This window comes from Bradyrhizobium sp. USDA3010, from assembly GCF_056429065.1.
Window position 1 is genome coordinate 57,672 of sequence record NZ_JBWJZD010000001.1, and the last position, 115,343, is coordinate 173,014.

The 115,343-nt window shown below is 63.2% G+C and carries 87 protein-coding genes, 1 tRNA gene and 2 pseudogenes (2 of these 90 cut by a window edge); 39 read left to right on the forward strand and 51 right to left on the reverse strand.

Annotated elements, in window-relative coordinates; translation table 11 throughout:
* From AC066Y_RS00270 to AC066Y_RS00305, 8 genes are all read right to left on the reverse strand, one after another.
* Positions 1-657, reverse strand: the 5' portion of a protein-coding gene (locus tag AC066Y_RS00270; protein ID WP_478272160.1) for a calcium:cation antiporter. 441 nt of this gene lie to the left of the window's left edge; only the first 657 of its 1,098 coding nucleotides appear in the window; its start codon is at positions 655-657; its stop codon lies beyond the left edge, outside the window.
* 54 nt (positions 658-711) lie between these two features.
* Positions 712-1,518 (reverse strand): alpha/beta hydrolase, encoded by an 807-nt coding sequence (locus AC066Y_RS00275; protein ID WP_478272559.1) that lies wholly within the window; start codon positions 1,516-1,518, stop codon positions 712-714.
* 77 nt (positions 1,519-1,595) lie between these two features.
* A complete protein-coding gene (locus AC066Y_RS00280; protein WP_478272161.1) occupies positions 1,596-1,793 on the reverse strand; it encodes a hypothetical protein in 198 nt (65 codons plus the stop codon).
* A gap of 48 nt (positions 1,794-1,841) precedes the next feature.
* Positions 1,842-3,239: an NAD(P)(+) transhydrogenase (Re/Si-specific) subunit beta gene (locus tag AC066Y_RS00285; RefSeq protein WP_478272162.1), complete on the reverse strand. Its 1,398-nt coding sequence runs from the start codon at positions 3,237-3,239 to the stop codon at positions 1,842-1,844.
* Between the two features lie 43 nt (positions 3,240-3,282).
* Entirely contained in the window at positions 3,283-3,600 is a 318-nt protein-coding gene (locus tag AC066Y_RS00290) for a proton-translocating transhydrogenase family protein (RefSeq protein ID WP_016841609.1), read from the reverse strand.
* 11 nt (positions 3,601-3,611) lie between these two features.
* Positions 3,612-4,736, reverse strand: coding sequence for a Re/Si-specific NAD(P)(+) transhydrogenase subunit alpha (locus AC066Y_RS00295; RefSeq protein ID WP_342713340.1), 1,125 nt, complete (start codon positions 4,734-4,736; stop codon positions 3,612-3,614).
* Positions 4,737-4,878: 142 nt separating this feature from the next.
* On the reverse strand, positions 4,879-5,031 hold the full coding sequence (locus AC066Y_RS00300; RefSeq protein ID WP_456758977.1) for an aa3-type cytochrome c oxidase subunit IV: 153 nt from the start codon (positions 5,029-5,031) through the stop codon (positions 4,879-4,881).
* 250 nt (positions 5,032-5,281) lie between these two features.
* Positions 5,282-7,228: a M3 family oligoendopeptidase gene (locus AC066Y_RS00305; protein ID WP_478272163.1), complete on the reverse strand. Its 1,947-nt coding sequence runs from the start codon at positions 7,226-7,228 to the stop codon at positions 5,282-5,284.
* Between the two features lie 142 nt (positions 7,229-7,370).
* Between AC066Y_RS00305 and AC066Y_RS00310 the strand changes: the two genes are divergently transcribed.
* The 3 genes from AC066Y_RS00310 to AC066Y_RS00320 all read left to right on the forward strand — a co-directional run bounded on the left by AC066Y_RS00310 (position 7,371) and on the right by AC066Y_RS00320 (position 13,321).
* Entirely contained in the window at positions 7,371-8,861 is a 1,491-nt protein-coding gene (locus AC066Y_RS00310; RefSeq protein ID WP_478272164.1) for a sigma-54-dependent transcriptional regulator, read from the forward strand.
* A gap of 305 nt (positions 8,862-9,166) precedes the next feature.
* Positions 9,167-11,446: a L,D-transpeptidase family protein gene (locus AC066Y_RS00315; protein WP_478272165.1), complete on the forward strand. Its 2,280-nt coding sequence runs from the start codon at positions 9,167-9,169 to the stop codon at positions 11,444-11,446.
* Positions 11,447-11,710: 264 nt separating this feature from the next.
* Positions 11,711-13,321: a peptidoglycan L,D-endopeptidase MepK gene (locus AC066Y_RS00320; RefSeq protein WP_478272166.1), complete on the forward strand. Its 1,611-nt coding sequence runs from the start codon at positions 11,711-11,713 to the stop codon at positions 13,319-13,321.
* 32 nt (positions 13,322-13,353) lie between these two features.
* On the opposite strand, the gene AC066Y_RS00325 is transcribed toward AC066Y_RS00320, so the two are convergent.
* The 3 genes from AC066Y_RS00325 to AC066Y_RS00335 all read right to left on the reverse strand — a co-directional run bounded on the left by AC066Y_RS00325 (position 13,354) and on the right by AC066Y_RS00335 (position 15,999).
* The gene (locus tag AC066Y_RS00325; protein ID WP_478272167.1) at positions 13,354-15,117 is read right to left on the reverse strand and encodes an adenylate/guanylate cyclase domain-containing protein; all 1,764 of its coding nucleotides are present in this window, start codon (positions 15,115-15,117) and stop codon (positions 13,354-13,356) included.
* Positions 15,118-15,249: 132 nt separating this feature from the next.
* A complete protein-coding gene (locus AC066Y_RS00330) occupies positions 15,250-15,522 on the reverse strand; it encodes a DUF2312 domain-containing protein (protein WP_029085502.1) in 273 nt (90 codons plus the stop codon).
* Positions 15,523-15,696: 174 nt separating this feature from the next.
* Complete coding sequence (locus tag AC066Y_RS00335) at positions 15,697-15,999, reverse strand: DUF1244 domain-containing protein (protein WP_478272168.1); 303 nt, start codon at positions 15,997-15,999, stop codon at positions 15,697-15,699.
* A gap of 196 nt (positions 16,000-16,195) precedes the next feature.
* On the opposite strand from AC066Y_RS00335, the gene AC066Y_RS00340 reads away from it, so the two are divergent.
* Positions 16,196-16,804 carry a DUF1036 domain-containing protein gene (locus AC066Y_RS00340; RefSeq protein ID WP_092123478.1) on the forward strand — a complete coding sequence of 203 codons (609 nt, stop codon included), beginning with the start codon at positions 16,196-16,198 and terminating at the stop codon, positions 16,802-16,804.
* Positions 16,801-18,237 carry a pyruvate kinase gene (gene pyk, locus AC066Y_RS00345; RefSeq protein WP_478272169.1) on the forward strand — a complete coding sequence of 479 codons (1,437 nt, stop codon included), beginning with the start codon at positions 16,801-16,803 and terminating at the stop codon, positions 18,235-18,237. Before AC066Y_RS00340 ends, pyk begins: the two co-directional genes overlap by 4 nt.
* 53 nt (positions 18,238-18,290) lie before the next feature.
* On the opposite strand, the gene AC066Y_RS00350 is transcribed toward pyk, so the two are convergent.
* Together AC066Y_RS00350 and AC066Y_RS00355 are read right to left on the reverse strand one after the other, a co-directional pair.
* On the reverse strand, positions 18,291-18,719 hold the full coding sequence (locus tag AC066Y_RS00350) for an OsmC family protein (protein ID WP_016841620.1): 429 nt from the start codon (positions 18,717-18,719) through the stop codon (positions 18,291-18,293).
* 83 nt (positions 18,720-18,802) lie between these two features.
* Positions 18,803-19,477: a TetR/AcrR family transcriptional regulator gene (locus AC066Y_RS00355; protein ID WP_478272170.1), complete on the reverse strand. Its 675-nt coding sequence runs from the start codon at positions 19,475-19,477 to the stop codon at positions 18,803-18,805.
* A 415-nt stretch (positions 19,478-19,892) separates the two neighbouring features.
* Between AC066Y_RS00355 and AC066Y_RS00360 the strand changes: the two genes are divergently transcribed.
* Complete coding sequence (locus tag AC066Y_RS00360) at positions 19,893-21,392, forward strand: hypothetical protein (protein WP_478272171.1); 1,500 nt, start codon at positions 19,893-19,895, stop codon at positions 21,390-21,392.
* Positions 21,393-21,868: 476 nt separating this feature from the next.
* Here the strand turns inward: AC066Y_RS00360 and AC066Y_RS00365 are convergent, their stop codons facing one another.
* From AC066Y_RS00365 to AC066Y_RS00425, 13 genes are all read right to left on the reverse strand, one after another.
* Positions 21,869-22,282, reverse strand: coding sequence for a DUF3052 domain-containing protein (locus tag AC066Y_RS00365; protein WP_478272172.1), 414 nt, complete (start codon positions 22,280-22,282; stop codon positions 21,869-21,871).
* Between the two features lie 3 nt (positions 22,283-22,285).
* The gene (gene ftsH, locus AC066Y_RS00370) at positions 22,286-24,208 is read right to left on the reverse strand and encodes an ATP-dependent zinc metalloprotease FtsH (RefSeq protein WP_092123466.1); all 1,923 of its coding nucleotides are present in this window, start codon (positions 24,206-24,208) and stop codon (positions 22,286-22,288) included.
* A gap of 259 nt (positions 24,209-24,467) precedes the next feature.
* Positions 24,468-25,505, reverse strand: a complete 1,038-nt coding sequence (tilS, locus tag AC066Y_RS00375) for a tRNA lysidine(34) synthetase TilS (RefSeq protein ID WP_478272173.1) — start codon at positions 25,503-25,505, stop codon at positions 24,468-24,470.
* Positions 25,506-25,553: 48 nt separating this feature from the next.
* A complete protein-coding gene (gene ybgF / locus AC066Y_RS00380) occupies positions 25,554-26,591 on the reverse strand; it encodes a tol-pal system protein YbgF (RefSeq protein WP_478272174.1) in 1,038 nt (345 codons plus the stop codon).
* Positions 26,592-26,839: 248 nt separating this feature from the next.
* Positions 26,840-27,334 carry a peptidoglycan-associated lipoprotein Pal gene (pal, locus tag AC066Y_RS00385; RefSeq protein WP_092123460.1) on the reverse strand — a complete coding sequence of 165 codons (495 nt, stop codon included), beginning with the start codon at positions 27,332-27,334 and terminating at the stop codon, positions 26,840-26,842.
* A gap of 270 nt (positions 27,335-27,604) precedes the next feature.
* Positions 27,605-28,339: an N-acyl amino acid synthase FeeM domain-containing protein gene (locus AC066Y_RS00390; RefSeq protein WP_478272175.1), complete on the reverse strand. Its 735-nt coding sequence runs from the start codon at positions 28,337-28,339 to the stop codon at positions 27,605-27,607.
* 174 nt (positions 28,340-28,513) lie between these two features.
* Entirely contained in the window at positions 28,514-30,838 is a 2,325-nt protein-coding gene (locus AC066Y_RS00395) for a putative bifunctional diguanylate cyclase/phosphodiesterase (protein WP_478272176.1), read from the reverse strand.
* 182 nt (positions 30,839-31,020) lie between these two features.
* Positions 31,021-32,313, reverse strand: a complete 1,293-nt coding sequence (tolB, locus tag AC066Y_RS00400) for a Tol-Pal system beta propeller repeat protein TolB (RefSeq protein WP_420831871.1) — start codon at positions 32,311-32,313, stop codon at positions 31,021-31,023.
* 103 nt (positions 32,314-32,416) lie between these two features.
* Positions 32,417-33,361: a cell envelope integrity TolA family protein gene (locus tag AC066Y_RS00405; protein ID WP_478272177.1), complete on the reverse strand. Its 945-nt coding sequence runs from the start codon at positions 33,359-33,361 to the stop codon at positions 32,417-32,419.
* Between the two features lie 88 nt (positions 33,362-33,449).
* Positions 33,450-33,917, reverse strand: coding sequence for a biopolymer transporter ExbD (locus tag AC066Y_RS00410; protein ID WP_212320444.1), 468 nt, complete (start codon positions 33,915-33,917; stop codon positions 33,450-33,452).
* A gap of 95 nt (positions 33,918-34,012) precedes the next feature.
* Positions 34,013-34,726 carry a protein TolQ gene (gene tolQ, locus AC066Y_RS00415; RefSeq protein WP_016846954.1) on the reverse strand — a complete coding sequence of 238 codons (714 nt, stop codon included), beginning with the start codon at positions 34,724-34,726 and terminating at the stop codon, positions 34,013-34,015.
* A gap of 684 nt (positions 34,727-35,410) precedes the next feature.
* On the reverse strand, positions 35,411-35,797 hold the full coding sequence (gene crcB, locus AC066Y_RS00420) for a fluoride efflux transporter CrcB (protein WP_176533700.1): 387 nt from the start codon (positions 35,795-35,797) through the stop codon (positions 35,411-35,413).
* 243 nt (positions 35,798-36,040) lie between these two features.
* The gene (locus tag AC066Y_RS00425; protein ID WP_050404466.1) at positions 36,041-36,640 is read right to left on the reverse strand and encodes a superoxide dismutase; all 600 of its coding nucleotides are present in this window, start codon (positions 36,638-36,640) and stop codon (positions 36,041-36,043) included.
* 141 nt (positions 36,641-36,781) lie between these two features.
* Between AC066Y_RS00425 and AC066Y_RS00430 the strand changes: the two genes are divergently transcribed.
* From AC066Y_RS00430 to AC066Y_RS00440, 3 genes are all read left to right on the forward strand, one after another.
* The gene (locus AC066Y_RS00430; protein ID WP_478272178.1) at positions 36,782-37,312 is read left to right on the forward strand and encodes a GNAT family N-acetyltransferase; all 531 of its coding nucleotides are present in this window, start codon (positions 36,782-36,784) and stop codon (positions 37,310-37,312) included.
* A 135-nt stretch (positions 37,313-37,447) separates the two neighbouring features.
* Positions 37,448-38,833, forward strand: a complete 1,386-nt coding sequence (locus tag AC066Y_RS00435; RefSeq protein ID WP_478272179.1) for an MATE family efflux transporter — start codon at positions 37,448-37,450, stop codon at positions 38,831-38,833.
* Positions 38,834-39,028: 195 nt separating this feature from the next.
* Positions 39,029-39,472, forward strand: coding sequence for a DUF2147 domain-containing protein (locus AC066Y_RS00440; RefSeq protein ID WP_478272180.1), 444 nt, complete (start codon positions 39,029-39,031; stop codon positions 39,470-39,472).
* A gap of 178 nt (positions 39,473-39,650) precedes the next feature.
* Here the strand turns inward: AC066Y_RS00440 and AC066Y_RS00445 are convergent, their stop codons facing one another.
* From AC066Y_RS00445 to AC066Y_RS00465, 5 genes are all read right to left on the reverse strand, one after another.
* Positions 39,651-40,802, reverse strand: a complete 1,152-nt coding sequence (locus AC066Y_RS00445; protein ID WP_478272181.1) for a DUF3095 domain-containing protein — start codon at positions 40,800-40,802, stop codon at positions 39,651-39,653.
* 232 nt (positions 40,803-41,034) lie between these two features.
* Entirely contained in the window at positions 41,035-42,240 is a 1,206-nt protein-coding gene (zigA, locus tag AC066Y_RS00450) for a zinc metallochaperone GTPase ZigA (RefSeq protein WP_478272182.1), read from the reverse strand.
* Between the two features lie 381 nt (positions 42,241-42,621).
* Positions 42,622-44,484, reverse strand: a complete 1,863-nt coding sequence (gene htpG / locus AC066Y_RS00455) for a molecular chaperone HtpG (protein WP_478272183.1) — start codon at positions 44,482-44,484, stop codon at positions 42,622-42,624.
* A gap of 86 nt (positions 44,485-44,570) precedes the next feature.
* The gene (locus tag AC066Y_RS00460; protein ID WP_478272184.1) at positions 44,571-45,377 is read right to left on the reverse strand and encodes an MBL fold metallo-hydrolase; all 807 of its coding nucleotides are present in this window, start codon (positions 45,375-45,377) and stop codon (positions 44,571-44,573) included.
* A gap of 61 nt (positions 45,378-45,438) precedes the next feature.
* Complete coding sequence (locus AC066Y_RS00465; RefSeq protein WP_478272185.1) at positions 45,439-46,419, reverse strand: AraC family transcriptional regulator; 981 nt, start codon at positions 46,417-46,419, stop codon at positions 45,439-45,441.
* 69 nt (positions 46,420-46,488) lie between these two features.
* On the opposite strand from AC066Y_RS00465, the gene AC066Y_RS00470 reads away from it, so the two are divergent.
* Positions 46,489-47,166, forward strand: a complete 678-nt coding sequence (locus tag AC066Y_RS00470) for a sigma factor-like helix-turn-helix DNA-binding protein (RefSeq protein WP_478272186.1) — start codon at positions 46,489-46,491, stop codon at positions 47,164-47,166.
* Here the strand turns inward: AC066Y_RS00470 and AC066Y_RS00475 are convergent.
* Positions 47,145-48,245 carry an asparaginase gene (locus tag AC066Y_RS00475; protein WP_478272187.1) on the reverse strand — a complete coding sequence of 367 codons (1,101 nt, stop codon included), beginning with the start codon at positions 48,243-48,245 and terminating at the stop codon, positions 47,145-47,147. The genes AC066Y_RS00470 and AC066Y_RS00475 overlap by 22 nt on opposite strands.
* A gap of 227 nt (positions 48,246-48,472) precedes the next feature.
* On the opposite strand from AC066Y_RS00475, the gene AC066Y_RS00480 reads away from it, so the two are divergent.
* The 4 genes from AC066Y_RS00480 (at position 48,473) to AC066Y_RS00495 (ending at position 52,481) form a co-directional block, all read left to right on the forward strand.
* On the forward strand, positions 48,473-49,645 hold the full coding sequence (locus AC066Y_RS00480; protein ID WP_478272188.1) for an acyl-CoA dehydrogenase family protein: 1,173 nt from the start codon (positions 48,473-48,475) through the stop codon (positions 49,643-49,645).
* A gap of 85 nt (positions 49,646-49,730) precedes the next feature.
* Positions 49,731-50,345, forward strand: a complete 615-nt coding sequence (locus AC066Y_RS00485; RefSeq protein ID WP_478272189.1) for a TetR/AcrR family transcriptional regulator — start codon at positions 49,731-49,733, stop codon at positions 50,343-50,345.
* Between the two features lie 181 nt (positions 50,346-50,526).
* Positions 50,527-51,696, forward strand: coding sequence for an OpgC domain-containing protein (locus tag AC066Y_RS00490; protein WP_478272190.1), 1,170 nt, complete (start codon positions 50,527-50,529; stop codon positions 51,694-51,696).
* A gap of 74 nt (positions 51,697-51,770) precedes the next feature.
* Positions 51,771-52,481: an alanyl-tRNA editing protein gene (locus AC066Y_RS00495; protein ID WP_478272191.1), complete on the forward strand. Its 711-nt coding sequence runs from the start codon at positions 51,771-51,773 to the stop codon at positions 52,479-52,481.
* Between the two features lie 39 nt (positions 52,482-52,520).
* On the opposite strand, the gene AC066Y_RS00500 is transcribed toward AC066Y_RS00495, so the two are convergent.
* Together AC066Y_RS00500 and AC066Y_RS00505 are read right to left on the reverse strand one after the other, a co-directional pair.
* Positions 52,521-53,081 (reverse strand): hypothetical protein, encoded by a 561-nt coding sequence (locus tag AC066Y_RS00500; protein ID WP_478272192.1) that lies wholly within the window; start codon positions 53,079-53,081, stop codon positions 52,521-52,523.
* Positions 53,082-53,083: 2 nt separating this feature from the next.
* Entirely contained in the window at positions 53,084-54,430 is a 1,347-nt protein-coding gene (locus tag AC066Y_RS00505; RefSeq protein ID WP_478272193.1) for a hypothetical protein, read from the reverse strand.
* A 508-nt stretch (positions 54,431-54,938) separates the two neighbouring features.
* On the opposite strand from AC066Y_RS00505, the gene AC066Y_RS00510 reads away from it, so the two are divergent.
* The gene (locus AC066Y_RS00510) at positions 54,939-56,456 is read left to right on the forward strand and encodes a helicase HerA domain-containing protein (protein WP_478272194.1); all 1,518 of its coding nucleotides are present in this window, start codon (positions 54,939-54,941) and stop codon (positions 56,454-56,456) included.
* A gap of 162 nt (positions 56,457-56,618) precedes the next feature.
* On the opposite strand, the gene AC066Y_RS00515 is transcribed toward AC066Y_RS00510, so the two are convergent.
* Together AC066Y_RS00515 and AC066Y_RS00520 are read right to left on the reverse strand one after the other, a co-directional pair.
* The gene (locus tag AC066Y_RS00515; protein ID WP_478272195.1) at positions 56,619-63,626 is read right to left on the reverse strand and encodes a hypothetical protein; all 7,008 of its coding nucleotides are present in this window, start codon (positions 63,624-63,626) and stop codon (positions 56,619-56,621) included.
* Between the two features lie 44 nt (positions 63,627-63,670).
* Entirely contained in the window at positions 63,671-64,981 is a 1,311-nt protein-coding gene (locus tag AC066Y_RS00520; RefSeq protein ID WP_478272196.1) for an autotransporter strand-loop-strand O-heptosyltransferase, read from the reverse strand.
* 148 nt (positions 64,982-65,129) lie between these two features.
* Between AC066Y_RS00520 and AC066Y_RS00525 the strand changes: the two genes are divergently transcribed.
* A complete protein-coding gene (locus tag AC066Y_RS00525; RefSeq protein ID WP_342713253.1) occupies positions 65,130-65,933 on the forward strand; it encodes an FkbM family methyltransferase in 804 nt (267 codons plus the stop codon).
* Between the two features lie 21 nt (positions 65,934-65,954).
* Here AC066Y_RS00525 and AC066Y_RS00530 read toward each other — a convergent pair whose 3' ends face one another.
* Positions 65,955-67,367 carry an HlyD family type I secretion periplasmic adaptor subunit gene (locus tag AC066Y_RS00530; protein ID WP_478272197.1) on the reverse strand — a complete coding sequence of 471 codons (1,413 nt, stop codon included), beginning with the start codon at positions 67,365-67,367 and terminating at the stop codon, positions 65,955-65,957.
* The gene (locus tag AC066Y_RS00535; RefSeq protein WP_478272198.1) at positions 67,351-69,492 is read right to left on the reverse strand and encodes a type I secretion system permease/ATPase; all 2,142 of its coding nucleotides are present in this window, start codon (positions 69,490-69,492) and stop codon (positions 67,351-67,353) included. Before AC066Y_RS00535 ends, AC066Y_RS00530 begins: the two co-directional genes overlap by 17 nt.
* Positions 69,493-70,011: 519 nt before the next feature.
* Between AC066Y_RS00535 and AC066Y_RS00540 the strand changes: the two genes are divergently transcribed.
* From AC066Y_RS00540 to AC066Y_RS00550, 3 genes and pseudogenes are all read left to right on the forward strand, one after another.
* Positions 70,012-73,014: a hypothetical protein gene (locus AC066Y_RS00540; protein WP_478272199.1), complete on the forward strand. Its 3,003-nt coding sequence runs from the start codon at positions 70,012-70,014 to the stop codon at positions 73,012-73,014.
* 123 nt (positions 73,015-73,137) lie between these two features.
* Positions 73,138-74,262 (forward strand): hypothetical protein, encoded by a 1,125-nt coding sequence (locus AC066Y_RS00545; protein WP_478272200.1) that lies wholly within the window; start codon positions 73,138-73,140, stop codon positions 74,260-74,262.
* 33 nt (positions 74,263-74,295) lie between these two features.
* Positions 74,296-74,463 (forward strand): annotated as a pseudogene (locus tag AC066Y_RS00550) (transglutaminase-like cysteine peptidase); the annotation flags it as partial.
* 24 nt (positions 74,464-74,487) lie between these two features.
* Here the strand turns inward: AC066Y_RS00550 and AC066Y_RS00555 are convergent.
* Positions 74,488-75,225, reverse strand: coding sequence for a metallophosphoesterase family protein (locus AC066Y_RS00555; protein WP_478272201.1), 738 nt, complete (start codon positions 75,223-75,225; stop codon positions 74,488-74,490).
* A 617-nt stretch (positions 75,226-75,842) separates the two neighbouring features.
* On the opposite strand from AC066Y_RS00555, the gene AC066Y_RS00560 reads away from it, so the two are divergent.
* Entirely contained in the window at positions 75,843-77,327 is a 1,485-nt protein-coding gene (locus tag AC066Y_RS00560) for an exopolysaccharide biosynthesis polyprenyl glycosylphosphotransferase (protein ID WP_478272202.1), read from the forward strand.
* A gap of 88 nt (positions 77,328-77,415) precedes the next feature.
* Here the strand turns inward: AC066Y_RS00560 and AC066Y_RS00565 are convergent, their stop codons facing one another.
* On the reverse strand, positions 77,416-77,682 hold the full coding sequence (locus AC066Y_RS00565; protein WP_478272203.1) for a hypothetical protein: 267 nt from the start codon (positions 77,680-77,682) through the stop codon (positions 77,416-77,418).
* Positions 77,683-78,234: 552 nt separating this feature from the next.
* Between AC066Y_RS00565 and AC066Y_RS00570 the strand changes: the two genes are divergently transcribed.
* From AC066Y_RS00570 to AC066Y_RS00600, 7 genes are all read left to right on the forward strand, one after another.
* A complete protein-coding gene (locus tag AC066Y_RS00570; RefSeq protein WP_478272204.1) occupies positions 78,235-80,304 on the forward strand; it encodes a right-handed parallel beta-helix repeat-containing protein in 2,070 nt (689 codons plus the stop codon).
* Complete coding sequence (locus tag AC066Y_RS00575; protein ID WP_478272205.1) at positions 80,301-81,437, forward strand: glycosyltransferase family 4 protein; 1,137 nt, start codon at positions 80,301-80,303, stop codon at positions 81,435-81,437. The genes AC066Y_RS00570 and AC066Y_RS00575 overlap by 4 nt, the downstream gene beginning before the upstream one ends.
* 39 nt (positions 81,438-81,476) lie before the next feature.
* Positions 81,477-82,214 carry an FkbM family methyltransferase gene (locus AC066Y_RS00580; protein ID WP_478272206.1) on the forward strand — a complete coding sequence of 246 codons (738 nt, stop codon included), beginning with the start codon at positions 81,477-81,479 and terminating at the stop codon, positions 82,212-82,214.
* Entirely contained in the window at positions 82,211-83,551 is a 1,341-nt protein-coding gene (locus AC066Y_RS00585) for an O-antigen ligase family protein (protein ID WP_478272207.1), read from the forward strand. The genes AC066Y_RS00580 and AC066Y_RS00585 overlap by 4 nt, the downstream gene beginning before the upstream one ends.
* A 33-nt stretch (positions 83,552-83,584) precedes the next feature.
* Positions 83,585-84,334, forward strand: coding sequence for a methyltransferase domain-containing protein (locus tag AC066Y_RS00590; RefSeq protein WP_478272208.1), 750 nt, complete (start codon positions 83,585-83,587; stop codon positions 84,332-84,334).
* 76 nt (positions 84,335-84,410) lie between these two features.
* Positions 84,411-85,082, forward strand: a complete 672-nt coding sequence (locus AC066Y_RS00595; protein ID WP_478272209.1) for an acyltransferase — start codon at positions 84,411-84,413, stop codon at positions 85,080-85,082.
* On the forward strand, positions 85,021-86,412 hold the full coding sequence (locus AC066Y_RS00600; protein WP_478272210.1) for a lipopolysaccharide biosynthesis protein: 1,392 nt from the start codon (positions 85,021-85,023) through the stop codon (positions 86,410-86,412). Before AC066Y_RS00595 ends, AC066Y_RS00600 begins: the two co-directional genes overlap by 62 nt.
* 116 nt (positions 86,413-86,528) lie before the next feature.
* Here AC066Y_RS00600 and AC066Y_RS00605 read toward each other — a convergent pair whose 3' ends face one another.
* The 7 genes from AC066Y_RS00605 to AC066Y_RS00635 form a co-directional block, all read right to left on the reverse strand.
* Positions 86,529-87,209 (reverse strand): hypothetical protein, encoded by a 681-nt coding sequence (locus AC066Y_RS00605; protein ID WP_478272211.1) that lies wholly within the window; start codon positions 87,207-87,209, stop codon positions 86,529-86,531.
* 82 nt (positions 87,210-87,291) lie between these two features.
* Positions 87,292-89,529 carry a polysaccharide biosynthesis tyrosine autokinase gene (locus AC066Y_RS00610; RefSeq protein ID WP_478272212.1) on the reverse strand — a complete coding sequence of 746 codons (2,238 nt, stop codon included), beginning with the start codon at positions 89,527-89,529 and terminating at the stop codon, positions 87,292-87,294.
* Between the two features lie 112 nt (positions 89,530-89,641).
* Entirely contained in the window at positions 89,642-90,271 is a 630-nt protein-coding gene (locus tag AC066Y_RS00615) for a hypothetical protein (protein ID WP_092123381.1), read from the reverse strand.
* Positions 90,272-90,331: 60 nt separating this feature from the next.
* Positions 90,332-91,768 carry an O-antigen ligase family protein gene (locus AC066Y_RS00620; protein ID WP_478272213.1) on the reverse strand — a complete coding sequence of 479 codons (1,437 nt, stop codon included), beginning with the start codon at positions 91,766-91,768 and terminating at the stop codon, positions 90,332-90,334.
* 35 nt (positions 91,769-91,803) lie between these two features.
* Positions 91,804-93,000 (reverse strand): polysaccharide biosynthesis/export family protein, encoded by a 1,197-nt coding sequence (locus AC066Y_RS00625; RefSeq protein WP_229165484.1) that lies wholly within the window; start codon positions 92,998-93,000, stop codon positions 91,804-91,806.
* Positions 93,001-93,537: 537 nt separating this feature from the next.
* Entirely contained in the window at positions 93,538-95,295 is a 1,758-nt protein-coding gene (locus tag AC066Y_RS00630) for a hypothetical protein (protein WP_478272214.1), read from the reverse strand.
* 186 nt (positions 95,296-95,481) lie between these two features.
* Positions 95,482-98,421, reverse strand: a complete 2,940-nt coding sequence (locus tag AC066Y_RS00635) for an Ig-like domain-containing protein (RefSeq protein ID WP_478272215.1) — start codon at positions 98,419-98,421, stop codon at positions 95,482-95,484.
* A 987-nt stretch (positions 98,422-99,408) separates the two neighbouring features.
* On the opposite strand from AC066Y_RS00635, the gene AC066Y_RS00640 reads away from it, so the two are divergent.
* Together AC066Y_RS00640 and AC066Y_RS00645 are read left to right on the forward strand one after the other, a co-directional pair.
* The gene (locus tag AC066Y_RS00640) at positions 99,409-100,383 is read left to right on the forward strand and encodes a GDP-L-fucose synthase family protein (protein WP_478272216.1); all 975 of its coding nucleotides are present in this window, start codon (positions 99,409-99,411) and stop codon (positions 100,381-100,383) included.
* 66 nt (positions 100,384-100,449) lie between these two features.
* Positions 100,450-101,760: a WcaI family glycosyltransferase gene (locus tag AC066Y_RS00645; RefSeq protein WP_478272217.1), complete on the forward strand. Its 1,311-nt coding sequence runs from the start codon at positions 100,450-100,452 to the stop codon at positions 101,758-101,760.
* A gap of 87 nt (positions 101,761-101,847) precedes the next feature.
* On the opposite strand, the pseudogene gmd reads toward AC066Y_RS00645, so the two are convergent.
* Positions 101,848-102,762 (reverse strand): annotated as a pseudogene (gene gmd, locus AC066Y_RS00650) (GDP-mannose 4,6-dehydratase); the annotation flags it as partial.
* Positions 102,763-102,854: 92 nt separating this feature from the next.
* Between gmd and AC066Y_RS00655 the strand changes: the two are divergent.
* Entirely contained in the window at positions 102,855-103,121 is a 267-nt protein-coding gene (locus tag AC066Y_RS00655) for a hypothetical protein (RefSeq protein WP_244549775.1), read from the forward strand.
* Positions 103,122-103,562: 441 nt separating this feature from the next.
* Here AC066Y_RS00655 and AC066Y_RS00660 read toward each other — a convergent pair.
* A tRNA-Met gene (locus AC066Y_RS00660) sits at positions 103,563-103,639 on the reverse strand.
* A gap of 316 nt (positions 103,640-103,955) precedes the next feature.
* Between AC066Y_RS00660 and AC066Y_RS00665 the strand changes: the two genes are divergently transcribed.
* A complete protein-coding gene (locus tag AC066Y_RS00665; RefSeq protein ID WP_478272218.1) occupies positions 103,956-105,389 on the forward strand; it encodes a coniferyl aldehyde dehydrogenase in 1,434 nt (477 codons plus the stop codon).
* 44 nt (positions 105,390-105,433) lie between these two features.
* Positions 105,434-107,041, forward strand: a complete 1,608-nt coding sequence (locus AC066Y_RS00670; protein ID WP_478272219.1) for a GMC family oxidoreductase — start codon at positions 105,434-105,436, stop codon at positions 107,039-107,041.
* Between the two features lie 445 nt (positions 107,042-107,486).
* Here AC066Y_RS00670 and AC066Y_RS00675 read toward each other — a convergent pair whose 3' ends face one another.
* The gene (locus tag AC066Y_RS00675; RefSeq protein WP_478272220.1) at positions 107,487-108,248 is read right to left on the reverse strand and encodes an SDR family NAD(P)-dependent oxidoreductase; all 762 of its coding nucleotides are present in this window, start codon (positions 108,246-108,248) and stop codon (positions 107,487-107,489) included.
* 109 nt (positions 108,249-108,357) lie between these two features.
* Between AC066Y_RS00675 and AC066Y_RS00680 the strand changes: the two genes are divergently transcribed.
* From AC066Y_RS00680 to AC066Y_RS00690, 3 genes are all read left to right on the forward strand, one after another.
* Positions 108,358-108,873, forward strand: coding sequence for a CvpA family protein (locus tag AC066Y_RS00680; RefSeq protein WP_478272221.1), 516 nt, complete (start codon positions 108,358-108,360; stop codon positions 108,871-108,873).
* A gap of 351 nt (positions 108,874-109,224) precedes the next feature.
* Complete coding sequence (locus AC066Y_RS00685; RefSeq protein WP_478272222.1) at positions 109,225-110,007, forward strand: SDR family oxidoreductase; 783 nt, start codon at positions 109,225-109,227, stop codon at positions 110,005-110,007.
* Between the two features lie 166 nt (positions 110,008-110,173).
* Positions 110,174-111,163 (forward strand): NADPH:quinone reductase, encoded by a 990-nt coding sequence (locus AC066Y_RS00690; RefSeq protein WP_478272223.1) that lies wholly within the window; start codon positions 110,174-110,176, stop codon positions 111,161-111,163.
* Between the two features lie 184 nt (positions 111,164-111,347).
* Here the strand turns inward: AC066Y_RS00690 and AC066Y_RS00695 are convergent, their stop codons facing one another.
* On the reverse strand, positions 111,348-111,761 hold the full coding sequence (locus tag AC066Y_RS00695) for a DUF3775 domain-containing protein (RefSeq protein ID WP_478272224.1): 414 nt from the start codon (positions 111,759-111,761) through the stop codon (positions 111,348-111,350).
* A gap of 115 nt (positions 111,762-111,876) precedes the next feature.
* On the opposite strand from AC066Y_RS00695, the gene AC066Y_RS00700 reads away from it, so the two are divergent.
* The 4 genes from AC066Y_RS00700 to AC066Y_RS00715 all read left to right on the forward strand — a co-directional run.
* The gene (locus AC066Y_RS00700) at positions 111,877-112,725 is read left to right on the forward strand and encodes an MBL fold metallo-hydrolase (RefSeq protein ID WP_478272225.1); all 849 of its coding nucleotides are present in this window, start codon (positions 111,877-111,879) and stop codon (positions 112,723-112,725) included.
* A 140-nt stretch (positions 112,726-112,865) separates the two neighbouring features.
* Positions 112,866-113,708, forward strand: coding sequence for a fumarylacetoacetate hydrolase family protein (locus AC066Y_RS00705; RefSeq protein WP_223974108.1), 843 nt, complete (start codon positions 112,866-112,868; stop codon positions 113,706-113,708).
* 177 nt (positions 113,709-113,885) lie between these two features.
* A complete protein-coding gene (locus tag AC066Y_RS00710; protein WP_478272226.1) occupies positions 113,886-114,500 on the forward strand; it encodes a glutathione S-transferase family protein in 615 nt (204 codons plus the stop codon).
* Between the two features lie 226 nt (positions 114,501-114,726).
* Positions 114,727-115,343, forward strand: partial view of an MBL fold metallo-hydrolase gene (locus tag AC066Y_RS00715; RefSeq protein ID WP_478272227.1) — the 5' portion only. It continues 253 nt past the right edge of the window; only the first 617 of its 870 coding nucleotides appear in the window; it begins with the start codon at positions 114,727-114,729; its stop codon lies beyond the right edge, outside the window.

The following is a 115,343-nucleotide window of genomic DNA, read 5'->3' on the forward strand; positions in this document are numbered from 1 at the left end:
CGCCGTCATCCGGTCCGACATCACCTCGCCATGCGCTGCCGCCTCATTGGCGCCGCTGACGAAGTAATCGCGGTGGCGGATGGTCTGGGTGTAGAGGAACACCGCATAAAGCAGCAGGGTCACGACGCTGATCACGGCGAGCTGGGCCGTGGAGTAGACCGGGCCGGGCGCCGTGAACGTGAAATTGGGCATCGCAAGCGTGATGGTCGCGAGCACGAACAGCACGCTGAGGTAGAGGTTCGCTCCGGTGATCTGGAAATCCTGCTCGCGGTAGCGGATGCCGCCGATGAAGATGCAGAGCCCGACCAGGCCGTTGCAGACGATCATCACCACTGCAAACACGGTATCGCGCGCCAGGGTCGGCGCCGGCGTGTCGCCCAGCATGATGGTCGAGATCAGCGCGACCTCGATGACGGTCACCGCCAGCGTCAGGAGCAGCGTGCCGAACGGCTCGCCGATCCGCTCGGCAATCATCTCGGCGTGATGGACGGCCGCGAACACGGTACCGAACAGAATCACCAGCAGCACAATTGCGAAGACCCAGCCGGGGGCCGACGGCGCGAAGCTGTAACCGGTGGCCGTGACCGCCGCAAACAACAGCACCGCCAGAGCGGGATATAGCCAGGCCGACCGTGGCATCGGTCCGTGTGCGCTCATCGTGGGGTCCCCTCGCTTCCGGTGATGCGATTATGCGATAGACAATCGCCCCCGTCAGCCTCTTGCGGCGTCGATAAACGGCCGCGCCGTCCCCATCGCACCGAAATCGTCGAGATTATCGTGCCCGCCACCGGGCAGTCGCACAAACTGCTTGGGCTCATGGGCGAGGCTGAACAGGCGCTCGCCGAAACGGATCGGGATCACCGGATCGTCGGTGCCATGCATGATCAGGAGCGGCGCCGTGACGCCGGTGATTCGTCGGTCGGAGTGGAATTGATCGCGCATCAGCAGGCTGGCCGGCACATACCAGAAAAGCACGCCGGCGACGTCAACCGCCGAGGTATAGGGTGCCTCCAGGATCAGTCTGCCGATGGGGTGTTCTGCGGCGAGCGCGACCGCAACGCCGGTGCCAAGGGAGAATCCCCACGCCACGATCTGCTCGGCGCGGTAGCGCGCGGTGGTGAACGCGTAGGCGGCCGCGGCGTCCTGCAGCAGCCCCTGCTCGCTTGGCGATCCGCTCGAGCCGGCGTAGCCCCGGTAGGACAACGCCACCAGCCCGGTGCCGTCGGCCGTGATGGCCTTGAAGCGCGCCACGCGGCCGGCAAGGAAATCGCCATTGCCCGGAAAGAACAGCACGACCGGCCGGCCCGGCTTCGCCGGCACGTGCCAGACGATGACCTTCTCGCCGTCCGCAGTGGTCAGCACCTGTTCTTCCGCTTCGGGAAGTCCTGCGGCCGCCGGCGCGGTCCGTCCCACCGGCGGAATCGGAAACAGCATCTCGCGCTGCTTGACGTACAGCACCGCGAGGCCACCGAGATAGACGACCGCGGCGACGATCAGCAGCCATTTCAGGATCGTCATAACCACGCGCAAATCCCGCCTGCCGCTCTAGATTTCCGCTCTAGATTTAGTGTGTCGGATGATGCGAGGCCCCGTTGCTACTTTGCATGGGGTTGTTTTCGCAGTTTTTGGTCCCGGCCTTGGTCTTTGGTGGCCGCCGAGAGTGGCCCGCGCCTGGAATTGAGCAGCATTTCGACCTCGAGCCTGATGCTGTCGGGAACGGGCCGGCAAGCGCAGACATTCGCATGCGTCACATGCCACTCGATGCGCTGCTCGCGCGTGGCGAGGAGCGGCATGCGATGGTCTCGATCCCACTCCCGGTTCAGCACCATACGCCGCGTGCCTTACATCGCCTTGACGATGTTCTCGGTGACCTTCTTGGCGTCGCCGAGCAGCATCATGGTGTTGTCGCGGTAGAACAGCGGGTTGTCGATGCCGGCATAGCCGGAGGCCAGCGAGCGCTTGATGAACATCACGGTGCCGGCCTTCCAGACCTGCAGCACCGGCATGCCGTAGATCGGCGAGGTCTTGTCCTCTTCCGCCGCCGGGTTGGTGACGTCGTTGGCGCCGATCACAAAGGCGATGTCGGCCTGGGCGAACTCCGAGTTGATGTCCTCGAGCTCGAACACCTCGTCATAGGGCACGTTGGCTTCGGCCAGCAGCACGTTCATGTGGCCGGGCATGCGGCCGGCCACCGGGTGAATGGCGTACTTCACCTCGACGCCTTCCTTCTTCAGGATATCCCCCATCTCGCGCAGCGCGTGCTGGGCCTGCGCCACCGCCATGCCGTAGCCGGGCACGATGATGACCTTGGAGGCGTTCTTCATGATGAAGGCCGCATCATCCGCCGAGCCGAGTTTGGCCGGCTTCTGCTCGCCCGAGCCGCCGCCGGCCGCCGCGGTCTCGCCGCCGAAGCCGCCGAGGATCACCGAGATGAACGAGCGGTTCATCGCGTGGCACATGATGTAGGACAGGATCGCGCCCGACGAGCCGACCAGCGCGCCGGTGATGATCAGCGCCGAGTTGCCGAGCGTGAAGCCGATGCCGGCCGCGGCCCAGCCGGAGTACGAGTTCAGCATCGAGATCACGACCGGCATGTCGGCGCCGCCGATCGGGATGATCATCAAGACGCCGAGCGCCAGCGCGATGATGGTGATCAGCCAGAAGTCGAGCGCGCTGCCACTCATCACGAGGCCGACGATGAAGAACACCAGCGCCAGGGCGAGCACGATGTTGATGACGTGGCGGAACGGCAGGATGATCGGCGCGCCGCTCATCCGCGCCGACAGCTTCAGGAACGCGATCACCGAGCCGGTGAAGGTCAGGGCGCCGATCGCAACGCCGAGCGACATCTCGACCAGGCTCTGCGGATGGATGTTGCCGGGCGCGCCGATATCGAACGCCTCGGGGGCGTAGAACGCGCCGGCGGCGACCAGCACCGCGGCCATGCCAACCAGCGAGTGGAACGCGGCGACGAGCTCCGGCATCGAGGTCATCGGCACCCGGCGCGCGATCACGGCGCCGATGCTGCCGCCGATCGCGATCGCGACGATCACCAGGAGCCAGGCGATGCCGTCGGCCGGCGGATGGCTCGCCAGCGTGGTGGCGACCGCGATCGCCATGCCGATCATGCCGAAGAAATTGCCCTGGCGCGACGATGCCGGGCTCGACAGGCCGCGCAGCGACAGGATGAACAGCACCCCCGCCACGAGATACAGAACAGCAGCCAGATTGGCGTTCATCTCAGGTCCCCCTTTGTCTTCGTCACCCCGAGGTGCACGCCGCTCACTTGGCTTTCTTCTTGTACATCGCCAGCATGCGCTGGGTGACCAGGAAGCCGCCGAAGATGTTCACGCAGGCGAAGATCAGCGCCACGAAGCCGAAGCCGCGGGCCCAGCCCGATCCGCTCGACACCATGCCGACGCCGACCGCGAGCAGCGCGCCGACCACGATCACCGAGGAGATCGCGTTGGTCACGCTCATCAGCGGGGTATGCAGCGCGGGGGTCACCGACCACACCACGAAGTAGCCGACGAACACGGCAAGAACGAAGATCGACAGCCGGAACACGAACGGATCGACGGCCTGCGCGAGATGCTCCATGGCTTCTCTCCTTACTTCGGCTGGAAGTTGGGATGGATGACGGCGCCGTCTTTGGTCAGCGCGGTGGCCTTCACCAGCTCGTCGTCCCAATTGACCGCGAGCGCCTTGCTGGCCTTGTCGACCATCGTCTCGATGAACGAGAACAGATTGCGCGCGTAGAGGCTCGAGGCCGAGGCGGCGACCCGGCCGGCGACATTGGTGTAGCCGACGATCTTGATGCCGTCGGTCTCGACCACCTCGCCGGGCCTCGCGCCCTCGACATTGCCGCCGCGCTCGACCGCGAGATCGACCAGCACCGAACCCGGCTTCATCGACTTCACCATTTCGCCCGAGACGAGCTTCGGCGCCGGACGGCCGGGGATCAGGGCGGTGGTGATCACGATGTCCTGCTTCTTGATGTGCTCGGCGGTCAGCGCGGCCTGCTTGGCCTGATACTCTTTCGACATCTCCTTGGCGTAGCCGCCGGCGGTCTGCGCGTTCTTGAACTCCTCGTCCTCGACGGCGAGGAACTTGGCGCCCAAGCTCTCCACCTGCTCCTTGGTGGCGGGCCGTACGTCGGTCGCGGTGACGACGGCCCCGAGCCGCCGCGCGGTCGCGATCGCCTGCAGGCCGGCGACGCCGACGCCCATCACGAACACTTTCGCGGCCGGAATGGTGCCGGCGGCGGTCATCATCATCGGGAAGGCCCGGCCGAACGCTTCGGCGCCCTCGATCACCGCCCGGTAGCCGGCGAGATTGGCCTGCGAGGACAGCACGTCCATCACCTGGGCGCGGGTGATGCGCGGCATCAATTCCATCGCAAACGCCGACACGCCGGCATCGGCCATCGCCTTCAGCGCGGCCTCGTTGCCGTAGGGATCCATGATCGCGATGACCAGCGCGCCGCGCTTGTACTTCGCCAGCTCGGAGGCCTCCGGCCGCTTCACCTTGATGATGATGTCGGCATCCTTGAGCGCGTCGGCGCTAACGGTGGCGCCGGCCGCGACAAGCTCCGAATCGGGCAGCCCCGACTTGACGCCCGCGCCCGGCTCGACCGCGACCTCGGCGCCGAGCGCCTTGAACTTCTTGATGGTATCGGGCGAAACCGCAACCCGCGGCTCCGACGCATCGATTTCCTTGGCAACGGCGATCTTCATGGGCCCTCCGGCGGCGCGAGCGGCGCACGCGTCTTCAAACTAGCGTTATTTTCGCCAGATTGGGTACCCGGTTTTTCCATCCGGGTTTCGACAGGAATTCCGGCACCGCCGCGGGACGGCGATGCCGCTAGCCGATCAGGGATCAGACCAGGAAATAGGCCATCAGGGCGAGGAGGATGGCGACGCTGATGGTGCCGTATTTGACCAGCAGAATAAACCCTTCATAGGTCTGCTCATGCGCCACGTAATCGTTGCCGTCGGCGGTCGTATAGGCCACTTCGCTATGATCTGCCATCGCTGTCCCCAGTCAGAAATTCGCGTTCTGCGAGCCATTACCGCAAACAGGTTGGCAGGGCAACGGCGCGGTCCCGATCGGGCGATTTGAACCGCAAATCGTCCCCGATTCACCCCTCGAGCGACGGCCCTGCGGCCGCCCCTCGGGCAGGATTGATCTCCCAAACGCGGGCGTCACGGGACGATCATGCCGCGAGGCGCAAAAAACGCTGCGCAAATCTGACCCGAGCCAGCCGGCAGGCCGATGGTCGTCAGCCCATCGTCTCCAGTTCGTCGATCATGCCGGCGATGACGGACAGGCCGCCGTCCCAGAATTTCGGGTCCTTGGCGTCGAGCCCGAACGGCCGCAGCAGCTCGGAGTAATGCTTGGTGCCACCTGCGGCGAGCATGTCGAGATAGCGCTCGGCGAAACCTTCGGATGCGTGCTCGTAGACCGCATAGAGCGAGTTCACCAGGCAATCGCCGAACGCATAGGCGTAGACGTAGAACGGTGAGTGGATGAAGTGCGGGATGTACATCCAGAACGTCTCGTAGCCCGGCTTGATCTCGATCGCGGGCCCCAGGCTCTCGCCCTGCACGCTGAGCCACAGCTCGCCGATCCGCGCGGCGGTGAGCTCGCCATTCTTGCGCTCGGTATGAACCGCACGCTCGAATGAATAGAACGCGATCTGCCGCACCACGGTGTTGATCATGTCCTCGACCTTGCCCGCGAGCAGCGCCTGGCGCTGCTTTGCGTTCTTGGTCTGGGACAACAGCCGCTTGAAGGTCAGCATCTCGCCGAACACGCTCGCGGTCTCCGCCAGCGTCAAAGGCGTCGGCGCCATCAGCGCGCCGTTCTTCGCCGCCAGCACCTGATGGACGCCATGGCCGAGCTCATGCGCCAGCGTCATCACGTCGCGCGGCTTGCCCTGATAATTCATCAGCACATAGGGATGCGCCGACGGCGTGGTCGGATGCGAGAACGCACCGGGCGCCTTGCCGGGACGAACCGGCGCATCGATCCAGCGATCGCTGAAGAAGCGCTCCGCGATTTCCGCCATCTTGGGCGAGAAGCCGTTATAGGCCGACAGCACCATGTTGCGCGCCTCGGGCCAGGCGATGGTGCCGGTCGCCGCGAACGGCAGCGGCGCGTTGCGATCCCAGTGCGGCAGCTTCTTCTTTTTGAACCAGCCGGCCTTCAACGCGTAGTAGCGGTGCGACAGCTTCGGATAGGCCGCGCGCACCGAGGCGACCAGCGCATCGACCACCTCGCGCTCGACCCGGTTGTTGAGATGGCGGGAATCCGCGACATCCTGGAAGCCACGCCAGCGGTCGGAGATTTCCTTGTCCTTGGCCAGCGTGTTGGTGATCAGCGCGAAGGTGCGCTCATTGTCCTTGAAGGTCTTGGCGAGCGCCTGCGCCGCCGACTTGCGCTTGTCGCCGGCCTTGTCCTGCAACAGGTTGAGCGTCGGCTCGATCGCGAGCTCCTTGCCCGCGACCTTGAAGCGCAGGCCGGAGATGGTCTGGTCGAACAGCCGGTTCCAGGCCGCGTAGCCGCTCTGCGCCTTTTCGTGGAAGAGCTGCTCGACGCGGTCCTCGAGCTGGTACGGCTTGTCCTTGCGCAGATCCTCGATCCACGGCCGGTAGTGGCCGAGCGTGGGTTCGGCCATCGCGCGCTCGATCACATCATCGTCAACCCGATTGAGCTCGAGCGCGAAGAACAGGAGATGCACCGACGCGGCAGTCAGCCGCTCGGAGACGTCGCCGTAGAACTTCGAGATCGCGGGATCGACGCTGTCGCCGGCATGGACGAGGCCGGCATAAGAGCCGAGACGGCCAGCCAGATCGTCGATCGCCTCATAGCGGCGGATCGCCCCGGCAAGCCACTTTCCACCGCCTTCCTTGCCGGTATTTTCGGCAAGCTTGCCCTTGTAGTCGGTCTCAAACGCGACGCAATCTGCATCCATTTTCTGCAAATCGCGTGCGACTTCCGGCGCGTCGATACCGGAGTAGAGATCTGCCAGATTCCATTCCGGAAGCTTGCCGGTCTTGCCGGCCGCCTGTTTCGCCGCCGGGCTGGCTGCGGCCGGTTTGCGTTGCGCGGCCGTCTTGCGCAGCGCGGCTTCCTTGCGGAGAGCGGCCTTGCTGAGAGCAGACTTTCCGAGAGCAGACTTGCCGGAAGCAGACTTGGGGGAGGCAGTTTTGGAGCGCGAGGTCATCTCGTTCGTAACCTTACTTCAGTCGGAAAGATGTCGGCGGCGGCGGAATGAAAGCGGGTTTGCAAGGTTTAAGAGTGCGTTAATCGGCATCGGCGACATTGCCCCGATTCGAGACAGATAAACGTAGCGTGCGGGGAAAACCATGGCTGCCACCATTTTGATTGCCGATGATGACGCCGTACAGCGTCGTTTGGTTGAAAACATGGTGCAGAAGTGCGGCTATGAGCCCCTCGTCGTCGACAGTGGCGACGCGGCGATAGCGGCCCTGACCGCATCCGAGACGCAGGCGATCGATGCCGTCGTGCTCGACCTCGTGATGCCGGGCCTCGACGGTCTCGGAGTCCTCGCAAAAATTCGTGAAGCTGGTTTGAACGTCCCGGTCATCGTGCAGACCGCGCATGGCGGCATCGACAATGTGGTGTCGGCGATGCGCGCCGGTGCCCAGGATTTCGTCGTCAAGCCGGTCGGCTTCGAGCGGCTGCAGGTCTGCCTGCGCAACGCCCTCAACGCATCGGCGCTCAAGGGCGAATTGCAGCGCATCCGCCACAGCCGCGAGGGCCGGCTGACCTTCTCCGACATCATCACCCGCAGCGAGGCGATGGCCGGCGTGCTGCGCACGGCGCAGAAAGCCGCGTCCTCGACCATCCCGGTGCTGATCGAGGGCGAGTCCGGCGTCGGCAAGGAACTGTTCGCGCGCGCCATCCACGGCAGCGGCGAGCGCAAGGCCAAGCCGTTCGTCGCGGTGAACTGCGGCGCGATCCCGGACAATCTCGTCGAATCGATCCTGTTCGGCCATGAGAAGGGCGCCTTCACCGGCGCCACCGAGCGTCATCAGGGCAAGTTCGTCGAGGCCCATGGCGGCACGCTGTTCCTCGACGAGGTCGGCGAATTGCCGCTGGCCACACAGGTGAAACTGCTGCGCGCGCTGCAGGAAGGTACCGTCGAGGCGGTCGGCGGCCGCAAGCCGGTCAAGGTCGATGTCCGCATCATCTCGGCGACCAACCGCAAGCTGCTCGATCTCGTGAAGGCCGGTCAGTTCCGCGAGGACCTGTTCTATCGCCTTCACGTGCTGCCGCTGACAATTCCGGCGCTGCGGCAGCGGCGCGAAGACATCCCGCATCTGCTGCGGCATTTCCTGGCGCGGTTCTGCGCCGAGGAGAACCGCAACATCACCGGAATCAGCGGCGATGCGATGGCGCATCTGGCGCAGCTCGATTGGCCGGGCAACATCCGCCAGCTCGAGAACACGGTGTATCGCGCCGTGGTGATGAGCGATGGCGACCAGCTCGGGCTTGCCGACTTCCCGCAAGGAACTACGCATCCGGTGCCGGACGGCAAAATGCTCCAGGGCGAACCGCTGGTGGTGTCGCCGTCCACGGCGCCCGCCATGATCTCCGGTAATGAGGTACCAGTCACCGCTGCCCTGCCGACAGCGGGTGGCCTGTCGCTGCTCAATGCCGCGGGCGAGGTGCGTCCGCTAGAAGATCTCGAGAACGAGATCATCCGGTTCGCGATTTCGCATTATCGCGGACAGATGTCGGAGGTCGCGCGCCGCCTCAAGATCGGCCGCTCGACCCTCTACCGCAAGCTCGACGAAGCCGCGGCCGGCACGCGCACAAGCGACGCCACCTAAACCCGAGGCCGACAGGGCCATACCAGGGAACCTTTTGAACCGTGTCCTGTCGGTGACAGACAAAGGCTTTGCCGCGTGGCAAAAACGCACGGCCCGAGCAAAATCAGCTGCTTCGAGGTCAGTTTGTCGTGAGTTGCCCCGCAAGGCGCTGGCTGCACAAGAGGGGCAAATGTATCGTCTGCGTTAATTGCGTGCAGGCATACGAGTCGTTTGAGAAGCCGGCGCTTTCGCGCAAGCTATGAAACCGAATACCGATTTGAACTGTTCCAGAATCTGGGGGGCAGTTCCACCCAGGGGGTGCGAAAATGCGTGACTGTTCGAACGACCGTCGAGGATTTGACCGCGTATTAATGGCCGTCGCGGCGACCTTCCTCACGGTGTCCGCGAGCTCGGCCCTCGCGCAGGACACGCCTCGCTCCAGCGCCTCGGAACTGGCGATCGACGCCGCGATCCCGCGCCCCGAACCGGCCAATGTGCCGCCGCCTACCGCAAGCGATTTCAAGGCCGACACCACCGCCGCGCTGCCCGACGCAGCCAAGCCGGCGGACGTGAAGCCCGCCGCGGTGCAGGCCACCGAAGCCAAGCCCGTCGATGCCAAGCCTGCCGATGCAAAGCCTGTCGATGCAAAGCCGGCAGAACCGAGCGCAACCGCCAACGCCGTCGAGCCGAAGCCCGCCGATGTCGTCACCGCGCCGGCGCCGAAGCCCGCCGATGCACCGAAGACCGATACCGCGGTCGCGCCGGCTGCGGCCGCACCCGCCCCTGCAACCGCAACGGCGCCTGCCGCAGCTCCGGCTCCCGCGACGGCGGCAGCTCCGGCGACTGAGCCCGCGAAGGCCGCGAGCAACGTTGCCACCGAGGATCAGCCGGTCGCCGACAAGCTGCGCGAGCTGCTCGCCAGCAAGTCGCTGCGCACCTTCGATCGCAAGAACGAGCGTGCCGCGGCCGAGAAGTTCTATTCGGCCCGCGAATATGCACCCGTCTTCACCAAGGCCGGCAAGCTGACCGATGCCGGCAAGGGCGTCATCGCCCGCCTGAAGGATGCGGCCGCCGACGGCCTCGATGCCGCCGACTATCCGGTGCCGGATTTCACTGCTGCGACGACGCCCGATACGCTGGCCGACGCCGAGCTGAAGCTCGCGGCCAGCATGCTGGACTATGCGCGCCAGGCCCAGAGCGGCCGCATGCACTGGTCGCAGGTGTCGGCGGACATCCTCTATCCAGAACACCCGATCGATCCGGCCGAAGTGTTTGCGAATGTGACCTCGGCCAAGGACGCCTCTGCCGCGCTCGACGGCTACAACCCGCCGCAGAAGCTCTACAAAGAACTGAAGAAGAAGCTCGCCGAGCTGCGTGGCCAGGGCGACGGCCCGGTGATCACGATCGCCGACGGCCCCACGCTGAAATACGTCCCCGCCCGCAAGAAGCAGGCCGCCGTCGAGATGGACGATCCGCGCGTGCCGGACCTGCGCAACAAGCTCGGCATCACCGAGGATGCCGACAGCACGAAGTATGACGCGACGGTGGCGCGGGCCGTGGAGAAATTCCAGACCAGCGTCGACCTCAAGGCGACCGGCGTGCTCGACGAGCGCACGGTGAAGGCGCTGAACAATCCGAAGCGCGACCGCCAGATCGACACCGTGATCGTCAACATGGAACGCTGGCGCTGGCTGCCGCGGCAGCTCGGCGCTGCCAATGTCGGCAATGCCTATGTGATCCTCAATATCCCGGACTATACGCTGAAGGTGATGCAGAACGGTGCGCAGGTCTGGACCACACGCGTCGTCACCGGCAAGCCCGGCCAGCACGCCACGCCGCTTCTGACCGAGACGATGAAGTACATCACGGTCAACCCGACCTGGAACGTGCCGCCATCGATCATCTACAACGAGTATCTGCCGGCCCTGCAGCAGGATCCGACGGTGCTGCAGCGCATGGGCCTCAAGCTCGAGCGCAACCGCGACGGCTCGATCCACGTCTCGCAGCCGCCCGGTGAAGCCAACGCGCTCGGCCGCATCCGCTTCAACTTCCCGAACAAGTTCCTGGTCTATCAGCACGACACGCCGGACAAGTATTTGTTCGCGAAGGATGAGCGCGCCTTCAGCCACGGCTGCATGCGCGTGCAGAATCCGGATCAGTACGCGTCCGTGCTGCTCAACATCACCGAGCCGAACCAGCACTACACGCCGGAGCGGATCCGCAGCATGTACGGCTCGAGCGAAGTCGATCTGAAATTCCCGACGCCGATCCCGGTCAACATCACCTACCAGACCGCGTTCGTGGACGACGCTGGCAAGCTGCAAATCCGCAGGGACATCTACGGCCGCGACGCCACCATGCTGTCGCTGCTCAAGAACAGCCGCGGCAAGGATCTCGAAACGGTCGTGGCGCACGCCCAGCCGAGCTACGCGCGGCCGCCGAGCAGCAGCCTGCCGCCTGGCGTCAACGTCGCTGGTGACAACAGCGGCTTTGGCTCCTCCGGACCGAACTTCTTCGAGCGCCTGTTCGGTGGATTCGGCCAGCCGGAGCCGCAGCCGGCCCGCCGCGGCCAGGCCCAGCAGCAGCGCCGGGTGATCACCCGCTAATCTGCCTCTCCGCCCGATTGGGATAAATATTGAAGTAAAATCAACGGTCTCGCTCAAAAAGCGAGATCGTTTACGTTAACCATTTACGATGGGGTCCGGGGAACAGGGCTATCTTTTGCCACACTCGCCCAGTTAGTTAAGCCCAACTTGGGGGCGGGTCGGTAAACCTCGGTTAACCCTCCCGCTTTAAGAAAGCGTTCACCGTCTTCCGCAGGGGGTCTGCGAGGATGCCGACCGAACGCTCGTCGACTGGGTGGGCTCATAGTGCTGGCTGTTTTCGCACGCCGCTACAATCCGCTGTCGCTGCCTAAGGCCGGATACCAAGTCGGCCTGACCGCGCTATTGCTGTTGGCGGGCGCCGGCTCGGTGCACGATGCGACTGCGCTGAACCAGACCCGTACCCTCTCCTTCCACCACACCCATTCCGGCGAAGACCTCACCATCACATTCAAGCGCGATGGTCGCTACGACGAAGCCGCGCTGAAGCAGCTCAATCACTTCCTGCGCGACTGGCGGTCCCAGGATGAGACGGTGATGGACCGTCACCTCTTCGACATCCTTTGGGAGGTCTATAACGACGTCGGCGGCAAGCAGCCGATCCAGATCATCTCCGCCTATCGCGCCCCTGCCACCAACGCCATGCTCCGCCGCCGCTCCTCGGGCGTTGCGCGCCACAGCCAGCACATGCTGGGGCATGCGATGGACTTCTTCATTCCGGGCGTGCCGCTGGAACAGATCCGCTTCGCCGGCCTGCGCCTGCAGCGCGGCGGCGTCGGCTTCTATCCGACCTCGGGCTCGCCCTTCGTGCATCTCGATACCGGCGGCATTCGCCACTGGCCGCGGATGACCCGCGAGCAGCTCGTCCGGGTGTTCCCCGACGGCCGCACCGTCCATGTCCCGACCGACGGCACGCCGCTGAAGGGCTATGAACTCGCCAAGGCCGACATTGAACGCCGCGGCAATGGCGATGATGCTGCGACCATCAGCAAGCCGACCCTGTTCGCGAAGCTGTTCGGAGCCGGCAAGTCGGGTGACGACGAAGACGAAGGCGCGGCCGCCGTGAACGACAAGCCCGCTGCCGCCGTGGTAGCGGCCGCTGCGCCCGCCAAATCTTCAGATGCCAAATCCGCCGACCCCGTTCCGTTGCCGCGCGCCAAGCCGCAGCAGTTCGCCGCCGCGATCCAGCTCGCCGCCGCCGACGCGCAGCTCGTCCCGATGCCGAAGGCCAAGCCGGCGGTGCAGGTGGTGCAGACGGCCGAGAACACCGCACCGCAATCGCCCGCCGACATCATCAATGCCCGCGGTTTCTGGGGGGACGAGTCAGCGGCGCCGAAGCAGGCGTCGGCCGCGCAGATCGCCGCGCTGAAGGCGCGTGAGGCGGTCGGCGGCTCCGATCCGCAGACCACCGCCAGCACGACCGAGAGCTTCAACAAGGCGCTCGCTTATGCGCCGGCTGCGTCGTCACCGGTCGATCGCGCCAATATCGTCGCGGCGACCGCGCCGATCCCGCGCAATGTGCGCCCGACGCGCAATGCGGCGGCGCCGGCCACCGAAATCAACACCGTCGTTGCGAAGGGCACACCGAGCCAGGGCGTCATCACGACGTCGGCGCGGATCTCGGCCGCCAAGGGCAACGACATCTGGATGCGCGTCGTGATGCTGGCGCCGAGCGCGAGCAGCGGCATGCTGACCACGGTGCTCGGCGACACCGACATGAACATGATGCGGCAGCATTTCGTGAAGCCGCAGGCCGCCGTCGCCATGACCTTCTCGGAAGATCCGATGATGGGCATGACCTGCGATCGCTTCTCGGGCTCGGCCACCGCCCTGCTGACGACGCAGTCGTTCGTGCTGCGCACCGCCTCGCTGCGCTAGGCTTCTGCCGACAACATCACTTCATCAGCCGTTCAAGCCGGCAGCCCTGCCTTGAGCAGGCCGGCCTCGTAGCGCGCCCGGTCGGGCGCGCGCTTGTAGTGCTGGGTTGCCAGGTGAGCGGCAACCGAGAAGGTTGGCTCGCGCTTCAGCACCTCGGTGGCATGGGCTGAAGCCGCCACCGCGTTGCCCATCTGCGCCAATGTCGCGGCGAGGAAGGCGTGATGGGTGTGGTCGGGCCGCGTGATCCGCGAGAACGCCTCGGCCGCATCGGCGTACTTCTCGGCGCAATAGCAGGCCCGGCCGAGATGACTCCAGAACCGTTCCGGATGGAACGGATTGAGGCGCATCGCCCGCTTGATCCAGTCGATGCCCTCCTCCGGCCGCCCGAGCCAGGTCAGGAGCTCGCCCTGCTGCACGACGACCAGATCGTAGTTGGGATTGAGCGCGAGCGCGCGCTCCTGGTGGAAGGCCGCCTTGTCGTGGTCGTCGCGGTTGAGGTTCAGCGCCGCGAGGATCCGGTGCACGTCGCTGTCGTTGTCGTCGAGCTTGAGCGCTATCTCGAGCTCGGCCGCCACCTGCGCGAAGGTCGCGTCGCGGTCGTCGCACCAATTGTAGACCCAGGTCTGGCCGAGCACGCAGGCCCGCCAGGCGTGCGCATGGGCGTAGTTGGGATCGAGCACGATGGCCCGCTCGAGCAAACGCTGCGCCTCCGCATTGTCGTCGCGGGCCGAGCGATGATGCAGCACCTTGGCGGCCAGCACGCACTCATAGGCCGCCATGTTGTCGGTCGGCTTGCGCTTGACGCGGTCATGGGCGGCGGCCTCGACGCGGCCCGGCAAGGTCGACACGATCGCGCGCGTCATCTCGTCCTGGATCGCGAAGATGTCGGCGAGCTCGCGGTCGTAGCGTTCGGCCCAGACGTGCCGGTCGGCCTCGGCATCGATCAGCTGCACGGTGACGCGGATCCGGCCGCCCGCCTTGCGCACGCTGCCTTCCAGCACATAGTCGACCGCGAACTCCTTCGCGACGTCCTGCACCTTCACGGCCTTGCCCTTGTACACGAAGGTCGAGTTGCGCGAGATCACGAGCAGATCGTGGAAGCGCGACAGCTCGGTGATGATGTCCTCGGTGAGGCCGTCGGCGAAGAATTCCTGCTCGGGATCGCCGCTCATATTGACGAGCGGCAGCACGGCGATCGAGGGCTTTTTGGCGACGACAGGGGCGGCCGCCGCGCTCGCCTGCCCGGTAGCGGATCTGGCGCCCGATTCGAGACGGACGCGGAAAACCCGGATCGGGCGCGCGATGTTCTTGACGGTCTGGTCGCCGAGATCCTCGAAGCTCAGATCTTCCAGGCGATCGCCGACCTGATCGCGGACTGCGCCCGAAATGCAGATGCCGCCGGGTTCGGCCAGCACCTCGAGGCGCGAGGCGACATTGACGCCGTCGCCGAAGATGTCGGCGCCGTCGACGATCACGTCGCCGAGATTGATGCCAATGCGAAACTGCATCCACCGCGCCGGCGCGACGTCGGTGTTGCGCTTGGCCATCCGGCGCTGGACCTCGGCCGCGCACAGCACCGCATCGACGACGCTGTGGAATTCGACCAGCAGGCCGTCGCCAGTGGTCTTGATGATGCGGCCGCGATTCTTGGTGATGGCCGGATCGATCAGCTCGATCCGATGGGTCTTGAGACGCGCAAGGGTGCCCGTCTCGTCAGCCTCCATCAGTCGGCTAAAGCCGACCATGTCGGCGGCGAGGACCGCAGCGAGCCGACGCTCTGGTCCTGGCACGTCCATCTGAACGCTCTGCCCGGTTACCTCACCGGCAGTGTAGCAAATCCTGGGATTTCACCCAAGCCTCGCCGAGAGGATTGGGCGAGTTACCTCGGGCGGGCGCCTTGGCGACGCCAGACCGGCCCGCCTGCCGCCTCAGAGCATCCCGAGCGCCTGCATATAGGTCTCCAGGATGGTTTCCTGCTCCTGGCGCTCGTTGGCATCCTGCTTGCGCAGACGCACGATGGTACGCAGCGCCTTGACGTCGAAGCCGTTGCCCTTGGCCTCGGCATAGACGTCGCGGATATCGTCCGAGATGGTCTTCTTTTCCTCTTCCAGCCGCTCGATGCGCTCGATGATGGATTTGAGCTGGTCCTTGGCAAATCGCGTTGCGGGTTCATCCTGAACGGCGGCAGACGTGGTGGCCATCGCGTACTCCTGAAATGGCAATGAAATGTCGCGCGAATACGCGCCACGCGCACCGCTTGTTGCGGGCGACCCTCGATTTTGGAGCACGTTCCGTCAAGGAAACATCGCGCTCATCCACAGCGCGCCCACAGGAGATGCGGACGGCCACGGAACTGGCGTCACATCAATCGGGAATTAGTGCCCGCTTTGGGCCTTCTTCATCGCCGCGAGCTGCTCCGACGTCGCGCCGCCCTGATACTTCGCCTTCCACTCCTCATAGGGCATGCCGTAGACCGCCTCGCGGCTCTCGTCCTTGCTCACGGCAATGCCCTTGGCGTCGGCCTCTTCCTTCATCCAGTTGGACAGGCAATTGCGGCAGAAGCCGGCAAGGTTCATCAGGTCGATGTTCTGCACATCGGTCCGGTTGCGCAGATGATCGACGAGGCGCCTGAACACCGCGGCCTCAAGTTCTGTTCTGGTTTTGTCGTCAATGCTCATGATGGTGATCCCGGTGTGATGTGCTCACCATATTGATATCAGGTGGGAATTGTCACAGTTTTTGCCATATCCACGCGCAATACGGGCCTGTTCGGCCACACTGGTCACGGTCCCGCAGCGGGGGGACGGGCGCCCGCCCGTTGACGGTGCCTGCCCGGCACGCGAAATCGACAATGATTTGATATAGCTTCGCCGCATGAGCCCAACAGATTCTCTCGCCTCAGCTCCCCGCACCATCCGCCTGATCCTGGCCGGCATCCTGCCGGTGCTGGCGCTGGTCGCGGCATGCCTGTGGACGAGCCCGGCGGCCGCCGATTTCCGGCTCTGCAACAACACCTCGAGCCGGGTCGGGATCGCGCTCGGCTACAAGGATGCCGAGGGCTGGACCACGGAGGGCTGGTGGAATGTGTCGTCGCGGACCTGCGAGACCCTGCTGCGCGGCAATCTTGTGGCGCGCTACTACTACATCTACGCTCTCGACTACGATCGCGGCGGCGAATGGTCCGGTCAGGCCTTCATGTGCTCGCGCGACAAGGAATTCACCATCAAGGGCACCGAGAATTGCCTGGCGCGGGGTTTTGACCGCACCGGCTTCTTCGAGGTCGACACCGGCGAGCAGCGTGCATGGACCGTCCAGTTGACCGAAGCCAACGAACAACAGCCGCAGAAAGTACCGGGAATGCCGGGCGGCGTGGCTCCGGGAAGCCCCGGGGCGATGCCGGGCCTGCCCAACCCGCCGCCGGGCGCAGCGCCTCCGGGCGCGTCGGGTCTGCCGCCAGCCGCACCACCCGGAAACAAACAATGAGACGACTGCGCCGAATCAAGATCCTTGCAACGCTCGGCCCGGCCTCCTCAGACAGCGCGATGATCCGCAAGCTGTTCGAGGCGGGTGCCGACGTGTTCCGCATCAACATGAGCCATACCCCGCATGACAAGATGCGGGAGCTGGTCAAGACCATCCGCAATGTCGAATCGAGCTACGGCCGGCCGATCGGCATCCTGGTTGACCTGCAAGGGCCGAAGCTGCGGGTCGGCGCCTTCGCGGAAGGGTCGACCCAGCTCAAGAACGGCCAGAGCTTCATTCTGGATTCCGACAAGACGCCGGGCGACAACAGCCGCGTCCAGCTTCCGCATCCGGAGATCCTCGCCGCGCTCCGCCCCGGCCACGCGCTGTTGCTCGACGACGGCAAGGTGCGGCTGATCGCCGAGGAAACCTCGCCCGACCGCGCGGTCACGCGCGTCGTGATCGGCGGCAAGATGTCGGACCGCAAGGGCGTCAGCCTGCCCGACACCGACCTGCCGGTCTCCGCGATGACCCCAAAGGACCGTGCCGATCTGGAAGCCGCGCTGCCGGAAGGGATCGACTGGGTTGCGCTATCCTTCGTGCAGCGTGCCGAGGACGTGATCGAAGCCAAGAAGATGATCCGCGGCCGCGCCGCCGTGATGGCCAAGATCGAGAAGCCGCAGGCGATCGACCGCCTCGCCGACATCATCGAGGTGGCGGACGCGCTGATGGTGGCGCGCGGCGATCTCGGCGTCGAGCTGCCGCTGGAGCGGGTGCCGAGCCTGCAGAAGCAGATGATCCGGATGGCGCGCCGCGCCGGCCGGCCGGTGGTGGTCGCTACCCAGATGCTGGAATCGATGATCCAGGCGCCGGTGCCGACGCGCGCCGAAGTCTCCGACGTCGCCACCGCCGTCTACGAAGGCGCCGACGCCATCATGCTGTCGGCGGAATCCGCCGCCGGCAAATTCCCGGTCGAAGCGGTCTCGACCATGAACCGGATCGGCGAGGAGGTGGAGCGCGATCCGACCTATCGCAGCGTGATCAACGCACAGCGCGTCGATCCGGAGGCGACAGTGGGCGATGCCATTGCCGACGCCGCGCGGCAGATCGCCGAGACGCTCGATCTGTCGGCAATTATCTGCTGGACGTCGTCAGGCTCGACCGCGATCCGCGTCGCGCGCGAGCGCCCGAAGGTGCCGGTGGTCGCGATCACGCCGAACCTCGTCACCGGCCGCAAGCTGTCGGTGGTGTGGGGCGTGCATTGCGTGGTCGCCGAGGACGCCCACGATCTCGACGACATGGTTGAACGCGCCGGCTCGATTGGGTTCCGGGACGGCTTTGCCAAGGCCGGCCAGCGCGTCATCATCGTCGCCGGCGTGCCGCTCCGCGCGCCCGGCACCACCAACATGCTGCGCATCGCCTCGGTCGGACCGAACGGCGACGCGCAGCATTAACCCGTCGCGCCGAGCCTCGCACCAGCGTGGCCCGAACATCGCGCTCCGGACCGTCAGCCCTGCAACGACGCGTCCAGCGTGATCTTGGTGTTGAGCAGCTTCGACACCGGGCATCCGGCCTTGGCCTTGCCGGCCAATTCCTGGAACGTTGCGTTATCGGCGCCCGGGATCTTTGCCGACAGTGTCAGGTGCACGGCGGTGATGGCAAAGCCGTCGGCGACCTTCTCCAGGGTCACGTCGGCCTTGGTCTCCATGTGCTCGGCCGTGAGCTTGGCCTCGCCCAGGATCAACGACAGCGCCATCGTGAAGCAGGCGGCATGCGCCGCGCCGATCAGCTCTTCGGGATTCGAGCCGGGCTTGCCCTCGAAGCGGCTGGCGAAGCCATAGGGGTAATCCGAGAGCGCGCCGCTCTTGGTCGAGATCGCGCCCTTGCCGTCCTTGATGCCACCCTGCCATTTGGCCGAACCATGGGTCGTCGTCATGCGTTGCTCCGTGAGATTGGTTGAACCCAGCCCTCAACCTACAACGCCAATGCGACGGAAGTGTTCGCCGCGCAGCCGCGATGTCAGGCCCCGACCAGCGCCTTTGCCGGAGTCGTCGCCTGCACCACAAGACCACGGGCGCGCGCGTCCATCACGCCGACCGCACGCAGCGCGAGCAGCGTCACGGTCTGCACCGCATCGCGCAGCTTGATCGGATCGTCGAGATTGGCCGGCGCCAGCGGGCCGACCAGCGCTTCGTGCAGCGCGCCGAGCAAGGCGGTGGCGGCCAGTCCCGTGTCCTGCGCCGGCAGATGTCCGGCGCGCACGGCGGCATCGATGCGCATGGCCAGCTCGCCGGAAATATCGCGGCGGCTGGCGAGGCGCGAGGCGGTGACGTCGACATCGACCGGCTCGGCCAGGATGCCCCAGGCCAGCTTGCGCTGCGACAGCACGTGGACCGCAATCGTCGTCACCGCGGCGGCCAGCGCCGATGACGGTCCGGGCGCGGCATCAGCGGCGCGCCGGATCGCGGACAGCTCGTCGCGCGAGACCTCCGTGATCAATTCCGAGATCAGCTCGGCCTTCGACGGGAAATAGCGATAGACGGTGCCGGCCGCGACATTGGCCCGCACCGCGACGGGTGCGATCTGGACCGCGGCCATGCCGCCCGCCGCCGCCGCGTCGCGCGCAGCCGACAGGATGGCGCTGCGCCGGGCAGCCAGCCGTTTCACAACCTGATGAGTTCGCCGGTAGACCATGGCATTCCGTCCCCCCCCCCACCGTGTGCCCTGGCCGGCGCCCACCGGCAGAACACACGCGTCTTCAATGTTTTGAACGATTGATCCCGCAACCGTTTGAAGAAGTGAACAACTATTCAGACTGAATGACAAGCTGGAATTGTAAGGATTTTGCGACGGCCGCACGCCACCTCCAATTTAACCGGCGGCCCTCCGGTCGACGGAAGCGCCAGGTGCCAGCAGCACTCAGGTCCGGATGGGCTTCCGATGGTAAATTGCGCGCCAAGATGATTGCTCGAAATCGAGACATCCGATCTCGCGCGGACCCATGACAATCGCGGTCGCATTTACCCGAATTTATCGGAAGCCGTGGTCGAGTGAGCCCAACGTCACGTGTGGCGTTGCCTCGATGTCCCCGGCCGAACCAAGAAAGCGCATGTCACTCTCCATCACCAGCAGCGTGGGCAGCCGTAGCGCGGTGCGAGGACTGCTGCCGCTGTGCGCCGCCGTGGGCGCCTATCTGTTCTATCTCTCCGCCGGAGAAATCCTGCTGCGCGATTCCGACACGGAGTGGCAGATCAAGGTCGGACAGTGGATCCTCGAACACGGCGCGATGCCGACATCAGACGTGTTCTCGTTCACCCGTTTCGGCGAGCCCTGGATCTCGAGCTCGTGGCTGTCCCAGGTGGCGTACGCTCTCGTGTACGGCGGCGATTGGGCCGGTCCGGTGATCCTGACGTCGGTCGCGATCGGCGCGTCGGTCGCGATCTTCCTGCATCTGTTGAGCCCGTATTTCGATCCGGCGCGTGCATTCCTGATCGCGGCGCTGGCGCTGCTGCTGTCGACGATCCACTTCTTCGCGCGGCCGCATGTGCTGGCACTGCCGGTGCTGCTGGCGTTCATCGGCGGCCTGATGTCGGCCGCGGATCGCCGCACCCATCCGTCATGGTGGCTGCTGCCGCTGATGGCGTTGTGGGCCAATCTGCATGGCGGCTTCGTGCTCGGCCTGGCGCTGATCGGGCCGATCGGACTGGAGGCGGTGTGGAATGCGGAGCCGAGCCGCCGCCGTCAACTTATCGTGCGATGGGGACTGTTCGGCGTCGCCGCGCTGGCCGCGAGCTGCGTGACGCCCTATGGCTGGAATAGCCTGCTGGGTGCGACCAAGATCCTCAGCCTCGGCAAGCTGCTGTCGATGATCGGCGAATGGCTGCCCGCGGATTTCAGCAAGCCCAGCTTCTTCGAAGCCACGCTGCTCGGCCTGATCGGCGTCATCTGCTATCGCGGGCTGACCCTGTCGCTGCCGCGGATCCTGTTGCTGCTCGGGCTGATCTGGATGGCGCTGAGCCATATCCGCAACATCGAGGTGTTCGCGTTCATCGCGCCGCTGGTGCTCGCCAAGCCGATATCAGAACAATGGGGAATGGCAGGCGTCCGCGCCGCCCGCTTCGAGGAAGGACGCGCCGTCCCCGTCGTCACGATCCTGGCTACGATCGCGATGGTGATCGGAGCGTGGGTGACGACGACGATGTTCGTCGCGCAGCACGAGTTCAAGTTCCTGCCGGTGTTCTCGCCCGTTGCCGCCGTCGACGTCCTCCAGCAACACAAGGCGCAGCGCGTGTTCAGCACCGCGCCGTTCGGCGGCTACATGGTGAGCCGCGACATGAAGGTGTTCATCGACGGCCGCGCCGAGCTTTATGGCGAGCAATTCGTGCTCGATTATTACGCCGCGCTCGATGCCCGCAACGTCGGCCAGCTGCTGGACCTGCTCGACAAATACCGGATCGACGCCACGCTGCTGAGCTCGGACTCTCCGGCCGGAAACGCGCTGGACCACCTCAAGGGCTGGAAGCGGCTCTACAGGGACGACATCGCCGTCATCCATGTGCGGTCGGACGAGAAGACCGGCGTGCCGGCGGCGGCAGAAGGTTCGAATTAGGCGCGTACTCGTAAATGCGTTACGTCCGCTTTTGCCTCGAAAGCCGACGTCGGAGGCGACATAGGTTCAAGCCAGCTTTGGGCCCAACAGGCGACATAAGAATGAAGAAAGCCGCCAACTGCGGCGGCCTTACCTCCATGTCGCGCGGCCCCTCCCGAAACCCGGATGTCGAGCCTGAAACTCGTCCATAAACATGAGGCGAGCTTGGTTGAGGATACCCCGAGCTTCTTTCGAATAGCCGTATTCTTCGGCTTGGGACCAAAGGTCATAAACCTGGAGCATGAACTCTTGGTATCGTTCGGCTGGATCGACCAGATCGCCATACTTGTCTCGCTCACCCGCCATCCTGATCTCCGAAAGCAACAGAGAGTCACAGGAGCAAACCTTTTATAGGTCCGCAATGGGTCAAAGCCGCCATATAGCGGCCGAGCCGGGCGACGTCCGCTTTGCCCTCGGAGACCGACGCCGGGGCGATCTCAGCGCTTGCCGCGCTCTTTGACCGGGATCACGAATTTCAGACCCGACCACACCGCATCGACGGCGCAGACCTTGATGTCGACCAGACCGGACGCGAGCCCGACCTCGCGCACCGCCCGATCGTCAAGGTCGGTCGCGACGCCTGAGCTCTTCTTCGGCCACGACACCCAGATCATGCCGCGCGGTGCGATCGCCTCGCGGTAACGCTGCAGCTTTGCGGCGAGCCCTTTGGCCTCAGCGGCGAACAGATGCACGGCATCGAGCGGCGCCCGCGCTGTCTTCGCGATCCGCACATCGGCCGGCAGCTCGCCGACGATGTCGCCATAGGGAACGGACAACCCGTCGACAAAAATGCAAAAGCCCGGCTTGAAGCCGAGCTTTTGCACAATCGGTTTGCCGGTATAGCCGGCCATGGCTTACGCCTGCGGCTGCGGCTCCATGCCGGTGTCCGGATCGGGACGCGGGCGGGGCTTGCCGGCCGGCGGCACGGCGGAGGCGCGCGGCGTCGACGGCTCCAGCACCGACTCGCGGTTGGGCTTCTTGCCCTTCAGCAGGTCGATGATCTCGTCGCCGGTCAGCGTCTCGAACTCGAGCAGGCCCTTGGCGAGCGCCTCGAGGTCTTGGCGCTTCTCGGTGAGGATCTTGGTCGCCTCGTTGTAGCCTTCCTCGACCAGACGCCGGATCTCGGAGTCGATCTTCTGGACCGTCGCCTCGGACGCATTCTGGGTGCGCGAGACCGACATGCCGAGGAACACCTCGTCCTGGTTCTCGCCATAGGAGACGGTGCCGAGCTCTTCCGACAGGCCCCAGCGCGTCACCATCATGCGGGCCAGGCGGGTCGCCTGCTCGATGTCGGAGGCGGCGCCCGAAGTCACCTTCTCGCGGCCGAAGATCAGCTCTTCCGCGACACGGCCACCCATCATGATGGCGAGGCGCGAGGTCATCTGCTCCAGCGACATCGACAGCTTGTCGCGCTCCGGCAGCTGCATCACCATGCCCAGCGCACGGCCGCGCGGAATGATGGTCGCCTTGTGGATCGGATCGGTCGCGACGACGTTGAGGCCGACGATGGCGTGGCCGCCCTCGTGATAGGCCGTCAGCAACTTCTCTTCCTCGGTCATGACGAGCGACTTGCGCTCGGCGCCCATCATCACCTTGTCCTTGGCCTCTTCGAACTCGGCCTGCGTCACCATCCGCTTGTTGCGGCGGGCGGCGGTCAGCGCAGCCTCGTTGACGAGGTTCATCAGGTCGGCGCCCGAGAAGCCCGGGGTGCCGCGCGCGATGGTCTTGAGGTTGATATCCGGCGCCAGCGGCACCTTGCGGACGTGAACCTTGAGGATCTGCTCGCGGCCGACGACATCCGGATTCGGCACCACGACCTGACGGTCGAAGCGGCCCGGACGCAGCAGCGCGGGATCGAGCACGTCGGGACGGTTGGTCGCCGCGATCAGGATCACGCCTTCATTGGCCTCGAAGCCGTCCATCTCGACCAGCAACTGGTTCAGCGTCTGCTCGCGCTCATCATTGCCGCCGCCGAGGCCGGCGCCGCGATGACGGCCGACCGCGTCGATTTCGTCGATGAAGATGATGCAGGGCGCGTTCTTCTTGGCCTGCTCGAACATGTCGCGGACACGGCTCGCGCCGACGCCGACGAACATTTCGACGAAGTCAGAACCGGAGATCGTGAAGAACGGCACGTTGGCTTCACCCGCCACCGCGCGCGCGATCAGCGTCTTGCCGGTGCCGGGAGGGCCGACCAGCAGCACGCCGCGCGGAATGCGTCCGCCGAGCCGCTGGAATTTGCCGGGGTCGCGGAGGAATTCGACGATCTCCTGCAGATCCTGCTTGGCCTCGTCGACACCCGCGACGTCCTCGAAGGTGACGCGGCCGTGCGCCTCGGTCAGCATCTTGGCGCGCGACTTGCCAAAGCCCATCGCCTTGCCGGCGCCGCCCTGCATCTGCCGCGACAGGAAGATCCAGACGCCGATCAGTGCGATGAACGGCAACCAGGACACGAGCAGCGAGACGAACCACGGCACGTTGTCGCCGGGCGCCTTCGCGGTGATCTGCACCTTGGCGTCATAGAGGCGCTTCACGAGCGACGGATCGCTCGGCGCGTAGGTCTGGAAGCTGGTGCCGTTGTTGAAGGTGCCGTGAATCTCGGGCCCCTGAATCACGACGTCGCGGACATGACCCTGATCGACCTCAGTGAGAAGCTGCGAGAACGAGATATCCGAGGACGACGAGCGCTGGCCAGGATTCTGGAAAAGCGTGAACAACGCCAGCAACAGCAGGACAATGATGACCCAGAGGGCGAAATTCCGCAGATTGGCGTTCATGGTCTTCCTTCGTGGTCGCGCGGATCGCGGCCTCTCTCTAATCCTTGGGCAGGCTCTGTGGGAATCCCCAGGGAATCCATCCCGTCGATGCCCTACAATCTAGGTGCCGCTGGGGTCGATGCCAAGGGAACCACGCACGACTATTTACCGCATCCTAGCCCGATTCCCGGTCAAAAAATGACGCGGAATCCGGTGTTTTTCCGGGGTGGTTAAGCCTCCTTGCCGGATTATGACAGCGGTTGAAACAATCGAGCCCGGCTCAGCGGGAGCGGGCCCGGCGAGGCGGCGCCGGGCTGATCCTGATGCGGCCGGAGGCGACGCTGATGACCGCTCCGGCAAGCGTCTGTTTCAGCTTGGATTCGCGTTGTCGCAAGGGCTGATTGACGGCCTCATCGACCGCGGCGAGCAGGGTTTCGACCTTGCCGAGTTCGGCCGGCCCCTCATGTCCGGTGCGGTCGATGGCGCGCTTGAGCAGGCGGAGGCGGATTTCGTCCGGCATCACCGCGAACCGTGCCGCGTCGAAGTCCGCATCGAAGTTATCCTCGCTTTTCAACGCAAGATAGCGCTCGGCGCCATCCACCAGCACCTCCAGCGCGGCGTTGGCGCGCGCGATCCGCGCAGCGAGCCGTGCCAGGTTCCGCGCGTCGCCGCCTTCCTCCGCCAGCAGCGGCATCAGCGCGCGCAGCCGCGGTCGTGTGAAGGACGGATCGCGGTTGGTCGGATCGTCGGCAAAACCGATGCGCGCCTTCTTCAGCGTTGCGATCAACTGCGCCTTCGAGATATCGAGCAACGGTCGCGTCAGCATGACGCCGTCGCGCTCGGTCTCGCGCGCCATCGCCGACAGGCCCGCGACGCCACTGCCGCGCAGCATCCGCATCAACAGCGTCTCGGCCTGGTCGTCACGGGTGTGCGCGGTCAGGATATGCGTCGCACCGTGCTTGCGCGCGGCTTGCGCGAGCAGGCCATAGCGCGCCTCACGCGCGGCTGCCGGCACGCCGGTGCTGGGCTTGGGCCCGCTCCAGCGCAAGGTCTGATGCGGCAGGTCGAGGCTTCGCGCCAGCCGCTTGACGTCGCGCGCCTCGCGGGCCGCTTCGGGACGCAGGCCGTGATCGACGGTGACCGCCACCAGCCGCGGTCCCTGCGCCAGCGCGCGGCGCCAGCGCGCGGCCAGCCACATCAGCGCGACTGAATCGGGACCGCCCGACACCGCGAGCACGATCGCCGGCGCGCGCGCCAGGCCCGCGAACAGGCGCTTGGCGTCGCTTGCCGGGATGGCGGATTGGTCGTCGGGCATCATAGAACCAGCAGGTCGCGGAAAGGCCGGAAGCGGCCTCCCCCGGCTGGTTTAGCACTTCACGCGCTTCTGCTCGCGGTCAACAGCAGCCTTGACCCCGCCTGACGCGCGCGGGTACTTCCGCGTGATCTCGCCGAATGCGGCGCAGGCGGCTTCCTTTTCCTTCAGCGCCGCCAGCGACTGGCCGAGCCGCAGCAGCGCGTCGGGCGCCTTCGCGGACTTGTCGAATTTGGTGGTCACACCGAGGAAGGTTTCCGCAGCATCGCGATATTGCTGGCGCTGGAAATAGCTTTCGCCGAGCCAGTATTGCGAATCCGCCACCAAAGGATCGCTCGGATACTTGGTGGCGAAGTTCTTCATCGTCTCTTCGGCGAGCGCATAGTCCTTGCGCTGCATGTAGCCGATACCGAGGTCGAACTCGTCCTTCGGCGTCGCCGACGGCGGCAACGTGGTCAGGGCCGCGCTCGCGCCGGGCGCCCGCTGCGGGCTCGTGTTGCCGAGATCGAGCGGCTCGCCCGCGCCGCGGCCGCCGGGCGCGCCGACCGCCGCATCGTTCTGCATCGGCATCTGGCCGCCGCCACCGAGCACGCGCGGAGCGCCGGGGGCATTCGGATTCTGGGTCGGATCGAAGGCATCACCGCGGCCGCGGCGGCCGGGAGCCGTCGCCGCCGGCTCCTGCACGATCGGGGCGGGCGCTGCGATCTGCTGCTGGTCATAGGCGCCCTGCGGCTGCCGGCCGTATCCTTGCTGCGGCTGGCCATACCCCTGCTGCGGCTGGGCGTAGCCCGGCTGCGCCTGCGGGTACCCCTGCTGCGCCGGCGGCACCGCCGCGACACCGGGCTGGGCCGCCGGAGGCTGTCCATTCGGGCCGGGCGGCTGGCCGCCGAGCTGGCGCAGGCGCTCCTCGAGCTGGCGGTTGCGGTACTGCAGCTCCTCGTTCTGCCCGGTCAGCTGCCGCAGCTGGTTCTCCAGCCGCTCGATCCGCATCTCGGCATCGGAATCGTCGGATTGGGCAAACGCTGGTGCGGAAACGGCGAGCAGCGCCGCGATCGCCGCGGCGGAGGAAAGAAAATGAAGCCTGGATGACATTTTGCCCTGACGACGAGATCGACGTGAAAAGCGCGCGACTTTGAGGGACGGAGTACGCCAGAATTGTGACTTGCAGTTCAAATCCGGGACAGCGTCGCGGATACCGGTTTAGTACGGACGGTGGAACAAGCAAGCGGCCAATTGCACGCAGCTTGGTTCATCTTGATGAAGCCGGGTCGGGCTCTCACGCGGCCAAAACAAAACCGGCGCCCGAAGGCGCCGGCTTGGAAAACCCATCCAGGATCGCGTCAGGAGCTGGCGTTCAGCACGGTGACGGCGCGGCGGTTCTGCGACCAGCAGGAGATGTCGTTACAGACCGCGACCGGGCGCTCCTTGCCGTAGGAGATGGTGCGCATGCGGCTCGGATCGATGCCGCGCGAAGCGAGATAGGCACGAACCGACTGGGCACGGCGCGCACCGAGCGCGATGTTGTACTCGCGCGTGCCGCGCTCGTCGGCATGACCTTCGATGGTGAAGGAATAACGGTTGTAGGTCTGCAGCCACTGCGCCTGCTTGTCGAGGGTCGCTGTCGCCTGCGGGCTGAGATCGGTCTGATCGCTCTCAAAGAACACACGGTCGCCGACATTGACGACGAAATCCTGTTGGCTGCCCGGCGTCGCGGCGCCGCCGATCGCGCCATTGGCGTCCAGCGGGTTCTTGTTGGCACAGGCACCCATCGACAACGCCACCGCCAGAACCGCAGCCAGCTTCATACCCTGGAGGATACGCATCTGATGTTTCATTCCGGAGCCTCCACGCTCACGCTCTTCGTACTGTCCATTGGGTCTACAGGGCGATGGTTAAGCGAACGTTCCGTCAACCTTGACGAGACCTTGCTAGAGCCGATCAAATGCCAGGCAATGGCGAAAAGCGCCCCCGATGGTTAATGGGTGGCAAATGTGGCGCGATGGTGAAGGGAAGGCAAGGTTCGCCGGAACCGGCCGCTTTAGCAGGACAATTTGGCCCGCGCGCAACAGTCGATCGATGTCAGATTGATCAGAACGCCGGCTTGCTCAGGGATTCGGCACGATCGAGGCGCGCTCATACGGCCGGACGATACCGTCGGGCTGCAACTGGCCTTCCCGCTCAAACAGCATCCGCCGCTCGAAGGCGCTCGAGCGCAGGAACGGATAGCGGGCGAGCACACGTTCCCGCACGGTCGGCAGATGCGACGCCATTAACCCGACCGGCTTCACTAGCCCCGGGTAGAGCCGCGGTTCCGACCAGATCTCATGCAGGAACACACGCCGGTAGAACGCCATGTGCTCCGGCCGGACCGGCGCCAAGCCGTAATCGGCGTTGAAATGCACGCCCGCGGTCGAGCCGAGCCGCACCGTGACATAGGGCAGTTCCGGATGGTTCCGCGCCTTGTCGGGGTCCGCGACGAAGCGCGTCGAATCGATGAAGATCAGACCCTGATCGAGCTTCGGCAACAGCACGTCGCCGAACACGTCGAGCGTCGGCGAGGAGCGCCACTCCGGTGTCGCCACGGTGATGCGGATCGAGCTGCAGAGCTCGCCTTGCAGATAGACGCCGAACACCCACGCATTCGGAGCATCATCGAACTGATCGACGACGCGCTCGTCCGCCGAGGGCCGGATCGCGCCTTCGCGCAGATAGGCGCGGTAGCGAAGCCGGTAAATCTCGTCTTTCTGTTCGGGGGTCTGAGCGAGGCGGTAGTCGACTTGATCGAGAGGGTCCGCAAGCCTTCCTGTCGCGGGCTTGATGGCTTCGGCCGCGGACCTCATGTGGTAATCCCCTCAACAACCCAACAACTTCAACGCGCGTGCCGAAAGATTAACAGCTTCTTAATTTTCGTCAAAGCAATCGCGGCAATACAGTTAACTTCTGACCGCGAGGGTGCAATTCGGATCGAGCAGTCGAAAGATTTCACAACTATCGATTGAGGAAATTGCGCTAGATCAAGCGATCGAGCGCGAGGGAACCACGTGCCGCTGGTCGTCGGCGCGTCGACCATGCGAGGCGTTGAGCAGCTGGCGGATGCGCACCGCGGGAACCGGCCGGCTGAACAGGTATCCCTGTGCTTCGGTCACCGCGCCGTCGGCGCTGATCAGTTCGAGCTGCTCATTGGTCTCAATGCCCTCGACCACGACAGACATGCCGAGGTCCGCGGACAGTCGCGCCACCCCGCGCAGCAAGGTCAGCGGCCGATCGCTGTCGATGCCTTCGAGGAAGGAGCGGTCGATCTTGACCTTCTGCAGCGGGAAATTGTGCAAATAGCTGAGCGACGAGTAGCCGGTGCCGAAATCATCCAGCGAGATCCGCACGCCGAGCGAGCGCAGTTGCGACAGCACGTCGTGGGTCAGCTCGGTATTGTGGAGCAGCGAGGATTCGGTGATCTCGATCTCGAGGCGGTGCGCCGGCAGACCGGAGACCTCGAGCGCGTAGCGGACCTCGCTCAGCACGTCGCGCTGATGGAACTGCTGCGGCGAGAAATTGACCGCGACGCTCACTGCCTCCGGCCACTTCATGCATTCCATGCAGGCCTTGCGCAGGATCCAGCGGCCGAGATCGACGATCAGGCCCATGTCCTCGGCGACCGGAATGATGTCGACCGGTGAGACCGTGCCGCGCGCCGGATGGTTCCAGCGCAGCAGCGCCTCGCAGGTCGAGACCTTGCCGGACTTCAGGTTGATCAGCGGCTGGTAGAACAGCTCGAATTCCTCGTTGGCGAGCGCCTTGCGCAGATCGAGCTCGAGGATGCGGCGGGCCTCGACAGTCTGGGCCATCTCGTCGCGGAAGAAGCAGAAGGTACCGCGGCCGTCGGCCTTGGCACGGTAGAGCGCCATGTCGGCGTTCTTCAGCAGCGTGTCGGCGCCGACGCCGGGCGCGGTCATCGCAATGCCGACGCTGGCGCCGATCTCGACCAGATGGTTGTCGATCTTGTAGCGCTCGCTGAGGCGGTCGACGATGCGCCGCGCCAGCGCCGCGGCGTCCTCATGCGAGTGGATGTTCTGCTGGAACACCACGAACTCGTCGCCGCCGAACCGGGCCACGAAATCCTCCGGACGCAGCATCTCGCGCAGCCGTTCGGCGACCGCGCAGAGCAGCTGGTCGCCGCAGGGATGGCCGAGCGTATCGTTGACCTGCTTGAACTGGTCGAGATCGACGAACAGCAATGCGGAGCGATGGTCGCCGTGCTGCATGGCGAGCAGCCTGCCGATCTCGTCGCGGAAATTGACGCGGTTGGGCAGCGCGGTCAGTTCGTCGTAGCGCGCGAGATGGCTGATCCTGGCCTCGGCGTCCTTGCGCTCGGTAATGTCCTCGACCAGCACAACCGTACCGCCGCCTGGCATCGGCTGGAACGTCCAGTCCAGCGAACGGTTCTGGGCCGGATCGGGGTCGCTGGTGACGATGTCGCCGCGCTGGGAGCTCTCGATCTCGTAGAGAATCTGTTGCGCGGCCGCGGCCGAGATCGCGCCGGACAGCACGCAGGCATTGCAGATGTCGGTCGCGCTGGCGCCGCGCTTCACGAAATCGTCCGACAGCTCCATCATCTCGATGAAGCGGTGGTTCATCACCGCAAGGCGGCCGTCGGCGCTGAACATGCACAGGCCGTGCGGCATGTTGTTCAGCGCGGTATCGAACTGGCCCGCCAGCGCGGCCTCGCGCTCCTTGGCGATCCAGGCGTTGACGTAGATGCGCTGCAGGCTGGACGTGAGGTGCCGGATGGCGCTGAAGAACACTAGGCTGAGCAGCGCAAGGGCGACGTGATAGGGACCGCCGACATACATCAGCGCCGCGATCAGGGGACCGATCGACATCAGCAGATGCTGGTGGAATATCTGCGGCCGGCCGAAGGTCCGCCCTACCCCCGCTGAGGTGTAGGCGACCACCGTGGTCACGCAGAGCATATGAGCCGCGGCATCGCTGGTCGTGAGCAGCACCGCTGCGCCCCACAGACCAAGCGCGATGCCGTAGGCGAGGCTGCCGATCCGGTAGCGCTTCTCCCACGTCACGGATTCTTCGACGGTGAGACGGGAACTGCGCTGCTGATAGCGGTACATCTGCAGCGCGCGCGCCAGACCCACCACGATGAACAGCGGCACGCACAGCCAGGACAGCAGATTGCCGGTGACGAACGCAATCACGGCGCCCGCGATGGCGGGGCCGAAGGCGCCGAAGATCATGGGCGCGGGGTTCATGAACAGGGAATCGACTAGCGCCGCGGAGATCGTCGGCGACATCGTCTGGTCCGGTTCTCCCGTCTGGCTTGCAAACTGCATTGAGAGCGCGCGTCCTTTTCAGCTCGCACTCTTACTGATCGCAGGTGAAGTCTTTCTGAGGGAACATCGTTAGCGAGTCGTTGCCGCGACCCATTGACAGCCGAAATTCGGCATAAGTTTCAGTGCGCTAGGTAAGAAGTGCCGACCGCCCGAGGGTTCCCCGGAGCAGCCCTGCGCCAGCCTCACGACAACAGCGGCGACCAGGCGGGGTCGGAGGCAAAACCCGGGGTCGGCACCCGCAGTTCGTTGCGCCCGGAAACGTCGATGGTGAACAGCGACGGACCGCTGTTGCCGCCGGGATCGCGGAAGAACATCACGACGCGTCCGTTCGGCGCAAAGGTCGGGCCTTCATTATGGAAGCCCGAGGTCAGGATGCGCTCGCCGGAGCCGTCCGGCTTCATGATGCCGATCGCGAACTGCCCGCCGCCCTGCTTGGTGAAGGCGATGTAGTCGCCGCGCGGCGACCACACCGGCGTCGAATAGGTGCCGTCGCCGAACGAGATGCGCTGTGCCGCGCCGCCGGTTGCCGGCATCACGTAGATCTGCGGCTTGCCGCCGCGATCGGACTCGAAGCAGAGCCGCGTGCCGTCGGGCGCGTAGGATGGCGAGGTGTCGATCGCCGGCGTGTCGGTCAGCCGCGTCATCGACTTCGAGCGCAGGTCCATCACGAACAGGTTGGAGTTGCCGCCCTGTTGCAGGCTCATGATGACGCGCTGGCCGTCGGGCGAGAAGCGCGGCGAGAACGACATGCCCGGGAAGTTGCCGACGATCTCGCGCTGGCCGGTCTCGATGTTGAGCAGATAGACGCGCGGGTCGCCCTGCCCGAACTCCATGTAGGTGATTTCCTGGGTCGACGGCGAGAAGCGCGGCGTCAGCACGAGATCCGAGCCGCGGGTCAGATAGCGCACATTGGCGCCGTCCTGGTCCATCAGCGCCAGCCGCTTGACGCGGCGATCCGCAGCGCCACTCTCGTCGACGAACACGACGCGGGTATCGAAATAGCCCTTCTCGCCGGTCATGCGCTCATAGATCTGGTCGGAGATGATGTGCGCGATGCGGCGCCAGTATTCGGCCGAGGTGTCGTACTGCTGGCCGGCGAGCTGCTGGCCGGTGTTGACGTCCCAGAGGCGGAATTCCGCCTTCACGCGCCCGTTGCCCTGGCGTGTCATGCGGCCGGTCACCAGCGCCTGCGCGTTGATGCTCTTCCAGTTGTTGAAGTTCGGCGCCGCGTCGATGTTGATCTGCTTCTCGAGATAAGCGGCCTGATCGATCGGCGCGAACAAGCCGCTGCGCTTCAGGTTGTTGGTGATCACCTGCGTGACGCCGACGCCGACTTCGGCGTCGCCAGGCGTGCCGGCGGCAAAGTTCGGGATCGCGATCGGCACCGGCGCAAACTCGCCCTCGGTGATGGTGATCCGCTTCTGAGCGGATGCGGGGCCGGTGAGACCACTCAGCATCACGCCGGCAGACGCCATGCCGGACAGGATCTGCCGGCGGCTCGGACGAAACAGCGCTTCAGGCAATCGGGTCTTGTCAATCATCGCTCGAACTCATGCTCGTAAACAGTGGCGCGCATTCTCAGCTCTGCCGCTCGGTAAAGGCCGGCTCAAAGAACTGCCACTCCTCAAAGAAACCTGGAGGCAACCGATAGGGCTGGCACTCGATGATCGCGCGCAAGCCGCTCTCCTGATACACCCGAAGGTAAGGCGTCTTCGCCGTTCCCACCACGACCGGCATGCCTTCCAGCGTACCATCGCGCTTCAAATGGATTGAGAACACGGCCTCCGCCATCTGCGCCTCTATTCCACCGTAAGGCTTCTTCCAGCAGCGTTCGACCTGCTGCCGGAACATCGCGCCCCAGGTCGCGGAGTTGTCGGCGGCCTTGCCCTTCGAGGTGCCGAGCGCAGCGTTGGCGTTCAGTGCATCGCCGGTCGCCGCGGCGCGCGTCGGGTCCCGCTTGTCGAGCAGCGCTGCGATCTTGCTCTGGTCGAACACGCGATCCTTCGGCTTCTGCTCCGGCGGCGGCTTGGCGGCCTGCGCGGCAGGCTTCGGCGGCGGCTTCTTCTCTTCCTTCTTGATTGCTTCGGCGATCGGGTCGGGCTTCACCGGATCGGGTTTCTTCTCGACCGGCTTCGGCTCTTCCTTTGGCTTATTCTCGGGCTTGTTCTCGACCTTCTTCGGCGGATCCGGCTTCTTGTCTTCCGGCTTCTCCACCTTCGGCGCCGGCTGCGGCGCGGTGTCGGTCACGACAGGCGGCTTCTTCTCTTCGACCTTGCCGACGGTGTCGTCGACCGGCTTGGCCTCGGCGACCTTGTCGACCAACGGCTTGGGATTTTCCTTCTTGCCGTCCTTCTGGCCGGTCATGACATGGGAGAGCTGGTCGGCGGAGATCACGTCGACCGCGACCGACTCTTCTTCGGGCATCACGTACGCCCTGGTCGAAAACGACACGAGGCCCCACCCGATCACGAGGACGTGCAGGACAATCGATGCCGCCAGAGTCTTGTCGACCTTGACCTTCAAATCAGGCTCCCCGTGCCTTGCCGCACATGGCCTCATATTGGAGCATGATCTGATCGGAAAACCGGTCTCCACTTTTCCGGATCATGCTCTATCCGCCTTCCGGGATGATGACGATATTCGCCTTGAATCCCGCGGCCCGGACCTCCCCGAGCAATTTCATCATATCCGTGTAACAGACATCCTTGTCGCCACGCAGATAAACCACCTTTTCGGCATCCGACCGGGCGTCTCCGATCGCCTTGATCTTGGCCGGAAAGTCGGCCGCCGTGACCGGCGCGTCGCCGAGATAGAGCTCGACGTTCGAGTTGCAGCCGCCGCCGGTGCGCTTGACCGACAGCGTCAGCGGCGGTTGGTTCGACGAGATCGACTTGCCGCCGCTCGCGACCGGCAGGTCGATGTCGATGTTCGACGTCATCAGCGGCGCGGCGACCATGAAGATGATCAGCAGCACCAGCATCACGTCGACCATCGGCGTGACGTTGATCTCGGCCATGACCGGCTTGCGCCCGCGGCGGCGTCTGCCACTACCGCCGGACCCTGCCATGCTCATCGCCATGATCGTGCGCTCACAACAGTGACCATCATAAGTTCAGTTCTTTGTTTGAGCATGATCCTTTCGGAAAACCGGCCTCCACTTTTCCCGATCATGCTCTAGCCCCGCTCGTCGATCTGACGCGACAGGATGGCGGAGAACTCGTCGGCGAACCCCTCCAGGCGCGCGGCCTGCCGGTTCACCTCCGAGGTGAACTTATTGTAGAAAATAGTCGCCGGAATTGCGGCAATCAGGCCGATTGCGGTCGCAAACAGCGCTTCCGCGATACCGGGCGCCACCACCGCCAAAGAGGTGTTTTTCGAGGCCGCGATCGACTGGAAGCTCGACATGATGCCCCAGACGGTGCCGAACAGGCCGACAAAGGGGCCGGCCGAGCCGACGGTGGCGAGCACCAGCAGCCGCCGTTCCAGCCGCTCCACCTCCCGGGCGATCGAGACGTTCATGACCTTCTCGATCCGGGCCTGCAGGCCGGCAAAGGACCGGGACTGGCTCTCGAAGGAGCGCTTCCACTCCCGCATCGCCGCCACGAAACAGGCCGCCATCGACTGGGTCGGCTTGGCCGAAAGGGCCCGGTAGAGTTCCTCGATCGACTGGCCGGACCAGAACGCCTGCTCGAACTTGTCCATCGCCCGCTTGGTGCGGGCATAGAGCAGGATCTTGTCGATCGCGATCGCCCAGACCCACACCGAGCAGGACAAAAGTCCCAACATCACGCATTTGACGACCCAATGAGCCTGCCAAAACAGCGCGATCAACGACACATCGCTCGATGCCAGTGGCAGAGTTGACTGAGCCACGTCGGCGGGATTCATCGGCAATATCCTCTCAACGCAAGTGTCCCCATCAGGCGGGCCGCCAATCGGCACCGATTCCACGGCCGCATCAGGCGCGGCGAAACTGCGCGAAAGCCTCTTGCATCTGTCGCATGGGGGGCCCGTCCAAAGCCGAGCCCTGCTTCCCCTGCCAACATGTCAAAACGAGGGCTTTTCACGCGGCATTCCGACCCTAACCAAACGCTAATCATGGTTAAGGCGAGGTTACCAAAGGGAAATTTGGAGCCGGGAAATGCCGCCGGCCGAGGCGGTTGGCGGGTTCCGCAGATGAATGGATTCGCCGGATGGTGGGGTGATGCCGCACGCCTCCTCCCCGCGTCGTCCTGGCGAAAGCCAGGACCCATAACCACCGCAATCGGTGATGAAGCGGATCGTGGCCCCCGCGTCGTGCAACAATTGAGATTTGGGGTAATGGGTCCTGGCTTTCGCCAGGACGACGTGGATGGTTCTCGCGCGATACGACGCACGGTCATTGCGTACTTCATCTCGGTGTCATCGACCGGGCGATGACAGTGGGTGGGGACGCACCGCCATCCCCATCATTCCGGGGCAGCACCAACGGGTCGCGCGAACGCGCGCCCGATGACAGGCTCCGGGCTCTCGCTGCGCGAGCCCTCAGGTGCGCAATTGCGCACCGGGGAATGACGAGCAGAGGAATCCCCCTCAGGTCAAATGCCTGACGATCGCAAGCCCAGCGAACAGACCCGCGATCGACAACGCCACCGAGCCCGCGACATACAGCGCGGCAAGGCCGAGTTCGCCGCGCTCATAGAGCAGCGCGGTGTCGAGCGAGAAGGCGGAGAAGGTGGTGTAGCCGCCGAGGATGCCGGTCATCAGGAACAGCCGCCAGGGCTGCGAGGCCTCGCCCTTGAAGGCGAGGTAGCCTGCAATCAGGCCCATCACGGTCGAGCCCGTGATGTTGATGATGAAGGTACCGTAGGGAAACGCGGTGCCGATGCAGCGCGCGCAAGTGACATTGATCAGGTGACGCAGCGTCGCGCCGAGGCCGCCGCCGAAGAAGACGAGGAGATAGCTTGCCGCGTTACCCACCAATGCCCCCGCTGGTGTGTCGAGAAGCTCACAATACGCGCCGCTCAAGCTCACCGTCCCCTCGAGGGGGAGGGTCGGTTCGCATGAAGCGAAGCGGAATGCGAAACGGGGTGGGGTGATCTCTCAACACGGACGGTGTCGCGCGTGGATAGACCGTCATCCCACCCCGCCGCTCATTTCATTCGCGTCGACCCTCCCCCTCCCGGGGAGGGTAAGAGGGTCGAGCCGAATTGCGATCTGCGCTCAGCCGGCCTTGCCGAACAGTTCGTCGACGTAATCCCAATTGACGAGGCTGTCGACGAACGCCTTCAGATAGTCCGGGCGGCGGTTGCGGTAGTCGATGTAGTAGGAGTGCTCCCAGACATCGACGCCGAGGATCGGCACCGCGCCATGGACCAGCGGGTTCTCGCCGTTCGGGGTCTTGGCGATCTCGAGCTTGCCGCCCTTGACCTGCAGCCAGGCCCAGCCGGAGCCGAACTGGCCGACGCCGGCAGCGGCGAAGTCGGTCTTGAACTTCTCGAAGCCGCCGAGATCCTCGTTGATCTTCTTCTCCAGCCGGCCGGGCAGCTTGCTGCCGCCGCCATTCGGCTTCATCCACTTCCAGAAGTGGATGTGGTTGTAGTGCTGACCGGCATTGTTGAAGACGGCCGCGTTCTTGCCGAACGAGGTCTTCACGATCTCCTCGAGGGACTTGCCTTCGAATTCGGTCCCCTTGATCGCGTTGTTGCCGTTCGTGACGTAGGCCTGGTGATGCTTGTCGTGGTGAAACTCCAGCGTTTCCTTGGACATGTAGGGCGCAAGGGCGTCGTGGGCGTAGGGCAGATCGGGTAGCGTGAAGGTCATGGGGTAATGTCCAACAGAGGGTGGGAGACTACACTTAACGGGTCCCCCTTATAGAAGGTTCCACGGCAGAGAAACACCGCATTTTCAGATCGTGTATGACAGATCGGCGCAGCCGAGGACCAAGACCTAGGACTTGAGGCGATGAGCATCGAAATCGACATTCTCAACGGAGATGCGTCATGGCGGCGCGCCGAGCCGCTGCTCCGGGCGGTCTGGAGCCCGGATATCATGGAGAAGAAGCAGTGGGCGGACACCAAATGGGCTCACGCGGATTTGCGCGTGCTGCTCGACGCGTCCGATGACAGCGGGCTGGCCTGCCATGTCGGTATCTATTTCCGGACGATCACCTGGAATGGCCACAAGGTGCATGTCGCCGGCATCGGCGGGGTTGCGACCCGCGAGGACTGCCGGCGGCGCGGCTATGCGTCACTCGCGTTAGATGCCGCCGTGCACACTATTCGTGCCAATGACGCGGTGAAATTTGCAATCTTATTCTGCGAGCCGCACAATTTCGCATTCTATCAGACGCGCGGCTGGCATCCCTTCGCCGGCGAGGTGTATTGCGAACAGCCTTCCGGGCAGATCCGCTTCGAGGCGATGGCGCCGTTCGTCAACGACATCGTCCGCGCGCCGCGCCAGGGCAAGATCGACCTATGCGGCCTGCCGTGGTGACCCCTGCGCGAGCGCGGGTGGCGAGGACGGGCCCGAACTCGTAACATGTCGATCATCATTTATTGATTGCGAGCCTGGTTCACTGGCGTCGAATTGCAGTGCGCCCCCTCCGCTTCCGAAGTGAGCCGCCGACGCATGACCATCGATGCCTCGATCGACGACATCAACCCGGCCGCGGCCACGCCTGCGGTACCGGTCGATCATTTGTTGACGGCGCCGATCCTGCCGACGCTGCTGCGGCTGGCGGTCCCCAACACCATCGCGATGTTCGGCTCGACGCTGGTCGCGGTCGCCGAGACCTCCTATATCGGCCGGCTCGGCACCGAGCCGCTTGCCGGCATCGCGCTGGTGTTTCCGTTTGCGATGCTGACGCAGATGATGTCGGCCGGCGCGATGGGCGGCGGCGTCTCGTCGGCGATCAGCCGCGCGCTCGGCGCCGGCGACCGCGACCGCGCCGCCGACCTGGCGCTGCATGCGGCGATCATCGGCGGGTGCGCCGGATTGTTCTTCACCGTGATGATGCTGGGCTTCGGCCGCAACTTCTATGCACTGCTCGGCGGCCGCGGCGGCGTGCTCGAACAATCGATGCATTACTCGCAGGTGCTGTTCTCGGGCGCAGTCTCGATCTGGCTGGTCAACACGCTCGCCTCCGTTGTGCGCGGCACCGGCGACATGCGCGTCCCCTCGATGACGCTGATCACCGTCTCGACGATCCAGATCGCGGTCGGCGGCGTGTTCGGTCTCGGGCTGTTCGGCATGCCGAGCCTCGGCATGCGCGGCGTTGCCGCGGGCCAGCTCACGGCTTTCACGTGTGGTGCGATCTTCCTCGCCTGGTATCTCGCCAGCGGCCGAAGCCGGCTGAAGCTCGACTTCGCCGCCTTCAGCTTCCAGCGCGCGATGTTCCTCGACATCCTCAAGGTCGGCGCGATCTCCTGCCTGTCGCCGCTGCAGAGCGTGCTGACCATTCTGATCTTCACCAAGATTCTCGCAGGCTTCGGCACCGAGACCTTGGCCGGATACGGCATGGGCTCGCGGCTGGAATTCCTGCTGATCCCGATCGCATTCGCGGTCGGCGTCGCCTCGGTGCCGATGGTCGGCATGGCCGTCGGTGCGGGACTGGTGACGCGGGCTCGCAAGGTGGCATGGACCGCCGGCACGGTCGCCGGACTTGTCGTCGGAGTGGTCGGCCTCGTGGTCGCACTCAAGCCGACGCTGTGGATTGCGCTGTTCACCACCGATCCCGGCGTGACTGCCGCAGCCTCGTCCTATTTCGCGCTGGCCGGCCCGGGCTTCGGCTTCTTCGGCGTCGGCGTCTGCCTGTATTTTTCCTCGCAAGGCGCAGCCAAGGTCGGCGGGCCGGTGCTGGCCGGGACTATCCGCCTGCTGCTGGTCGGCATCGGCGGCTGGTGGCTCGCCACCGCGAGCGCACCCGCGTGGACGCTGTTTGCGCTGGTGGGAGGTGCGATGGTGGCATTCGGCCTCGCGACCATCGTGTCGATCAAGCTGACCCGCTGGGGCTAGACCCGGAGGGCCGGGGCTCGCACTGCGCCTTCGGTCGCGGCAAGGCACCGCCACCCTTCCGAGCCTTGCCGGAGCATGGCGGCCTCGAAAAAAAGCTACAAAATTTTTCCGGATCGTGCCCGCCCGACCGCGCGATTATTACATTGCAGAAATCTTTCGACTTGTTATGCAGGCCGACCTCTTGGGGAATACGTCATGGCCTGCAAATTCGGATTCGTGATCGCAATCATTGCGACGGCACTCGCCGTGCCTGCTGCGCATGCACAGGGCGCGCCTGAGCCTTTCGGCGTCTGGCAGACCCAGGCCGGCGATGCCCGCGTCAAGGTCAGCAAATGCGGCGGCGGAATCTGCGGCGTGGTGGTGAGCCTGCGCGACCCGATCGATCCGATGACCGGCAAGCCGCAGGTCGACAACAAGAATCCCAATCCGTCGCTGGCCAACCGGCCGATCATCGGACTGCCGCTGTTCTCCGGCATGCAGCCGGTTGCCGCAGGCAAATGGTCGGGCCAGATCTACAATGCCGACGATGGTGGCACCTATGCGAGCCGCATCTCGGTCACCGGCGAGAGCACGCTGCGCGTCGAAGGCTGCGTCGGCGCGCTATGCGGCGGCGAGATCTGGACGCGCGTGGGACGGTAATTCTTAGCCAAGTAGTAACCGCGGAGAAGCTGCGCCCCTCTCCCGCTCGCGGGGGAGGGTTGGGGTGGGGGTTCTCCCCACGAGTCATGTTGTGGTGAGAGCCCCCACCCGTCGCGCTCCGCGCGCCGACCTCCCCCGCAAGCGGGAGAGGTGCATCGTGCGTACGGCTGGAGCTGATTTACACCGCGCGCGTCTTCAGCACGGTGGCGGCCGAGGCGTAGCCGCCGCGGGCGCCGTCGATGAAGTGGACGTGGTCGGCGCGCATCACCGACGGCGTGAAGCAGGTCATCATCGCGGCATCCTGCTCGTGCAGGCCGTAGCGCACGATGCCCTGCGCGGCGGCGGCAACCAGGCGCTGCTCGAGCTCGGCGGCGAGTTCCGGCGTGCAATCCAGGATCATGCGCAGGCCGTCGTCGAACTTGCGGAAATCTGAGTTCTCGACCACCTGCTGCAGATAGAGCTTCGGCGCGAACGTGCCGACCTTGAGGCCGAGCCGAAACACGACAAAGGCCCACAACGCAAAGCCCAGCACCGCGGCGCGCCGCATCGCAAGCGGTCCGCCGAATCGCCTGGCGCGCGCTTCGTATTCGATGCCCTGCGGCGGAAAGCGCAGCGGCGGGCCGCCCGGCGGCACGGGCCGTCCCGCATCGGGGCTTTTCTCGATCCGGACGACGAGGTCTTCGATCACCTTGCGGAAGGCGGCGGGATCGGCGTCGTTCGCCGGCAGCACCAAGACCGAGAGGATGACGCCGCGCGCCGACGGCATCACCTCGAAGCGGCAGGACAGGCCGGACAGATCGGGCTGCGTGCCCTCAGGCGCCGGATCGAGCGCGAACTCGCCGCGCTTCATCGCGGCATCGGCAAACGCAAGACCGCCGCCGGAGAACATCGCATAGGACAGATTGGCTGACGGCCCGAAGCGCGCGACACGCACGTCGGCACCCGCGGCGCGGATCGCGGCGATCGGCACCAACGCCACCCGCAGCACCAGATCGAGATCATCGCGCACCCAGCGCGCGGTTGCGGCGAGTGCGTCGCGCGCTCTGTCGAGATCGGCGGGCGCGACCGCGAAGCTCGCGCCATCGCCGCCGAACACGAACGGGAATTCGCGGCCATCCAGCGCATTGGTGACGGCGGCGACCACCGCGGCGCCGGCCATGTTGACCGCCTTGTAGCGCTGCGCCGCGATCGCCTTGGTCGACTCGACGATATCGGCGACGCCGACCGTCCAGTCGTCGGGCAACGGCGCATACAGCGCCGGATCCATCAGGCGCGCGAAGCCGCGAAACACCGGAATGCCGCCGTAGAAGATCTCGCTGCCGCCAGCCATCGCAACGCCGTGCTGTTTCCGCCTGCCACGAAACTCTCTAGCAGATACGGCGCGGGTTGGGACGGGGTTTTGAAAGCGCAGCCCGAGCGGAGCTAGGTCCCGTCACCCTGAGGAGCCGCGAAGCGGCGTCTCGAAGGGTCGACGGCCATCAACGGGGCCGTGCATCCTTCGAGACGCGCTACGCGCTCCTCAGGATGACGGGGACGGCATCATGCGCCGGATCAAAATGCCTTCACGCCGCCTCGCCCGTTCGTCTCCACGGCGGAAACGGATCGCGGAGTTTTGCCCAGGCCTGCGGGTCCATACCCGGCCTGCCCGCGACCAGGCAGGCATCGAGCCGGCGGCGGATGTCGGCTTCGTTCATGCCGGAGCCGATGAAGACCAGCTCCTGCCGGCGATCGCCGTAGAGATCGTTCCAGCTCCGCTGCATCATCAGCCGCCAGTCCGGATGATCCGGCCAGCGCTCGCGCGGGATCGCGGCCCACCACGAGCCGAGGCCTTCGGTTCGCACGATGGCGCCGGCCTGGCTCATCTCGCCGCACCAATCCGGGCGCGTCGCGATCCAGAAATGGCCCTTGGCGCGGATCACGCCTTGCCAGCTCTCGCGCAGGAAGCCGTGAAACCGCACCGGATCGAACGGGCGCCGCGCGCGATAGACGAAGCTCGTGATGCCGTACTCCTCGGTCTCCGGCACATGCTCGGCGAAACCGTAAAGCTCCTTGTGCCAAAGCGGATGCTGCTGCGCGCGCTCATGGTCGAAGCGGCCGGTGTCGAGCACGCGGTCGAACGGCACGTCTGCAAAATTCGCCTCGACGAGGTCGGCGTCGGGATTGAGCGCGCGCACGATGGTCGCCGCGGCCGCGCGCTCGGCCGGCGTTGCCGCATCGACCTTGTTCAGCACGACGACGTCGGCGAACTCGATCTGCTCGACCAGGAGATCGACCAAGGTGCGCTTGTCGCCGTCGAGCGCCTCGCCGCGCTGGCTGAGGAAATCGGTCGAGGCATAGTCCTTCAAGAGATTGGCGGCGTCGACCACCGTGACCATGGTGTCGAGGCGCGCGACGTCGGAGAGGCTCCGGCCATCTTCGTCGCGAAACTCGAAGGTCGCGGCGACCGGCAGGGGCTCGGAAATGCCGGTCGATTCGATCAGGAGATAATCGAAGCGGCCGCTCTCGGCGAGCGCGCGCACCTCTTTCAGGAGATCGTCGCGCAGCGTGCAGCAGATGCAGCCATTGCTCATCTCGACCAGTTTTTCGTCAGTCCGGGACAGGTTCGCACCGCCATCGCGGACGAGGTCGGCGTCGATGTTCACCTCGCTCATGTCGTTCACAATCACCGCAACCTTCAGGCCGTGGCGGTTGTTCAGCACGTGGTTCAGCAAAGTGGTCTTTCCAGCCCCGAGGAAGCCGGACAAGATGGTGACGGGGAGTTTCTGCATCGAGATCAAACAGTTGCTGGAGGGACGGGCGGCGGCGGGACATGGGGCATTCGCATGATGTTATGTTATAACATAACATCAACGGGCCGCGGGCTGTCAAGCGCCGGGGTGAGGCGCCGAACAGCCTTGCCATTCTCGCAAATGCGTAGCCCGGATGAAGCGCAGCGAAATCCGGGATCTTCCTCGGCGGTTGAAGTGCCCCCGGATTGCGCTGCGCTTCATCCGGGCTACGAACTGCCAGTCCCGTCATGCTGAGGAGGCCGCGCAGCGGCCGTCTCGAAGCATGCACGGCCTCACTGCAACAGCTCGGCCATGCATCCTTCGAGACGCGCGCAAGAGCGCGCTCCTCAGGATGACGGGATAAGAGGGCTACGAGTGCCCCTACTTCCCCAATCCCCGCAGCACGAGTTGGTTCATGCGGCTGGCAAAGGCGGCCGGATCGTCGGGCATCTCGCCGTCGAGGATCTGCGCCTGCTCGAACAGCAGGAGCGACAGATCCTTCGCCTGCGCGGTGTCGGTCGCGAGCGCTGCGACCAGCGGATGGCGCAAATTGATCTCGAGGATCGGCTTGGTGATCTCGCCGCGGTTCTGCTGGGCGAGGAGCCGCTCTAGCGCGCGGTCGCGCGCGTCGCCGCCGGCGACGAGGCACGATGCGCTCGCGGTCAGCCGCTGCGAGGCGCGGACATCGGAGACGCGCGCGCCGAGCGCGTCCTTGATTACGGCGATCGTGGTCGCGGCATCGGCAGCGGGCTCGTCCTTCTTGTCCTGCTTGTCGTCGACCAGCGGGATCAGGCCGAAATCGACGTCGCCCTGGCTCAGCGACTTCAGCGGCTTGCCGCCGAACTCGAGCGGCGCCGAGGTCCAGAACGCATCGACCGGATCGGTCAGCAGCAGCACCTCGATGCCGCGGGCGCGCGCCGATTCCAGCTTCGGGTTCGACTTCAGCCGCTCGACGCTGTCGCCGACCAGATAATAGATCTCGGTCTGGTTCGGCTTGAAGTCGTCGACAATCTGCTTCAGCGAGCGCTTCTCGCCCGACGTCGTGGTGAAGCGCGCCAGCGCCAGGAGCTTCTCGCGGCGCTCGAAATCCTCCCATAGACCTTCCTTGATGACCGGCCCGAATGCGTCCCAGATCTTTATAAAAGTCTCCGGCTCCTTCTCGCCGAGCGTTTCCAATTCGCCGATCACGCGGCTCGTGACGGCCTTGCGGATCTGGGCGAGTTGCGGATTGTTCTGCAGCATCTCGCGCGAGATGTTGAGCGGCAGGTCCTCGCTGTCGATCACGCCGCGGATGAAGCGCAAGTACGCCGGCAGCAGCTCGGCATCGTCGGCGATGAAGACGCGGCGGACATAGAGCTTGACCTTGCCCTTGCGCTCGACCTGGAACAGGTCGAACGGCTTTTGCGACGGCGCGAACAGCAGCACGGCGTAGGACTGGCGGCCCTCGGCGCGGTAATGCAGCGTCATCGCCGGCTCGTCGAACGCGCCCGCGATCTGCTTGTAGGCCTGGGCGTAGTCTTCAGGCGTCAGCTCGGATTTCGAGCGCTGCCACAGCGCACTCGCCGAGTTGATCTGGCGCGGCTCGCCCTCCTCCGGCACCAAGAGGATCGGAAACTGGATGTTGTCGGAATATTCGCGGACGATGCGCTCGATCTCGTAAGCCTCGAGATATTTGGCGGCGTCCTTCTTCAGATGCAGCACGATCTCGGTGCCGCGCGTGACGCGGCTGGCGGCCTCATCGCTCGCCGGCGCGATCTCGAAACCGCTGCCGCCTTCCGACGACCATACCCAGACCTCGTCAGAGCCGGCACGGCGGCTGGTGACGACGATCTTCTCGGCGACCATGAAGGCGGCATAGAAGCCGACACCGAACTGGCCGATCAGGTTGGCGCCGTCCTTGGCTTCGGTCAGTTTCGACAGGAACGATCTGGTGCCGGAGCGCGCGATGGTGCCGAGATTGTCGATCAGCTCCTGACGCTCCATGCCGATGCCGGTATCGACCACGGACAGCGTATCGGCCGCCTTGTTCGGGACGATCCTGATCTCCGGCGGCGTGCCGTCGGTGATCAGGCCGGGATTGGCGATCGCCTCGTAGCGCAACTTGTCGCAGGCGTCGGATGCGTTCGAGATCAGTTCACGCAGGAAGATATCTGTCTCGGAATAGACCGAATGCACCATCAGGTGCAGCAATTCGGCAACCTCGGCCTGGAACGGCTGGGATTCGGCGGCGGCGATTGTGGTCATGCGGGAAACTCGGACAAACGGTAAGTGGAGGGAAAGCCCTGATATAGCGCGATCGCGCCGCGTGGCAAGACGAGCGGGGGAAACCGTCAGCCCGAGATCGCAGCGAGATAGCGCGTGACGGAACGGTCGAACGCCGCCTTGGCATCGGTTGCGATGTTCTTGCCCCACCAGGCGCCGTAGATCCGATCATACGCCAGCGGCTCGACCGTGCGCGCGATGCGGCGGACTGCTGAAGCGTTGAGCGGGATGTAGTTCGGGTAGGAGTACATGAAGCTGACCGAGCTTCGGTCCATCGCCACCATCGCGATGTCGCCGGTCAGGAGCGCGCCGCGCCCGTCCGCCCCCTTGCGCCAATGCAGCATGGTGGCGCCGGCGAAATGGCCTCCGGCACGCACCAGGAGAATGTCGTCGGAGATGCGATGGCTGTCGCCTTGCCACGGCACGATCGACCGATAGGGCCGCGTCACCCATTGCGCATCGTCGCCGTGCAGATAGACCGGCGCATCGTCGAACGCCGCGCTCCAGTCAGCGACCGCGCCGTAATAATGCGGGTGCGAGATCGCGATCGCCTTCAGCCCGCCGAGCGACCTGACATGCGCGATCGCATCAGACGTTGCCAGCGGCACGCAGTCCCACATCACGCAGCCGCCGCGGTCGGGCACCAAGAGCGCACGCTGCCCGATCGCAAAGGATGGCTCCAGCGCCAGTCCGACGAGGCCAAGATCGTCCCGCCAGACCAGCCGATGCCGCTGCGCGAGCTCCTCGCGCGTCAGCCAGACCTGTCCCTTCCAGTTCACATATTGCCGCTCGTCCTCGCAGATCGGGCAGGACGGTGGCGGCGTCGCGGCTTCAGGAAATTGCGCGCCGCATTGTTCGCAAGTCCAGAGGGGCATTGGGACTACACGCGTTGGGGTGAAGCTGATCCCCCTGATCTACGTCAGCAGCGCAACGCGTTCAATGCCGGCGCCCCAGTTCCATCTGCATCTCCGCCGGCGCTGCGCCGAACTTGCGGCGGAACGCGCGATGGAAATAGGACAGATCGTTGAAGCCGACCGTATAGGCGATGTCGCTGACCTTGCGGTCGGCGCCCTGCGCGTGCAGCAGCAGCCGGCGCGCCAGCAGCAGGCGCTGCTCGAGGACATATTCCGAGAACGTGGTCCCTTCGGCCGCGAACAGGCGTTGCGCCTGGCGCGTGCTCAGCGCGTTCGCCTTTGCTATGGCCTCGATCGTGAGCCCGCCATTGTCGAGGTTCTTCAGGACATCGGCCTTCATCAGATCGAGCCGCGCTTTCGCCACGCCGTTCCGTGCGGCGAGCTCCTTTGTCTCGGCGCTGCTGCCGAGCACGAGGCCGACAAGATCGGCCAGATGATGCGCCGCCGCCTGCTGGCCCGGCACATCCAGATCGCCGGCAAGTTCGGTGCAAAGCGCCGAATAGCGCGCGATCATCGCGCTCAAGGCCGGCTCCCGCCCAAGCGCGCGCGCCAGCTGGGTCTCCGCCATGGGGGTGACCTGGAGCAAGAGGCGCCGCGGAAACCGCGTCGTCGTAAAGCTGCCGGACCGGGTGAGATCGGCGGTGCCGACGATGTTCATTTCGGTGAGGCACATCTGGCCGCGCTTGAGCTCGATCGCCGTGCTGCCTTGTGTGACCTGCACCCTGCCGCGGGTCGCGAAGATCAGCACCAAATCGTCGCAGCCGTCGCTCAGAAGCGCGCGGGTGCGGGCAAAACGGGCCGAGCCGCCGTGTGGCGTCGCGATGGCGACCGTATGCAGCAGCGTGAATTCGTTATGGCAATCGATGCAGTTGTCGTCGGTCGGTCCGACGTCGAGCCGGCAGAAGCCGCGGCAGATGCCCTCGCGCCAGGCCTCATAGGCCGGCCCTTTCGCCAGCCCATGATGGAAGATCGAGAAGCGGTTGGGCACCTGTGTCTCGGACATGATCCGTGCTCCGAACGCCCGATCGATCACGACGCTGACACGATCGAGCGCCTGCTGCCCGATACGCGCATGTCGTTCCTGTCCCTACGCTTGGCGCGACGGTCCACGATTCCGGCGGGGAGCCTGATACCACTCCGCCGATTGACGGTAAACCCATTCACGAGATGCAACCCTATGATGCGTAGTGCGAAAGCCGGGAATAAAACGGCGCAGCAGTTTCGGGATGCCACGTTGCCCTGGCTCGACGATGCCTATGCGTTCGCCCGGATCCTGATGCGAACCGATGCGGACGCCGAACAGGCCGTGCAGGACTGCTATCTGCGCGCGCTGTGCCAGTTCGACGGCTTTCGTGGCACCGCCATCAGGCCGTGGCTGCTCGCGATCCTCAAAACCGTCTGCCAGGAAAAACTTGGCGAGATGCTCGTCCGCCGCGGCTCGCCGACGGACGAGGCCGGCAACAAGGAAACGTTCGGCCGGCGCGCTTCGCCGACAATCCGGCAACTCGTCGACGACCTGCCCGCGCCGTTCGGCGAGGTCATCGCACTGCGCGAAATGATCCATCTCTCCTACAAGGAGATCGCCGAGGTCACCGGCGTTCCCGTCACCACCGTGATGTCGCGCATCGCGGAAGCGCGCGACCTGCTGCTCGCGGCGCGGCGAGCAGGGCAAGCGTCGGCGGAACCGGAGGCGGCGAGACCCGCGGGCGGTGCGTCAAAACTGACGGTCTACCGCCCGAACGCCTGTTGAACCGCCGAGGACTCGGTGACGCCGTTGGCGATCAGGAGTTGGAGCAGCAGGCGCGCCTTCTGCGGATTGAGATCGAGCGAGACCGCGAAGCCGAGCTTGTCGTCCTCGACTTCGACGTTGCGATTGACATAGCCCGAGCCAACCCGAGTGGAACGCACCACGACTACACCCTGCTTCGCCGCGGCCGCCAGCGCATCGATCGCGCCCTTTGATGAATTGCCATCACCGACGCCGGCCAGCACGATGCCCTTGGCGCCGCGCTTGACCGCATCCTCGACCTCCGCCGCATCCATGTTGGCGTGCGAATAGATGATGTCGACCCGCGGCAAGGGCGGCGCATCCGGCAGCTTCAGCCCGGCACGTTTGGCTGGTGCGACCGGCTGCAGGTAGCGGAGCGAGCCGGTGTCGACATAACCGACCGGACCGGCATCGGGCGAGCGGAACGTCTCGACGCTGGTGGTATTGGTCTTCTGCACCCAGCGCGCGGCATGGATGGTGTCGTCAAGCACCACCAGCACGCCGCGGCCGCGGGATTCCGGCGCCGACGCGACCCGCATCGCCTCGTAGAGATTGGCCGGGCCATCGGCGCCGATCGCGGTCGAAGGCCGCATCGATCCGACCAGCACGACCGGCATGTCGGTGTCCAGCACGCTTTGCAGGAAGAACGCCGTCTCCTCCATCGTGTCGGTGCCGTGCGTGATGACGATGCCGTCGACTTCCTTGTTGTCGATCGCGGTTCGGATGCGCTTGACGAGGTCGAACCAGACCTTGTCGTTCATGTCCTGCGAGCCGATCGACGAGATCTGCTCGGCCGAGATCTGGGCGAGTTTGTCGATGCCCGGAATGGCGGCGATCAGGTTCGCCGCGCTGACCTTGCCCGAATCATAGGCATTGCCGGCGCGTGCATTGGCCTGGCCCGCGATGGTGCCGCCGGTGCCGAGCACGAGCACGCGGGCCAGCGCGCTGCCGGCGGGGGACTGCTGAGCAATGGCCGGCGACGCAAGCCCGATCAAGAGGGCTGCGGCAAGGCCGACGATGGTGCGCGCGGAACGAGCCGATCGGAACAAGTGCAGCGTCATTTCTTCCCCCAGCGACAGATTGCCTAACCACAACTCGTGGTTTTATCGCGCAAGAAATGGACAAACTTGCGGCGGAAAGTATCGGGGACAGCATTCCGACCTTCCCGGCCGCTCTCACCCCGTACCCTGCTCACACCGCCTTGTTCGCCGGCGCTCCTGCGAAATGTTGACACCGCCGGAATGGCGGCGCACATTTTTTCGAAGATTATTCGAAATATGGGCCCGCCATGCATTTCGAGCTTCCCGACGATCTCCGCGCTCTGCAAGGCAGGATCCGCGAATTTGTGCGCAGCGAGCTCAAGCCCCACGATGCCGCGATCGAGGCAACCGGCGAGGTGCCGGAGAGCGCGATGGCCGGCCTGCGCAGGATGGGATTGTTCGGCACCAACACGCCGAAGCAATTCGGCGGGCTCGGCCTCTCGATGCTCGGCAGCTGCCTCGCGATCGAGGAGCTCGCGAAGGCGCACACCGCGTTCTACTATCTGAGCGGGGTCAACGTTCACATCGGATCGAAGGCGATCGAGTTCTTTGCGCAACCCCCGGTTCGCGACCGGTATCTGCCCGAACTCGCCAGTGGACGAATGATCGGCGCCTTTGCGCTGACCGAGCCGAACGCCGGATCGGATGCCGCCCGCATCCAGACCACGGCGCGGCGGGACGGCGATCATTACGTGCTCGACGGCAGCAAGACCTACATCACCAATGCGCCGGTCGCCGGCGTCTTCACGGTGTTCGCCACACTCGACCCGTCGGCGGGCGCGAAGGGCATCGCGGCGTTTGTCGTGGACGCGAAGACGTCGGGCCTCTCCATCGGCCGCCTGGTCGAGATGGCCGCCGGCCGCGGCTCGGCGCATGCCGAGGTGATCTTCGAAGACTGCCACGTTCCGCGCGAGAACCTGCTCGGCCAGGAGGGCGAAGGATTTGCCATCGCGATGCGGTGCCTGGATGCCGGACGCACGCATTGGGGCGCCTATTGCGTCGGCGCGGCGAGCCAGCTGCTGGACTACGCGCTCGACCATGTCTCGGCGCGCGAGACGTTCGGACGCAAGCTGCGCGACCATCAAGGCATCGAGTGGCAGATCGCCGACATGGCGAGCGCGCTGCATGCCGCACGCCTGGTCGCCTATGAGGCAGCCTGGCGCTACGATCAGGGCGACGCCGCCGCCCGCACCGCCGCGGCGGCACTGTCCAAATATACCGGCGCCGACATGGTGCAGCGGATGGCCGACATGACCATGCAGCTATTCGGTGGTGCCGGTTATTCCAGGGATCTGCCGATCGAGCGCATCTGGCGGGAAACGCGGGTGGTCCGCATTCTGGATGGCACATCCGAGATCATGCGGCAGATCATCGCCCGCAACGCGTTCCGCAATCATCAACGGCGGAACGCGTCAATCTGACAACGGCCTCTTCCACTTTATGTTGCAATAGGTCTTGGTGATCCACTTTCGCTGTCTTACTGTTTTTGCGGGATGGGAGAAGGAAGTGGCTTCGGGGACGACGCTCAAGCTCAAGCAACAACGCAGTCGCGATCGGCGCGAGCAGATTCTTTCGGCAGCGACGAAGCTGTTCGGCCAGCGGGGCATCGACGGCACCTCGCTCACCGAGGTCGCCGCGGCGGCGAAAGTACCGCTCTCCAGCATCTATGATTATTTCGAAAACAAGCGCGCGCTGGTGCTGGATGTGCCCGAGGGCAATTTCGAAGCGCTGTATCAGAAGACCGAGCCGCTGCTGGTGAAGGGCGGCGATCCCGTCGAGCAGCTTCGCATCATCTTCCTGACCAACTTCCAGTACATCAAGGACAACCCGAGCTGGGGCCGCGTGTTCTTCCTGGAGATATGGCCGAGCGTCCTTGCCGCCGAGCCGCGGGTCAAGAAGGCGGTCGACAAATATGCGCGGCGCTACGTGCAGCTGATCAAGCAGGCGATCCGCGCCGGCACCTATCGCCGCAACCTCGACCCCTACACCGCGATGTCGCTGATGATGGGCGGCATGTGCCACCTGACCGCGGTGTGGCTGCTCTATGGCCGCAAATACGATCTGGTGAAGAAGGGCAAGACGCTGTTCACCACACTGCACAACGGGTTCGTTCAGCGTTAGCGCCGGTGCGCGGCCCTGGCTTCGGCCGCGCGGATGATTTGACCCAAATTCAGCGCTGTTTGTCCTGTCGTGAGATGATCCTTTCCCAGAAACCAATACACAACCGTCGAAATCCTGTTCTAGTATGATGCCATGGGCGACCCGCGGTTGGACTCGCGGGCACTGGGGATGGAGCGAATCGATGGACGTCAAGGCTGTTCTGCCGCCGCGTGGCCGCGACTATCGCCTCGATCTGCTGCGCGGCTTCGCCAACTGGGCGATCTATCTCGATCACATCCCGAACAACGCCGTGAACTGGATCACGCAGAAGAATTTCGGCTTCAGCGACGCGGCCGATCTGTTCGTCTTCATCTCCGGCTACACCGCGTCCTTTGTCTATGCGCGCATGATGCTGGAGCGCGGCACCGTGATCGGCGCCACCCGGCTGATCAAGCGGGCCTGGCAGATCTATGTCGCGCATGTCCTGCTGTTCGTGATCTACATCGCCGAGATCGGTTATCTCGCGCAGCGCTATCACGACCCCAATCTCGAGAACGAATTCAACGTCGCGGGCTTCATGCAGAACCCGGCCGAGACGCTCTATCAAGGCCTGCTGCTGGCGTTCAAACCGGTCAACATGGACGTGCTGCCGCTCTACATCGCGCTGATGCTGGTCTATCCGCTGGTGCTGTGGGCGATGCTGCGGAAGCTCAATCTGACGCTGGCAGCCTCGTTCCTGCTCTATCTCGCCGCACGGCATTTCGGCTGGAATCTGCCGGCCTATCCAGGCGGCTCATGGTACTTCAACCCGTTCTGCTGGCAGTTCCTGTTCGTGTTCGGCGGCTGGTTTGCGCTCGGCGGCGCCAGCGAATCGATCACATTCATCCGCTCGCGCGCCTTCCTGTGGCTCGGCGGCGCCTATCTGTTGTTCGCGCTGGTCATGACGCTGGCGGGCCGTTTCCCGGAGCTGGGCCAGGCGATGCCGGCCTGGCTCTATGACGCCTTCAACCCGAACGACAAGACCAACCTCGCGCCCTATCGCGTGCTGCACTTCGTGGTGCTGGCCTTCTTCGTCACACGCTTCCTGCCGCGCGAATGGTCCGGATATGAATGGCCGCTGTTCCAGCCGATCATCAAATGCGGCCAGCAGTCGCTCGAGGTGTTCTGCTCGGGCGTGTTCCTTGCCGTGGTCGCGCATGTGGTGCTGGTCGAGGTCTCCGGCAGCCTCTGGATCCAGATCCTGGTCAGCGCGATCGGCATCGTGCTGATGACCGTGCTCGCCTATTACCGCTCCTGGTCGAAGAAGGTCGACAAGGCGCCGAAGCCGGCCGTGGCTGCGCAGGCGTCGGCGGCCGCGAAGCCGGCGGAATAGCCGGCCGGTGCGCAAAGTGCTTTCTTCACACGAACCAGTATCCGCTTCGCTCGAAAACGCTTTGGAGTGACGGGATGTCCCGCGCCTTTACTCACGACCATCCCGACATCCTGCAGCTCGAAGCCGACGTGCTCGACGCGCGGCCCGGAGCCATCCTGCTCGAACACTCGCCGTTCTTTCCGGGCGGCGGCGGACAGCTTGCCGACCGCGGGGTTCTGAGATGGTCCGGCGGCGTGCTGCCGGTGACCGCCCTCGCGCGTGACGAACGCGGCCTCTGGCACATGGTCCCCTGCGACGGCCTGATCTCCGGCAAGGTGATGCTCGAAGTCGAGCCGGCATTTCGCGCGCTGATGTGCGAACTGCACACGCTCGCCCACGTCGTCAACGCGCTGGTCTATACGCAGTTCGGCGGCGCGCTTCTGACCGGGGCGCAACTCAATGCCGACGGCAGCTTCCGGGTCGATTTCGATCTGCCCGGCGCCAACAATGAACGACTGCGGGCGCTCGAGGCACCGCTGAACGACATCATCCGGCAGGACCTTCCGGTGAGCGCCGCCTTCATGGCGCATACCGAAGCAGAGGCCACACCCGGATTGTTTCGCAGCAAGGCCGTCGCTCCGCCGGTCGGGGCGGATGGCCTTGTCCGAATCGTCGAGATCCTCGGTCTCGACCGGCAGGCCTGCGGCGGCACCCATCTGACGTCGACCGGGCAGGCCCGCCCCGCGCGCATCGTCAAGATCGACAACAAGGGCCGCCAGAACCGCCGGATCAAGGTTGCGGTCTGACCACCTCTCCCAAGCCGCGTGGCCGGAGCGCGGCGTGTCTCACTTTTGATAGATCTTGAGCGTTGTGATCATTTGCTTGAGTTCGGCGACATACTTGTCGGCGTAGTCCTTGTGCACCGACAGAGTGACGAGGATACCGAGCTCTGATGTGTTGGTGGCGAGATAGTAGGTGTCGAAATTGGGTAGTTCCGAACCGGAATGCAGCGCCTCGACCCATTCGTGCGAACCAATCATCGTGCGTCCAACAGAGCGGACGTCGGACAGCTTGCCGGTCGCTTCGTCTCCGATCCTTTGCCGCTGCTTCAGGTGGTCCTCGTAGGCCTGCAGATTGTCCTGCGAATTGCGCTCCTTCATCGCGATGATCGCGATGGCCGCATGGGGAGGCTTGCCGGGCGGCGAGCAGACAAATTCACTGTCGTCCTGTTCGCACCACCAGCCGCGCGCCAGCTCCATGTCAAACGCCGCGGCTCGGAACACGTCCCGCGGCGGCGCGACCAGGATACGCGACGCTGAATATCCGGCGCCGCCGAGCACAGCCGCGCTCACGACGAACGATGCCAGCGTTGCGGTCACAAGGCGCGCGCTGCCGGAGATGTCCACCCTCAATTCCCCTGCTGTTCGATCCAGCGCTTGAGATCGGCGGCGAGCCGCTTGAGGCCAGCCTCCGCATCGGAAGCTGCGATCGCGTCGACGCTGTTGAGGGCCCCCTGTTTGGCATCCGCGGCAGCGGCGGCATTTCCGCGCTTGCGCTCAATCAGGAGCGTGTAGGCCTGGGCGATAGCCACCTCATACGCGACGGATGCGTCGGCGGGCTTGCCGTCGTCGGATGCGCCGGCACCGACAGCAAGCTTGAACTGCTCGGCGGCAGGATCCGGCCGATCAAGCGTGACATATTGCTGGCCCGCCAGCCGGAACAGGCGCACCCGCCATGCGACGACCTGATCATCCTCGGTGCGACCGTCGGACCTGCGGGCGTCGAGCAAGCGCTTCAGCGCGTCGGCACCGGCGGAATAGCTGTCGGCCGCCTCCTGGCGGCGATTTGCGGCAGCGTGCAGGTCGCCGGTCTGGCCCTGCGCCTCGGCCTCGAACCGGACAATTTGCGCGCGCCCATCATGCTCCTTGCCGAGCCGCCGGGCGTCCTCGAGCAGATCGGCATATGCGTGGCTGGCGCCATCCGAATCTTTCTGCCGCATCAGGTACTCGGCATAGGCTTGGCGTGCCTGCAGGAGAGCCAATGCCGCATCAACGCGCGCACGGCTCTGATGACTCAGCGCCGCGCGTTCGATGGCGTCGCTGAATTCCTTGCGCGCCTCCTTGTCTTCGTGCAGTGCCTCGCGGTGGGCTCCGCGCTCGAGGCGGCAGGTTACAACCCCGTTGATCGGGGGATCGTTCGTCGTCCCTTGATCCGCCTTGTCGAGCAGATCGCAACCGCGGCCGATGATGAGCCGGCGTGTCCGCGAAGTGGAAGCATCACCGGCGCTCAGATTGACCGCCTCCTCAACCATGCTGGATGCCGCGAACATGCTGTCGTCATTGGCACGGATCGCCTTGTGCTGGTTGATCAGGGCGACCACGCTGAGACTGCCCACTGCGACCAGTGTTCCAAGCGTCGCGCCCGCGACGGCGCCCAACTGCGTCTGCTGCCGCTTCTCCTCTTCCTGCCGGAGCCGTGGCATCTCGTCGGGCGGGATGTTGAACAGGGGCGCGACGATCTTCAGCTTTTCCGCGCTCAGGCGGACGACCCGTGAGAAGCTCAGGAACCAGAATCGTCCCGCGCCTCTCAAGTCGACGATCTCGATATTCGGGAACGTTTCCTTCAAGCCGCCGGGCAGCGGTCCGTCGAAATCGCCCGCGCCTCGGGCGACGATGACGTTACCCGCACCGGGGCCCGTGGCGAAATCCCGGATCTCGCGCTCGATCCAGTCCTCGACACCTCCCGGGCGCCGCATCGCGCTCGGCGTCGCGACGACAATGAGGTATCGCGAGGACAGCAGCGCCGGCCTGATGCTTTGCTGGTAGAAGTCGCTGGTGCCCCGCTCATAAGCCGAATCGAGATAGACGCGCAGCTTCCGGCCATAGACGTCGCGCAGCGCGGCCGGAAGACGAAAGCCGACAAGCGCGCGTCTCAGCCACCGTGCAACGGCAATCCCGTCGGACCGGCGGTAGGAAATGAATGCGTCATAATTGAACTCAGGCATCGAGTTCGACGGGCTGATTGAATGTGAAGCGGGTCCGAACCGGCCGGATCGCGCATCTGAACCGAAATTGACGCGAAAGATTGTTCAGATCATCAAGCAGATTAAACACGTTGTAGTGGCTCGATCAATCATCATCTCGTCAAACGAGCATCACACTTGTCCAGGTCCCGGTCGCGCCTGGGGATCATGCCGCGGTTCGCTCGACGGGGCGCGATCGGCTTGTTAAGCCGCGTGCCGCAATGACAATTTGAGTCGGGACATGACCGTAGCGATCGAGATGGGACAAACGACGGCCGGCGCTTCGGCGGCCATCGACCTCGAGGAGCTATTGGCGACGCGCCTCCTGGTGCAGGGCAATTCGGGTTCCGGCAAATCCCATCTGCTGCGTCGGCTGCTGGAACAGAGCGCACCATGGGTGCAGCAGACCATCATCGATCCCGAGGGTGACTTCGTTACGTTGGCCGAGCGATTCGGTCACCTCGTCATCGATGCCGAGGACCATACCGAGCGCAGCCTGCAGGTCGCCGGCGAGCGCGTGCGCATCCATCGCGTCTCCACCGTGCTCAATCTCGAGGGGCTCGACGCCGAGAACCAGATGCGGCGCGCCGCGGCCTTCCTCGGCGGCATGTTCGAGGTCGCCCGCGACCACTGGTATCCGATGCTGGTGGTGGTGGACGAGGCGCAGCTGTTCGCGCCGGCGATCGCGGGCGAAGTTTCCGACGAGGCGCGCAAGCTCTCGCTCGGCGCAATGACCAACCTGATGTGCCGCGGCCGCAAGCGCGGGCTTGCCGGGATCATCGCGACCCAGCGGCTGGCCAAGCTCGCCAAGAATGTCGCCGCCGAAGCATCGAACTTCCTGATGGGCCGGACCTTCCTCGACATCGACATGGCACGCGCCGCCGACCTGCTCGGCATGGAGCGGCGGCAGGCGGAGGCGTTCCGCGACCTGGAGCGCGGACAATTCATGGCGCTGGGACCCGCACTCTCCCGCCGCCCACTGGGCTTGCGCATCGGTCCGACCGACACCCAGCCACGCAACGCCGCGCCGCGGCTGATGCCACTGCCTGAAGCAGCGCTCGAGGATGCACGCGCGATTATCCTGGCCGCGCCGCCACCTGAAACGGCGGCCAGGCCGCCGCGCCGGACACCGCCGCCCGACCTGCTCTGCCAGCTGATGGCCGCCAAGCAGCCGGCACCGGAGCAATATCCCGAAGCCACGGAGCCGCCGCCGAGCGCCGAGCAGCTGGCCGAGCGGCGTGAGCGGCTGGATCGCATCCTGCGCGCGATCCTCGCCGAGCCCGACGCCGGCTTCCGCGCCATCGGCGTGCTCTATCAGGAGTTCGTGGTCCGCTGCCGGATCGAGGGTCTCGGTGCCGTCGTGCCGGAGCTGACCGATTTTCGCCGCATGCTGACGCGCGCCCGCGCCGGGCTCGGCACCGAGATGGCGGAGGACGACGCGTGGCAGGATGTCTCGCTGCGTGCCGCCATCCTGCCCGAGGACATGCAGGGCGTCTTCATGATGATCGCCCGCGCCGCGAAGGAAGGCTGGCCCTGCCCGAGCGACGCAGCGATCGCGCGCGCCTATGGCACGCACTCGCTGCGCCGCGCCCGGCATCTTCTGACCTACATCGAGGAGCAGGGCCTGATCGTCTGCCAGCTTGACGGTGCCGGCCGGCGCATCGTGACACTCGTCGAGCTCGCCTGGGCCACCGCCGCGGCCGACCCGAATGCCGACGAGGCGCCGGCGGAAGCAGCCTGCAACAGTTCGACTGCGTAATCAGTCGCAGGGCGACGAAGCATTCGGTATTGCATGGAATCCCGCAAGCGTCGCAAGACACGAAAAGGCCCGCCGGGAGGCGGGCCTTTTTGTTTCTGCTGGTCGAGGTATCTGGTTGCGGTGGGCCCGCGACAGGCCCACGCAGCCCCTTATCTTCAGACCTCACGCATGCTGCGGCTGCGCAAGCTGGCTGACCTGCATCGCCGGCGGATCGACAACCAGGGTCCCGCCATGGCCATCACTCGAGGTCGTGAAGGTCGAGGCCATGTAGTTGCCGAGCAGCATAATACTCGCCGTGACGGTGCCGTCCGTCACCGTGAGCGTGCCGCTCGCACTGGTTCCGCTGAAGGTCGGCGTGTGAACGTTCGCGAAATTGATGTTCGCGAAATCGATCGCATCCGAACCGGTCATCCCGGCGACGGTTCCCGCAAAGCTTGCGGAATTGTCCAGTTTCAGCGTCCCCGTCGAGCCCTGGAACGTCACGGCGGCATTCGATCCGCCGGTCAATTCCAGGGTGCCGCCCGGGACGATGGTGGCGCTGCTCGGGCTCTCTCCCGTGACGTTGAACGACTGCCAGGCTCCCCACGCGGTGCCGTCATTGGCCCGGATCCAGAGTTGATCGGTACCCGAGCCGGCCTGATAGGTCGCCTGGGCAAGCTGTGCCGCCGTCACGTCGATCTCGGTATTCGCAGGCTGGTTCACTCCGCCAACGTTCCAGCGCCCGTTGGTGTTGGAATCCCACAGCGCATATTTCGTGATGGCATCGCCGTCGGCGTCCGTCGCAGTGACGAGGTTCGCAGCAGCAAAGGTCTGCCCCGAGACCGTCACGACGTTCGAGACCGCGACCGTTGGCGCCTGGTTGGTTGCGGTGGCCGTGAAGGCCTTCCAGCTGCTCCACTCGCTGCCGTCATTGGCCCGCACGTAGAGCGTATCCGACGGCGAGCCGCCGGGGCCGAACACGTAGCTGACCTGCGACAGGTTCGCTGCGGCAACATCGATCTCGGCGTTGGCCGCCTCGGCGACGCCATTCACCACCCAGTGACCATTGCCGCCGGTGTCCCAGAACGCGTACTGCGTGATCGGATCGCTCTCGGCATCCGAGGTCGAGAACAGGGTCGAGGCCGCCACCGAATGGCCGTGAATGCCACTGACGTTCGGCGCCGTCACCACCGGAGCCGTGTCGGGGCCCGGTGTTGCCGTGAAGCTCTTCCAGGCGCTCCACATGCTGCCGTCATTGGCCCGCACATAGAGCGTATCGGGCGTCGCGTTGCCGGGACCAAACACGTAGCTCACCTGCGAGAGGTTCGCCGCGGCAACATCGATCTCGGCGTTGGCCGCCTGGGCGACACCATTCACCACCCAGTGGCCATTGCCGCCGGTGTCCCAGAACGCATACTGGGTGATCGGATCGCTCTCGGCATCCGAGGTCGAGAACAGGCTCGAGGCGAGAGTCGACGCCTCGCCATGAACCGCGACCACGTTCGGTGCCGTCACGACCGGAGCCGTGTCGGGGCCCGGTGCTGCCGTGAACGATGTCCAGGTGCTCCACTTCGATCCGTCGTTCGCCCGCACGTAGAGCGTGTCGGGCGTCGAGTTGCCGGGACCGAACACGTAGCTGACCTGCGACAGGTTCGCCGCGGACACATCGATCTCGGTGTTGGCCGCCTGGGCGACACCATTCACCACCCAGTGACCGTTGCCGCCGGTGTCCCAGAACGCGTACTGGGTCATCGGATCGCTCTCGGCATCCGAGGTCGAGAACAGGCTCGAGGCGAGAGTCGACGTCTCACCATGAACCGCGGCCACGTTCGCTGCCGTAACGACCGGAGCAGTATCGATCCCCGGTGTTGCCGTGAACGCTGCCCAGCTGCTCCACTTCGATCCGTCATTCGCCCGCACGTAGAGCGCATCGGGCGTCGAGCCGCCCGGTCCGAACACGTAGCTGACCTGCGAAAGATTCGCCGCGGCAACATCGATCTCGACGTTTGCCGCCTGGGCGACGCCATTCACCACCCAGTGGCCATTGCCGCCGGTGTCCCAGAACGCATACTGGGTCATCGGATCGCTCTCGGCATCCGAGGTCGAGAACAGGCTCGAGGCGAGCGCCGACGTCTGCCCATGGGCGGCCGTCACGTTCGCTGCCGTAACGACCGGGGCAGTATCGATCCCCGGTGTTGCCGTGAACGCGGTCCAGCTGCTCCACTTCGATCCGTCATTAGCCCGCACGTAGAGCGTATCGGGCGTCGAGCCGCCCGGTCCGAACACGTAGCTGACCTGCGAAAGATTCGCCGCGGCAACATCGATCTCGACGTTTGCCGCCTGGGCGACACCATTCACCACCCAGTGGCCACTTCCGCCGGTGTCCCAGAATGCATACTGGGTGATCGGATCGCTCTCGGCATCCGAGGTCGAGAACAGGCTCGAGGCGAGCGCCGACGCCTGCCCATGGGCGGCCGTCACGTTCGCGGCCGTCACGACCGGAGCGGTATCGACCCCCGGTCCCGCCGTGAATGACTTCCAGGTGCTCCACAGGCTGCCGTCGTTGGCCCGCACGTAGAGCGTGTCGGGCATCGAGCCGCCGGGCCCGAACACGTAGCTGACCTGCGACAGGTTCGCCGCGGCAACATCGATCTCGACGTTGGCGGCCTGGGCGACACCATTCACCACCCAGTGACCATTGCCGCCGGTGTCCCAGAACGCGTACTGCGTGATCGGATCGCTCTCGGCATCCGAGGTCGAGAACAGGCTCGACGCAAGAGCCGACGCCTGCCCATGGGCGGCTGTCACGTTCGCGGCCGTCACGACCGGAGCGGTATCGACCCCCGGTCCCGCCGTGAATGACTTCCAGGCGCCCCACAGGCTGCCGTCGTTGGCCCGCACGTAAAGCGTATCGGGCATCGAGCCGCCGGGCCCGAACACGTAGCTGACCTGCGACAGGTTTGCCGCGGCAACATCGATCTCGACGTTGGCTGCCTGCGCAACACCATTCACCACCCAGTGGCCATTGCCGCCGGTGTCCCAGAACGCATATTGGGTGATCGGATCGCTCTCGGCATCCGAGGTCGAGAACAGGCTCGACGCAAGAGCCGACGTCTGCCCATGGGCGGCCGTCACGTTCGTGGCCGAAACGACCGGAGCGGTATCGATCCCCGGTGTTGCCGTGAACGCGGTCCAGCCTCCCCACAACGTTCCGTCGTTCGCCTTGATGTACAACGTATCAGGGACCGATCCTGTCGGCCCGAACACGTAGCTCACCTGCGACAACTGCGCCGCGGTAATATCGATCTCGGTGTTGGCGGCCTGCGCCACACCGTTCACCACCCAATGACCGTTGCCGCCCGTGTCCCAGAGCGCGTACTGGGTCATCGTGTCGCCGTCCGGATCGCTCACCGTGAACAGGCTCGATGCGGCAATCGACGTCTGGCCGTGCGCCGCAGTCACGTTGACTGCGTTCACGGTCGGCGGGGTGTCGACAAACGCCTTGGCCGTGAATTGGGTCCAGCCGCCCCAAACCGTGCCGTCATTGGCACGTACGAAGAGCGTATCAGTCGAACCGCTTGGACCGAAGACGTAGCTCACCTGCGACAGGTTCGCCGCCGCAACGTCGATCTCGGCATTGGTGGCCTGGACGACGCCGTTGACGACCCAGTGTCCGTTACCTTGGGTGTCCCAGAACGCGTATTGGGTGATGGGATCGCCATCGGCGTCGGTGACCGAGAACAGGTTGGAAGCGAGCGCAGAGGTCTCGTTCAGGGTTGCCTGCACATTGGGCGCTGACGTGACGGGAGCGATATCGGCACGCGTCGTGACCAGCGTGCCGGTGCCGGAATCCGCGCCGACGCTGAACCGCACGCCAGGCGTCTGATCAAGTTGCACATCGAACGAGGAAGCTCCCTCCGTGACATGCAGGAGATTGCCCGGAAGCAAGGACGCCGACCCGCCGGATACGAAACTGAGGCCCGCCAGATCGATGCTGTCGCCCAGCACCAGCCCGCTGACGGTGGTGCCGGCCAAAGACGTGCCGTCGATCTTGAGCTGCCCGCCGGACCCGCTGAAGGTGATGCCACCGCTCGCGACGCTGCCGGCCTGCAAGTCGACCACGCCGCCCGAAATCGTCACCGGCCCCGTGGAGCCGCCCGAAGATACGATTTCAGTACCTCCTCCAAACACGAAGACGTTGCTCGTTGTCGTTCCGGCAAGATTGAACGTGCCACCGCTCGACACCGCGATGTCGTGCACCGTGGCTCCGGAAGCTACGTTGAACACGCCGCCGCTGGACACCGACAGGTGGTCCAGTGCGCCGCCCGACAAGACGTTGACCGTGCCGCCTGAGACGGCCGTCCCGGAGCCCACGGCCCCGTTGACGACACCACCCGAGAAGACGTTCTCGACACCGCCGGCATAAACGCCCACGCGGCTGAGCACGGTACCCGACACATTGAATATGCCGCCGCTCGAGACGCCGACGAAAGCCGCCGAGCCGCCGGCCAGCACGTTCAATACGCCGCCTGCGCTGACTCCGGTGCCCGAACTGACGGCGCCGGTGATCAGTCCACCGGACAGCACGTTCTCGACACCGCCGCTGTTGATGCTGACATTGCTCAGCACCGTACCCGCGACATTGAAGATGCCGCCGCTCGACACGCCGACAAAGGCAGCCGTGGCGCCCGCCGACAGGTTCAACGTACCGCCCGAAACTCCCGTCCCGGATCCGCTCGCTCCGGAGATCGATCCTCCGGACAACACGTTCTCGACGCCGCCGGCGTAGACACCCGTGTTGCTCAGCACCTTGCCCGCGACATTGAAGGTGCCGCCGCTCGACACACCGACATGCACAGCCGAACCACCGGCCAGAACGTTCACGATGCCACCGGCTGAAATGATGGTTGCCGCACTCGACGCGCCGGAGATGAGCCCGCCGGACAGGACGTTCTCGATACCACCGCTCGAGACCAGCGTGTTGCTAATGATCGTACCTGCAACATTCAGGCTGCCGCTCGACACCGTCACGTCGTGGGCCGTACCACCGGCCGAGACATTCAGAGTGCCGCTCGAAACCGTCAGGTGATCCAGTGCACCGCCGGAAGATACGTTGACGGTGCCGCCGGACACGCCCGTGCCGGAACCCGGGACGCCGGTGACGACACCACCCGCGAGAACATTCTCAACGCCGCCGTCATAGACGCCGACATTGCCGAGCACCGTGCCGGCCACGTTGAACGTGCCGCCACTCGACACACCGACGTGAACTGCCGAACCACCGGCAAGAAGGTTCAATGTGCCGAGCACTCCGGTCCCCGAGCCCGTGGCTCCGGAGATCAGTCCGCCGGACAAGACGTTCTCGATGCCGCCGCTCGAGACCAGCGTGTTGCTGGTGATCGTGCCTGCGACATTCATGGTGCCGCCGTTCGACACCGTGATGTTGTGCACCGTGCCGCCGGCGGAGACATTCAGCGTGCCGCTCGACACCGTCAGGTGATCCAGCGCACCGCCGCCAAATACGTTGACCGTACCGCCGGAGATGCCGGTCCCGGAACCTGTCACGCCGGTGACAACGCCACCCGAGAGAACATTCTCAACACCGCCGTCATAGACACCGACATTGCTGAGCACGGTGCCGGCCACGTTGAACGTGCCGCCACTCGAAACACCGACGAACGCCGCCGAGCCTCCGGCCAAGACGTTCAGTACGCCGCCGGCGGAAACACCGGTACCTGAGCTGACCGCCCCCGAAATGAGACCGCCGGACAATACGTTCTCGACACCGCCGCTGCGGACACCGCCCATGCTGAGGAACGTGCCGGCCACATTGAGGACGCCGCCGCTAGAAACAGCCACGAACGCAGCCGAGCCGCCGGCCAGAACATTGAGGGTGCCACCGGAAACGCCGGTGCCCGAGTTGATGGCGCCGGTGATCAGTCCGCCCGACAACACGGTCTCGACACCGCCCGCCAGGACGGCCGTATTGCTGGTGACGGTGCCGCCCACGCTGAGCACGCCGCCGCTCGAAACAGTGATGTGGTCGGCGGTGGCGCCGGCTTCGACGATGACCCGCCCGGCATCGCCGACATTCGTCGCCGAGCCCCCGGCGAGAATGTCGAGCAGGCCGCCGCCCGAAACCTGCACACCCGACGCGAGGCCACCGGACGAAACGGTTTCAACGCCTCCGCTGAGCACGAACTGGTTGGTGACGGTGCCGCTGTCGTTCAGCGCACCGCCGGCATAGACGAACATTGCGGTCGCGGTAGCGCCCGACTGTACGTTCACCGTGCCACCGGAGATCGCGGTGCCGAAGCCTCCGGACACACCCTGGACCACGCCGCCCGACAGCACATTCTCGACGCCGCCGCTGTATACACCGACAGAGCTCAGCACCGTACCGGCAACGTTGAAGACACCACCGGCCGAGACGCCGACGTAGGACGCCGAGCCGCCGGCCGAGAGGTTCAACGTACCGCCCGAAACGCCGGTCCCGGAGCCGGACGCTCCGGAGATCGACCCGCCCGACAGGATGTTTTCGATACCGCCAGCGTAGATCGCGGTGTTGCTGAGCACACTACCGGCAACGTTGAACGTACCGCCGCTCGAAACACCGACGAACGCCGCCGAGCCACCGGCCGAAACGTTCAGTATGCCGCCGGCGGAAACGCCGGTGCCTGAGCTGACCGCCCCCGAAATGAAACCGCCCGACAGTACGTTTTCGACACCGCCGCTACGGACCCCGATCATGCTGAGCGTCGTGCCGGCAACGTTGAAGACGCCACCGCTCGAAACCGACAGGAATGTAGCCGAGCCGCCCGCCAGAACATTGACGGTGCCGCCGGAAATGCCGGTCCCCGAGCCACTAGCTCCGCTGATCAATCCGCCGGACTGGACGTTCTCGACGCCGCCGGTGAACACCGCGGTGAAGCTGTTGACGGTCCCCGCCACGTTGAGCGTGCCGCCACTCGAGACGGCGAAGCGGTCGGCCCCGCCGCCCGCGCTGACGACGGCACTGCCGCCGCTGGAAATCGTGGTCCCTACCGCGTAGCCGCCGGCGTCGACCAGGAGCTGGCCGCCGGACAGCGTTGTTACGGTTGCCGAGCCTCCGTTGAGGACCTCGAGCGTATTGCCTCCCGTTTCGGTCAGTCCTGAGCTGATAACACCCGAGCTTACAAAAGTGGTGCTCATGGCAGCGCGCCCCCCCCAAAAAAATGGTCAGTTCTTGAAATAGGCTAGAGCTTGAATCCAGGAATCGTCCTGATCACCGACTTCACATGGTCCACGGTGATCAGCCGTGTGCACTCGAACTGACGCGGCGTCCCCTTGTGGCGGGGGCACCAGAAAAAATCCTTGTGGTCGAATCGGACCGCCGGATCGTTCCAGCAGCTGTTGCACGCGTGATAATTGATGACGCGGTAGGGCGTAGCAAATTCATTTGTCGGATGCGTGAAGCCCGCGATCATCACGACCGGAGTGCCGACCGCCCAGGCCAGCCAGGCAAGTCCGCTGGAAAGGCCGATGAAAAAGTCCGCATGGTTGAGCAGATTCGCCCGCTCCTGAATCGGGCGGTCACCGGTCCAGTCCTCCGCGCCGTTCGGAATGTGATTCCATACCAGCTCGTGGCCGTGCGTCGGCTTCTGATCGATGCAGATCACGCGATAGCCGGCCTGCTTGAGAAAGCTGGTCAGTTCGCGCCAGCCGTTGGGGTTATTCCAGTACTTGCATTGCGTGGTGCTCTGGACCGCGATGCAAACATAAGGCTCGGGGATGGGCCTTTGATCGTCGGCCAGTGAGATGCGCGGCGCCGCTTCGGTCGGATCGACGCCGAGGATGTATCCGGCGGTGCGGTGCAGTCCGACAAAGCGGAAGTCGCAGGGCTGGTAGACGAAATTCTTGTCGTCGAAAAACAACCCGACGCTGTACGTGGCGTAGTACCGATCGGTTTGGATTTCCTCATGCGTGACGAAGTTGATCTCCGGATACGCATCACGAAACAGCGGAATCAGCTTCTCCGCCATTGCGCAGGTCAGCTTGCAATTGTGAGCTTTCCTGAACTTCTCCACATAGGGAAACCAGCCGATCGTGTCGCCCAGGGTGCCGACCGGAAGCTGGATCAGGACGTGACGATCCGTCGCGTTGTACTCATGCGAGAAAATGACATCCTCGCCCTGCAAGACCTCGATACGGAAACGAATGTAGTAGCGCTTTGAGCTGTTGACGCGTCCGCCCGCGAACTGCGTCTCGAACAGAACATTGCCGGTCTCGGCGTCCCAAAGACGCACGCGCCAAGGACCTTCGGCTTCGGGACAAACGACCCGGGCGCCGTCGTTGAAGTCGAATCGCAGTCCTTTGGGACCGACTTGCGTGGGAAGTTCGGCGGCCGCCGGATAGGCACGCTTGGGCGTTTCGGCATCCGGCGCAACAGCTTCCGACTTGGCAGGCACGGCGCTGGTCGACCGATCAACGATGACTTTGGGTTGGTCGGCCACTTGGTCAATCGGACGCTTCAGCCCGATCACCGGCGCGACGGCAATCGCATTCACGAATATCCCCTGCCCTGAAAATACAAAGAACGCTAAAAATACGCAGCGAACGTATGCGAGATTGACAACCGCGTCAACGGACGAAAACCTTAGCGAGTACCTCCCCTCGCGGCCGCTCCGGAACCGCCGAAACAAAGAAGCACAAGCGATGAGCCGCAATCCCAGCAAGGTCCCGTTTGTGATCGCAGCGTCGGCGCATGGCCCGCTGATCGTCAACCGGCTCGACTACCACACCGCGGGTGACCATATCTTTGGCGTGGGGATTCAGATCCTCGAGCACGGCGCGTTCGACGTCACTGAAATCGAACTTACGAAGGGTCTTCTTGCACTGCGAAGAACCTACCGAGGAGATGGCGTGGTGGCCATCGACTGCGGGGCGAACATCGGCGTTCACACCATCGAATGGTCCAAGCAAATGGACGGCTGGGGTTCGGTCCTTGCCATCGAGGCGCAGGAGCGGGTCTACTACGCCCTTGCCGGCAACATCGCCATCAACAACTGCTTCAACGCGCGGGCGATGCACGCGGTTATTTCGTCGGAAACCGGCAAGACCTGGGTGCCGACCTTAAGCCATCAGGAACCCGCCAGCTTCGGAAGTCTGGAGGTGACGCAACGCCCCGGCACGGAGCAGATCGGCCAGAAGATCGATTATTCCGAGGCCAAAGGCTCTGAGACGACGATGATCACCCTGGACTCCCTGAATCTGAGCCGCTGCGATCTGATCAAGATCGACGTCGAAGGGATGGAGTTGAAGGTGCTGGAAGGAGCCAGCGCCACGATCCGGCAGCATCACCCCGTCATTCATGCGGAATTCATCAAGACCGACAAGGCCGCACTGGTTCGCAAGCTGAACGATCATGGATACCGGACCTACGACGCGGGGCAAAACTGCCTTGCGATCCATGAATCCGACCCGACCCTGAGCCACGTGGAATCGCGAACCACGTCATGACGGCCTGACCGCCGAATTCTTTCATCGCTCGCGGAGAGCATCCTGCCGGTAGCGCATGATCGGCGACAGCAGATAGCTCATGATGCTGCGGGCGCCCGTCCTGATTTGGACGGTTACGGTCATTCCCGGTGAAAGATTGATCTCCTTGTCATCGACGACCATCTTGGTCCGGTCGATCGAGACATGCGCGATATACACCGGCCCCTGCCCCTTTGGCTCGCTGCTTTCCTCCGGCGCTCCACCATTGGGCTCGCGGGCTGGGTCCCGCGCCTTGTCGCGGGAGACGGAATCGGGCGAGACGCTGACGATCTTGCCGTGCAGCAGGCCGTAGCGTGTGAAGTTGAAGGTATCGACCTTGATTTCGGCGTCTTGGCCCGGGTGCACGAAGCCGATATCGCGATTTGAAACCATCGCTTCGATTTCAATCAGATTGTCGCTGGGTACGACGACCGCGAGCGTCTGGGCGGGAGTGACGACACCGCCGACAGTGTGCACCGCCAATTGCTGCACCACGCCATCGATCGGTGCGGCGAGTTTTTGAAGGCTGGTCCGGTGCTCGGCCTTGGACACCTCGTCCTTGAGGCTGCCGGCCTTCTGCGTCGCCTTGGACAGATCATCGTACAGGCGGTGCCGGTATTCCGAGACAAGCTTGGCGCGCGTCTCTGCGAGCGCGGCGACAGCCGCATTGGCCTCCTCGAGCTTGCTCCGTTGCACCAGGATGTCCTGCTGCATCCCGACCAGCTCCTGGAGCTCCTGCAGGTATTGCAGCTTTGAACCGTACTCCCGGTCCGCCAGGTACTTGCGAACTCCGACGCGTTCCTGCAGCACCGGCAACAGAGCTTCAATCTTGGCGATGCTGGCGTCGATCGTCCTGGTCTCCGCGACCTTCTGCACCCGTTGCCGATCCAGTTCGGACAACTTGGCGCGCTGCTCGGAATCCTGACTGCGCAAGTACTCCAGATGCATTTGAATCAAGGCGGGCGGCGTGTCGTCCGGTACGCCCTCGAGCGCGTCGGTATTCCCGTCAAGCGCCGAACGGGTGCGTGAGATATCGAGCAGTGCCGAGAGAAGATCGTTCTTCAGGTGCTGAAGCTCCGCCTGATTGCTGGTCGGATCCAGCTCGATCAGAATCTCGCCGGCCTTGACGGTTTGGCCGTCGCGGACGTGAATGGCCCGCACCACTCCGATCTCGAGCGGCTGAACCAGCTTCACACGGTCGCCCGGCACGATCTTTCCGGGTGCGGAAGCAACGATGTCGATCTTGCCGAGGCCCGCCCACGCCACGGCGCAGCAGAACAAGGCAGCAAGCAAGACGGCGGTCAGCCTGGCGGTGGGAGACGGCGGCGTCTCGACGATTTCGAGGGCGGCCGGCAGGAAGGCCAGCTCGTCCCGGGTTTTGCCCCCGACCGCGACCACTTCACGAGCCGACTTCATGGATCCCCGCCTGCAACCGGTACAGCGACGCGTATCTTCCGCCTGTGCTGAGCAACTCCTCGTGGGATCCCTGTTCGACGAGCCGGCCGCGATCAATGGTGATGATCCGATCGGTGCGCCTGACAGCGGACAGACGATGTGCAATGACAAAAACCGTTCGTCCCTTCACGATCCGGTTCATATTGTCCTGAATGACTCTTTCGCTTTCGTAGTCGAGCGAACTCGTTGCTTCGTCGAAGATCAGGATGCGGGGATCGGTGATAAGGGCCCGCGCGATCGCGATGCGTTGCCGCTGCCCTCCCGACAGACTGGAGCCGCGCTCGCCGACGACGGTGTCGTAGCCTTCCGGCAGCTCCAGAATGAATTCGTGAGCTCCCGCAAGCTGAGCCGCGGCGACCACTTTCTCCATCGGAGCGGCCGGGTCGGCGAGCGCGATGTTTTCCCGTACGCTGCGATTGAACAACACGTTTTCCTGCAGGACGACGCCGACCTGGCGACGCAGCCACGCCGGATCGACCATCGCAAGGTCGACCCCGTCGACAAGGACCCTGCCCTTCTCCGGAACGTAAAGGCGCTGAACGAGCTTCGTGAACGTGCTCTTGCCCGAACCGGACGGACCGACGATGCCGACGACCTGGCCGGCCGGAATGCTGATGTTGATGTCGTGCAGCACTTCGGGTCCATCCACCCGATAGCGGAAGGACACGTGCTCAAGTGTGACCTGCCCCTTGATGGGCGGCGGCACGGCGCGACCGGGGCTGAACGTCTGCTCGGCCGGCGTATTCAGGATGTCGCCGAGCCGCGCGACGGAGAGCCTGGCCTGATGGAAGTCCTGCCAGAGCTGCGCCAGCCTCAGAACCGGCGCGCTCACGCGTGACGAGAACATGTTGAAGGCGATCAGCTCGCCCACCGTGAGGCTTCCGTCGATCACCAGCTTGGCGCCGGCGTAAAGGATCACCGCGGTGACGAGCTTGCTCACGAACTGGACCGATTGGCTCGCGACATTCGCCAGGCTGAGCACGCGGAAGCTGGCCGCCACGTATCCGGCAAGCTGCTCCTCCCAGCGGCGCTGCATCTGCGGTTCGAGCGCCATGGCCTTGATGGTCTCGACCCCGGTCACGCTCTCGACGAGAAAGGCCTGGTTTTCGGCCCCGCGCTCGAATTTGGTATCCAGCCGCTGGCGGAACATCGGCGTCGCGCCGGCCGAGATGCCGATATAAAGCGGGAAGGACCCAAGCACGATCCAGGTCAGGATCGGCGAGTAGATAAACATCACCGCGATGAAGACGACGGTGAAGAACAGGTCTATCACGACCGTCAGCGCGGAGCCGGTCAGGAAGTTGCGAATGTTCTCCAGCTCGCGGACCCGCGCAACCGAGTCGCCAACCCGGCGAGCCTGGAAGTAGGCAATGGGCAGCCCGATGAGGTGCCGAAACAAGCGGGCTCCCAGTTCGACATCGATCCGGTTGGTCACGTGGGAGAACAGGTAGGTCCTCAGTATCGCGAGGGCCGTCTCAAAACCCGCGATGCCGATCAACCCCACGACGAGCACGTCGAGTGTGCTGAGTGTGTGATTAACCAGGACCTTGTCGATCACCACCTGAAAGAACAGCGGCGACACCAGAGCAAACAGCTGCAAGAAGAACGAGGCGATCAACACCTCCACGAAATGGTACCGATATTTGTGGATTGCCCCCAGAAACCACGACAGGTCAAAGCGGCGCGCAAGATTGACCAGTCCCGCCCGCCGGCTCACCAGGATCAGCTTGCCGGTCCACACCGCTTCCAGTTCGGCCCTCGTGATCAACTCCGGGCGCTCCGACAGAGGCGATTGAACGAGGATCTTGTCTGCGCCCACCTTGGCGAGGATCAGATGGCCGCCGTCGCGCAACAGCGCGATGGCAGGAAGCGGGACCTTCTCGAGCCTCAGCCAGTTGGTGCTCAGCTCGCGAGCCTTGACGCCGGTCGAGCGCGCGTAGCGCAGCATCTCCGGCGTTCCGAACGGGCCATTGCCGACTTGATGACGAATCTGGTCGACATCGGCCGGGATGCCGTGAAAACGCAGCAGCATCGCGAGCCCAACTATCCCGCTGTCTGCTGTCGTACCGCTCCGCGTGTCAATCATCTCGCGATTTAATCTGCTCAGTAGCTGAAAATAACTGCAGTCGAAGGTGAGCCGAATTGCCGTGAGCGCGCCCCGCCCCTGCTCGTCGGCCTCGCTGCCAGCGCAAACTGACTATTCGTAACGAACCCACAGAGCAGCAAATGAATATGACAGGCAGAGTACTATGGCTCTTCGCCGAGATGCAATTGGCGTTATCAACGGCCAGGCCGAATTCGCGAGCGACATCATGCCGATCCTGGAGTCCATCGTGGAACCGTTCGGAAATCCGAACCAGGCTCCGTAGTCTTACGGATCGCGGCCACGCGATATGGCTGTCACCGGGATCACAGGGATGATCGCGGCGGCCTTATCGCGTATAAGAAATGACCCGAGCCAATCGCGCCAGAGGCGCTGGACACGAACAGCCTCACGCTCCGCTTTGTCCGGGGCCGGCCATTTGTCTATTAACCACCCAGTGACTGGTCAGTATGAATATTATCAATTATTGCCACGCTACCATAGATTGAAAGCTCGACCAAGATGACTTGGAATTATTCCGTCACATTGAACGATTCATCGAACGTAGGCGGATCTGCCGACGCGTCTCTGGTCTACGACCTCGAGCAGGCCCTCAACATTTGGCAGCGATATATCCTGGGCATTGGCACCATGGTGGTGTCCCTCAACATCCTGCCCACCGCCGTTGGCCGTGCCGACGGCGGACCTACCTCCAGCTACAACGTCGGCACGAATGGCGGGCTTGCGGTGTATGAGCCGTCAAGTCAGTACGAGCTGACCACCGGACAGCACGTCCCTGGAACGACAAGCGACATCACCATCAACATCGATCCTGGCTACTTCCAGTACATCGACCTCGACTATGGCCTGAGCTGGTCCAGTCAGGTGCCTGGAAACGTGATCAATCCGATCAACGTTTTTCTTCATGAGCTCATGCACGGCTTCGGCATGACGGGCTGGTACGACCAGAGCGGCCAGTTGGCCGGCGCCTACGAATCCACGTTCGACACCCTGATTCAAAAGACCGCGACCGGCGCCAACTTTGTTGGTGCGAATGCCGAGGCCGCTTACGGCGGCCCGGTGCCCCTGACCACAGACAGCACGACCCAGAACTATTACCATTTCGGCAACCAGCAATCCGACCTCTACGCCACTCCGTCGACCGTCAAGGACCCGCTCACGCTGGACTTGATGAACGGAATCGTCTTCTACGCCGATTACCAGTACGCGATCTCCAACCTGGACATCGGAGTTCTGAAGGACCTCGGATACAGCATCCGGACGACACCGGTCGTCACCGCCAGCGATCAGTCCGCCGCCCGAAATCAGGTTTATGCGGCCGCATCGTTGTTCTCGGTGAACATGGCCGCGGGCGATTCCATCACCGAATATTCCTTCTGGGACACCAATGGCAACGGTCACTGGACAGTGGGAGGAATAGTCCAGGGCACCAACACCGAGATCGACATCAGTGCGTCGCAATTGGCCCAAGCAAGTTACCAGGCCGGACCTGGTTCGGACACGCTGTGGGTGAGAGCCTTCGACGGCTATTTGTGGAGCGACTGGAAACCCTTCGTGATTTCTCCGGCTGATCATGCGCCCGTGGTCACGGCAGCAAACGTGACCGGTTCGCGCGGGCAGCTCTCGGTGGCTGAATCCTCACTGTTCTCGGCCAGTGACTCGGATGGCGACACCATCACCCAATATGCATTCTGGGACACCGAGGGCCACGGGCACTGGGCGATCAATGGTGCTACGCAAGCCACCAACGCCGAGATCGACGTCTCGGCCGCCAGCCTCTCGCAAGTGAGCTATATGTTCGGTACGGCCCCGGACACGCTCTGGGTGCGGGCCTATGACGGATATCTCTGGGGAGCATGGGTCCCGTTCACGGCCACGCCAAGTCTGGATCATGCTCCGGTGGTCAGCGCAACCGACGCGTCGGCGACCCACGGCCAGGATATCGCCGCGTCCAATCTCTTCAGCGTGACCGACGCAGATGGCGACACGATCACCGCCTATCAGCTTTGGGATTCAACGAGCGATCCCGCCAGTGGCCACTGGGTGGTCGGCGGAGTGGCGCAGGCCACCAACATCGCCATCGATGTTACGCCTGCTCAATTGACAAGCACCTCGTTTCAATCGGGCTCCGGCTCGGATGATCTGTGGGTGCGAGCCAATGACGGTACGACGTGGGGAGCCTGGAAGGAATTCCACGTCAACGCGCCGATCGACCATGCTCCCGTGGTGAGCGCGTCGGACGTGACCGCAACGCACGGTCAGGATATCGCCGCGTCAAGCCTGTTCACGGTCAGCGATGCCGACAACGACACGATCACCGCCTATCAGCTTTGGGATTCAACGAGCGATCCCGCCAGCGGCCACTGGGTGGTCGGCGGCGTGGCGCAGGCCGCCAACATCGCCATCGATGTTACGCCTGCTCAATTGACAAGCACCTCGTTTCAATCGGGCTCCGGCTCGGATGATCTGTGGGTGCGAGCCAATGACGGTATGACGTGGGGAGCCTGGAAGGAATTCCACGTCAATGCGCCGATCGACCATGCGCCCGTGGTGAGCGCGTCGGACGTGACCGCAACGCACGGTCAGGACATCGCCGCGTCAAGCCTGTTCACGGTCAGCGACGCCGACAACGATACGATCACCCACTATCAGTTTTGGGACTCGACCGCCGATCCTGCCAGCGGGCATTGGGTGGTCGGCGGCGTGGCGCAGGCCGCCAACATCGCCATCGATGTTACGCCCACCCAATTGACGAATGCCTCGTTCCAGAGCGGTTCCGGCTCCGACGACCTCTGGGTGCGCGCCTTCGACGGCATGACATGGGGCAACTGGAAGGAGTTTCACGTCAACGCGCCGGCCGACAACCTTCCGATCGTATCGGCCACCGACTTTTCAGCGAGCCACGGCCAGGATATCGCGGCCTCCACGCTGTTCTCGACCGCCGATGCGGATGGAGACACCATCGCGAACTATCAGGTGTGGGATTCGACGTCCGATCCCAGCAGCGGGCACTGGGTGGTCGCCGGAGTAGCTCAGGGCGCCAATGTCGCAATCGATGTGACTGCAGCGCAGCTCTCGAACACAAGCTTTCAGAGCGGCTCCGGTTCAGACGATCTCTGGGCGAGGGCTTACGACGGCATCGCCTGGGGGCCGTGGAAGGAATTTCACGTCACCGCACCGATTGACCATGCTCCGGTCGTCACCGCATCCGACTTCCACGCGACCGCCGACCAGAGCGTCGCCGCATCGAGCCTGTTCTCGGTCTCGGATGCCGATGGGGACAGCATGAGCCAGTATCAGGTCTGGGATTCGACGCCGTCGGCCAGCAGCGGCCACTGGAGCATCGGCGGAAATGCGCAGCCCACCAACACCGCAATCAACGTCAGTGCGGCCCAGCTCGCCAGCACGACTTTCGATGGCGGCACCGTGTCTGACGACCTCTGGGTTCGCGCCAACGACGGCATGATCTGGAGCGCCTGGCAGGAATTTCATTTCATCGTCTAAGGAGCGGGTTGCAGGAAGGCCACGATCGGCCCCTAGATGTCTGGTCCCGGAGTGTGGGATATGGCGGGAAGATCCACGATCCCGCCAAGGGGCAACACGTCCGAGCAGATAGAAACGGCTCTCATGAATAAGCGCGATCTCGAGCAGGTACCTGGGCAGGCAGGCGACGCTCCTATGCCTGAAGTTGAGTTTGCGCTGGTCCTGTCCCGGATCATCACGTCGGTCAGTACCGATCAGGATAGTTTGCGCCAGACAGTTTACGACTTGGCGCGGTACAAGCTGAGCGAACAGCTGCTTTCTTCAGGGGTGCCTGCCGGCGAGGAGGCGAAGGCCAGGAAGGCGCTGGAAGCGGCCATCCATGGCGTCGAGACCTTTTCGAGGAGTAATAATCAGCAGCTGCCGGTTCCTCTGGGCGCGGCGCCTGTGCCCTTGGCGATTTCGGACTCCACGATGGAGTACGCGAAGGACGCCACCAAGACGATATGGTCCGCCCCCGAGCCTCACGAACTTGACCGTTCTGCCTCCAAGCGCAGAGCGCGAAGCGGTTCCCTTGCGGTGATCGGTGGGGCACTGGCCGTCCTTGTGCTCACGATCGGCGGCTTGCTTGCGGCCGTCTATCGCGAGGAGATCGCGCACATGGGAAGGTCACAGATCAACAAGGCTGCCGTGGCTCCCCCAAAGCCTCCAGACCCTGTCGCCGTAGCCGAGCCGGCGAAGCCCTCGCGGTTGTTGCCCTCGGATTTTGGCGTCTACGCATTGAGCGACAACAAGCTTTTCGAATTGAATCCATTGCCGAACAAGGCCCAGGACGTGCGGGTCGCGATTTCGCCGACAATGGGAATCACCAAGCAGCCCGTTCTTCGCGATGGTAATCCCAGGTTCATCGTCTATCGGCGTGAGGCGGCCTTGAATATTCCGGAGCGCGCCGAAATCCGGATCATTGCGAAAGTTGCCCGCTCCATTTCCTACGACGCGGCCGGCAAACCGATCACGACAGCTGACGATGGGTGGTACATTCGGAACATTTCATTTCCCTATCGCGTCTCGCCGATCAAAGAGAATGCCGAGATGTACGAGATTCAGCCGGAAAGTGGCGGGGCTGCTCTGTCTCCAGGCCGTTATGGCTTGGTCCTCAAGGGACAGCTTTATGATTTTGTCGTTGGCGGCGATGTCAAGGATCCGCGCCATTGCCTTGAGCGGCTAACGGCGGCGAACGGGACCTTCGTTTCCGAATGTCATAAGCAGTGACCCGGCTTCACCGCGGTTCACGCAACTCATTCCTGCCGCTTTCATCTCGTCGTCGTGGGACGCACGTCCGATGACGACCACTTCCTCGACAATCCCACTGAAAATATCCTGCCTTGGTCAAAGCGGGCCTACCGCCGGGTCCGCATTCAGACGCCGAAGAACCCAAACTACTGGGCATCACTCGGCGATCGCAGCGTGTAGTCTGCGCGGAGTGAGACTCTCTGCTCAGAGAAAGCCCATTCGGCCGCCTTCGATCCACATGCAGGTCAGCTGCCCGGTGGCGTAGGCGCCGGTGTCGATGTTGATCCGGTTCGGTCGAATGTCGGGTGTGCGGACCGGGGTGTGTCCGTGGATGACGAGCCGCTCGAACAGCCCGTCGTGCCGCAGAAAATCGTCGCGTATCCAGCACAGATCCGTGAGCGATTGCTCACTCAGCGGCACGCCGGGTCGTACGCCGGCATGCACAAAGAATACGTCATCGAAGGCGAAGCAGGGTCTCAGGCTTCGAATGAAATTCAGGTGTGAGGCGGGCAGCGCTTCCGCGAACTCTGCCGCCAGCCGCGACTGGTCGGCCTGGCTCGGGTTGCGCGGTGGGCGGATGCCATAGGATATCAGGGTCTCCAGGCCGCCGACGGAAAGCCATGTCGGCAGGACCGTCGGAACCTGGATGAAATCCGTCAGGAACGTTTCGTGGTTGCCCAATATGAAGACGGTGTCGCAAGTCCCTTCGAGTGCCACCAGGTAGTCCAACACCTCTCGCGAATGCAGACCGCGATCGACATAGTCGCCAAGGAACACCCGAACAGAGCGCCAACAGGGCCTTCTCTTCAGGTCGGTCTCGATCTTGGCGTTAACCTCCTCAAGCAGATCCAGCCGTCCGTGGATATCTCCTACTGCGTAGAAGCGCAGCTGAGGTGAAGTGAGGAAGCCAGACGGCAGCGGTTGATCGGGCTGAGCCTGCATAGTCGCGATGCACCAATGTGACCAGCGGTTGTGGAGATACCGACAGGCATATTCGGGAGGGCTGCCGGCCCGCCACCAGTATCAGAAATATCAGAAATTCGAGCGGGGCGAGCCAAAGGTCGTCGATCTAGCGCCAAGGGCATTGTCCCAAGCGAGCCTTGCCAGAACGGCAGCGAAACACCCTGCCTGTAAACTTATGATGGTTAACGCGACCATCTGGAGCGCCGTCCAGACCCCAAGGTCCGCCAGAGTAGCAAGCGCGGTATCCGTGACCAGGGTGCGCGGGCAGCAAGGCTAGCACCTGGCAGCGGGCGTTGCCGATCAGCAAAGGCCGATCACACCAGCGAGCAACGTGACGATGGTCATCTTAACATCCGTCCAAGTCTCGGTACATCTTCGTCAAGCAAGCCCTGGTTCATCTTCGTAAAAAAGCCTGAGGCAGCCCTCCAGCGGGCGCCGAATACCGGAGCGCGGCGTATGTCCGGCATGCGAAAAGTTCAACGCAGCAGCGAAAAAATTGGTCAACAGCTGCCCTCGGAATCGTCTTTCCGAGCAGGTAGAGATACAGTAAGGTTACCGAATTCTTACTAGCGCTTCATATTTTGTGGTTGTTTTCTGTGACGAACATTGTTGAGAGGGGCGCCCTCCTCCCCCATAGCGGCTCAGAGCCCAAGCAAAACGTCATCTGGCGCTCCATGCGAGCCTCGTTGCCGGCGCGCGCGGGTCTCGCTTTTGTTTCGATCAGCATTGTCGAGTTCATCTGCGTTGCGATGACGGCTTTCGCATCGGCTTGGGTGTACCACGAACTAGCATCGACTCCCGGCTTGCGCGTGAAGGTCTATCTGCTGGCATCCTGCTTCATCGGGGCGGCGGAGGTCTGCATTGCGGCAATGGCTGGTCAATTCCTGCATCTGGAAAAGCAGCGGGAGATCCGGTTCGCTTCCGCCGGAATCGGAGCTGCGGCCACCACATTCGTCGTCCTGACCTCACTCCTGTTTATTTTCAAGCTCTCGGACGTTTATTCCCGCGGCACCTTGATCTTGCAGTTCGTGGGTTGCTCGATGACGGTCGGGTTGGTCCGGCTGGCCGCCTATCGCGCATTCCAGAACGCCGCTGAGGAAGGACTGCTTCAGAGGCAGCGCGTCGTGCTCGTCGGACGCCACGATGATTGCGAGGCTTGTGCAAGCCAGTTGAGAAAGTCGGGCGGAGGTTTCGACGTTGTTGCCTGCCCGCTCGGCTGGGACGCCGCGTCCGGGGGAGCGGCTGACTTCGATCGCGCGACCGGCGCAAAGCTCGTCGAACGGTGCAGGGTTCTGCGACCCGATAGCATCATCCTGCTCGTCGATCGAAAGCAGGAGGACGGAAGCGTCGGGATGCTGCTGTCGCTGCTGAGGCAGATCCCCGCCGACGTTTACGCGGTGCCGACGCATCGGGACATCTTCTGGGCGAACGCGCAGACGGCCGACATCGGCGGCATCGCCACCTTTGCCATCTCGCGCCGACCGCTGTCTGTGTTCGACCTCGTCGTCAAGCGGACGTTTGATATCGTGGCAGCAGCCGCGGGGCTGATCGTGTTGTCTCCCCTGCTGCTGCTCTCCTCGCTGGCCGTGAAGCTCGATTCCAGGGGACCGGTTCTCTTCGTCCAGATCCGCCACGGCTATAACAACGAAGCAATCCGCGTTCTCAAATTCAGAACGATGTATGTGTCCGACAGCGCCGAATTTCGACAAGCATCGAAGGGCGATTCGCGCGTAACCAGGATTGGTCGTATCTTCCGCAAGACCGGGATCGATGAACTGCCGCAACTCTGGAACATTCTTCGGGGTGACATGTCCGTCGTTGGGCCGCGGCCGCACGCGATCACGCACAATGAGCTCTTCACTCCGCGCATCGACAGCTTCGATCGGCGGCACACGGTCAAGCCGGGACTGACAGGGTGGGCTCAGGTCAACGGATTCAGGGGCGAGACGAATACGCTCGAGAAGATGCAGAACCGGATCGAGCACGATCTCTACTACATCGACAATTGGTCGCTGCTGCTTGATCTCAAGATCATTTTGCTGACCCTGTTTTCAGGCAAGACCTACCGCAACGCGTGGTGAGGTGTCTTCGCTCCGCCAGACCGACGGCGATTGTGCAAAGCCTGACGGGAGGGGAGCCAGGCGCCCATCCCGGACCAAGCCGAACAGATCAGTATTCGGTATAGACGCTGAGGAAAGCCGTGCCGCCATAGGGCCGGTATGCGTCGTAGAGCCCGGTGCAGGTATAACGATCCGGACAGCGGCAGAGATTGACGACCCGGCAGCCGCGGGGGCCGCAGCGCTCGACGTGGCATACATCGGCCACCGCGCGGCGCGGAGCCACGCGCTGCGGCTGCGGAATAATGGAGTAATCGGCTGCGATGGCCGCGCCCGCAGACATCGTCAGCAGGACCCCGGCGACGATCGACTTCAGCATCAGCTATTCCCCCTCAATTTTGCTGTCCAGAGTCATCATCTGGAAGCGTTCCGAAATCTAGAAGCGTTCCGAATATTCATACCGAAAATCCTTGGTCGCTGGTAGGGTACCAAGGATGGCTTCTTTCCGCTCGTGGCCGCCAATATCCATGTCGATGCAATTTCGCGTGCCATAGTAACATACTTGGACCCTAACACGATCGCTGCAGATGTTCTCGGCATAGATCCAATGATTGAACAGGCGGTCATTGTTGGGAAAGGAGCGAGATGCCGCGGCGAGCCTCAGGCAGACGGCTCCGGTCGGGCTGCGGTGCCGACGGGATGAGATATCGTCGGCTGGCGGGGGCGCGACTCCAAGCGTGGCTCCGACGCCGGATCGCTGCATCTGCGCCTGTGCATTCGCAATGGCGAGAAACTGCGCAGCCACGCAAAGTGCAAGGCAAATTCGGCCCGGCTTCCTGTGAGACAACTAATCTCCTCCACGGATGAAACTTACTGGATGCCGGCTCTGGTAGGCTCGGCAAGTCTTATACCCTCGATTCGAGTATCAGAAATGAATTCTGCCGTAATGCCGTCGGGCCGGTCCGCTCTCGTTGCTGGGCTCGCATTGCTGCTGGCAGTCCTGACGAGCGGATGCAGGGCGGACGACGTCTCCATCAACGTTGAGGGCACGCGCACGAGCATTCCCGGCGAGGAAGGGACGCTCAAGGCCGCCTCGCTCGCTGAGGCAATCGAATTCGTGCGGAAGGATGGGAAAGAGCGCACCGCGCCGGTGACGTACAGGATCAACCTGCCTGCCGAAGCCCAGATCCTGGGTCAGCCTCTTACCATTTCCGGTCCCGAACCGCCCGCGGGCTCCCGCATCATCATCCGTGGCGCGCCCGGCGGCACCAGGATATCAGGAGCGATCTTCGTACAGAACCATCTCAAGCTGTCGCGCTCCAGAGACGGACGGTACGAATACGCATTGCCGTTTTCCGAATTGCCCGGCGAAACGGCGCAGAAGCTGCTGAGGAAGCTCTCGACCATATCCCCGCGGCAATTGATGATTCGAGTCAACGGCAAGACGCGTCTGCAATCCACAAGGTGGCCCAACAGCGGCTTCCTGCCGGTGGTCGAAATCGCCGGCGATCCGCGGAGCAGCACGGCGACCATGGCGTTCGCTGATCTGCCGGACGGGGTGCGCCGCTCCCCCGACCTCTGGATCGGCGGATACCTCACCGATTCCTATCTCTTCGTGAACGCACGGGCCCTTGCCGTCGATTCGAAGGGCGTGCTGACGGATCGAAACAGGCTGAGAGCAGACGGCAAGCCTCCCGAGAGGGTGTATTTCTACAATCTGGCGACCTTTGCCCAATGCAACTCGTTTTTCTACGACGCGTCGGCGAGAACGCTGAACTTCTGCTCCGAGGAGCCGATCGAGACCCTCGAGGTGCCGGTGCTCGACACCCTGCTGGCGGTTTCCGGCTTTCATAATTTGACGGTCCGAGATGTCGTCTTCGAACTCGCCATCGAGACCGCCGTGACCGTGCGCGACAGCGTAGCGATCAATTTTTCGAACGTCATCATCCAGCTGGCGGGCGCCGATGGAATTGCCTACACGAACTCCAGTGACTCCCGGATCGATCATGCGAGCATTCGCGCCGTCGGCAGGCGCGGGGCGTGGCTGTCCGGAGGCGACCGCGCCAGCCTGACACCGGGGCGCATTTCGATCGAGGATAGCTGCATCCAGGACTTCTCCCTGGTTTACCGCACCTTTGCTCCGGCGGTGCAAATGGACGGGGTCGCAATGAGCGTGCGCCGAAGCGTCATCTTCAACGGACCGCAGTTCGGAATCCTCTATTCCGGGAACGATCACGTCATCGAAGATAACCTGCTGGCTCAGCTTCTCGCCGAAGCCGGCGATTCAGGATTCATCTACAGCGCACGCGACTTCACCAGCCAAGGCACCGTTATTCGCCGAAACGTCTTGCTTGGGACGGGCGGACGGTACTTCAACGACGCCCGGGGGATTTATCTTGATGAATTTTCGAGCGGGAATCTCGTCACCGACAACGTCATCGTGGGCATCCCTTACGGGATACTGATGAACGGCGGTAAGGATAACAAGTTACTATCAAACCTCTTCATTCTAAGTTCGCCGTCGATTTGGGGGGCCGCATTGGGATATGCATCGTGGTGGCAGGTATGGCGAAACGATCATATGCAAGTTCCAGGTGGGCTCAGTGTTCGGAATTTGTACAGCTTGCCCGTCGACAGGGAGCCTTGGACGAGCCGCTATCCCGAAATCGCCGGTTACAAGCATTCGGACCTTCTCCGGCCCGAACGAAATCTGATCGAGGGAAACAAGTTCATGGGTGCCGGGTCCATCACGGCCTTTGACGGCGATATTCCCACGGCCGAGGTCCGGAACAACAGTGCGGTCGTGTACCGGGGCAGCCTCCAGCTTCTCGAACGCATGCGCAACTGGATTGCGCCGTCGCAACTCGACGAGACCCTCGCGCTCGTCTCGTCCGAACTCGATCGCCATGGCTTGACCGAGCATATTCCATTGCGTGCGCCGGATCGGGCCGGCGCGCAGCTGCCGGGGGATCGCTTTGCAACGCTGTCCGAGTTCAAATGACCAAGAAGCGCGTTCTGATCGTCTATCGTTCTTTCTTTCCGTCGTTGTCGCATCTCGGACCCGCCACGGCGATCCGTAATCTGATGCACAACATGTCGGAAGATTATGATTTCCATCTGGTGACCCTCAACCACGATTTCACCAGTGGCGCCGCCATGTTCGAAACGCCCGTTCATCGCGAGCGGATGGGGTCTGCCACAGTGGAGTATATTCCAACGGGGCTAACCGGCCTGCGCATTCTCTTCGACCGCGTCAGGGAGGACTTCGACGTCGTCGACATTCAGTGCGCCTTCGATCCGCTGGTCGCGATTCCAACTCTCATCCTGAAGCGCCTGGGATTTCTGAGGGGCAAGCGCGTCTTCCACACGCCGCACGGTATCTTCATGGATGTGATCATGTCCGCGTCCGCCCTGAAGAAGCGGCTGTTCTGCCGCCTGGCCGATTTGACCGGCCTCTATCGCGGGGTCGTTCACCTCGCGGGGTCTCCCGCGGAAGAGCACGATATCCGCCGCAACCACCTCCGCTCCCAGGAGGTGCTGATGGTTTCGCAATTCGTAGAGAGCGGAGCGCCTCGACCGACCAAGCGAGAAAAGCCACCGGGACAGCTCAGAATGGCGATGGTTGGCCGCGTGACGGTCCAAAAGAACGTCACCTTTGCGCTCGACGTGGTACGCCGCCTCACCGTCGCGTCCTCGCTCGATATCTTCGGCGAGGTTGATGACAGTTCTTATGCGCAACAATGCGTTGAGATGGCGCGAGCCGGGACCGGACAGTGCGACGTGACGTTCAAGGGAAACCTGCCCAAGGACGAACTGTTCGCGCAGCTGGCGGATTATGACGTCCTCCTGCATCCGACGCTGGGGGAGAATTTCGGTCATTCGATCGTGGAGGCATTGACGCTCGGGCTACCGGTGCTGATCAGCGACAGGAGCCCCTGGACAGACGTCGCGGCGAGCAACGCGGGCTGGGCACTGGCGCTTTCAGAACCGGAATCCTTCGTCGAGAAACTCGAGGCGATTCACGCGATGGGACCGAAGGAGTGGACCGCGCTGAGCGAGGGGGCCCTTCGCTACAGCCGGGCAACCTTCGACGGCCAGGCAACGTCCGAGCGATATCGACAGGCGTACGGTTGAGTTCCGGGTCGTGTGCTTGAGGAAGAGGAATTCCGAAAAATGCAATTGATCACCATCCAGAAGGGTGTGTTTTGCGCGCTTCGTCCGTCGCTGTGGCGGCTATTGAGCATGCGGATAGCTCCCGCCATCGAGCACAGGGAGGCTCTGTCGCGCCTTTCCTTTCAGACAGTCGTGGATGTCGGCGCGAACAGGGGGCAATTCGCAGTGATGGCGCGGCGGCTGTTTCCGCAGGCGCAGGTCTACTCCTTCGAGCCTCTGCCGGAGCCGGCCGCCCGTTTCACCGAGGCTCTCGGCAGGGATGACAGGGTCCGGCTCTTCCCCTGCGCCATCGGGCCGACCTCCGGATCGGCCAAGATCTACGTCACGAGCAAGGACGATTCTTCTTCGCTCCTGAAACCGGGATCCGCCCAACGCGAAATATTCGGGGAACAGACCGCGCGAATGGATGAGGTAGCCGTTCGCCGGCTGTCGGACTGTCTGGAAGCGGGAGCCATCCGGGGGCCGGCGCTCCTGAAGGTGGACGTTCAGGGCGGTGAGTTGGACGTCCTGGAGGGATCTGCCGATCTCATTAACCAATTCGAAGCTCTGTACATCGAGTGCTCGTTTATCCATCTCTATGAGGGCCAACCGCTGTTCGGCGATATCTCGCGCTGGACGGAGGCACATGGATTTCGGCTGGGAGGGGTATATAATCAGTATGTTGATCCGCAGCATGGCCCGGTGCAGGCGGATTTTCTTTTCCTCAAGACTGCCCCCGCTGGGGCCGGCCCGCGATGAGACTACCGGTCTTCGTCACAGAGAATCTCGCGATTCTGCGCAACCTCGCAAAGGGGGGCGCATTCAACGCGGCAGGGCTCGGCTTCGCTTTCTATGTGATTGCAATCTGCTATCCCGGCATCAAGGCGACGCCGGCCCAGCTGATGGATTTGCGCAACGGCCTTACCACTCAGGCTGATGTTGGAGGGTTCAGCCTATTCATCGCGGTACCCGCGCTCTTGCTGGGCTTGTTGGTATTCGCCCGTCACGGTGCGTACGCGGCAATCCGCCGATCGCAGCCGATTCTGATCTTCCTCCTGATCTACTCCGGCCTGATCGTTCTCGCGTCGGTCGCTGCAGCCGAATTCATCGAGTCGTCAGGGCAAATTGTCCAGTACGTCGTCACGCTGGGAGCATTCCTGCTTTGTCTCTGCTTTTGGCGGGCGCCTGCGCAGAGCGTGGACGACGCGCTCGCGATGGGATTTCTGGCGCTGGCCGCATCCCTCAGCGCCGCCGCGATTGTTCAGGGATTTCACGAGTATCGATGGGTCGGTCTGATCCACCCTAATCACTATGCCAGATACGCCTATATTGCGTTGGTGCTCCACTCTTTGGTGGTCAAGCGTGTGAGCTTACCTGTATTTGTGATTTGCTTCGGCGCAACTTACGTAGTCAGTGCGCGAACCATCATGATAGGCACGCTCTTATTTTACCTTGGGTATCTCGCCTTTGCGAACTACCGAGCGCTCTTCAGTCGCGCGCAGCAAATCATGAACGTTCGCATGTTCGCAGCCTTCATGATGACGCTCCCGGTCGCGCTTGTGATCTTGCCCTTCTTTACCGACACCGACCGGCTGATTGACAAGGTCACGAACGATCTGGCGCTATTCGATCCCAATCGAGGAATTCTTTCGGGATTCACCGGTCGCACCGAATCGTGGAACACGTTCTTCGAGACGATCGACCAGTATGTGTTCTTCGGATACGGCTTCCGTTCCAGCCGATACAATCTGCACGCGGTCCATAGCGGCATCTTATCTTACTTCATGGACTTCGGCCTGCTGCTCGGTGGCCTCTTACTGCTCGTTGTCGCCGGCCGCGGGCTCTATCTGGTCTGGATCGGCTCGAAGCACAGTGATCGCAGGACGTTGCTCTGCGGGCTGGCGGTCCTGTCCACGCTGCTGATCCAGTGGTTTGAGCCGGACAATTTCAATATCGGTTTTATAGGTTCTTTCTTCTTCATGCTCTTTCTGGCGTACACGCCTTCGGCAAGACGGCGGTACGCGTCGACTCCACTGCGTCATGCGAGGTTGCCGCAAGGGCAGCCATCACTACAGCCTGCGGCCGATGTCTCTTGATCATCAGCGCAGTTCAATGTCGGATCCCTTCATATGCCGCTAGATCATTTGCAGTCCTGCAAGGAAATTGTTCGCCACGTATTGTTCCGCCTTGGTGCGGACGAAATCATCAATATTGCGAGGCGCGTGCGTGGTCGTGATACGAGCCACATGCGCAAGGCTCAGCTGGATGAGGTATTTTCAGACATCTACGTAAACGGAACCTGGATCGAAAATGCGGAGCAGGTGAGTCTCTCGGGCCTCGGTTCTTCGCCGATGGCTACCGACACATTGACCCGTCAGCTCTCACAGTTCCTGCGAGATGTCGGATGCACTGGGCTTGTCGATATAGGCTGTGGCGACTTTAACTGGATGTCTCGAGTTGCCGGCGAGTTCGATTACCTCGGTATCGACATTGTCCCGTCGTTGACCGCTTCTCATAACGAGATCCACGCAAATTCCAGGAGGCGCTTTGCCTGCATGGATGCAACGAAGCAACCCCTCGAACGCTGGGGCGACGTCGTGATATGCCGTGAAGTGCTTTTCCACCTCTCGTTCAAAAATGCTCTTGCGCTCCTTAACAACATAAAGACCGCCGGCTTCAAGTACGTCCTGCTGACGAGCGACAGTTCCGTGTGGTTCAATTCCGATATTCGGGACGGAGACTTCCGGAGAATCAACCTGATGCGGTCTCCATTCGAACTTCCTGCTCCGAAGTTCGAGCTGAGGGACGATGGGGTTTCGGGCGGGCGAATACTCGCCGTATGGGATGCCGGTGCCCTGAATTCGATTTCCGGTTACTGAGTGATGTCCGTTCGTCAAAACCTAATATCGCCGTCACCGGCCGTGGCCGTTTCCATAGTTTTAGGAGCGCATTGAAATGTTGAAGGCGGGCATTCAAGTTTTGTTATTCTTCGTACCTTGGTCACTTCGGCGCTGGGCCTTGAATAATCTCTTCGGTTTTTCGATTGATGCGAACTCTCGCATTGGCCTTTCGATTGTCCTTGCTGATGAGGCTTCCTTAGCGAAGGGAGCCTCCGTCGGTCATTTCAACTACGTCGGACGTCTTGACAGCCTCGAAATGCATGATGGAGCGATGATTGGGAATTTCAACTGGATCACCGGGCTTTCCCGAAAGTTGAACTCTCCATTCTTCAAGAAGAACCCAGGGCGGCGATCGGAGCTGCTGATGAAGCGTGCGAGCCTGATCGCACACCAGCACTATATCGATTGCTCCGATCGAATCGAATTCGGCATGTACAGCGGACTTGCAGGAGTTCGCTCGCAATTGGTCACGCACGGCATCGAGCCGCTGTCGTGTAGGCAGACTTGCTCACCAATTATCGTCGGCGACTATACGATGGTTGGATCAGGCTGTCTTATTACGAAGGGCGTCAAGATTCCCAACTGCTGTTTGGTCAGCGCCGGCTCGGTTGTGAGTCATCTAAAGCCGGAATCTTACTCGCTCATTGCGGGAAATCCCGCGGTTCATGTTCGCAAGGTACCAGAAACAGCAAAGTTTTTCTCGCGCACAGACGCAATCATCTATTGATTTGCAAACTTGGGCTGCAACGCATGCGCTGGTCGATATGAAGCCGATATTGTTATCGACGCTTGCGGGGTGGCTCGCGAGGTTGCTCGCAATTCTGTTGAATCTGGTGGGCACTCCGATGGTCCTCGACAGGCTGGGACCATCGCGGTTCGGTCTGCTCCTTGTTATTTTAAGCATCAGTTCGTGGATCGGGTTTGCCAATGTCGGCATGGGGCGAGTGATCGCAAATGTCGTCGCTCGAACTCGCCGGAGCGCAAGTGCCTTCAAGACCGAAACCGTGTCGCTTGCTGCGGTGCTCGCAGCAGGTCTCAATCTCATGTTATTTGGAATTGCAGCAGTTGCCCTGATGATTTTCATGTGGCTGGTGCCGCTGAATGAGGTGATTCTCGCAAACTACGGCGAGTTTATTGCAACGATTCTGGTCGTGTTTTTCGGCTTGGCCCTGTGGTTCTTCCTCTCGATCTTTGAGGGAATAGATGCAGGGCACCATCAGTTGCATCGACTCTATCTGTTCCAGCTGGCGAGTTATGTACTGTCGTTCGTGTTGCTGCTGTTTGTATTTCCAACCCATCCGTCGATCGTCTTCGCCGCTGTCCTTCTCAGTCTCGGTTTTTTACCGGGTTCAGTCTTCCATGCGCTGGACGTCGTTCGCCGGAACCGGAATCTGTTTTCAAGCGACTGGAGGTGGAAGCCCCGGATCGCCCGGCGCCTACTGTTGAGCTCGCTCGACTTCACCATCATTAGCCTCGGGATAGGAATTTTATATCAACTTGCAACCGGGCTCTTCGGTTTCATGGCGGGCCCAGACGCTGTCATCGAACTCGGAATATTTATGCGGTTGATGCAGTCCTATGGAGGGCTCGTCATCGCCTTTACGTATCCCTTGTCAAATATCGTCGCGACAAAGCTCAAGATGCGGGACGATTTGTCGGCCACGCGGATCGTGCGCCTCAGTGGGATCATGCTGCTGGCAGGATCTTGCCTGGCAGGAACGGGCTTCTGGCTGTTCGGTAATTTTGCGCTGTCAATCTGGCTGCGTACGACGATCGAACTTGATCATCTGTTCTTGACGGGCGCATCGCTGCTCATCGTTCTGAGCGCCTTGCAGTTCTTCTTCTCCGCCTTGCTGATCGGTACGTCCAATATCAGGGAAGCAGCGAGGCTGCAGGTATGGCAGTCGTTAATCTATGTGCCGATTGCTTGCGTTTTCTTCAAGATCTGGGGCCAGGAGGGCGTTCTGCTCGCCATGGATGCTGTGATGTGTGTGGGTGTTGCTATCATGATCAGATTTGTTCGGGGCCACTCCGTGCTCAGGGCAGCGTTCACGTGATTGCAACTGGCGGGGCAGGAAGCGTCCACTACGATTTTTGATGATCGCCATCCTGCAAGTAGCTCTCCCGGGATGTGCTGATCGGACGGGGCGAACGTCACGTCGCTTTGCGCGTTTCAGCGAACGACCACAGACGTCCCCGGAATATGAGCGTCGATACCCTTGCGCGCGAGTTGGACTGCAAACAGCTGCCGGTTCCTGATTGGGACCCCGCCCATCCGACTCACCAGTTCGGCTTGGTGAGGTCGGGCCGCGCCAAGGAATATCTCGATCGCCTCCGCATACAACTCGCTTCGCAGAAGCAAGCAGAACTCGTCTATCACCTTGGATTGAAGTGCCTCTGAAAGGGCAGGAAAGATGGCGAAGGCTGCGCGGTTTCTGGGAATCGCGAGCCAGCCCTCGTTAGGACCGACCTGGTACGACATGTCGAGGTAGCGAAGGTATTCCTGTCGGAATCCCACGCGAAGGCTTTCGATCTGAAACAGCGAAAACCATAGATACGGATCGGAGGGCAAGCATGACAGCGCTTCCACGACGATGTTTCTGCTGCGCTCGAGGCGGGCGTCCGTTTCCGATGATGCGTCGAACTGCCCCCGGACAATCGCCAGATCTACGACAGCCGTATCGTGGGCCGCGGTGGCATTGCAGCGGACCGGGCTACCAGCCTCGCGATAAAGCCGGAGTTTCTCTTCCAGCCGGTCGACCGGGAAGGTCTCCCCGCGAACAATGCGGTTCGCGAATTGCTCCAGTGGCAGTTGTCGCCAAAAGGTCGGCAACGTGATGGCTGACCAAGCCACCCCGCCCAGTCCCAAGACGGCCGCAAGCAGACACGTGATGCCAGTCGCGGCTGCACCGGTGAGATCGCCGCTCCTCAACGATCTAGCTCGGCTGTGAGTACTTGGGATCGTAGTAGTAGCTCGTCCCGTATCCCTCGTATCGCTTCAAAAGATTCGTGTCGGCCTTGTTCATGACCACGCCAAGCAGATTTTCACGAACCGGCCGGGCGTTCGCCAATGCCCGCTCGAGGACATCGATATTGGTCTTGCCCCATTCGAGCACCAGGAGATAGGTGGGAATGAAATGTCCGGTGGCGCGGACATCGATCACCGGCGCCAGCGGAGAGAGGTCGATGATGATGTAGTCATACATGCTGCTGAAGCGCTCGATGAGCGCTCGCATGCCTTCGGATGCGAGGATCTCGCTGGTGTGTGCGATCGGCGTATGGATCACCGCGGGCAGGAAATCCAGGCCGGTTGTACTCTCCCGAAGAACGACGTCTTCGAACTTGCGTTGCCCCAGGACAACCTCGACGAGGCCGGCGGCGGCGTTTGGCGCCATCAGCTTCGTGAGCGACGGATTGCGAAGATCCGCGTCGATCAGGATGACCTTGTGCCCGGACTGCGCGCTGAGCAGCGCAAGGCCCGCGGCAGTGGTTGATTTGCCCTCGCCGGGGAGCGCCGAGGAGAGGCCCACGACGCGGCCGCTGCGTAGTCGACTATTGAGGTCTATCGCGGACTTTATCGATCGGATGCCTTCGGCGTATCTGGAGAACGGCGAGCTTACGACGGCCCAGAAAGCTCCAGCGTCGGCTTGCATCTCATGCGGTGACGGAGGGGTGTCGTTGGGCTGGAGAGCGGGCGCCGGAAGAACCGGAAGGGTTGCGAGGCAATCAGCTCCCAGCAACCGCTCGACCTGATCGCTGGTGCGTACCACGCGATCGGACAGGTCCCTCATAAGGCCGATGCCGAAGCCCAGCATCAGGCCGCCGGCGCACGCCATAGAGAGAACGAGAATGGTCTTGGGACTGCTGCGCTTGGACGGCCTGCCCGCGCTCGATATGATGCGGGCCTCCGTGATCGGGAACGATTGCTGCTGAATGGATTCAGTATAGCGCTGCAGGAAGGTCTCGTACATCGAGCGGTAGGTCTGGGAGTTGCTCTCAAGCTCCTTCAGCTGGACCTGGGCCTGGCCACCGATTTGAGAGCGGGCGACCGCGGCATCGAGCGCGCGTTGTGCTTCATCCTCGCGCTGCTTGGCGATCTCGTAGTCGCTCTTGTAGGTCTCGGCGAGGCGACCGAGCTCGGCGGTAATCGACTTGGCGATCTCGCGCATCTGGTTACGCAGGTTGACTGCCGCCAGATGGTTCACCCCATAGCGGGCTGACAGGTCGGCTTCCCGGTTGGCGATATCGAGGTATTGCGTCCTCAGTTTGCTCACGACGTCGCTTCGCAGAGTGTCCGTTACCGTTGCGTCGCGAACGTCCGATTTCATGACCTGCTCGATGCGATCGAGGCGTGCACGCGCGTCCGCGGTGACCGTCCGTGCTGCGAGTAGCTGGCTGTTGATCTCTGCGACCTGCTGTTCAGAAATCGACCGTCCGCCGGCATCGACGATGTTGTTCTTGCTTTTGAAGTCGACGATCGAGCGATCGGCGGAGATCGCCTGCTGCTTCAGCTCCTGGATACGGCTGGAAAGCCAGTCGCCCGCACGGCGGGCCGACTGATACTTGGCGTCGAGCTGATCGTTGATGTAGGCCTCGGCGACGGCATTGGCCACCTGGGCAGCCCGCCCCGGCAGGGCAGAGCGATACGCTATCTCGATCACGTAGGTAACGCCTACGCGCTTCGCTGAGAGATTGTTCGAGAACTCGCGCAGGGCGCGTCGCTCGATCTCGTCCTGGGACTCATCGCCGGGTTCGAAGAGCTGGTAGAAATAGTAGAGGAGATTGCCGACGAAGCCTCCGCCATAACGGGAGAATTCGGGCTCTTGCGCCAGATGCAGGTCGCGGATCACCGATCGCGCAATGTTGTCGGACTTGATCAGCTCGAGCTGACTGTCCACGGCAGGCGAGTCCACAGGGACTTCGGTAAAGAGGGAGTTCTGGGACGTGTAGGGCTGAAGCTTTCGCGTGTCGATGATAATCGTCGCCTGCGCGGTATAGGTCGATCGGACCACCACGAGATAAGCGGCCCCCAAAGCGAGGGTGATCAGCATCGTGACCAGAAAGATCGGATACTGGCGGCGAGCGAAACCGAGGGCAGCCGCGAACATCTGATCGGGCGACACGTAGTCCGCGCGTTCGATCTCGCGTTCCTCGGGCTTCAGAAGCTGGAGCATTTTGGGATCATTGTGATGCGGCAAGCCAAGACGGCCGCCTGTTTCGCAAGCAGTCGCTCATTCCGGCCTGAGCCGGCAACGTAGCCAATGCCGGATTTCCCCGGCATTGCTCTCACGGACTTACTGAACTCGAAACGGTGCCGGAGTTCGCGAACGTATTGCCCAAGCCGCTAACGCTCGACGTGTAACTGAACAGCGGCGTGTTGGTGCCGCTTCCGCCGATCGGCTGCGCACCGCCGCCGCCGCCCGCGCCGAACTGGAGCGGATTGGTCTGACCTCCGCCAGCACCACCGCCACCACCGCCGCCGCCTGCGGCTCCGATCGGTCGGTCGCCTGCGCCGGCTGCGAAGGCCAGAACGACGTCCTGATCCTTGGTGTTGAGAATCGCCTGTTGGATTTCTGTGGCAAGACCGGGGTTGGTTCGGACGATGACCTTGGCAGCCTGCGCCAGGCCGGCGCCGATTGCCGCCTTCTGGTCCTTGTTGGCATTCGCGATCAAATTGATGATCGGCTGAAGTGTGGCTGCGTCACCCGAGACCAGTTCGCGAATGGCACTGACGAGCTCGGCGCCGCCGGTGGGATTCTTGGCGAGAAGCTCAGCCGGGTTGCTCAGGAATTGAGTAGTGGCTTGCGACGAACGCTGGGCCGACGCTGGTGTCGGGACCTGAGCGGTTACGCACATTGCGAGAATTGCCAATGCTGCAACGCCAGTGATTTGTTGCTTAAAAGCGATTTGGAACATACCATGAACCTTTCCGAAAATATAACGATATCTTAACCGCATAGCGCCGCGACATCAACGTCAGTCGAGGCTTTCCGGAGTTTGGTTCACTTCAAAGTTAACCGGCTCATCCTCTGCCACTGGCCTCTGCGTTTGCGCGAGAGCCGCACCGAGCAGAACAATCACGGTACCGGCGTAAGCAGGGATCTGCAGGGAAAAATCAATCAGGGAGTGTAACACGGCGACCGTTGAGACGGCCAGGGCGGCGCGCGGCAGGGTACGGGAGCGTTTAGGGTCCAGGCAGGCACGCAGCAGGATCGCCATTGCGCCGATCCAAGCCAGCACGACGATGCCCGCCAGGACCAGGCCGCCTTCTGCCGCAATCTCAAGGGGGACGTTATGGGCCCGATCCCACACGCCCCAGCCTGAAATCTGGCTGCTCCGATAGGCGGCGAAGCTCCAGCGAAATGAGCCCAAACCGCTCCCGAGCCACGGAAAATCCGAAATCATGCGCAGGACCGAGGCCACGACGCTGGCGCGTCCACCACCGGTTGTGCCTTCCGTTTCCAGTCGTTCGCCCAACCCGCTGTCGAAGATCTGGTAGATCGCCAGGATGACGACGACGGCACCGCCAAAGGCCAGCCATTTGCGAAGCCTGGGCGACATTTCCGATCTGAAATTCAGCCCAAAGGCCACGAGCAGGCCGGCGAAGCTGCACGCCACACCCGCACGAGAGCCAGTCAGGACCAGTGCCAGCAAGCAAATGCAAAAAAAGCTGCCCGGCAGCGCAAGGACACGCCAATTGACGAGGGTCGGCGACGGGCGGCGGCGTTTGCCGGAACGGCGTTTCCTGCGCAGATTGAGGCGCCGGAACGTGAGCAGCAACCAGACAATGGCGATCGACCCGAAATAGACCGCCGCCGCATTGCGGTTCGTGAACGTCCCGGTGAGATTGCCGGCATAGGCGATCTTCTCTTGCCACAGCACCAGGTTGGGTTCGAGCGCGTAGGAACAAATCGCGTAAACGGCATAGAGGCCGCCCGCCCAAGCGATCGTGCGGAACAGGCGGCGCGAGAGTGTCTCGTCGGCGCCGCATATGTAGCCCCCGGTGAACAGCAGCAGGTTCAGAAGCGGCGTGCCGATCGCGAGATAAGGCTGCACCCTGGCGATCGACGCGCTCGCCTCCAGGGGCATTCCCAGAATCTCGCTGGCCAGGGCCCAGATCGGATGGACCAGGGGATCGGACGGCGCTCGAGCCACGACCTGAAGGTAGAGGATGGTCGCATAGCTCGCGACGCCGACGGCAATGATGGCTGCAAGAAAAAGCGGTGAAGCAATCGCCGGCGGTCGCAGGGCAAGCCCGACCACCGCTATGCCCACCAAGCCGCACCAAAGCGAAATGGCGACGGAGGACACTGATGCAAACGGGAAAGGCAAAACGGCCACGGCCGCGAACAGCAGCGCAGCAAACACATCCGAGGTCTGCCGCGGTTTCAGGGCGACCACCGCCGTCTGCAAGACGACGATGTATCGCCGGTCGCTCCGCATGCGGATCAGGGTGTCGTTACGACCAGATTCCGAAGCGCCGCACCATTATAGGCTGCAACTATCGGATCGTTGACCGTTGCGGTGACCAGCCTGATGTACGTCATCAGCTTCGCCGATTCCACCGCTGGAGCATTCGACGTGTACAGAACATCCTTGTTCCGGATCAGCACCTTCGTCGCCAGGAAGTACGTCGACGGGTCGCGCATATTGAAATTGTACACGATCGGGACGATCGGCGTCGTGAAACGGCTCACGTCGACACCCAGCATCGCGGCAACTTCGCGCCGCTCACCGCGATAGAGGAAGATCGCTCCGGGATCAGCCAGCGTATCGTTCAGGCCGCCTGCCTTGCCCACGGCCTCGGCCACCGAAATTCGCCAGGCGTCGAAATTGAACTGACCCTGCTGGCCGGTTGCGCCAAAGGCCACAAATGTCTGCGGCTCACGATAGACGTAAACCGTATCGTTCGGATGAACCCAGATATTGTTCGACGGCTCATACACCAGCGCCCCAAATGGCACGGTAGCCTGCTTGCCGTTGCGCTCGAGCATGACCCAAGTGTCGAAGCCTTGTCCCTTGGGGCCGCCGGCGCGCGTGATCGCATCAAGCAGGTGCTCGCCGGCAGCGTTTGCTGGATAGCGAACCGGATTGTTCACTTCGCCGAGAACACTGATGAGCGACGTCCGCTGATCAATGAGGGCGACGACAGCCTGGGGCTCGATCGCGCGATTCTTCAGCGAATCCGCGATCGCCTGCTGGACTTCGGAAGGCGTCCGCCCCTGCGCGCGGACAGCGCCGGCATAAGGAACCGAAATATTGCCGTTGTGGTCCACCGTCTGATTAGGCAGGGCGATGAAGTTGCCGGGCCGAACACCGGCTTCAACCGGGATAAACAGGCCGCCTGCGGCGGCCTCGAAGATGGTCACGCTGACGACGTCGCCCACGCCAAATCTGATTTCGCGGGGGGGCTGACGATCAGGATAGGTAACAGTCAGCCTGCCAGTATTGCGCGCCAGCACGGACACCACGTCTGAATTGACGCGGACCAGCGCGTACGGAAGGCTGTTTTCATCGACCGGCGTCTCGTTTTTTACAGCTTGGCCGGACGGCCCCGACGTCGGCAAATAGCTGCATCCGGCCAGAGCAATCGTGGCGCAGAGGGCAATGCCAGCAAAAAATTTGATTTTAAAATTAGTCCCCATGCTGTCGGAACTATCATGGGCTCGGCGCAATCTCTAAGTGAATCTGCGTTGGAGCAGATTTTTGGATCACGGTAGTTGCTGATTTGCAACGATCACGCGAAGGCCTAACCAGCAGCTAACTAAGCTTGGCGCGCCGGCGTGGATTTAGATCGCTGGACGCGGAGGCATCGCTACGGCGCGAGGGCGGACAGGTGGCAGATTTTGCGAACCTCACCTTGGTGAAGCAATCACCGGCTAGAGCCGGATCCGGCGTAGCCGCCCTTCGATTGGGAGCTATTGGAGCTTCCGAATGGACTTGTGAACGGGCTGCCAAATCCGGTGCTGACGCCTTGGTTGGTTCTGACCGCCGAATTCGGTCCCCCCGAGACCGCCGATCCGCTCTGGCGTTGCTGTGTAACGGTCTGAGTCGGGGTTTGCGATACGCCCTGCGCCATTGCTCCCTCTCCGGATAGCAACAACAGGGTTAGCACGGCTGTTCTGTATCTCATGAAACGCTCCTTCCAATTTTCCGGATCATCGCAATGACCGGGAACGGTCTCACGCCGCCGCGACGGCGAGAAATTCCGGGCGGCATTGCGTTAGCTGCCAAAAGTGTTCGAAAATAGCAAACGGACCGGCTCTTTCAGTATAGGTGTGATGGACGTGACGCGCCAGATCCCCTTGGGGACCGACGTAGACAACTGCCTTTTCCGCGAAGTTGGTCAGGCAGGCGACTCCGTATGGTGTTCTGCCGTCGCGCTCCATCGGAACTGGATAGACGAACTCGGCCAAGGCCGTCTCGACCTTCGTCGCAATCATGGTCTGGAAGATCTCCTTTTGATCCGTGACGACGGCATGGAGCGCATCGATGGATCTCCCGGGATCATCGTCGGTCGCGGCGAGCATTGCTGCTGCTCCACCCGGTGATCCCGTCGTCCAATCGAGAACCGCCCCAAGATACCGTGGCGGACGGTCCAACCGGACGATCCCATACGCGGCATGCGCCAGTCCCACTCCCCCGTCCGTCACAACCCATTTCCCCTTCGATATCATACTGCCGACCGTGCCAATCCTGCGGATGACCTGTCCTGTCGGCGAGGCGCCGAGATTCGGGGAGTCCGGACGATCGAAGTCGTCGAAGAAGGCTTTGGGTGGGCGGCTCAACGAGGCACCGTTTGAAACCTTCGCGGCAAATAAAGTCAGTCTCGCGATTGTCGAATTCCAGCTGCCGCTTGGGCCGCTGCCCAGTCGGGCGAGTTTCAATCTCGCGGGCATTTCGCAATCGATTGTCTTGAGAGTCTTTCCATTGAGCGATGCCGCGAGTCCGCCGGTGCCTTGAACCAAGCAAACGGTGAACCGCATCAACGGCGGCACGACACCGAGCCGAACCTCGCTCGAGGTCCCCTTGCTCACGACAGTCACATAGAGAACCCTCTCGCGTTGCCGGATCTCGACATAGTTGTCGGGATCGGCGTACTCGCACCATAGCGAGCCCGACGCCGCAAATCTCGGCGCATCGGCCGTAATGAGGACCGACCGTTCGGCGTGCGAGAGATAGCCCTCAGCGTCGGTCAGCATGACGTCGTCGGCCTTGCGCGATGTGGCGCAAAACGTCGACCGCCAGGCACGCTGCTCCAGCTGGGGTGAATGGAGCTCGAATGTGGCGTCGAACCGCGCCTGCGTCGTCACTCTCAGGGCGAGGCTCGCAAAACCGTCCTCGGGGGCCACCGACCGAACTTGCTCCCACCACGGCTTGTCGGTCTGCATTAGTTGAATGGGGACAGCGACCGGCAGGATGGCCGATCCGTCCGACTTCATTTGCAGGATGCAGAGCTCTACCTTGGTCAGCCCGCCCGCGTCGCGATTTGCCAACCGCAAGGCGAGGGATCCGGTCAGCAGTTCTCCGCGCTTGACCGCGAAGTGCCGGTTGGTAGCCATGAGAACGTAGAATTGGCCGGCTGCGTCTCCGCGCAGTTGCAGGCGGCCGGACGTTGCGTTGACCTTGCTGAAGGTGACGACCTTGCCGGTCATCGGCGTAACCTGCCATCCCGACGGAAGCGCGGCTTCTGCCGCAAAGCCGGCATCCTCAACGCCGTTCAGAGCCGCTTCCTCGATCATGACGCCGGCCGGATCGCCGAACACCTCGTGGTCCACGTAGCGCAGATTGCCACGAAGGACGCGCGCGTGCTGGTCCGATGCCGTTCGATCGAGAAAGTTGAGATCTGCAAGCGGCGCCGGGGTCTGCTCGGCAGCACGGGCCTGGCTGTAAAGCAGCGCAGATAAAGCAGAGCCTAAAATCTCCCTGCGTGTCGGCATCTCTCAGGCTCCAGGTGATCGCACGCGATACTGGCAGACCGGTTACCTCTCGGCAAGATTTGCGCGGCACAGGGCGGTCGGACGCGTTCGCGCTTTCCAGATCGGTCGCGAATTCCGTCACGACGGGGCCGGCAGGCTTCACTGTCTCCGCCCCCTTCCCCTCAGGAAGACGCGCGTCTGCTCCCTCTACACATGCAGCATGAAGCTGTCGTGGGTGTGGGTGTAGCCCATAGCATCCGCGAGGGCCTGAATGTCGAGATGCACATCCTGCGCAATGGAGTTCGTGTACCAATCAAGCTGCGCCTCGTTGAACGGCAGCGGGGCGTGGCCATCATACGTGCTTGCGCTGACGGCGGCCGCGGACGGATGAAAAACAAATCCGTCGCCGACCTGGCTCACCGTGGCGGCTTGATTCGGCATCGACAGTGTCAGCGGAGCAACGTTCGTCGCGGGGGGGTCGATGACGAATGTGCCGCCGTGTCCGTCACTGGACAGGGCGAATGTCATTCGCGTGTAGTCGCCCGTCAGATTCAGATGCGCAGTGTGGTTTTGCGCGTCGGTGACCGTCAGCACGCCGCCCGAGGTATTTCCGATGTACGAAACCCGGGTGCCGGCCCCGTACGCGATATCCCTCAGGTCGAGGATATCCGAGGCGGTCGGGTCGCCATTGCCCGAAAGACCCAGGATATTTCCGGTGAACTTGCTGGACTGATCCAGGATCAGCATGCCCGTGTTTTTGCCGAATGTGATCGCGCCCGTCGCGGCGCCGGCGAGCTCGAGGCTGCCTCCAGCATCGATCGTAAGCTGCAGGCTAACGCTGGTCGCGACGGTGCCGGCCTTCGTGCCGATCGTACCGTCACCGTTGAGATCCTGATGCATCGTCGACTCCAGCGAGAGCAGCGACGTGTTTGAGCCGGAGACCGAACCGGCGATGGTCGACAGGAAGTTGCCGTTCGCATCGGTGGCCGCGACCGTATACAGGCCGGTGCCGGTATCCTTCCAGGCGACGTCGTAGCCGATCGCCGTCTTCTCGGCACCGATGAAATTGTAGCTGGGGAATTGATCCGTGCTGACCGCGGCGCCCGCCAGTTTGAACACGACATCGGTGCTGCCTGTGACAAAGTGGAGGCCGTTTCCGACCTGCTCCAGGATCGTGCTGCCCGCCGTCTCGATGATCTTGACGGGCAGGCCGATCGTGCCGTCGCCGTTCAGATCCTGATGCATCGTCGACTCCAGCGATCTAAGCGCATCGCTTGGGCCGGAGACCGAGCCGGCGATGGTCGACAGGAAGTTGCCGTTCGCATCGGCGGCCACGACCGAATAAAGGCCAGTGCCGGCATCCTTCCAGGCGACGTCGTAGCCGGTCGCTGTCTTCTCGGCGCCGATGAAATTGTAGCTAGGGAACTGATCCGTGCTCAGCGCGGCACCCGCCAGTTTGAATACGACGTCGGTGCTGCCTGTGACAAAGTGGAGGCTGGTTCCGACCTGCTCCAGGGTCGTGCTTCCCGCGCTTTCGATGACCTTGGTCTGGAGAACATTGGATTGCACACTCGTATTGGCGGCTGCGTCGGTCGCAGTCACCGAGAACGAGTGGGAGCCTGAGGAAAGCGATCCGACGTTGATGCTCCAGGTGCCATCGCTCTTGGCCTTTCCGGAGCCGATCAGGGTGGTGCCGTCGTAGAGTGCGATAGTCGCACCGGCTTCGGCAGTACCGGCAATGGCGGATTGAGCCAGCGCAAACGACGCAACGACAGGCTGGGCAGGAGCGGTCGTGTCGATCGTCACGGTAAGCGAAGTAGAGGCAGAGCTCACGTTGCCGGCAACGTCCATCGCCTTGGCCGTGAACGCGTGGTTGCCGTCGCTCAATGTTGCTGTCGCGAAAGACCAGCTGCCGGTCTTGTCGGCAACCACCGTGCCGATCTGCGTCGTTCCGTCGAAGATCTGGACCGTGCTGCTGGCCTCTGCGGTGCCGTTCAGCGTGACGTGGTTCTGGTTGGTGATGCCGTCGCCGATTGTTCCGCTGTCTGGCGTGAATGAAGCAATGCTCGGGGTCGCGGGCGCGGTCGTGTCGACCGTCACCGTGAGTGCGGTCGACGACGTGACGTTACCGCTCTGATCCGCCGTCTTCGCTGTGAAAGGATGAACCCCGTCGGTCAGATTTGCCGTGACGAACGACCATTTTCCGGTGCTGTCTGTCACCGCCGTGCCAAGTTTGGTCGAGCCGTCGAATATCTGGACTGTCGTGCCGACAGCAGCCGAACCCGTCAGCGTAATCTGCTTCGCGTTGGTGATGCCGTCGCCGGTGATGTTGCTGTCGGGCGAGAACGAGTTGATTTGAACGACGGGCGGCTTGGCGGAGTAGGCGCGGATGTAGTCGATGAGCATGTCGCCACCCACCGGGGAACTGGGGTCGGTGATGGCCGGCCCGTACAGCGCCAGGTCGGCGATCATATACATCGGCGTGTGCATGTCGTCTGGAGTGGCAATCTGGAAGGTCCTCACTCCGTCGACGTACCAGGTAATCGTATCGGCCTCCCAATCCATGCCGTAGGTATGGAATCCAGACGTCATCGTTGGGAGGTAGACTCCGCTCTGCTGGAGCTCCATGCTGCCGGTCGCAGAACTGTGCGATGTCATGTAGTCGATGGTCGGGTTGTTGCCGAGCGTCTCCATGATGTCCAGCTCTTGAGCGGGCACGGTCCCGAATAGTGCGTTATTCGCAGGCAGCAGCCAGAATGCGGGCCAGAGCCCCTGGCCGGCCGGCAGCTCTGCCCTCATCTCGAAGTAGCCGTAGAGCTGCGAGAAGGAGTGATAGGTTGTGATCATGCCCGACGTGTACTGGGCATTGTCGATGTAGGGCTGGATCGCGGCAGCTGCGGGGCCCGCATGAAGATCGAGGATGCCGTTGTTCACGGTCCATGGCGTCACCGAACTCGTGGGCGCATAATTGCTGTTGATGTACCAGTTGACCTCCTGGTTGCCACTAATGTTGATTCCGTTGGCGGCCGCCCACCAATAGGTCGAATCCCAGGTGCCGCTCGTGCCATTCCACAGGCTGAGCGAGTTGAAATCGTCTGAAAACGTGAGTGTGGCCGTTCCAGCGAGATTTTTCGGATCGATCGACATAGCGCTCTCCTCAGCTGGGAAATTGCTATGGCATCGCCGGTTCTCCTGACTTTAATGGCCGGATACGAGTTGTTCTGGTAATTAAGCTGCGCCTGCGAGTACCGCTAAAATTATACGGATTGGCACCGATGGTTCTTGACCGACGCCGGCAGGTGCAATTCAGCAAGGTTAATTCTTCGCGAACATCACGAGCAGGGCAGTTGCCTCTCCACGTTCGATAGCGGGGTCCGCAGTTGCAGACATCTCAATCGCAGATCGAGCGGCTCATCCACGAATCGACGCGAACGCTGGATGTCGACGGATTCTCATCTCTCGGGTTGAGATGATCCAGTGGTCACGCGAGTCCGGACCTGTCCTGACTTACTCTCTCGCCGCATGCGTGTCGTACCACCCCGTCAGGGGAAACTCAGGAATGTGATAGTCGGTGCGCCGCGTGGCTCGAACGAGAATTTCCTGCACTTTACCGAGCACGCGGAAGAGACTTTTCCGACCCCGTAAGATTCCGTGGTCGCCCGACAGCGCGTAGCCTCGTGGCTCTGCCCGTAAATTTTCGGGTGTTGGAACGGCACTTCCCTTGAAGAGGGAGACGTAATGGACCTTAACTTGGGCGGAGAATTATTGCATATTTGGTCGGACCGGCATCCTCGGCATTGCGGCCTTGGGCCGGCTGAATTTGAGCTGTTGGTATTCTCGAACCTTCATCCACCATCTTTGAGACAGGTTGTGCTGCTCTTACTGTCGCGTACTTGGCCGCATTTGGGAGATTGGCCGCATTTGGGAGAATAGGCCGTCATTGCGTTGTCCCGCCTGAGGATCCCTTCGCATCTTCATCATTAATATACTCGTTCGGTTACAACCGGCCGCCGTATTGGTACGGAGTATTGGAACGGTTGCCCGGCTCGGCTTCGAACACCGGAGACCACAAACATTGAAAGGCCCTGGCGGCGGCCGTGAAGCATTCGGATTTCAGTACGCAAGGGTTAATTTATGTCAGGGGGATTCTCCTACGATCTGACTGGAAGGCGGGTCTTCGTAGCCGGCCATCGCGGAATGGTAGGTTCGGCCATCATGCGCCGCCTCGCGTCGGAGAAGTGCACCCTCCTTTATGCCGATCGCGGAGAACTCGACCTTGCGAAGGAGCAACCGACATTGCGATGGCTCGAGGCAAACCGTCCGGACGTCGTGATCCATGCCGCCGCCAAGGTCGGCGGCATTGCCGCCAACAGTAATTTCCCTGTCGATTTTCTCTGCGACAATCTCGCAGTCGAACTCAACGTGATCCGCGCAAGCCATGCAATCGGCGTTGGGCGCCTGCTGTTTCTCGGCTCGTCCTGCATATACCCCAAGCACGCCAAGCAGCCGATCGCCGAAAGCGAATTGCTGACAGGGCCGCTCGAGCCGACCAACGAATGGTACGCAATCGCCAAGATTGCCGGCCTCAAGATCTGTCAGGCACACCGGCTGCAACATGGTGACGATTTCATATCGGTAATGCCGACCAACCTCTATGGCCGCGGTGACAATTATCATCCAGCGCACAGCCACGTGCCGGCGGCGCTGATACGACGCTTCCACGAGGCCAAGCTGGCAGGGACCCCGACCGTATCCGTCTGGGGCACGGGCAATCCGCTTCGTGAGTTTCTCCACGTCGACGACTTCGCCGATGCGTGTGTCTTCCTCTTGAAGAACTACTCGAACGATCTGCCCGTCAACGTCGGCAGTGGTGACGAAGTCTCTATCGCCGATTTTGCCGCCATGGTAGCGAAGGTCGTGGGCTATGCGGGCAGGTTGGTTTTTGATACGTCCAAGCCGGACGGCACGCCCCGCAAGCTCCTCGACAGTTCGCGGATTCGCCGACTGGGCTGGCGTTCGACTACCCCGCTACCGATCGGACTGGCGGGGGCATATGAGGATTTTCTGAAAGGCTACGGTCGTCATTTAGAAGGCAATTCCGACGACTGACGAGATCAACGCTTTTTTTCGAGACGTGAATTTTCGATTCCAGTTTTTGAAGTTGGATTGTACTTGATGCGTATTCTGTTGGTCGGAATCAACTATGCGCCCGATCTGATCGGCGTCGCGAAATACAACACGGAGCTCTGTGACAGCCTTGTGGCCGAGGGGCACGAGGTCCGAGTGATCACTGCACCGCCCTATTATCCCGCCTGGCGAATCCCGGTCGGCTTCGACAGTCATTATTTCAGGGCTCGGAACGTCAATGGTGTCGAGATCACGCGCGCCCCGATATACGTGCCGCGGAAGCCGACGGGTGCGAAGAGGCTGCTGCACCATGCCTCGTTCGCGTTGACGACCGCGCTGCCGATGCTGACGAAGGCGCTCGAATGGCGGCCAGACGTCATGCTGTCCACCGCTCCCTCCTTGATGTCGTCCGCGCTCGTTTCATTCGTCGCGCGGCGGATCGGTGTGAAGTCCTGGCTCCATGTGCAGGATTTCGAGGTTGATGCCGCCTTTGATCTCGGATTGCTTCGAAACGGTGCGCTTCGCAAGATAATGCTCGGGGCCGAATCTCGCATTCTCCGGTCGTTCGACCGGGTATCGTCGATTTCACCGCAGATGGTCGACCGGCTGCTGGCCAAGGGCGTTCCTGCGGAGCGGACCCTCGAGATCCGAAACTGGATCGACACGAGCGCCATCTTTCCTCGGTCGAGGCAGACCAGGTATCGGCGTGAATTCGGCATTGGCGAAAGCGATATCGTCGGACTCTATTCGGGCACGATGTCGAACAAGCAGGGGCTCGATCTCGTGATCGAAGCCGCCTCCCTGCTACAACACAGTCATCCCGAAATTCATTTCATCCTCGCGGGAGAGGGGCCTGACAAGCCGAGGTTGCTCAAAATGGCGGCCGGCCGCTCCAATGTTCATTTTCTCGGACTGCAACCGAACGAAAGCTTCAACGAGTTGATGGCGACGGCGGACGTGCATCTCATTCCGCAGAAGGCAGAGGCGGCTGATCTGGTCTTGCCATCCAAGCTTGGGGCCGTGTTTGGCTCCGCCCGTCCGGTGATCGCGATGGCGACCGAAGGAACGGGGTTGGCCGAGGAGGTCAAGGGTGCCGGGATGGTGGTTTCGCCCGGCGACACCCGGGCCCTCGCCGATGCGATCTGCACGCTTGCCCAGAATCCGGCGCTCTGCGCGGCGTTCGGAGCCGAAGGACGAAAGCGCTCACTCGAGCGTTGGGATCGTCGGGCCATCGTCGGTCGCTGGGCGCTCGAGATGAGCGCGATGCGAAACGCACCGGCCCCGTCCGAAACGCATGCGGCGATCACCGCTGGCCCGCCCGACGCGATCTCGGTGAAGGACGCCATCCGTCTGCCTTGATGGCATTGGGACGCCCCTGCGTGGGGTCGACGGAAAGCGTTCGGGGCCTCCGCCTCTACGAGCGCTAGACGGCGTTCTGGGCTGCCGTCACTCGTGACGCGGATAATACCTGAAGCCGTGTTGCTCGATCGGTTCATCTCGCTTCACTGACGCGAGATCCTCCTGCACCATCTCACGCACGAGGCTTTCGAACGAGGTCTTGGGCCACCAGCCAAGCTTCTCCTTCGCCTTGGAGGGATCGCCCAAGAGGGTCGCGACCTCCGTCGGACGGAAATAGCGTGGGTCGACGGACACGATGCACTTGCCTGTGGCGGCATCATAGCCCTTTTCATCGACGCCCGTTCCTTCCCAGCGGATCCGCATCCCCACTTCGCCCGCGGCAACCTCGACGAAGTGGCGAACCGAGTGCTGCACACCGGTCGCGATGACGAAGTCCTCCGGCGTATTCTGCTGCAGCATCAGCCATTGCATTTCGACGTAGTCACGCGCATGCCCCCAGTCGCGGAGCGCGTCAAGATTGCCCAGATAAAGGCGTTCCTGAAGGCCGAGGTGGATGCGGGCCAAGGCTCGTGTGATCTTTCGGGTGACAAAGGTCTCGCCCCGCACGGGAGACTCATGATTGAACAGAATTCCGTTGCAGGCATACATTCCGTACGCCTCACGATAGTTCACCGTGATCCAGTAGGCGTAGAGCTTCGCAACGGCGTAAGGCGACCGCGGATAGAATGGAGTGGTCTCCTTCTGCGGGACTTTCTGCACCAGGCCGTACAGTTCTGACGTCGAGGCCTGGTAGAATTTGGACTTCTTCTCGGGCCCCACGATCCGAATCGCCTCGAGGATTCGCAGCGTGCCAAGAGCGCCCGAATTCGCGGTATATTCCGGCTCCTCGAACGAAACGGCCACGTGACTTTGGGCGGCGAGATTGTAGATCTCGTCCGGCTGTACTTGGCCGACGATCCTGATCAGACTGGAAGAGTCGGTCAAATCACCACCCCGGCGTGAACGGGTTGCGCGATCGAGCATTGCCTGTTTTGTACCCCGCGATAGGATCACGCCGCGTCAGCGATGACGGCAGCACACAAGGGAGGGTAACCATGCGCGCCGAACAGAAGTTCAAGCGAGCCGCTCTTGCATTCTCGCTGGTGGCTCCCCTGCTTTTGCCAACCGAGACATCAGCCGTCACGGTTGAGGTCGCGAGGAAATGCAATGCGCTCGTTGCGAAGAACTTTCCACCACGTCAGCCCGGCAATCCGGCGGCGGGCAGCGCCAAAGGCAACGGACAGGCCGAACGCGACTATTTCAAGAAATGCGTCGACAATGGAGGCAATGTGGACGACACCGCCGACAAGGACAAAAAATGATCGGGCTTGTGTCGACAACGCATCGAGGGAAGCGCGATTGAAATCCGGATGCGCATCGCCTGCACGCTTGGTGGTTCACCGAGGCACCTCGTCAATGGCGCACCATACTGAACATCCCCCGCCGCAGCGACCTCCCCTCGTTCGGCTCACACGACTGTCAGGGCCATCCACGCGCCGACATCGTCGAGCCGATCCTGCGAGTTCACGGCGTCGATCATCCGATTGATCGGCGAGATCGATGGTATCCCCAATCAAGCCAGACGAGATGGCCAAGGCAAGTCGGCCTCCGCTGTTCGCGCCCGGTGTCGTGATGCCGACCGCAGGAGGTTGCGGGTGTTTCGAACCCACGAAATCGAGTCGTTGATTGCGTTGCGGCGACGTTCGACCCGAAAAACAAAAACCCAGCAATCGATTCAGATTGCTGGGTTTCCGTGTCGAACTTGGTTGCGGGGATAGGATTTGAACCTATGACCTTCAGGTTATGAGCCTGACGAGCTACCGGGCTGCTCCACCCCGCGTTAAACCGTTGCGTGCCTTGCAGAAAGAGTGCCCGAGCCGGTCGGCCAACGCATCAGATGGCGCCGATCGATCCGTCCGGAGGGCTTCCTGAGAAGGCGACCCGGGCCGAAGCCGTCGGGTGCGAGGGGTATGTATCAACGTGAGTACGATTTGGAAAGCCCCGGATGCGGGTTTTTGAGGATTTTGTGACGCCGAAATCGGTGGTTTTCCTGGCAAATTTACCGCCGGGAACCGGGCTCTTGCCAGATCGCGCGCAAAAGCGGAGCTTGGCGCCAACAAAATCCGTCAAGGACACGTCATTCGAGGGGAAACGCCATGGACCGGCCATTGAAGAGCCCGGGGCTGCATGCGCTTGAGGACGCCTTTCATCGCCAGTTCGAGCTGTCGCGCAGCGAGCCGGCGCCGACATTGCAGGCGCGGCTCGACCGGCTGCGCCGCCTGCGCGCCGCGCTGACCGAGAACGAGGCGCGATTCGAGGCGGCGATCTCGGCCGATTTCGGCCACCGCTCCACCGTCGAGACCGCGATCGCCGAAACCATGCTGGTGCTCGGCGAGATCAAGCATGCGGCCAAGCACCTCAAGGGCTGGATGGCCCCCGAGAGGATTCCGACCACGCTGCAGTTCGCACCGGCCAGGAACCGGCTGATCCCGCAGCCGCTCGGGGTGGTCGGGATCATCGCGCCCTGGAATTATCCGCTGCAGCTGACCTTGGCGCCCACGGTCGCCGCGATTGCCGCCGGCAATCGCGCCATCATCAAGCCGAGCGAGCTGGTGCCGCGCTTCGCCGAGCTGCTGGCCGAGGTGATCGAGAAGAAGTTCGACACCACCGAGCTCGCGGTCACCGATATCGACGACGAGATCGCCAGGGCCTTCGCTGCCTTGCCGTTCGATCATCTGATCTTCACCGGCTCGACCCGCGTTGGCCGGCTGGTCGCGGAAGCCGCCGGCCGCAACCTGACACCGGTGACGCTCGAGCTCGGCGGCAAATCGCCGGCGATCGTCGACGGCTCCGCCGACCTCGACGAAGCCGCGCAGCGCATCGCCTATGGCAAGCTGCTCAATGCCGGCCAGACCTGCATCGCGCCCGATTACGTGCTGGTGCCGCAAGCCTCGGTGCAGCCGTTCGCGATGCGGCTGCAGGGCCACATGCAGCACATGTTCGGCACCGATCCGAAAAATCCCGACTACACCTCGATCGTCTCGGACCGGCACTATGCCCGACTCGAGGGCCTCGTCGCCGACGCCGCCGCGAAGGGCGCGACCATCATGCAGCCGGCCGCGCCGAACGATCCCGAGTGGAAGGCGAGGCGCAAATTCCCGCCGACCGTGATCGTCGATGCGACGCCCGAGATGACCGTGATGCAGGAGGAGATTTTCGGACCGCTGCTGCCGGTCATGGGCACCCGCGACGCCACCGAGGCGATCGCCTTCATCAACCGGCGCGACCGCCCGCTGGCGCTGTACTGGTTCGGCACCGACAATGCCGCCCGCGACGCGGTGCTGGCGCGCACGGTGTCGGGCGGCGTCACCGTCAACGATTGCCTGTTCCATTTCGCGCAGGCCTATCAGCCGATGGGCGGCGTCGGCGCGTCCGGCACCGGCGCCTATCACGGCGAATGGGGATTCAAGACGCTGACGAAGCTGAAGCCGGTGTTCTACCGCTCGCGCTTCAACCGGCTCGCCGATCTCTATCCGCCCTATGGCGCGAAGATCGCGCGGCTGGAGAAGCTGATGCGGCTGTTGTCGTAATCGTCACCGGGGAATGACGGAAATAACAAGCAGGGGAAACATACGTGACTGACACATTCGATTTCGTGGTGGTGGGCGCCGGCTCCGGCGGCTGCGCGGTGGCGGGGCGGCTGTCGGAGGATCCGGCGACCTCGGTGGCGGTGCTCGATGCCGGCGGCAAGAACGACAATTGGGTGGTGACCACGCCCGGCGCCATCATTCTCATGCTCTCGAGCAAGCTCAACAACTGGGCCTTCGACACGGTGCCGCAGAAGGGCCTGAACGGCCGCATCGGCTATCAGCCGCGCGGCAAGGGGCTCGGCGGCTCGAGCGCCATCAATGCCATGGTCTATATCCGCGGTCATCGCGCCGACTACGACCACTGGGCTTCGCTCGGCAACACCGGCTGGAGCTACGCCGACGTGCTGCCCTATTTCAAGCGTTCGGAGAACAACACCGAGCTCGACGGCGAATATCACGGCAAGGGCGGGCCGCTCAACGTCACCGGCCTGCAGTCCGACAATCCGGTCAAGGAGACGTTCCTGCAGGGCGCGCGCGAGGCGCAGTTCCGGATCCGCGACGATTTCAACGGCGCCGAACAGGAAGGTTTAGGCACCTACCAGGTGACCCAGAGGAATGGGGAGCGCTGGAGCGCGGCGCGCGGCTACATCCATCCCCACATGGGCCGCCGGCCTAACCTGCGGATCGAGACGCGGGCGCAGGCGACCCGCATCATCTTCGAGGGCAAGCGTGCCGTCGGCGTCGAATACCTGCAGGGCAAGGAGAAGAAGGTGCTGCGCGCGCGGCGCGAGGTGATCCTCTCGGCCGGCGCGTTCCAGTCGCCGCAATTGCTGATGCTGTCGGGCGTCGGCGAGGCCGCGGCGCTCGGCAAGCACGGGATCGCCAGCGTGCATGATCTGCCGGGTGTCGGACAGAACCTGCAGGATCACCCCGATTTCGTGTTCGGCTTCGCCTCCGACGCACCTTATTTCTCGGGACTGTCGTGGAACGGCATCGGGCGGATCATCAAGGGTATCGGACAATACCGGCGCGAGCGGCGCGGCCCGATGACCTCGAACGTCGCCGAATGCGGCGGCTTCCTGAAGACGCGACCTGAGCTCGACGTCCCCGACATCCAGCTGCATTTCTGCATGGCCATGGTGGAAGACCACGGCCGCAAGCCGCGCTGGGGCACCGGCTTCTCCTGCCATGTCTGCCTGCTGCGCCCGGCCAGCCGCGGCAGCGTGTGGCTGAACAGCGCCGATCCGCTCGCAGCCCCAGCGATCGATCCGAATTTCTTCGGCGAGGACAGCGACGTCGAGACCATGGTCGCAGGCTTCAAGATGACCAAGCGGCTGCTCGACACGCCGGCGCTGCGCGCCCTGCAGCAGAAGGACATGTTCACATCAGATGTCCGCACCGACGACGACATCCGCAGCATCCTGCGGGCGCGCTCCGACACCGTCTATCACCCGGTCGGCACCTGCAGGATGGGCACCAGCGATCCGCTTGCGGTGGTCGATCCGAAATTGCGCGTGCACGGGCTCGAGGCCTTGCGCGTGGTCGATGCCTCGATCATGCCGACCCTGATCGGCGGCAACACCAATGCGCCGACCATCATGATCGGCGAGAAGGCCGCCGACATGATCAAGGCGGAGATGCGGGCGGGGTAACCAAATGCGCGGGGTCGGCAAAGCAAAGCGTGCCTCTTCGTCTGCGGCTCTTGATGGTGGGCACGGCGCGAGAGCGCCTTCGCCCACCCTACGAGACTGCCGTCGCAGGGGCGCACTGCCAGAATATCGAAAACAACCCCATGCAAAGGCGCCGGCGACTGCCGGCGTTCGACACGGCAGCTTGACTCGTCGGGCAAATCAGCGGTATTCTTCCATTATTCCGAAATCGTGCAGACGCCCGCCCAACTTGCTCGGTGTCATCACCCGCGCACGCGGGTGATCCAGTATTCCAGAGACCGCGGTGCTTGAGCCGAGGGGCCGTAGCGTACTGGATCGCCCGGTCAAGCCGGGCGATGACAGCGGTGGACGAGGACATAGCCTCACATCCTCTCGGGACGAGATCTCGTTTCGCGGCTTTTCGCTGCGCTTCATCCGGGCGGCAAAGCTAGTTCAGCAAAAACCCGCCGTCGACCGTCACCACCGTGCCGGTCATGTAGCGCGAGGCGCTGGAGGCGAGCAGCATGATCGCGCCGTCGAGATCGGATTCGGCACCGACGCGGCGTTGCGGAATCCGTTTTGCGAGCCGCTCGCCTGCCGGCGTCGACCAGAAATCATGGTTCATCTCGGTGTCGATGTATCCCGGTGCCAGCGCGTTGACGCGGATGTTGTTGCCGGCGAGTTCCAGCGCCATCGCCTTGGTGCCCTGGATCATGCCGGCCTTGGAGATCGCATAGGGCGAGACCGCCTTGAGCACGCCCTGCCCGAGCACGGACGCGACATTGATGATGTTGCCGGGCTGCTTGCGCAGGATCATGCGCCGCGAAAGCTCGGTCGCGAGGAAATAGGCGCCCTTCAGATTGGCATTGATCACGGCGTCCCAATCGGCCTCGGTCTGCTCGGTCGCGAGCTTCTCGATCGCGATGCCGGCGTTGTTGATCAACACCGAGACCGGACCGAGTGCGGCCTCCGCGGCGTCGAGTGCTTTCGCAATGCCGGAAACATCCGCAACGTCCATCTGCACCGCGGCTGCGCGGCCACCCTTGGCCTTGATCTCCTCCGCGAGGCTCTTCAGCTTCGCGGTCTGGCGCGCTGCCAGCACCACCGCAGCGCCATGCGCCGCCAGCACGCGGGCGAATTGCCGCCCGAGCCCCTGCGAGGCGCCGGTGATGAGGATGATTTCTTTACTGACATCGAATAGGTCGGACATCGGCAGGTTCCCGGATTGAAGCGGACGAGTGATAGCGACAATTGTCCCTGATGTAAGCAGGTTTGATCAACCAGGGGACCGCAGGAGATTGGGGCAGGAATCCTTATCCATGAACCTCTTCGACATCGTCGTGACGCTCGGGTTGTTGTTCGCGGTCGTCACCGGCTTCACGACCGGCCTGCTGCGCAGCGCGGTCACTATCCTTGCCTATCTCGTCGCGATGCCGCTCGCAGTCGCGGCAATGGCGATGATCGGACCCCACATCGCGACGCTGCCGTCCTCGCCGTTCCCGCCCAACGGGGTGCTGCTGTTCGGCCTCTTCCTTCTGATCGGTGTCATCCTCGGAAAGATGGCGCGGACGATGCTCGACGACACCATCGGCTCGGAGATCGGGATCGGCGACCGCCTCGGCGGCGCGCTGCTCGGCGCGATCAGGGTCGGCCTTGTCGTGACCACGCTGGTGCTGGTGTTCGATCAGCTGGTGCCGCTGGCGAGGCAGCCGCAATTCCTCAACGGATCGCAATTGCGGCCGCTGTTCTCCGCGGCCGGACAGGCCGGATTCCGGTCGTTGCCGCCCGAAGCCACCATGGCGATCGAGCGGCTGCGGCGCGAGCAGCGCATCTAAAGCGTGATGAGATTGGGTTCAGCTGGAACGGCGTCGAAGGTTCACCTCTACCTTGGGAGAGGTCGATTTGCGCAGCAAATCGGGTGAGGGGTTACGATCTATCGAGAGAACGAGAGCCCTCACCCGGATTGCTTCGCAATCCGACCTCTCCCCGGCGGGGAGAGGTGAACCGAGACCGCGCCAAGCCGATTCAACCAAAACTCATCCTGCTTTACCCGAGCGCATTCCCCCGCCTGTTCCGACCCGGCATGCACTTATGCATTGCACGTCCCTTACCGGCGCCGCCGGGCTTGGCTAGACTGGCGCCATCGAAGCTTTACAAACCAACCCGACATCACAGGGAGTGAACTCGTGGATCTTGGAATCAAAGGCCGCCGCGCTATCGTCTGCGCATCGAGCAAGGGACTGGGCCGCGCCTGCGCGATCGCGCTCGCCAATGAGGGGGTGCACGTCACGCTGACGGCGCGCGGCGCCGAGGCGCTGAAGCAGACCGCCGACGAGATCCGTAAAGGCCATCCCGACATCACCGTCACCGAGATCGTCGGCGACATCACGACGGCGGCCGGACGCGAAGCCGTGCTCAAGGCCTGCCCTGATCCGGACATCCTGATCAACAATGCCGGCGGCCCGCCGCCCGGCGATTTCCGCAACTGGACCCGTGACGACTGGATCAAGGCGATCGACGCCAACATGCTGACGCCGATCGAACTGATCAAGGCGACCGTCGACGGCATGATGGCGCGCAAGTTCGGCCGCATCGTCAACATCACCTCGGCGGCGGTGAAGGCGCCGATCGAGATCCTCGGCCTGTCCAACGGCGCCCGCGCCGGCCTGACCGGCTTCGTCGCCGGCCTGTCGCGCAAGACCGTGATCAACAACGTCACCATCAACGGCCTGCTGCCGGGCCCGTTCGAGACCGACCGTTTGCGCGGCACTGCGAAGCCCGAGGCCGAAAAGCGCGGCATCTCGGCCGAGCAGGTGCTGGCCGAGCGCGCCAAGCTGAACCCCGCCGGCCGCTTCGGCCATCCCGACGAATTCGGCTACGCCTGCGCCTTCCTGTGCGGCGCCAAGGCCGGCTTCATCACCGGGCAGAACCTGCTGCTCGACGGCGGCGCCTTCCCGGGTACGCTCTAGTGCCGCCGATTTGAAGCTCCTGCACTATATGCGGCGAGGCCGATTGGGAGCTTCAAATCGGTCAAGCGGCATTAGAGATTCATGAGTCTTCTAGCGCCCTCTTGCTTTCCGAAGTTCGCGCAAGAGGTCGCTGGACGAGTTCACGAACTTCGGAAAGGGGCGCTAGATGAGAGCGGTTTGGTACGAACGGACCGGCGCGGCGCCGACGGTGCTCACCGTCGGCGAGATGCCGACGCCTGACGCCGGCCCTGGCGAAGTCAGGGTTCGGCTCGAGGCCTCCGGCGTCAATCCGGCCGATGTCGGCCGCCGCAGCGGCAACTATCGCGCGATGGAATTTCCGCGCGTGATCCCGAACAGCGACGGCGCGGGGATCATCGACCAGGTCGGTGAAGGCGTGACGCGTTTTGCCGTCGGCGACCGCGTCTGGCTGTTCAACGGCCAGCGCAACGGCCGCGCCTTCGGCACCGCGGCCGAGTACATTACGCTTGCTGATTACCTGGTGACGCCGCTGCCGCAGGAGGTGTCGTTCGCGGCCGGAGCGACGCTCGGCATCCCCTGCATGACCGCGTGGTGCGCGCTGTTCGCCGACGGTCCGATCTCCGGGCAAACGGTGCTGGTCACCGGCGGCGCCGGTGCTGTCGGTCACTACGCCGTGCAACTGGCCAAATGGGGCGGCGCGCGCGTGATCGCGACCGTGAGCTCGCAAGTGAAGGACGTGGAAGCGCGGCTTGCCGGCGCCGACACGGTCGTCAACTACCGGACCGAGGACGTCGTCTCCAAGGTGATGGCCTTCACCGAGAACCGCGGCGTCGACCGCGTGATCGACGTCGATTTCGGCGGCAACCTCGCGACCACGCTGAAGATCATGGCGTTGAACTCGACGATCGCGGTCTACGCCACCAACGGCAACCGCACGCCTGTGCTGCCAATGCGCGAATTGATGGAAAAATGCATCACGGTGCGCTCGCTGGTGTTGTTTGCGCTGCCGCCGCCGCTGCTTGCCGCAGCGCAGGCCGACATCACCAAATGGCTGCAGTCGGGCACCCGCGTGCACAACGTCGCCGGCCAATTCGCGCTGGCGGAGACCGCCGAGGCCCATCTCGCCGTCGAGAAGGGCGACAAGATCGGCACCGTGATCGTCGACTGCGCGCGGTAACTCGCGTTGCTCCACTTCCCCCTCTCCCCGTTCTTACGGGGAGAGGGGGAAGTGGGGGGCTGTCACCGCGAAGAAGGTGACGGCAGGGACTGCGGAAGCTCCCCCTCACCCGGATCGCATCTGTCGATGCGATCCGACCTCTCCCCGCAAGCGGGGCGAGGTAAGAACAACACACTTCTGCTTCCTACTGGATCGGCGTGATGCGCTCGTCGCTCGGCGGTATGCCGAACTCGTCGAGCCCTTCGGCAAGGAGATCGCCGAGCATCGGTTCACCCAAGAGATAGCTCGCGGTGCGGCCGCTGCGCCCGCGCGCGGCCTCGCGGCGGAGATCGGCCCATTCCTCGATCGTGCCGTCGCCGCGGCCGAGCCGCATCAGCGCGATGAGGTCGACCTGCTCGTCCTCGCTCAGCGCATCGATGAAGCCCGTGATCTCGCGCGCCACCGGATCGTTACCGTCGTCCTCCAGCACGTCGATCATCTCATCGTCGGCCCCGTTCGAGCCGGAGTCCGGATCGACGATCCCCTCCTTGACGTCGAATTCCCGCGCCTTCTCGATCAAGAAACCAACTTTTTCAGGGGAGATTGTGAGTTCCGGCATTTGCGCACTCCTTCGTCCGACGAAGCGGTAACGCCGGAGGCGCCGACTTGATCCATTGCGCCGGCGCGCGGAAACCCGCATGGTCCGGGCACAAAAGAAAGAGAGGGCACGCCGCATGCAATGGACGATCGGCAAGGTCAAAATCACAAAGGTCGTCGAGCTCGAGACCGTCGGCAGCACACGCTTCATCCTGCCGCTGGCCGGCCGGGAAGAGATCCAGAGCCTGCCCTGGCTGATCCCGCATTTCGCCAATGAGGATGGCCGGCTGAAAATGTCGATCCACTCGCTGCTGGTCGAGACGCCGGAGCACCGCATCATCGTCGACACCGGTCTCGGCAACGACAAGCAGGGCCGCAACGTGCCGACCTGGAACAACCGCAACGATCCGTTCCTGGAGAAGCTCACCGCGGCCGGATTTGCACCTGACAGCATCGACATCGTGCTGTGCACGCATCTGCATGTCGACCACGTCGGCTGGAACACGAAACTCTCCGGCGGCAAATGGGTGCCGACCTTCGCCAATGCGCGCTACGTGTTCGGCAGGACCGAATTCGAGCACTGGCGCGACCACAGCGACGATGCCGCGCATGCTGCCGTGTTCGCCGACTCGGTGAAGCCGATCGCGAATGCCGGCAAGGCCGAGCTGGTGCCGAGCGATCATCGCCTCACCGAGGAGATCACGCTAATCCCGACGCCGGGACACAGCCCCGGCCATATGAGCATCCACATCAAGTCCGGCGGCGCGGAAGGACTGCTGACCGGCGACGTCGCCCATCATCCCTGCCAGATGTATCACCTCGACTGGTCGTCGACCGCGGACTCCGACCAGAAGCAATCGGCCGCGACGCGGCGCGAATTGTTCTCGCGCTTTGCCGACACGCCGACGCTGGTGATCGGCGGGCATTTCAACGCCGGCCACATCAAGCGCGACGGCGACGCGTTCAGGTTCGTCGCGCTGGGCTAACCGGCCCGAACTGACCTTGAATTAAGGCTTGGCTGCAATGCAGCGCGCTCATGGCGGTTGAATTTCCCGGCGCGCTGTTCCATGAAGCGTGTCGAGGTATAGCAGTAACAATCCTCAAGACATCGTAGGGAGTGATCAACATGAAGCTTGTTCGTTATGGCGAAAAGGGTGCGGAAAAGCCCGGCCTGATCGATAAATCCGGCCAGCTCCGCGACCTCTCGGCCCATCTGAAGGACCTGACCGGCGAAGCCTACACGCCGGACTCGCTGAAGAAGCTTTCCGCGCTCGATCCCGCCTCCCTGCCCGCCGTCTCCGGCAAGCCGCGCTTCGGCGCCCCTGTCACCGGCATCTCCAAATTCGTCGCGATCGGCCTGAATTATTCCGACCACGCCAAGGAAACCGGCGCTCAGATCCCGACCGAACCGATCATCTTCATGAAGGCGAATACCTCGCTGTCCGGCCCCAACGATGCCGTCGAGAAGCCGCGCGGTTCGACCAAGCTGGACTGGGAAGTCGAGATCGCCGCGATCATCGGCACCCGCGCCAAATACGTCTCGGAAGCCGACGCGCTCAACCACGTCGCCGGCTATTGCGTCTGCAACGACGTCTCCGAGCGCAACTTCCAGACCGAGCGGCTCGGACAGTGGACCAAGGGCAAGTCGCACGACACCTTCGGTCCGGTCGGCCCCTGGCTCGCCACCAAGGACGAAATCGCGGACGTGCAGAACCTGTCGATGTGGCTCGACGTCAACGGTCAGCGCCGCCAGACCGGCTCGACCAAGACCATGATCTTCACGATGGCGAAATGCATCTCCTACGTCTCGCAGTTCATGACGCTGCTGCCCGGCGATATCATCACGACGGGCACTCCGCCAGGCGTCGGTCTCGGTATGAAGCCGCCGACCTTCCTCAATGTCGGCGACGTCGTGACGCTCGGCATCGAAGGCCTCGGCGAGCAGCGCCAGGAAATCGTCGCGGCGTAATTGCCGGTCCGTCATCCTGAGGAGCCGCGAAGCGGCGTCTCGAAGGATGAGCCCAGCACACCGTCATCTCAGCGGATGGGTGACGAGATAGTATTGGTCGTTGCCCATCCTTCGAGACGCGCGCCGATGGCGCGCTCCTCAGGATGACGGCGGTGTACCCGGAAAGAGGTCATCACCATGAAACTCACCTTCTCTCCCGCCTCCCCGTTCGCACGCAAGCTGCGCATCGCGGCGATCGAGCTTGGCCTGATCGACAAGATCGAGCTGGTGCCGGCCAGCGTCGCGCCGGGCACGGCCAACGACGAATATTCCAGGATCTCGCCGCTGAAGAAGCTGCCGGTGCTGATCCTCGACCATGGCGACGTCATTCTGGATTCCTACGTCATCGTGGAATATCTCAACGAGATCGGCGGCGGCCGGCTGATCCCGGGCTACGGTCCGCGGCGCTGGAAGCTAAAGACCGACCATTCGCTGCTCAACGGCATGCTCGATTCCATGCTGCTGTGCCGCTACGAGAAGATGGTGCGGCCGCAGGGCTCGCTGTGGCAAGCCTGGTATGACGATCACTGGAACAGGGCCTGGGCCGGCATGGCGCGGTTCGAGAACCGGCCGGATGTTCTCGATGGCTCGTCGTTCGACATCGCGCAGATCGGCCTCGTCTGCGTGCTCGGCTACGCCGATTTCCGCTTCGCCGACTGCGGCTGGCGCAAGGCCTATCCCAAGCTCGACGCGTTCTACCAGAGAATGCTGGAGCGGCCGTCGGTGCAGATCTCGGCGCCGCCGCCGGCGTAGCAAAGCAAAGCGCGGGGAGAATGACGATGCGCGAATGCGTCCCCGCTCTCGATTTTCAGCGCGAGCCTGGCGCTCGCGCTGACCATCTCCGATCTCGACTTTGTGATGATGATGACGGCAGCCCGGTACAGCCCGCCGGAGCAAGGCCTTGCGGCGATGGATATCCTCGCCAACATCAACATTCCCGCCGTGCGCGACGCGCACTGACCTCATCCAAGGAATCACCATGAGCCTGAAATTTACCGCCGGCGATCTCACCATTCATCGCATTGTCGAGGAGGAAGGACTGTTCCTGCCCGCGCATGACATGCTGCCCGGACTGACACCGGAGCTGCTCGCGGAGAACCGCGCCTGGATGAAAGCGGCCGGCGCGCTCGATGACAGCGACACGCTGATCCTGGCGTTCCAGTCCTACATCGTGAAGACGCCGCACCACACCATCCTGATCGACAGCTGCATCGGCAACGACAAGCCGCGGCCGGGGCGGCCGAGCTGGAACATGAAGACCGACGATAACTATCTGCGCGGCCTCGCGGCGGCGGGCTTTTCGGTCGGCGACATCGACTACGTGATGTGCACGCATCTGCATGTCGACCATGTCGGCTGGAACACGCGGCTCGAGAACGGCCGCTGGGTGCCGACCTTCCCGAACGCGCGCTACGTGTTCGACAAGAGCGAGTTCGACTACTGGACCGAGACCAACGCCAAGGCAGCGGTCCCGCCCTTCGTCGACAGCGTGCTGCCGGTGGTCGAAGCCAAGCGGGCCGACCTCGTCGGCAATGATTTTGCGATCGGCGATCATATGCGCGTGCTGCCGACGCCCGGCCACACGCCGGGCCATGT

What these genes read in the sequence shown, in the direction of transcription:
- AC066Y_RS00275 (WP_478272559.1), bottom strand. Translation starts at nt 1,518, where the DNA reads ATGACGATCCTGAAATGGCTGCTGATCGTCGCCGCGGTCGTCTATCTC.
- AC066Y_RS00280 (WP_478272161.1), bottom strand. Translation starts at nt 1,793, where the DNA reads ATGCCGCTCCTCGCCACGCGCGAGCAGCGCATCGAGTGGCATGTGACG.
- AC066Y_RS00285 (WP_478272162.1), bottom strand. Translation starts at nt 3,239, where the DNA reads ATGAACGCCAATCTGGCTGCTGTTCTGTATCTCGTGGCGGGGGTGCTG.
- AC066Y_RS00290 (WP_016841609.1), bottom strand. Translation starts at nt 3,600, where the DNA reads ATGGAGCATCTCGCGCAGGCCGTCGATCCGTTCGTGTTCCGGCTGTCG.
- AC066Y_RS00295 (WP_342713340.1), bottom strand. Translation starts at nt 4,736, where the DNA reads ATGAAGATCGCCGTTGCCAAGGAAATCGATGCGTCGGAGCCGCGGGTT.
- AC066Y_RS00300 (WP_456758977.1), bottom strand. Translation starts at nt 5,031, where the DNA reads ATGGCAGATCATAGCGAAGTGGCCTATACGACCGCCGACGGCAACGAT.
- AC066Y_RS00305 (WP_478272163.1), bottom strand. Translation starts at nt 7,228, where the DNA reads ATGACCTCGCGCTCCAAAACTGCCTCCCCCAAGTCTGCTTCCGGCAAG.
- AC066Y_RS00310 (WP_478272164.1), top strand. Translation starts at nt 7,371, where the DNA reads ATGGCTGCCACCATTTTGATTGCCGATGATGACGCCGTACAGCGTCGT.
- AC066Y_RS00315 (WP_478272165.1), top strand. Translation starts at nt 9,167, where the DNA reads ATGCGTGACTGTTCGAACGACCGTCGAGGATTTGACCGCGTATTAATG.
- AC066Y_RS00325 (WP_478272167.1), bottom strand. Translation starts at nt 15,117, where the DNA reads ATGGACGTGCCAGGACCAGAGCGTCGGCTCGCTGCGGTCCTCGCCGCC.
- AC066Y_RS00330 (WP_029085502.1), bottom strand. Translation starts at nt 15,522, where the DNA reads ATGGCCACCACGTCTGCCGCCGTTCAGGATGAACCCGCAACGCGATTT.
- AC066Y_RS00335 (WP_478272168.1), bottom strand. Translation starts at nt 15,999, where the DNA reads ATGAGCATTGACGACAAAACCAGAACAGAACTTGAGGCCGCGGTGTTC.
- AC066Y_RS00340 (WP_092123478.1), top strand. Translation starts at nt 16,196, where the DNA reads ATGAGCCCAACAGATTCTCTCGCCTCAGCTCCCCGCACCATCCGCCTG.
- pyk (WP_478272169.1), top strand. Translation starts at nt 16,801, where the DNA reads ATGAGACGACTGCGCCGAATCAAGATCCTTGCAACGCTCGGCCCGGCC.
- AC066Y_RS00350 (WP_016841620.1), bottom strand. Translation starts at nt 18,719, where the DNA reads ATGACGACGACCCATGGTTCGGCCAAATGGCAGGGTGGCATCAAGGAC.
- AC066Y_RS00355 (WP_478272170.1), bottom strand. Translation starts at nt 19,477, where the DNA reads ATGGTCTACCGGCGAACTCATCAGGTTGTGAAACGGCTGGCTGCCCGG.
- AC066Y_RS00360 (WP_478272171.1), top strand. Translation starts at nt 19,893, where the DNA reads ATGTCACTCTCCATCACCAGCAGCGTGGGCAGCCGTAGCGCGGTGCGA.
- AC066Y_RS00365 (WP_478272172.1), bottom strand. Translation starts at nt 22,282, where the DNA reads ATGGCCGGCTATACCGGCAAACCGATTGTGCAAAAGCTCGGCTTCAAG.
- ftsH (WP_092123466.1), bottom strand. Translation starts at nt 24,208, where the DNA reads ATGAACGCCAATCTGCGGAATTTCGCCCTCTGGGTCATCATTGTCCTG.
- tilS (WP_478272173.1), bottom strand. Translation starts at nt 25,505, where the DNA reads ATGATGCCCGACGACCAATCCGCCATCCCGGCAAGCGACGCCAAGCGC.
- ybgF (WP_478272174.1), bottom strand. Translation starts at nt 26,591, where the DNA reads ATGTCATCCAGGCTTCATTTTCTTTCCTCCGCCGCGGCGATCGCGGCG.
- pal (WP_092123460.1), bottom strand. Translation starts at nt 27,334, where the DNA reads ATGAAACATCAGATGCGTATCCTCCAGGGTATGAAGCTGGCTGCGGTT.
- AC066Y_RS00390 (WP_478272175.1), bottom strand. Translation starts at nt 28,339, where the DNA reads ATGAGGTCCGCGGCCGAAGCCATCAAGCCCGCGACAGGAAGGCTTGCG.
- AC066Y_RS00395 (WP_478272176.1), bottom strand. Translation starts at nt 30,838, where the DNA reads ATGCAGTTTGCAAGCCAGACGGGAGAACCGGACCAGACGATGTCGCCG.
- tolB (WP_420831871.1), bottom strand. Translation starts at nt 32,313, where the DNA reads ATGGCGTCTGCCGGCGTGATGCTGAGTGGTCTCACCGGCCCCGCATCC.
- AC066Y_RS00410 (WP_212320444.1), bottom strand. Translation starts at nt 33,917, where the DNA reads ATGGCGATGAGCATGGCAGGGTCCGGCGGTAGTGGCAGACGCCGCCGC.
- tolQ (WP_016846954.1), bottom strand. Translation starts at nt 34,726, where the DNA reads ATGAATCCCGCCGACGTGGCTCAGTCAACTCTGCCACTGGCATCGAGC.
- AC066Y_RS00425 (WP_050404466.1), bottom strand. Translation starts at nt 36,640, where the DNA reads ATGACCTTCACGCTACCCGATCTGCCCTACGCCCACGACGCCCTTGCG.
- AC066Y_RS00430 (WP_478272178.1), top strand. Translation starts at nt 36,782, where the DNA reads ATGAGCATCGAAATCGACATTCTCAACGGAGATGCGTCATGGCGGCGC.
- AC066Y_RS00435 (WP_478272179.1), top strand. Translation starts at nt 37,448, where the DNA reads ATGACCATCGATGCCTCGATCGACGACATCAACCCGGCCGCGGCCACG.
- AC066Y_RS00440 (WP_478272180.1), top strand. Translation starts at nt 39,029, where the DNA reads ATGGCCTGCAAATTCGGATTCGTGATCGCAATCATTGCGACGGCACTC.
- AC066Y_RS00445 (WP_478272181.1), bottom strand. Translation starts at nt 40,802, where the DNA reads ATGGCTGGCGGCAGCGAGATCTTCTACGGCGGCATTCCGGTGTTTCGC.
- zigA (WP_478272182.1), bottom strand. Translation starts at nt 42,240, where the DNA reads ATGCAGAAACTCCCCGTCACCATCTTGTCCGGCTTCCTCGGGGCTGGA.
- htpG (WP_478272183.1), bottom strand. Translation starts at nt 44,484, where the DNA reads ATGACCACAATCGCCGCCGCCGAATCCCAGCCGTTCCAGGCCGAGGTT.
- AC066Y_RS00460 (WP_478272184.1), bottom strand. Translation starts at nt 45,377, where the DNA reads ATGCCCCTCTGGACTTGCGAACAATGCGGCGCGCAATTTCCTGAAGCC.
- AC066Y_RS00465 (WP_478272185.1), bottom strand. Translation starts at nt 46,419, where the DNA reads ATGTCCGAGACACAGGTGCCCAACCGCTTCTCGATCTTCCATCATGGG.
- AC066Y_RS00470 (WP_478272186.1), top strand. Translation starts at nt 46,489, where the DNA reads ATGTCGTTCCTGTCCCTACGCTTGGCGCGACGGTCCACGATTCCGGCG.
- AC066Y_RS00475 (WP_478272187.1), bottom strand. Translation starts at nt 48,245, where the DNA reads ATGACGCTGCACTTGTTCCGATCGGCTCGTTCCGCGCGCACCATCGTC.
- AC066Y_RS00480 (WP_478272188.1), top strand. Translation starts at nt 48,473, where the DNA reads ATGCATTTCGAGCTTCCCGACGATCTCCGCGCTCTGCAAGGCAGGATC.
- AC066Y_RS00490 (WP_478272190.1), top strand. Translation starts at nt 50,527, where the DNA reads ATGGACGTCAAGGCTGTTCTGCCGCCGCGTGGCCGCGACTATCGCCTC.
- AC066Y_RS00495 (WP_478272191.1), top strand. Translation starts at nt 51,771, where the DNA reads ATGTCCCGCGCCTTTACTCACGACCATCCCGACATCCTGCAGCTCGAA.
- AC066Y_RS00505 (WP_478272193.1), bottom strand. Translation starts at nt 54,430, where the DNA reads ATGCGGCGCCCGGGAGGTGTCGAGGACTGGATCGAGCGCGAGATCCGG.
- AC066Y_RS00510 (WP_478272194.1), top strand. Translation starts at nt 54,939, where the DNA reads ATGACCGTAGCGATCGAGATGGGACAAACGACGGCCGGCGCTTCGGCG.
- AC066Y_RS00515 (WP_478272195.1), bottom strand. Translation starts at nt 63,626, where the DNA reads ATGAGCACCACTTTTGTAAGCTCGGGTGTTATCAGCTCAGGACTGACC.
- AC066Y_RS00525 (WP_342713253.1), top strand. Translation starts at nt 65,130, where the DNA reads ATGAGCCGCAATCCCAGCAAGGTCCCGTTTGTGATCGCAGCGTCGGCG.
- AC066Y_RS00530 (WP_478272197.1), bottom strand. Translation starts at nt 67,367, where the DNA reads ATGAAGTCGGCTCGTGAAGTGGTCGCGGTCGGGGGCAAAACCCGGGAC.
- AC066Y_RS00535 (WP_478272198.1), bottom strand. Translation starts at nt 69,492, where the DNA reads ATGATTGACACGCGGAGCGGTACGACAGCAGACAGCGGGATAGTTGGG.
- AC066Y_RS00540 (WP_478272199.1), top strand. Translation starts at nt 70,012, where the DNA reads ATGACTTGGAATTATTCCGTCACATTGAACGATTCATCGAACGTAGGC.
- AC066Y_RS00545 (WP_478272200.1), top strand. Translation starts at nt 73,138, where the DNA reads ATGAATAAGCGCGATCTCGAGCAGGTACCTGGGCAGGCAGGCGACGCT.
- AC066Y_RS00555 (WP_478272201.1), bottom strand. Translation starts at nt 75,225, where the DNA reads ATGCAGGCTCAGCCCGATCAACCGCTGCCGTCTGGCTTCCTCACTTCA.
- AC066Y_RS00565 (WP_478272203.1), bottom strand. Translation starts at nt 77,682, where the DNA reads ATGCTGAAGTCGATCGTCGCCGGGGTCCTGCTGACGATGTCTGCGGGC.
- AC066Y_RS00570 (WP_478272204.1), top strand. Translation starts at nt 78,235, where the DNA reads ATGAATTCTGCCGTAATGCCGTCGGGCCGGTCCGCTCTCGTTGCTGGG.
- AC066Y_RS00575 (WP_478272205.1), top strand. Translation starts at nt 80,301, where the DNA reads ATGACCAAGAAGCGCGTTCTGATCGTCTATCGTTCTTTCTTTCCGTCG.
- AC066Y_RS00580 (WP_478272206.1), top strand. Translation starts at nt 81,477, where the DNA reads ATGCAATTGATCACCATCCAGAAGGGTGTGTTTTGCGCGCTTCGTCCG.
- AC066Y_RS00585 (WP_478272207.1), top strand. Translation starts at nt 82,211, where the DNA reads ATGAGACTACCGGTCTTCGTCACAGAGAATCTCGCGATTCTGCGCAAC.
- AC066Y_RS00590 (WP_478272208.1), top strand. Translation starts at nt 83,585, where the DNA reads ATGCCGCTAGATCATTTGCAGTCCTGCAAGGAAATTGTTCGCCACGTA.
- AC066Y_RS00595 (WP_478272209.1), top strand. Translation starts at nt 84,411, where the DNA reads ATGTTGAAGGCGGGCATTCAAGTTTTGTTATTCTTCGTACCTTGGTCA.
- AC066Y_RS00600 (WP_478272210.1), top strand. Translation starts at nt 85,021, where the DNA reads ATGTTCGCAAGGTACCAGAAACAGCAAAGTTTTTCTCGCGCACAGACG.
- AC066Y_RS00610 (WP_478272212.1), bottom strand. Translation starts at nt 89,529, where the DNA reads ATGCTCCAGCTTCTGAAGCCCGAGGAACGCGAGATCGAACGCGCGGAC.
- AC066Y_RS00615 (WP_092123381.1), bottom strand. Translation starts at nt 90,271, where the DNA reads ATGTTCCAAATCGCTTTTAAGCAACAAATCACTGGCGTTGCAGCATTG.
- AC066Y_RS00625 (WP_229165484.1), bottom strand. Translation starts at nt 93,000, where the DNA reads ATGGGGACTAATTTTAAAATCAAATTTTTTGCTGGCATTGCCCTCTGC.
- AC066Y_RS00630 (WP_478272214.1), bottom strand. Translation starts at nt 95,295, where the DNA reads ATGCCGACACGCAGGGAGATTTTAGGCTCTGCTTTATCTGCGCTGCTT.
- AC066Y_RS00635 (WP_478272215.1), bottom strand. Translation starts at nt 98,421, where the DNA reads ATGTCGATCGATCCGAAAAATCTCGCTGGAACGGCCACACTCACGTTT.
- AC066Y_RS00640 (WP_478272216.1), top strand. Translation starts at nt 99,409, where the DNA reads ATGTCAGGGGGATTCTCCTACGATCTGACTGGAAGGCGGGTCTTCGTA.
- AC066Y_RS00645 (WP_478272217.1), top strand. Translation starts at nt 100,450, where the DNA reads ATGCGTATTCTGTTGGTCGGAATCAACTATGCGCCCGATCTGATCGGC.
- AC066Y_RS00655 (WP_244549775.1), top strand. Translation starts at nt 102,855, where the DNA reads ATGCGCGCCGAACAGAAGTTCAAGCGAGCCGCTCTTGCATTCTCGCTG.
- AC066Y_RS00665 (WP_478272218.1), top strand. Translation starts at nt 103,956, where the DNA reads ATGGACCGGCCATTGAAGAGCCCGGGGCTGCATGCGCTTGAGGACGCC.
- AC066Y_RS00675 (WP_478272220.1), bottom strand. Translation starts at nt 108,248, where the DNA reads ATGTCCGACCTATTCGATGTCAGTAAAGAAATCATCCTCATCACCGGC.
- AC066Y_RS00680 (WP_478272221.1), top strand. Translation starts at nt 108,358, where the DNA reads ATGAACCTCTTCGACATCGTCGTGACGCTCGGGTTGTTGTTCGCGGTC.
- AC066Y_RS00690 (WP_478272223.1), top strand. Translation starts at nt 110,174, where the DNA reads ATGAGAGCGGTTTGGTACGAACGGACCGGCGCGGCGCCGACGGTGCTC.
- AC066Y_RS00695 (WP_478272224.1), bottom strand. Translation starts at nt 111,761, where the DNA reads ATGCCGGAACTCACAATCTCCCCTGAAAAAGTTGGTTTCTTGATCGAG.
- AC066Y_RS00700 (WP_478272225.1), top strand. Translation starts at nt 111,877, where the DNA reads ATGCAATGGACGATCGGCAAGGTCAAAATCACAAAGGTCGTCGAGCTC.
- AC066Y_RS00705 (WP_223974108.1), top strand. Translation starts at nt 112,866, where the DNA reads ATGAAGCTTGTTCGTTATGGCGAAAAGGGTGCGGAAAAGCCCGGCCTG.
- AC066Y_RS00710 (WP_478272226.1), top strand. Translation starts at nt 113,886, where the DNA reads ATGAAACTCACCTTCTCTCCCGCCTCCCCGTTCGCACGCAAGCTGCGC.